The 112,672-nt window shown below is 65.4% G+C and carries 103 protein-coding genes (2 of these 103 only partly in view); 50 read left to right on the top strand and 53 right to left on the bottom strand.

The window, feature by feature from the left end; translation table 11 throughout:
- From FDY95_RS01025 to FDY95_RS01015, 3 genes are all read right to left on the bottom strand, one after another.
- A protein-coding gene (locus FDY95_RS01025; RefSeq protein ID WP_171025476.1) for a T9SS type A sorting domain-containing protein crosses the window boundary here: on the bottom strand, positions 1–1,352 show its 5' portion. Its footprint begins 1,114 nt before the window's first position; only the first 1,352 of its 2,466 coding nucleotides appear in the window; its start codon is at positions 1,350–1,352; its stop codon lies beyond the left edge, outside the window.
- A gap of 281 nt (positions 1,353–1,633) precedes the next feature.
- Positions 1,634–2,179: a hypothetical protein gene (locus tag FDY95_RS01020; RefSeq protein WP_138074862.1), complete on the bottom strand. Its 546-nt coding sequence runs from the start codon at positions 2,177–2,179 to the stop codon at positions 1,634–1,636.
- 13 nt (positions 2,180–2,192) lie between these two features.
- Positions 2,193–3,347 carry a zinc-dependent alcohol dehydrogenase gene (locus FDY95_RS01015; protein ID WP_138074861.1) on the bottom strand — a complete coding sequence of 385 codons (1,155 nt, stop codon included), beginning with the start codon at positions 3,345–3,347 and terminating at the stop codon, positions 2,193–2,195.
- A gap of 299 nt (positions 3,348–3,646) precedes the next feature.
- Between FDY95_RS01015 and FDY95_RS01010 the strand changes: the two genes are divergently transcribed.
- From FDY95_RS01010 to FDY95_RS01000, 3 genes are all read left to right on the top strand, one after another.
- Complete coding sequence (locus tag FDY95_RS01010) at positions 3,647–4,249, top strand: SET domain-containing protein (protein WP_138074860.1); 603 nt, start codon at positions 3,647–3,649, stop codon at positions 4,247–4,249.
- Positions 4,250–4,323: 74 nt separating this feature from the next.
- Positions 4,324–5,676: an MATE family efflux transporter gene (locus FDY95_RS01005; protein WP_138074859.1), complete on the top strand. Its 1,353-nt coding sequence runs from the start codon at positions 4,324–4,326 to the stop codon at positions 5,674–5,676.
- A 79-nt stretch (positions 5,677–5,755) separates the two neighbouring features.
- On the top strand, positions 5,756–6,961 hold the full coding sequence (locus FDY95_RS01000; RefSeq protein ID WP_171025475.1) for a T9SS type A sorting domain-containing protein: 1,206 nt from the start codon (positions 5,756–5,758) through the stop codon (positions 6,959–6,961).
- 34 nt (positions 6,962–6,995) lie between these two features.
- Here FDY95_RS01000 and FDY95_RS00995 read toward each other — a convergent pair whose 3' ends face one another.
- Entirely contained in the window at positions 6,996–7,871 is an 876-nt protein-coding gene (locus FDY95_RS00995; protein WP_171025474.1) for a carboxypeptidase-like regulatory domain-containing protein, read from the bottom strand.
- 124 nt (positions 7,872–7,995) lie between these two features.
- Positions 7,996–9,279: a fumarylacetoacetase gene (fahA, locus tag FDY95_RS00990; protein WP_138074856.1), complete on the bottom strand. Its 1,284-nt coding sequence runs from the start codon at positions 9,277–9,279 to the stop codon at positions 7,996–7,998.
- 187 nt (positions 9,280–9,466) lie between these two features.
- On the opposite strand from fahA, the gene FDY95_RS00985 reads away from it, so the two are divergent.
- Positions 9,467–10,153, top strand: coding sequence for a hypothetical protein (locus tag FDY95_RS00985; protein ID WP_138074855.1), 687 nt, complete (start codon positions 9,467–9,469; stop codon positions 10,151–10,153).
- Between the two features lie 132 nt (positions 10,154–10,285).
- On the opposite strand, the gene FDY95_RS00980 is transcribed toward FDY95_RS00985, so the two are convergent.
- Together FDY95_RS00980 and FDY95_RS00975 are read right to left on the bottom strand one after the other, a co-directional pair.
- The gene (locus tag FDY95_RS00980; RefSeq protein ID WP_138074854.1) at positions 10,286–10,579 is read right to left on the bottom strand and encodes a NifU family protein; all 294 of its coding nucleotides are present in this window, start codon (positions 10,577–10,579) and stop codon (positions 10,286–10,288) included.
- Between the two features lie 59 nt (positions 10,580–10,638).
- Positions 10,639–11,739: an Mrp/NBP35 family ATP-binding protein gene (locus FDY95_RS00975; RefSeq protein ID WP_138074853.1), complete on the bottom strand. Its 1,101-nt coding sequence runs from the start codon at positions 11,737–11,739 to the stop codon at positions 10,639–10,641.
- 224 nt (positions 11,740–11,963) lie between these two features.
- On the opposite strand from FDY95_RS00975, the gene FDY95_RS00970 reads away from it, so the two are divergent.
- Entirely contained in the window at positions 11,964–13,250 is a 1,287-nt protein-coding gene (locus FDY95_RS00970; protein ID WP_138074852.1) for a hypothetical protein, read from the top strand.
- A 262-nt stretch (positions 13,251–13,512) separates the two neighbouring features.
- Entirely contained in the window at positions 13,513–15,615 is a 2,103-nt protein-coding gene (gene dnaG, locus FDY95_RS00965; protein ID WP_138074851.1) for a DNA primase, read from the top strand.
- A 717-nt stretch (positions 15,616–16,332) separates the two neighbouring features.
- Here the strand turns inward: dnaG and FDY95_RS00960 are convergent.
- A complete protein-coding gene (locus FDY95_RS00960) occupies positions 16,333–16,842 on the bottom strand; it encodes a hypothetical protein (RefSeq protein ID WP_138074850.1) in 510 nt (169 codons plus the stop codon).
- Between the two features lie 28 nt (positions 16,843–16,870).
- Entirely contained in the window at positions 16,871–18,037 is a 1,167-nt protein-coding gene (locus FDY95_RS00955; RefSeq protein WP_171025473.1) for a metallophosphoesterase, read from the bottom strand.
- A 103-nt stretch (positions 18,038–18,140) separates the two neighbouring features.
- Between FDY95_RS00955 and FDY95_RS00950 the strand changes: the two genes are divergently transcribed.
- From FDY95_RS00950 to FDY95_RS00925, 6 genes are all read left to right on the top strand, one after another.
- The gene (locus FDY95_RS00950; protein ID WP_246073892.1) at positions 18,141–19,163 is read left to right on the top strand and encodes a potassium channel family protein; all 1,023 of its coding nucleotides are present in this window, start codon (positions 18,141–18,143) and stop codon (positions 19,161–19,163) included.
- A 189-nt stretch (positions 19,164–19,352) separates the two neighbouring features.
- Positions 19,353–20,585, top strand: a complete 1,233-nt coding sequence (locus FDY95_RS00945) for a glycosyltransferase family 4 protein (RefSeq protein ID WP_138074848.1) — start codon at positions 19,353–19,355, stop codon at positions 20,583–20,585.
- Positions 20,582–21,757, top strand: a complete 1,176-nt coding sequence (locus FDY95_RS00940; RefSeq protein WP_138074847.1) for a glycosyltransferase — start codon at positions 20,582–20,584, stop codon at positions 21,755–21,757. Before FDY95_RS00945 ends, FDY95_RS00940 begins: the two co-directional genes overlap by 4 nt.
- Positions 21,758–21,925: 168 nt before the next feature.
- Positions 21,926–22,555 (top strand): helix-turn-helix domain-containing protein, encoded by a 630-nt coding sequence (locus tag FDY95_RS00935; protein WP_138074846.1) that lies wholly within the window; start codon positions 21,926–21,928, stop codon positions 22,553–22,555.
- 118 nt (positions 22,556–22,673) lie between these two features.
- The gene (locus tag FDY95_RS00930; protein ID WP_138075441.1) at positions 22,674–23,939 is read left to right on the top strand and encodes a bifunctional 3,4-dihydroxy-2-butanone-4-phosphate synthase/GTP cyclohydrolase II; all 1,266 of its coding nucleotides are present in this window, start codon (positions 22,674–22,676) and stop codon (positions 23,937–23,939) included.
- A 106-nt stretch (positions 23,940–24,045) separates the two neighbouring features.
- On the top strand, positions 24,046–24,882 hold the full coding sequence (locus FDY95_RS00925) for a hypothetical protein (protein ID WP_138074845.1): 837 nt from the start codon (positions 24,046–24,048) through the stop codon (positions 24,880–24,882).
- A gap of 45 nt (positions 24,883–24,927) precedes the next feature.
- On the opposite strand, the gene FDY95_RS00920 is transcribed toward FDY95_RS00925, so the two are convergent.
- Genes FDY95_RS00920 through FDY95_RS00900 form a run of 5 tightly spaced genes read right to left on the bottom strand, consistent with a single transcriptional unit; the run spans position 24,928 to position 29,498 of the window.
- Positions 24,928–25,467 (bottom strand): hypothetical protein, encoded by a 540-nt coding sequence (locus FDY95_RS00920; RefSeq protein ID WP_138074844.1) that lies wholly within the window; start codon positions 25,465–25,467, stop codon positions 24,928–24,930.
- Positions 25,468–25,517: 50 nt separating this feature from the next.
- Complete coding sequence (locus FDY95_RS00915) at positions 25,518–26,285, bottom strand: ABC transporter permease subunit (RefSeq protein ID WP_138074843.1); 768 nt, start codon at positions 26,283–26,285, stop codon at positions 25,518–25,520.
- A 23-nt stretch (positions 26,286–26,308) separates the two neighbouring features.
- On the bottom strand, positions 26,309–27,214 hold the full coding sequence (locus tag FDY95_RS00910; protein WP_138074842.1) for an ABC transporter ATP-binding protein: 906 nt from the start codon (positions 27,212–27,214) through the stop codon (positions 26,309–26,311).
- 32 nt (positions 27,215–27,246) lie between these two features.
- Positions 27,247–27,723 carry a hypothetical protein gene (locus FDY95_RS00905; RefSeq protein ID WP_171025472.1) on the bottom strand — a complete coding sequence of 159 codons (477 nt, stop codon included), beginning with the start codon at positions 27,721–27,723 and terminating at the stop codon, positions 27,247–27,249.
- Between the two features lie 17 nt (positions 27,724–27,740).
- Positions 27,741–29,498 (bottom strand): M14 family metallopeptidase, encoded by a 1,758-nt coding sequence (locus FDY95_RS00900; protein ID WP_138074840.1) that lies wholly within the window; start codon positions 29,496–29,498, stop codon positions 27,741–27,743.
- Between the two features lie 123 nt (positions 29,499–29,621).
- On the opposite strand from FDY95_RS00900, the gene FDY95_RS00895 reads away from it, so the two are divergent.
- Positions 29,622–30,284: a DUF3885 domain-containing protein gene (locus tag FDY95_RS00895; protein ID WP_138074839.1), complete on the top strand. Its 663-nt coding sequence runs from the start codon at positions 29,622–29,624 to the stop codon at positions 30,282–30,284.
- Positions 30,285–30,443: 159 nt separating this feature from the next.
- A complete protein-coding gene (locus FDY95_RS00890; RefSeq protein WP_138074838.1) occupies positions 30,444–30,845 on the top strand; it encodes a RidA family protein in 402 nt (133 codons plus the stop codon).
- A 15-nt stretch (positions 30,846–30,860) separates the two neighbouring features.
- On the opposite strand, the gene FDY95_RS00885 is transcribed toward FDY95_RS00890, so the two are convergent.
- Together FDY95_RS00885 and FDY95_RS00880 are read right to left on the bottom strand one after the other, a co-directional pair.
- The gene (locus tag FDY95_RS00885) at positions 30,861–31,295 is read right to left on the bottom strand and encodes a DoxX family protein (protein WP_138074837.1); all 435 of its coding nucleotides are present in this window, start codon (positions 31,293–31,295) and stop codon (positions 30,861–30,863) included.
- 122 nt (positions 31,296–31,417) lie between these two features.
- Entirely contained in the window at positions 31,418–32,077 is a 660-nt protein-coding gene (locus FDY95_RS00880; protein WP_138074836.1) for a hypothetical protein, read from the bottom strand.
- 141 nt (positions 32,078–32,218) lie between these two features.
- Here FDY95_RS00880 and surE point away from each other — a divergent pair, with 141 nt between their 5' ends.
- On the top strand, positions 32,219–33,094 hold the full coding sequence (surE, locus tag FDY95_RS00875) for a 5'/3'-nucleotidase SurE (RefSeq protein WP_138074835.1): 876 nt from the start codon (positions 32,219–32,221) through the stop codon (positions 33,092–33,094).
- An 89-nt stretch (positions 33,095–33,183) separates the two neighbouring features.
- Here the strand turns inward: surE and FDY95_RS00870 are convergent, their stop codons facing one another.
- Together FDY95_RS00870 and FDY95_RS00865 are read right to left on the bottom strand one after the other, a co-directional pair.
- Entirely contained in the window at positions 33,184–33,456 is a 273-nt protein-coding gene (locus tag FDY95_RS00870) for a hypothetical protein (protein ID WP_138074834.1), read from the bottom strand.
- Positions 33,457–33,536: 80 nt separating this feature from the next.
- Positions 33,537–33,782, bottom strand: a complete 246-nt coding sequence (locus FDY95_RS00865; RefSeq protein WP_138074833.1) for a hypothetical protein — start codon at positions 33,780–33,782, stop codon at positions 33,537–33,539.
- A 138-nt stretch (positions 33,783–33,920) separates the two neighbouring features.
- Between FDY95_RS00865 and FDY95_RS00860 the strand changes: the two genes are divergently transcribed.
- The 5 genes from FDY95_RS00860 to FDY95_RS00840 all read left to right on the top strand — a co-directional run bounded on the left by FDY95_RS00860 (position 33,921) and on the right by FDY95_RS00840 (position 38,279).
- Positions 33,921–34,472 carry a histidine phosphatase family protein gene (locus FDY95_RS00860; RefSeq protein ID WP_171025471.1) on the top strand — a complete coding sequence of 184 codons (552 nt, stop codon included), beginning with the start codon at positions 33,921–33,923 and terminating at the stop codon, positions 34,470–34,472.
- Positions 34,473–34,716: 244 nt separating this feature from the next.
- Complete coding sequence (locus tag FDY95_RS00855) at positions 34,717–35,499, top strand: universal stress protein (RefSeq protein WP_171025470.1); 783 nt, start codon at positions 34,717–34,719, stop codon at positions 35,497–35,499.
- A 272-nt stretch (positions 35,500–35,771) separates the two neighbouring features.
- Positions 35,772–37,163: a M28 family peptidase gene (locus FDY95_RS00850; protein WP_138074830.1), complete on the top strand. Its 1,392-nt coding sequence runs from the start codon at positions 35,772–35,774 to the stop codon at positions 37,161–37,163.
- Positions 37,164–37,243: 80 nt separating this feature from the next.
- Positions 37,244–37,699 carry a DUF4275 family protein gene (locus FDY95_RS00845; RefSeq protein ID WP_138074829.1) on the top strand — a complete coding sequence of 152 codons (456 nt, stop codon included), beginning with the start codon at positions 37,244–37,246 and terminating at the stop codon, positions 37,697–37,699.
- Positions 37,700–37,712: 13 nt separating this feature from the next.
- Entirely contained in the window at positions 37,713–38,279 is a 567-nt protein-coding gene (locus FDY95_RS00840; protein ID WP_171025469.1) for a 2'-5' RNA ligase family protein, read from the top strand.
- A 78-nt stretch (positions 38,280–38,357) separates the two neighbouring features.
- On the opposite strand, the gene FDY95_RS00835 is transcribed toward FDY95_RS00840, so the two are convergent.
- Positions 38,358–40,337 (bottom strand): sensor histidine kinase, encoded by a 1,980-nt coding sequence (locus FDY95_RS00835; RefSeq protein ID WP_138074827.1) that lies wholly within the window; start codon positions 40,335–40,337, stop codon positions 38,358–38,360.
- Positions 40,338–40,698: 361 nt separating this feature from the next.
- On the bottom strand, positions 40,699–41,532 hold the full coding sequence (locus FDY95_RS00830; protein WP_246073891.1) for an OmpA/MotB family protein: 834 nt from the start codon (positions 41,530–41,532) through the stop codon (positions 40,699–40,701).
- A 163-nt stretch (positions 41,533–41,695) separates the two neighbouring features.
- Between FDY95_RS00830 and FDY95_RS00825 the strand changes: the two genes are divergently transcribed.
- The 3 genes from FDY95_RS00825 (at position 41,696) to FDY95_RS00815 (ending at position 45,153) form a co-directional block, all read left to right on the top strand.
- A complete protein-coding gene (locus FDY95_RS00825; RefSeq protein ID WP_138074826.1) occupies positions 41,696–43,549 on the top strand; it encodes a S8 family serine peptidase in 1,854 nt (617 codons plus the stop codon).
- Between the two features lie 90 nt (positions 43,550–43,639).
- Entirely contained in the window at positions 43,640–44,410 is a 771-nt protein-coding gene (locus FDY95_RS00820; RefSeq protein ID WP_138074825.1) for a hypothetical protein, read from the top strand.
- A 137-nt stretch (positions 44,411–44,547) separates the two neighbouring features.
- Complete coding sequence (locus FDY95_RS00815) at positions 44,548–45,153, top strand: hypothetical protein (protein ID WP_138074824.1); 606 nt, start codon at positions 44,548–44,550, stop codon at positions 45,151–45,153.
- A gap of 166 nt (positions 45,154–45,319) precedes the next feature.
- Here the strand turns inward: FDY95_RS00815 and FDY95_RS00810 are convergent, their stop codons facing one another.
- Positions 45,320–46,672: a M23 family metallopeptidase gene (locus FDY95_RS00810; RefSeq protein WP_138074823.1), complete on the bottom strand. Its 1,353-nt coding sequence runs from the start codon at positions 46,670–46,672 to the stop codon at positions 45,320–45,322.
- 459 nt (positions 46,673–47,131) lie between these two features.
- Between FDY95_RS00810 and FDY95_RS00805 the strand changes: the two genes are divergently transcribed.
- The 5 genes from FDY95_RS00805 (at position 47,132) to FDY95_RS00785 (ending at position 51,175) form a co-directional block, all read left to right on the top strand.
- On the top strand, positions 47,132–47,875 hold the full coding sequence (locus FDY95_RS00805) for a helix-turn-helix domain-containing protein (RefSeq protein ID WP_138074822.1): 744 nt from the start codon (positions 47,132–47,134) through the stop codon (positions 47,873–47,875).
- Positions 47,876–47,996: 121 nt separating this feature from the next.
- A complete protein-coding gene (locus FDY95_RS00800; RefSeq protein WP_138074821.1) occupies positions 47,997–48,971 on the top strand; it encodes a hypothetical protein in 975 nt (324 codons plus the stop codon).
- 96 nt (positions 48,972–49,067) lie between these two features.
- On the top strand, positions 49,068–49,919 hold the full coding sequence (locus FDY95_RS00795) for a hydroxymethylglutaryl-CoA lyase (protein ID WP_138074820.1): 852 nt from the start codon (positions 49,068–49,070) through the stop codon (positions 49,917–49,919).
- A gap of 12 nt (positions 49,920–49,931) precedes the next feature.
- The gene (locus FDY95_RS00790; RefSeq protein ID WP_138074819.1) at positions 49,932–50,426 is read left to right on the top strand and encodes a hypothetical protein; all 495 of its coding nucleotides are present in this window, start codon (positions 49,932–49,934) and stop codon (positions 50,424–50,426) included.
- 11 nt (positions 50,427–50,437) lie between these two features.
- The gene (locus tag FDY95_RS00785) at positions 50,438–51,175 is read left to right on the top strand and encodes a (Fe-S)-binding protein (protein ID WP_138074818.1); all 738 of its coding nucleotides are present in this window, start codon (positions 50,438–50,440) and stop codon (positions 51,173–51,175) included.
- A 258-nt stretch (positions 51,176–51,433) separates the two neighbouring features.
- Here the strand turns inward: FDY95_RS00785 and dapA are convergent, their stop codons facing one another.
- On the bottom strand, positions 51,434–52,321 hold the full coding sequence (gene dapA / locus FDY95_RS00780; RefSeq protein WP_138074817.1) for a 4-hydroxy-tetrahydrodipicolinate synthase: 888 nt from the start codon (positions 52,319–52,321) through the stop codon (positions 51,434–51,436).
- A 247-nt stretch (positions 52,322–52,568) separates the two neighbouring features.
- On the opposite strand from dapA, the gene FDY95_RS00775 reads away from it, so the two are divergent.
- On the top strand, positions 52,569–53,510 hold the full coding sequence (locus FDY95_RS00775; RefSeq protein ID WP_212744843.1) for a polysaccharide deacetylase family protein: 942 nt from the start codon (positions 52,569–52,571) through the stop codon (positions 53,508–53,510).
- 291 nt (positions 53,511–53,801) lie between these two features.
- Here the strand turns inward: FDY95_RS00775 and FDY95_RS00770 are convergent, their stop codons facing one another.
- From FDY95_RS00770 to FDY95_RS00750, 5 genes are all read right to left on the bottom strand, one after another.
- Complete coding sequence (locus FDY95_RS00770; protein WP_138074816.1) at positions 53,802–54,110, bottom strand: hypothetical protein; 309 nt, start codon at positions 54,108–54,110, stop codon at positions 53,802–53,804.
- An 11-nt stretch (positions 54,111–54,121) separates the two neighbouring features.
- Positions 54,122–54,502, bottom strand: a complete 381-nt coding sequence (locus FDY95_RS00765; protein ID WP_138074815.1) for a rhodanese-like domain-containing protein — start codon at positions 54,500–54,502, stop codon at positions 54,122–54,124.
- Between the two features lie 82 nt (positions 54,503–54,584).
- Entirely contained in the window at positions 54,585–56,645 is a 2,061-nt protein-coding gene (ligA, locus tag FDY95_RS00760) for an NAD-dependent DNA ligase LigA (protein ID WP_138074814.1), read from the bottom strand.
- Positions 56,646–56,929: 284 nt separating this feature from the next.
- Positions 56,930–57,490, bottom strand: a complete 561-nt coding sequence (locus FDY95_RS26545) for a DUF4920 domain-containing protein (protein ID WP_212744842.1) — start codon at positions 57,488–57,490, stop codon at positions 56,930–56,932.
- Positions 57,491–57,541: 51 nt separating this feature from the next.
- Entirely contained in the window at positions 57,542–58,399 is an 858-nt protein-coding gene (locus FDY95_RS00750; RefSeq protein WP_138074813.1) for a TapB family protein, read from the bottom strand.
- A gap of 174 nt (positions 58,400–58,573) precedes the next feature.
- Between FDY95_RS00750 and FDY95_RS00745 the strand changes: the two genes are divergently transcribed.
- The 3 genes from FDY95_RS00745 (at position 58,574) to FDY95_RS00735 (ending at position 59,949) form a co-directional block, all read left to right on the top strand.
- Complete coding sequence (locus FDY95_RS00745) at positions 58,574–58,828, top strand: hypothetical protein (RefSeq protein ID WP_138074812.1); 255 nt, start codon at positions 58,574–58,576, stop codon at positions 58,826–58,828.
- Complete coding sequence (locus tag FDY95_RS00740) at positions 58,821–59,159, top strand: hypothetical protein (protein ID WP_138074811.1); 339 nt, start codon at positions 58,821–58,823, stop codon at positions 59,157–59,159. The genes FDY95_RS00745 and FDY95_RS00740 overlap by 8 nt, the downstream gene beginning before the upstream one ends.
- A 145-nt stretch (positions 59,160–59,304) precedes the next feature.
- Positions 59,305–59,949 carry a cytochrome c oxidase subunit 3 gene (locus FDY95_RS00735; RefSeq protein ID WP_138074810.1) on the top strand — a complete coding sequence of 215 codons (645 nt, stop codon included), beginning with the start codon at positions 59,305–59,307 and terminating at the stop codon, positions 59,947–59,949.
- A gap of 183 nt (positions 59,950–60,132) precedes the next feature.
- Here FDY95_RS00735 and FDY95_RS00730 read toward each other — a convergent pair whose 3' ends face one another.
- Positions 60,133–62,376 carry a T9SS type B sorting domain-containing protein gene (locus tag FDY95_RS00730; protein ID WP_138074809.1) on the bottom strand — a complete coding sequence of 748 codons (2,244 nt, stop codon included), beginning with the start codon at positions 62,374–62,376 and terminating at the stop codon, positions 60,133–60,135.
- A gap of 186 nt (positions 62,377–62,562) precedes the next feature.
- Between FDY95_RS00730 and FDY95_RS00725 the strand changes: the two genes are divergently transcribed.
- On the top strand, positions 62,563–64,635 hold the full coding sequence (locus tag FDY95_RS00725) for a M1 family aminopeptidase (protein WP_138074808.1): 2,073 nt from the start codon (positions 62,563–62,565) through the stop codon (positions 64,633–64,635).
- 82 nt (positions 64,636–64,717) lie between these two features.
- On the opposite strand, the gene FDY95_RS00720 is transcribed toward FDY95_RS00725, so the two are convergent.
- From FDY95_RS00720 to FDY95_RS00705, 4 genes are all read right to left on the bottom strand, one after another.
- The gene (locus FDY95_RS00720; RefSeq protein WP_138074807.1) at positions 64,718–65,320 is read right to left on the bottom strand and encodes a hypothetical protein; all 603 of its coding nucleotides are present in this window, start codon (positions 65,318–65,320) and stop codon (positions 64,718–64,720) included.
- 75 nt (positions 65,321–65,395) lie between these two features.
- Complete coding sequence (locus FDY95_RS00715) at positions 65,396–65,848, bottom strand: DUF2147 domain-containing protein (protein ID WP_246073890.1); 453 nt, start codon at positions 65,846–65,848, stop codon at positions 65,396–65,398.
- 128 nt (positions 65,849–65,976) lie between these two features.
- Entirely contained in the window at positions 65,977–66,414 is a 438-nt protein-coding gene (locus tag FDY95_RS00710; protein WP_138074806.1) for a DUF2147 domain-containing protein, read from the bottom strand.
- 639 nt (positions 66,415–67,053) lie between these two features.
- Positions 67,054–67,590 carry a C40 family peptidase gene (locus FDY95_RS00705; RefSeq protein ID WP_171025468.1) on the bottom strand — a complete coding sequence of 179 codons (537 nt, stop codon included), beginning with the start codon at positions 67,588–67,590 and terminating at the stop codon, positions 67,054–67,056.
- A gap of 219 nt (positions 67,591–67,809) precedes the next feature.
- Here FDY95_RS00705 and FDY95_RS00700 point away from each other — a divergent pair, with 219 nt between their 5' ends.
- Complete coding sequence (locus FDY95_RS00700; protein ID WP_246073889.1) at positions 67,810–69,615, top strand: M61 family metallopeptidase; 1,806 nt, start codon at positions 67,810–67,812, stop codon at positions 69,613–69,615.
- A gap of 267 nt (positions 69,616–69,882) precedes the next feature.
- Here the strand turns inward: FDY95_RS00700 and FDY95_RS00695 are convergent, their stop codons facing one another.
- Positions 69,883–71,466, bottom strand: a complete 1,584-nt coding sequence (locus FDY95_RS00695; RefSeq protein WP_138074804.1) for a S8 family peptidase — start codon at positions 71,464–71,466, stop codon at positions 69,883–69,885.
- Between the two features lie 228 nt (positions 71,467–71,694).
- On the opposite strand from FDY95_RS00695, the gene FDY95_RS00690 reads away from it, so the two are divergent.
- Entirely contained in the window at positions 71,695–72,156 is a 462-nt protein-coding gene (locus FDY95_RS00690) for a hypothetical protein (protein WP_138074803.1), read from the top strand.
- A 76-nt stretch (positions 72,157–72,232) separates the two neighbouring features.
- Here the strand turns inward: FDY95_RS00690 and FDY95_RS00685 are convergent, their stop codons facing one another.
- The 4 genes from FDY95_RS00685 to FDY95_RS00670 all read right to left on the bottom strand — a co-directional run bounded on the left by FDY95_RS00685 (position 72,233) and on the right by FDY95_RS00670 (position 76,810).
- Positions 72,233–74,206, bottom strand: a complete 1,974-nt coding sequence (locus FDY95_RS00685; RefSeq protein ID WP_138074802.1) for a KUP/HAK/KT family potassium transporter — start codon at positions 74,204–74,206, stop codon at positions 72,233–72,235.
- 95 nt (positions 74,207–74,301) lie between these two features.
- The gene (locus FDY95_RS00680) at positions 74,302–74,859 is read right to left on the bottom strand and encodes a hypothetical protein (RefSeq protein WP_138074801.1); all 558 of its coding nucleotides are present in this window, start codon (positions 74,857–74,859) and stop codon (positions 74,302–74,304) included.
- 136 nt (positions 74,860–74,995) lie between these two features.
- Positions 74,996–75,628, bottom strand: a complete 633-nt coding sequence (locus FDY95_RS00675; protein WP_138074800.1) for an FKBP-type peptidyl-prolyl cis-trans isomerase — start codon at positions 75,626–75,628, stop codon at positions 74,996–74,998.
- 177 nt (positions 75,629–75,805) lie between these two features.
- Positions 75,806–76,810 carry an alpha/beta hydrolase gene (locus tag FDY95_RS00670; protein WP_138074799.1) on the bottom strand — a complete coding sequence of 335 codons (1,005 nt, stop codon included), beginning with the start codon at positions 76,808–76,810 and terminating at the stop codon, positions 75,806–75,808.
- 146 nt (positions 76,811–76,956) lie between these two features.
- Between FDY95_RS00670 and FDY95_RS00665 the strand changes: the two genes are divergently transcribed.
- The 3 genes from FDY95_RS00665 to FDY95_RS00655 all read left to right on the top strand — a co-directional run bounded on the left by FDY95_RS00665 (position 76,957) and on the right by FDY95_RS00655 (position 82,643).
- Positions 76,957–77,844 (top strand): ABC transporter ATP-binding protein, encoded by an 888-nt coding sequence (locus tag FDY95_RS00665; RefSeq protein ID WP_138074798.1) that lies wholly within the window; start codon positions 76,957–76,959, stop codon positions 77,842–77,844.
- A 141-nt stretch (positions 77,845–77,985) separates the two neighbouring features.
- Positions 77,986–81,663 (top strand): ABC transporter permease/M1 family aminopeptidase, encoded by a 3,678-nt coding sequence (locus FDY95_RS00660; RefSeq protein WP_138074797.1) that lies wholly within the window; start codon positions 77,986–77,988, stop codon positions 81,661–81,663.
- Positions 81,664–81,719: 56 nt separating this feature from the next.
- A complete protein-coding gene (locus FDY95_RS00655; RefSeq protein WP_138074796.1) occupies positions 81,720–82,643 on the top strand; it encodes a hypothetical protein in 924 nt (307 codons plus the stop codon).
- 77 nt (positions 82,644–82,720) lie between these two features.
- Here the strand turns inward: FDY95_RS00655 and FDY95_RS26185 are convergent, their stop codons facing one another.
- From FDY95_RS26185 to FDY95_RS00645, 3 genes are all read right to left on the bottom strand, one after another.
- Positions 82,721–82,858, bottom strand: a complete 138-nt coding sequence (locus FDY95_RS26185; protein ID WP_171025467.1) for a hypothetical protein — start codon at positions 82,856–82,858, stop codon at positions 82,721–82,723.
- A gap of 279 nt (positions 82,859–83,137) precedes the next feature.
- On the bottom strand, positions 83,138–83,803 hold the full coding sequence (locus FDY95_RS27035; protein WP_138074795.1) for a methylated-DNA--[protein]-cysteine S-methyltransferase: 666 nt from the start codon (positions 83,801–83,803) through the stop codon (positions 83,138–83,140).
- 107 nt (positions 83,804–83,910) lie between these two features.
- Entirely contained in the window at positions 83,911–84,720 is an 810-nt protein-coding gene (locus FDY95_RS00645) for a polysaccharide deacetylase family protein (protein ID WP_138074794.1), read from the bottom strand.
- Between the two features lie 218 nt (positions 84,721–84,938).
- On the opposite strand from FDY95_RS00645, the gene FDY95_RS00640 reads away from it, so the two are divergent.
- A complete protein-coding gene (locus tag FDY95_RS00640) occupies positions 84,939–85,451 on the top strand; it encodes a hypothetical protein (protein ID WP_138074793.1) in 513 nt (170 codons plus the stop codon).
- Positions 85,448–86,848, top strand: a complete 1,401-nt coding sequence (locus tag FDY95_RS00635; RefSeq protein ID WP_138074792.1) for a M64 family metallopeptidase — start codon at positions 85,448–85,450, stop codon at positions 86,846–86,848. The genes FDY95_RS00640 and FDY95_RS00635 overlap by 4 nt, the downstream gene beginning before the upstream one ends.
- 65 nt (positions 86,849–86,913) lie before the next feature.
- Here FDY95_RS00635 and FDY95_RS00630 read toward each other — a convergent pair whose 3' ends face one another.
- Entirely contained in the window at positions 86,914–88,077 is a 1,164-nt protein-coding gene (locus FDY95_RS00630) for an OmpA family protein (RefSeq protein WP_138074791.1), read from the bottom strand.
- 104 nt (positions 88,078–88,181) lie between these two features.
- On the bottom strand, positions 88,182–90,605 hold the full coding sequence (locus FDY95_RS00625) for an outer membrane beta-barrel protein (protein ID WP_138074790.1): 2,424 nt from the start codon (positions 90,603–90,605) through the stop codon (positions 88,182–88,184).
- A 230-nt stretch (positions 90,606–90,835) separates the two neighbouring features.
- On the opposite strand from FDY95_RS00625, the gene FDY95_RS00620 reads away from it, so the two are divergent.
- Both FDY95_RS00620 and FDY95_RS00615 read left to right on the top strand, forming a co-directional pair.
- Positions 90,836–91,951 carry a sensor histidine kinase gene (locus FDY95_RS00620; RefSeq protein WP_138074789.1) on the top strand — a complete coding sequence of 372 codons (1,116 nt, stop codon included), beginning with the start codon at positions 90,836–90,838 and terminating at the stop codon, positions 91,949–91,951.
- Between the two features lie 12 nt (positions 91,952–91,963).
- Positions 91,964–92,710, top strand: coding sequence for a LytR/AlgR family response regulator transcription factor (locus FDY95_RS00615; RefSeq protein ID WP_138074788.1), 747 nt, complete (start codon positions 91,964–91,966; stop codon positions 92,708–92,710).
- Positions 92,711–92,757: 47 nt separating this feature from the next.
- On the opposite strand, the gene FDY95_RS00610 is transcribed toward FDY95_RS00615, so the two are convergent.
- The 6 genes from FDY95_RS00610 to FDY95_RS00585 form a co-directional block, all read right to left on the bottom strand.
- Complete coding sequence (locus tag FDY95_RS00610; protein ID WP_138074787.1) at positions 92,758–93,633, bottom strand: aldo/keto reductase; 876 nt, start codon at positions 93,631–93,633, stop codon at positions 92,758–92,760.
- A gap of 35 nt (positions 93,634–93,668) precedes the next feature.
- On the bottom strand, positions 93,669–94,250 hold the full coding sequence (locus FDY95_RS00605; protein ID WP_138074786.1) for a hypothetical protein: 582 nt from the start codon (positions 94,248–94,250) through the stop codon (positions 93,669–93,671).
- A 45-nt stretch (positions 94,251–94,295) separates the two neighbouring features.
- Positions 94,296–96,116, bottom strand: coding sequence for a peptidoglycan D,D-transpeptidase FtsI family protein (locus FDY95_RS00600; RefSeq protein WP_171025466.1), 1,821 nt, complete (start codon positions 96,114–96,116; stop codon positions 94,296–94,298).
- A gap of 247 nt (positions 96,117–96,363) precedes the next feature.
- The gene (locus tag FDY95_RS00595) at positions 96,364–97,563 is read right to left on the bottom strand and encodes an MFS transporter (RefSeq protein ID WP_138074784.1); all 1,200 of its coding nucleotides are present in this window, start codon (positions 97,561–97,563) and stop codon (positions 96,364–96,366) included.
- A gap of 179 nt (positions 97,564–97,742) precedes the next feature.
- Positions 97,743–98,522, bottom strand: a complete 780-nt coding sequence (locus tag FDY95_RS00590) for an SDR family NAD(P)-dependent oxidoreductase (protein ID WP_212744841.1) — start codon at positions 98,520–98,522, stop codon at positions 97,743–97,745.
- Between the two features lie 9 nt (positions 98,523–98,531).
- Positions 98,532–99,605 carry a mandelate racemase/muconate lactonizing enzyme family protein gene (locus FDY95_RS00585; RefSeq protein ID WP_138074783.1) on the bottom strand — a complete coding sequence of 358 codons (1,074 nt, stop codon included), beginning with the start codon at positions 99,603–99,605 and terminating at the stop codon, positions 98,532–98,534.
- A 340-nt stretch (positions 99,606–99,945) separates the two neighbouring features.
- On the opposite strand from FDY95_RS00585, the gene FDY95_RS00580 reads away from it, so the two are divergent.
- From FDY95_RS00580 to FDY95_RS00550, 6 genes are all read left to right on the top strand, one after another.
- The gene (locus tag FDY95_RS00580) at positions 99,946–100,563 is read left to right on the top strand and encodes a hypothetical protein (RefSeq protein WP_138074782.1); all 618 of its coding nucleotides are present in this window, start codon (positions 99,946–99,948) and stop codon (positions 100,561–100,563) included.
- Positions 100,564–100,885: 322 nt separating this feature from the next.
- Positions 100,886–101,425: a hypothetical protein gene (locus tag FDY95_RS00575; RefSeq protein ID WP_138074781.1), complete on the top strand. Its 540-nt coding sequence runs from the start codon at positions 100,886–100,888 to the stop codon at positions 101,423–101,425.
- A gap of 143 nt (positions 101,426–101,568) precedes the next feature.
- Positions 101,569–102,060: an SUKH-3 domain-containing protein gene (locus tag FDY95_RS00570; protein ID WP_138074780.1), complete on the top strand. Its 492-nt coding sequence runs from the start codon at positions 101,569–101,571 to the stop codon at positions 102,058–102,060.
- A 103-nt stretch (positions 102,061–102,163) separates the two neighbouring features.
- On the top strand, positions 102,164–102,859 hold the full coding sequence (locus tag FDY95_RS00565; protein ID WP_138074779.1) for a hypothetical protein: 696 nt from the start codon (positions 102,164–102,166) through the stop codon (positions 102,857–102,859).
- A 504-nt stretch (positions 102,860–103,363) separates the two neighbouring features.
- Positions 103,364–104,053, top strand: coding sequence for a hypothetical protein (locus tag FDY95_RS00555; protein ID WP_138074778.1), 690 nt, complete (start codon positions 103,364–103,366; stop codon positions 104,051–104,053).
- Between the two features lie 185 nt (positions 104,054–104,238).
- Positions 104,239–104,988 (top strand): porin family protein, encoded by a 750-nt coding sequence (locus tag FDY95_RS00550; protein ID WP_171025465.1) that lies wholly within the window; start codon positions 104,239–104,241, stop codon positions 104,986–104,988.
- A gap of 355 nt (positions 104,989–105,343) precedes the next feature.
- On the opposite strand, the gene FDY95_RS00545 is transcribed toward FDY95_RS00550, so the two are convergent.
- On the bottom strand, positions 105,344–105,589 hold the full coding sequence (locus FDY95_RS00545; RefSeq protein WP_138074776.1) for a hypothetical protein: 246 nt from the start codon (positions 105,587–105,589) through the stop codon (positions 105,344–105,346).
- A 228-nt stretch (positions 105,590–105,817) separates the two neighbouring features.
- On the opposite strand from FDY95_RS00545, the gene FDY95_RS00540 reads away from it, so the two are divergent.
- Positions 105,818–106,504, top strand: coding sequence for a hypothetical protein (locus FDY95_RS00540; protein ID WP_138074775.1), 687 nt, complete (start codon positions 105,818–105,820; stop codon positions 106,502–106,504).
- Positions 106,505–106,595: 91 nt separating this feature from the next.
- Here the strand turns inward: FDY95_RS00540 and FDY95_RS00535 are convergent, their stop codons facing one another.
- Both FDY95_RS00535 and FDY95_RS00530 read right to left on the bottom strand, forming a co-directional pair.
- Entirely contained in the window at positions 106,596–107,492 is an 897-nt protein-coding gene (locus tag FDY95_RS00535; protein WP_138074774.1) for a restriction endonuclease, read from the bottom strand.
- A gap of 82 nt (positions 107,493–107,574) precedes the next feature.
- Entirely contained in the window at positions 107,575–111,042 is a 3,468-nt protein-coding gene (locus FDY95_RS00530) for a methylmalonyl-CoA mutase family protein (RefSeq protein WP_138074773.1), read from the bottom strand.
- A gap of 111 nt (positions 111,043–111,153) precedes the next feature.
- On the opposite strand from FDY95_RS00530, the gene FDY95_RS00525 reads away from it, so the two are divergent.
- A complete protein-coding gene (locus tag FDY95_RS00525) occupies positions 111,154–111,699 on the top strand; it encodes a hypothetical protein (protein ID WP_138074772.1) in 546 nt (181 codons plus the stop codon).
- Between the two features lie 10 nt (positions 111,700–111,709).
- Here the strand turns inward: FDY95_RS00525 and FDY95_RS00520 are convergent, their stop codons facing one another.
- Complete coding sequence (locus FDY95_RS00520; protein ID WP_212744840.1) at positions 111,710–112,312, bottom strand: Uma2 family endonuclease; 603 nt, start codon at positions 112,310–112,312, stop codon at positions 111,710–111,712.
- A gap of 102 nt (positions 112,313–112,414) precedes the next feature.
- On the bottom strand, positions 112,415–112,672 hold the 3' end of the coding sequence (locus FDY95_RS00515) for a carboxypeptidase-like regulatory domain-containing protein (protein ID WP_171025464.1). The gene runs 582 nt beyond the window's last position; only the last 258 of its 840 coding nucleotides appear in the window; the start codon falls outside the window, past its right edge — the gene reads right to left on this strand; the stop codon is at positions 112,415–112,417.

Here is a 112,672-nt window from a genome sequence, read left to right as displayed (position 1 = left end):
CCGGGCAGCAGGCGCCGTACGGTAACAGCGGCGGTATTATCGAGCACGTAGCTGCCGCCGCCCGGCAGCGCGGCCAGCACCGAGCCGCTGACGGCCGGCGCGTAGCTCGCGTCCAGGGAGCCGTCGGCGTTGAAGCGGCGCGGCAGGGTGTTTGCCCCCGTCAGGGTAGTGCCGTTGATGGCGCTGAGGTTGCCGCCCACCAGCAGCTGGCCGTTGCTCAGCGGAAACGCCTGCTGCACCGTGCCGCGGGCTTCGATGAGGGGCGAGAAGCCCACGTCGAGCGAGCCGCTGTTGCTGAGCCGGGCCAGGGCCGTCTGGTCGGTCGCGTTGTACTGGCTGAAGATGCCGCCGATCAGCACCTGCCCGGTGCTGGTGGTAGCCAGGGCCAGCACGCTGCTGTTGGCACCGGTGTTGGGGGCAAACGCAGCATCCAGCACGCCATCGGGCGAAATGCGGGCCAGGCGGCCCCGGGCCACGCCGTCGTACTGCGCAAACGAGCCGCCCAGCAGCACCGCGCCCGAGCTGAGTTCCTTCATGCTGATGACCAAGCCGTTAGGCCCGGTGCCGGGCGTAAAGGTGTTGTCGGGGCTGCCGTCGGGCAGCAGCCGCAACAGGCGCAAGCTCGCGTTGTTCGTAAAAAACGAGCCGGCCACCAGCAACTTGCCACTGGCCTGGCGCAGCACGGCCTGCGTCGAGCCGTTGAGCAACTGATTGCTGGCCGCAAACGTCGCGTCGACCGAGCCGTTGGCGTTCAGGCGCACGAGGCTGTTGGCCGTCTGGCCGTTGAAGGTCGAAAACGAGCCGCCAGCCAGGATCTTGCCGTCGGGCTGCAGCGTCAGGGTCCGTACGAAGCCCCCATCGGCCCCGGTGCCGGGGTTGAAGCCCGTGTCCTTGGTGCCGTTGGCGTTCAGCCGCACCACCGAGGGGCTGCTGAGGCCGGCTAGGTCGGTGGAAATGCCGCCCACCAGCAGCTTGCCGTCGGGCTGCAGCGCCAGGCTCATCGGCTGCCGCGGCACGCCGGCGCCGATGCTGGAGAAGGTGGCGTCGAGCGAGCCGTTGGCGTTCAGGCGCACCAGGTTGGCATCCACGGCGCCATTGAAGGTATTGAAGCCGCCCGCCACCAGGATTTTACCGTCGGGCTGCACGGCCACGGCCGAAATAAAGCCGTTGGCGCCGGTGCCGGCGTTGAAGGTGGCATCCACCGTGCCGTCGGTGTTGAAGCGCTGCAGCTTGCCGGTGAGCGTGCCGCCCACGAAATCGAAGCCGCCGGCCGCCAGGATTTTGCCGTCGGCCTGCACGGCCAGCGTGTTCACGCCCGATTGCAGCGTCGATACCATGGGTGCTTTCAGCACCGTCGGCAGAAAGTCCGGGTCGAGGCTCTGCGCCCGTAGCGCGGTACCGGACTGAAGCAGAAGCCCCCCGCACAATGCCAGGACTAGCGTAAAATTTTTCCGCATAAAACGAGAAATGGGAGAATAACAGAATGCTCCACGGAGCCGCCGCGCCACCGCGCGAACGGGTAAAATTATCACGTTGCGCAGCCATTTCCAGTGACAATAGCTGGGAAAAAACACAAAAAGTCCGGCTGGCAGGTGCCAACCGGACTTCGGAAGAAAGGCATGTGCGTTCGGGCCTATTCCTCGGGGTATGCCCCGCGGTAGTGCTTCGGCTTCTTCGGCTCTTTGTCGCCGGAGCTGAGCAGCACGACGGCGCCCGCAGCTACGGCGGCCACGGCCGAGAGTTTCAGGATCAGGCTGGTGCGGTTGTGCTTCCACTCCACGTCGTAGCCCTTCTCGGCCCAGATGTTGGGCAGCTTGCCGTGGGCCAGGTCTTCGATGATGCCCTCCACCACGTTTACGCGGTCGGCCAGCACCAGCGGCAGCCAGTGGCGGTAGCGGTTTTCGCTGTAGTGAAAGGCCGCCCGCCGGATCATGCCGCTCAGGCCGCTGGGCGGCTCGGGCGTGCCGAACACGGCCGACACGTTGGGCCGCTCAATGGAGCGCAGCACTTCGGTATCGACGGGCTGCAGCGACTGGGGGCGGTGCTTGCTGTCCGGGTCCTGGCCCACGTTCATGCGCTGGCGCATGGGGTAGGTCGGGTCGTTCTTAGGGTCGGCGTCGATGCCCCAGCCGGGAATCTGCTTGGGGTCGATGGGCGTGTTTATCACGTTGGTTTCCATGAGTCGGGCGGCGCTAGTTGCTGGCGGTAGGGGGCAGCAGCACGGTTTTGATGCAGTTGTCGAGCTTGGCGGAGAACATGCGGTAGCCGTCGGCCACTTCCTCCAGCGGCAGGCGGTGCGTAATCAGCCCTTTGGGGTTGAGCACGCCGCTCTGCACGTGCTGAATTAGGCGCGGCAGCAGGCGCTTCACCGAAGCTTGGTTGGCCCGGATGGTCAGGCCCTTGTTGAGCACGTTGCCAATGGGCACCAAGTTGTCGGTCGGCCCGTACACGCCCACGATGCTCACCACGCCGCCCTTCTTCACCGAGTTGATGGCCCAGTGCAGGGCCGTGGCCGAGCCCGCCTGCAGCAGCAGCTTGCGCCCGGTAATGGTCTGCATGGTGTTGCCGGCCGCTTCCGCGCCCACGGCGTCGATGACTACGTCGGCCCCGATCCAGTCGGTGATTTTCTTAATGAACACGACCGGGTCGTCCATTTCCTTGAAGTTGTAGGCCTCGCAGTAGGAGTAGTTGCGGGCAAAATCGAGGCGGTAGTCTTCCTGGTCGATGATGATGACGCGGCCGGCGCCGAACAGCCAGGCGCAGCGGGCAGCCATGATGCCGATGGGCCCGGCCCCAAAGACCACCACCGTGTCGCCGGTCTGAATGCCGGCCATTTCGGCGGCCTGGTAGCCGGTGGGCACCACGTCGGTGAGCAGCACGGCGTCGTCCAGGTCCATGCCCTCGGGCACGATGACCGGGCCGACGTTGGCGTAGGGCACGCGGCAGTACTCGGCCTGCCCGCCGTTGAAGCCGCCGGCGGTGTGCGAGTAGCCGAAAATGGCGCCCACGGCCGTGGCCTCGGTGTTCGATTCGTGGCAGTTGCCGAACATGCCCTGGCGGCAGAAGTGACACTCGCCGCAGGCAATGTTGAAGGGCACGATGACCCGGTCGCCGACTTTCACCTTGGTGACTTCCGCGCCGACTTCCACCACTTCGCCCACGAACTCGTGGCCGAAGGTGGAGCCCACGCGGGTGTCGGGCACGTTGCCGTTGTAGAGGTGCAGGTCGGAGCCGCAGATGCAGGTGCGCAGCACCTTCACGATGGCATCCTGCGGGTGCTTGATTTCCGGCATGGGTTTTTGCACGGCGCGGACCCGTTTGGGGCCCCGGTAATCCATAGCAAGCATAGGCTTAGGCGTTTTGGCGGTTGATGGGCGGGAAATACAGCAGAACTACCCGGCCGGCGCGGCCAATGGCGCGCGCCGACCAGGTAGCTGTGGAACTAGTACGCCGGCCGGAGCCGAATCGGCGCTTTGCGGGCGGATTTACGTGTTAACCTCCGGGTATCTGCGTTAAATCCGTAGACCTGCCCGAAGCCCGCCCGGGCTTCGCAGCGCGCGGCGCTTTGGCCAACCACACAAGCCGTTAGGGTCGCAGCCGGCTTTTGGCTAGTATTGCAATTCTCCGCTTTCTGCCTTCCCTCCCCATGATTCATCCTGACACCGAACTGCGCTTCATCTCCCCCGAAATCGGCTACGGCGTGGTGGCCACCCGCTTCATTCCCAAAGGCACCATCTGCTGGATTTTCGACGCCTTCGACCAGACGTTCAGCCCCGAGCGGGTGCGCGGGCTCGACCAGATGCACAAGGACATTCTCAACAAGTACAGCTACCGCGACGCCCAGGGCGACTTCGTGCTCTGCTGGGACAACTCCCGCTTCGTCAACCACTCCTTCAACAGCTCCCTGGTGTCGACGGCCTACAACTTCGAGCTGGCCGTGCGCGACATTCACCCCGGCGAGGAGTTGACCGACGACTACGGCTACCTGAACGTGTGGGAGCCCTTCGACTGCCTGCCCGAGCCCGGCAGCGCCCGCACCCAGGTGCTGCCCGACGACCTGCTGAACTTCCACCCCGAGTGGGATGCCAAGCTCACGGAAGCCTTCCGCCACTTCAACCAGGTGGACCAGCCCCTCAAGCCCCTGCTCGAAGCCCGCTACCAGGCCAAAGTGGAAGCCGTAGCCGCCGGCCGCGAGCCGATGGACTCCATCCTGAACTGCTACTACCGCGGTGAGGTGGTGAAATTGTGAAGTGGTGAGTTGACGTTCAACGGGCCCATTTCAGAACATCAACTCACCAGTTCACCACCTCACCACCTCACCCCATGTCCCGTCGCCGGCGCCCGGCGTCTTACCGCGCCATCCTCGACATTGCGGCGCCCATTATGCTGGGCAGCCTGGCGCAGAGCGTCATTTACCTGACCGATTCGGTGTTTGTGGGGCGACTGGGCGAGGTGCCGCTGGCAGCCGTAGGCCTGGGCGGGCTGCTGTTCTACCTGCTCACCACCGTGGGCGCGGGCCTGGCCGTGGCCCTGCAGATTCTCACCGCTCGCCGCATCGGGCAGGGCCGCCGCCGCGCCGTCGGCCGCCTGTTCGACAACACCCTGTACCTGAGCCTGACCCTGGCCGCCGCGCTGGCCGCTTTGGGCTACGCGCTGGCGCCCGGGCTGGCCGCCCGCCTCGTGGACGATGCGGCGGTGGGGGGGCAGATGCAGCTGTACCTGCGCGCCGTGGTGTGGGCCCTGCCGGCCAGCTTCCTGTGGCACTGCCTCGCGGGCTTTTTCACCGGCATTGCCCGCACGCGCGTCATCAGCCTGAGCACCCTGCTGATGACCTTGGCCAACGTGGCGCTGAACTACGGCTGGGTGTGGGGCGGACTGGGACTGCCGAAGCTGGGCATTGCCGGCTCGGCCTGGGCCTCGGTGGTATCGGAGGGGGCGGGGGCGGCGGTGCTGCTGCTGGCGCTGCGGCGGCCCGGGCTGCGGTACCGCTACGCCCTGCTGCGCCACCCCCCGATGCGGCTGCCGCTGCGGCGCCTGCTGCTGGTCGGGGCGCCCATCGTGGGCAAGCAGCTGGTCGAAACGGCCGGCTGGTTCGGGTTTTTCGTGCTGGTAGGCGCGATGGGGCGGCAGGAGCTGGCCGTGTCCAATATCGTGCGCAGCGTGTACACGGTGGTCAGCCTGCCCTCCCTGGCGCTGGCCTCGGCCATCTACACGCTCACCAGCCGCTACCTGGGCCAGCGCCGCCCTGATTTGCTGGCCCCCGTCATTGCCCGCACCATCGCGCTGAGCCTGTTGGCCACGGTGCCGGTGGGTCTGCTCATCAGCCTGCTGCCGGTGCACGTGGGCGGGCTGTTCACCTCCGAGCCGGCCCTGAACGCCGCCCTGGTGCCCCTGGCCCCGGTGCTGACCCTGATTCTCACGCTCTTCGCCGCCAGCAATATTCTCTACAACAGCATTATCGGCCTGGGCGGGGCCGGGCGGGCGTTTCAGATCGAAGTCGTCGCCATCGGGGCCTACCTGCTGACGGCTTATGCGGCCGTGCATTGGTGGCGGCTGCCGCTGCCCGGCGTGTGGGCCACCGAGCTGGTGTACTGGCTGGTGCTGGGCGGGCTGGCCAGTAGCTTCCTGTTGCTGCGCCGCTGGCGTCGGCTGCGGACCGAGCGGCTCTACGGGTAAACCAACGGGCTGTACTGCGCCGGCGCTTGGCAATAAGTGGAGCGGGGCCGCGTTTGCTACCTCGGTTATTCTGCTGCTTATGCTATTACTTCGACTCCTGTTGCTGTTTCTGGTGTGCTTTCCTGTCCTGGCCTGGGCGCAAGGCAATGCCGTGGTCTGCTACGATCTGCGCACCGGGCGCAACCACGTACTGCCAGCGGTGCCGCTACCGGCCACCGGGCCGCTGCGCACCGCGCACTCTTTCGGGGCGCTGGCCAACCGGGTGACCCTGGCCCAAACGCCCCCGAGCACCGACGCGCTGCCTGGCACCCAGTTCAGTCCGCGCCGCCGCGCTGCGGCTTCGTTCAACGTGCTCGATTACCCCGTTCGCACCACCGTTGCGCTGTTTGCCTACCAGGGCGGTCAGCGGCTGCAGATGTGTACGGGCACGCTGGTCGGGGAGCGGTTTGTGCTGACGGCCGCTCACTGCGTGTCCAACTATATCACGCGCCGGCTGACATATGGTGCCGACAGCATCCTGGTGGTGCCGGCCTACGACAACGGCCGCGACCCGGTGCTACCGAGCGCGTTTGCCTACCGGTTTTACCTGTTTCAGAGCTGGACCACCGGCGCGGAATTCGACGACCTGGCGTTGCTGGAGTTGGCCCGCCCCATCGGCCAGACCACCGGCTGGGTGAGCCTGGGCAGCTACCGCAACCCAGCCGATTACGAGGTTCCCGTCTGGCATAAGTTCAGCTACCCGGCCGGCGACGACCTCGTGCAGCCGCCCCGCTACAACGGCGATACGCTCTACTACGAATTCGGCGCCGGCAGCAAGGCCGATACGGTCTGGCAGTATGTAATTCCCCTGCAGGACGGGGCCCCCGGAATGAGCGGTAGTTCTTTGATTGCCACCGATAACCAGACGTACTGGGAAGCCCACGGCGTGTTTGTGTATCCGGCCAACTTCCAGCACCGGCGGCTGCGGCCCCGGCAGCTGGCGGCCTTCGCGCAGGTTCTGGCGCAGCCCGGGCTGGTACAGCCTGTGGGCAAGTGCCTGAGCCAGGTGCAGGTGTTCCCCAACCCCGTGGCCGACCAGCTGACGGTGCTGCCGCAGGCCAACAGCTGCCTGCCCTTTGCCATCCGCATCTCCGACGCGCTGGGCCGCGTGCTGCTCACCCGCACCCGCCAGCAGGTCGACGCGCTGACCATCGACCTGGGGTTGCTGCACCCCGGCGTCTACTGGCTGCAGCTCGAAGCCGAGGGGCAGCGGGAGGTACGCCGGCTGGTGAAGTTGGCGCGGTAGAGGCTGCTGCCCGTTCGCCACGGTTGTCGGCCCGCTACTCTTTCACCGTGGCGTACAGGGCCACCGCCGGCCGGCGGCCCAGCAGCGGGCCGTTGCTCGTCACGGTGGGCTTTATCCACTGGCCCTGGCTGGCGAGGCGCACAAACAGCTGCCCGCCCAGCTCGAGGGCGCCCCCGAAGCTGATCTGCTTTGTCAGGTCGAGTGGGGTGGGGGAGGCGGGTACTTGCACCAGTTCCAGACCCATCAGAAAGTCTTCGTCCAGCACCACCTTTTCGGCCGCGAGGTCCACGGTGAGCACGCCGGCTTGGGGAGTTGCCGTCAGCAGCACGTCGTGGCTCAGCAGCTTGGCGGCGGTGGGGAAGCCCCACGCGTCGAGGCGGTAGAGGTTCAGGCGGAAGGTGAGGGGGCCGGCGTCGTTTTTAGCTACCACCACGTTTAGGCTCTGGAGCAGCGCCGGGCGTTTCGGCAGGTGCACCAGGGCCCCAAGCTCCGTGCCCAGCTGGTTGGAAGTCATGTGTACCACGAAGCCCCGGGCCGACTTGGCCAGGCCCACGGTGCGCAGGTCGCGGTAGGCGCCGGGGGCCGCCACGGCTACCTCGCCGAGCTCCACCGCCTGGGGCTGCAGCTCCAGGTTGGGCTGAGCCAGCAGAGTGCGTAGCGGCAGCAGCAGCGGCTCATATCCCAGGCTGGATACGCGTACGGTATCGGTCGCGTACTCGGGGCGGGCCGCCAGCTGGTAGCGCCCCTGCTCGTCGGCCACGGTGCCGAGGTTGCGCTTGGGCAGTCCCAGGTTGACGAAGGGCACCGGCTCGTGGGTACGGCCGTTGCGGATGGTGCCACTAATGGCTTGGGCCTGGCTGGCTGCACTGCCAATGGTGGCCGCCGTCAGCGCGACCAAACAGGAAAACACGAAATGCATGCAAAACAATCGAATAGCTAACAGGTAGTGCGGCTCCGGACCGATAAGGTTGGCCCGAGGTGAATGTGCGAATGAGTGAAGTATCAGAACGACAATCACTCATTCGCTCATTCACTCATTCACCATGCGCCGGCAGCACCGTGCCGCGCACCTCGCCGAAGCCGATGCGCACTTCGCCGCGCTGGCAGAAACCGCGCATCACCACCGTGTCGCCGTCCAGGATGAACTTGCGCTGTGAGCCGTCGGCCAGCGTCAGCGGCTTGGTGCCGCGCCAGGTCAGCTCCAGCATCGAGCCGTAGGCGTCGGGCGTGGCGCCGCTGATGGTGCCCGAGGCGTACAGGTCGCCGACTTCCAGCGGGCAGCCGTTCGAGGCGTGGTGGGTCAGCTGCTGGGCCATGCTCCAGTACATGTCCTTGTAGTTGGTGCGGCTGATGACGGTTTCGGGGCCGCCCTGCGGGGCCAGGCTCACCTCCAGCTGAATGTCGAAGTTGTGGGCGCCGGTTTGCTGCAGGTAGGGCAGCGGCTCGGGCTCCTGCACCGGGCCGGCCACCCGGAAGGGCTCCAGCGCGTCCAGCGTCACCACCCAGGGCGAGACGCTGCTGCCGAAGTTCTTGCCCAGAAACGGCCCCAGCGGCACGTACTCCCAGCTCTGCAGGTCCCTGGCCGACCAGTCGTTGAACAAAATCAGCCCAAACACGTGGTCTTCGGCCTCGGCCAGCGGCACCGTCTGGCCCATCTCGGTGCCTTGCCCCACCACCATCGACACCTCCAGCTCGAAATCCAGCTGCTGCGAGGGGCCGAACGTGGGCACCTGCGCGTCCGGCGCCTTGCGCTGCCCGTTGGGCCGGCGGATATCGGTGCCGCTGACCACGATGCTGCTGGTGCGGCCGTGGTAGCCGATGGGAATCCACTTCCAGTTGGGCAGCAGGGCGTTACTGGGGTCGCGGAACATGGTGCCCACGTTCGTAGCGTGCTCGATGCTGCTGTAGAAATCGGTGTAGTTCTGGGGCTTCACCGGGCGCAGCATCCGCACGTCGCGCTGGCGCAGCAGGCACTCGCGCATGGCTTCCTCCTGGTCGCGCAGCTCGCCGTTGTCGTGGCGCAGAATCTCGCTCACGCGCTGGCGCACGGCCCGCCACGCCGGCCGGCCCAACTTAATAAACGCGTTCAGGGAGCGGCGGCGGAACACCTTGGGCTCGGTGGGCAAATCCAGCCCGCGGAAGTAGCCAAACTGGCTGGCCGCATACAAATCCAGCACATACTCGCCAATGGCCACGCCCACGCGGGTGCCCCGGTCCTCGGTATAGAACACGCCGAAGGGCAGGTTCTGGATGGGAAAGTCGCTGTGGGGCGGAATGTCAATCCAGGAGTGCAGGGCGGGGTCGTTGGGGTTGGCCATGTTCGGAATCAGCAGGGTGGTACGGAATGGGGCAAAGGTAGAACCGTGGCGCTAAATGAAGAACACGGCCGTATTCGTGTTTCGCCGATACTGGTCCCACAGCCAAATTTTGAATTCTTGGCTGTTTTTATGGAAAAAGAAGACTAGAGCAATCTATTCGATGTGTCATGCCACAAAAACTAACCTAATGATTCGAGCATTCCTGCTACTGTTACTGACTTGTTACTGCTCTGTGTGCCGCGGACAAGTGAATATCGCGGCACTTGATTCTGTACTAAAACATCCTCACAACCGGTGGTCAACGATAGGCTTAAATTATGATGTTGTTAATCAGTTTGGTGGCGTGTCTTTGAGTAATGGATTAGATGAAGAACCGGTTATGCACTTTGAAGACTTGCCTGCTTCCATACTTTATAAGATTCAGGGGATGACTGATTTTAAAAACAGCTACTCCTTTGATGGTAAATTGGCATATACTTCCTTGCGCTGGGTTTCATTAGCTTCTATTGAATATTCTCAGCTGAGTTTTAGCGGCAACAGATTACTTTATCGGAATGCTAATCTATCAGCAGAACGTGGGCTTGGCTTCATCAACTGTGGAGTAGTTACTAAAATAGGATGGCAGGAATTGAATAACGCGAAAGGCTTCGGTGCGAAAATAGGGCTTCAGAAAAGTTATACTAGAAACTTTGATAAGAAATCTTTGAGCGCAATGTATCTGGGTGTTGATTTTGGATATTATTTTCATTACACCACTTACTCTGTGTATACTCAGGGGTTCATCTTGAGAAACACCAGTCTTCGTTTGAATTACGGTAGGATTGATTACTTTAATTTTTTCAGTATTGGTTTGCAGTACACTTTCAATCGTTGAGTGCCAAGCTTGACGTGACTTCGAATAAATAATCACTAAAAAACCGCGCCCCGCCTCCGCCGAAACCGGCAGGAGCGGGGCGCTGCTATTCTGGCCTCCGAGAAACGGAAAACCAACAACGAAAAACGAACTCTACCGAACCTGTCCGGCCGGCTGCGGCGCGGTGGCGCCATTCACAGCCTCCACGGCGCGGATTTCGGGCACGGCGCGCTTCACCGATTCCTCCACGCCGGCTTTCAGCGTCATCGGCGACATGGGGCAGGTGCCACAGGCGCCGAGCAGCTCCAGGCGCAGGACCATGTCGTCGGTAATGTCGAGCACGCGGACGTTGCCGCCGTCGGCTTCCAGGTAGGGGCGGATGCCGTCGAGGGCCTGCTCGATGCGCGGTAGCAGGGGATGTTCCAGAACAGAGGCAGTTGCAGACATAGACACAAGACACTGGGCGGGGCCGTGAAGTTCGCACTTTCGCGGCACTCGCGCCGGGTTTACTTCATTTCGACCACCTGCGTGCGCGGGGCCACGTTGTTGCGGATGGACACGGCCCGGGCCACCGACTCGGCCAGCTGCTCGAAGATGGGGGCCACGGCCGAGGTGGTCTGGAGCACGGCTGGGATGCCCTGGTCGCCGTTTTCGCGGATGCCCTGCACCAGCGGAATCTCGCCCAACAGCGGTACTTCGTGCTTGGCAGCCAGCGCGGCGCCGCCACCCTGGCCGAAGATGTAGTACTTGTTGTCGGGCAACTCCTCGGGTGTAAACCAGGCCATGTTCTCGATGATGCCGAGCACCGGCACGTTGATCTGCGGCTGCCGGAACATCTGCAAACCCTTCTGCGCGTCGGCCAGGGCCACTTTCTGCGGCGTGGTCACGATAACGGCGCCCGTCACGGGCAGCGTCTGCACCAGCGTTAGGTGAATATCGGAGGTGCCGGGGGGCATGTCGAGCAGCAGGTAGTCCAGCTCGCCCCAGTCCACTTCGGTGATGAACTGCTTGAGCGCCGACGAGGCCATAGGGCCGCGCCACACGATGGCCGACTCGGCGGGGGCCAGGAAGCCAATGCTCATGATTTTGACCCCGAACCGTTCGATGGGCTCGATCAGGTTGCGGCCGTCTTCGCTCTGGAACACGTGCGGGCGGGCGTCCTCCACGCCGAACATCACCGGCATCGAGGGGCCCGAAATGTCGGCGTCGATGAGGCCAACTTTGGCCCCGGAGCGGGCCAGGGCCACGGCCAGGTTGGCCGTGACGGTGCTTTTGCCCACGCCGCCCTTGCCCGAGGCAATGGCAATGATGTTCTTCACGCCGGGCAGCACGTCGCGGTTCTGGCGCATGCTGGTCACCCGCGAAGTCAGGTTCACCGTCACCTCGGCGTCCTTGTCGACCATCGTGTGAATGGCGCGCACGCAGGCGTTGTGAATCAGCTCCTTGAGCGGGCAGGCGGGGGTGGTCAGCACGACGGTGAAGGCGACCTTCTGCCCGTCGATCTGCACGTCCTCAATCATGTTGAGCGTGACGAGGTCCTTGCCCAGATCGGGCTCCTCAACGTAGCTCAGGGCTTTCAGGACGGCTTCTTTGGTAATCGTGGCCATGTATGGTAGGAGGGAAGAGACGAAAGGAAGGCGCAAAGATAACCAGCAAACGGGGCCAAGGTTGGGCCAAAGTTGGGGCAAGGCGGCCGTGGCCGGTGCCGGCCCGGCTAAATACCGCGCCGGGGCAACCAACCCGCACCGGCCGGCATCTTCCGGCCAGCTCCCGATAGGGGCGCGGCGCTATCTTCGGCCCGCAGTATTGATGCTTTTCAAGGACGATTGACATGATTCATAAGTTCAGCGCGGTGGTTTCGGGGGGCAGATTTTGGCGGAAGCAGGTATGGCTGGGGGCACTAAGTGCTCTGCTGCTCAGCGGCACGGCCGCGGCCCAGGCGCCGGCCGCCGCGCCAGCGGATACGGCCTTCGTGCGGCTGATGCGCAAAAACCAGACGGCGCTGACGGCCGCGGGCACCCAATTCAGCGGGCCGGGCTGGGACAAGCTGCAGCAGGATATCCGCAAAAGCGCGCTGGTGCTGGTGGGCGAAGACCACGGCATGGCCGAAATTCCGGCCTTCACCCAGGCCCTGGCCCAGGTGCTGCAGCCCAAGGTGTACGTGGCCGAAATCGACCGGTACCAGGCCCGCGACCTGACGCGCCTGGTGGCCCAGCCCGGTCCGCCGACGGCGTTTCTACAGCAGTACCCCATGAATCTGTCGTTTTACAGCTGGGCCGAGGAGTTTGAGCTGGCCCGAGCGCTGCGGGCCCGGGGCACGGCCTTGGTGGGCGTGGAGCAGGTGGGCTTTGCCACGCCCGGTCGCCTGCTGGGGCTGATGGCCGACGAAACCAAGAGCAAGCCGGCCCGCCTCTACCTGCGCCAGCAAGCCGCCGCCCTGCAGGCCCACGACCGCGCCGCCCTGGTGGCCGGCAACTACGGCGCCATCAGCATCAACGCGCTGCGCCCCGGCCTGCTCGACAGCCTGCGCACCCTCACCCGGCAGGACGGGCCCGCCGTGCAGCAGATGCTGCGCGACCTGGAAGCCAGCGGGGCCATTTTCAAGACCAACGCCGCCGGCAAGCCCGGCGGCCACCAGGCCCGCATCAACCTGATGAAGCGCAACCTGCTGGCGGAGCTGCAGCCCTACCAGGTGCCCGGGCAGCCGCTGCCGCCCATGCTCTTCAAGTTCGGGGCCAACCACCTGGGCCGGGGCCGCAGCATCTGGGGCGACATCTACGACGTGGGCAACCTGGCCGTGAACCTGGCCGACGCTCACGACCAGAAAACCCTGCACATCTTCATTATCGGCAAGCAGGGCCGCAAGGTGACGGGCCAGAACCCGGCGGACTTCAGCAAGAACAGCAGCGCCTACTCCATGGCCGACGAAGCCATGCTGCGCCCCTTTATGGCCGCTACGCCCGCCGGCGCGGCCTGGCAGGTGTTCGATGTGCGCCCCCTGCGCCGGGCCATGCTCTACCAGGGCCTGCCCGTGCCCGACCAGGAGCTGCAGGCCACCCTGCTCGGCTACGATTACGTGGTCATCATCCCCGAAACGGCCGCCAGCCGCAATTTGTAGGCGGCTGGCGCCGGTTTAGCGAGCGAAGCGAGAGTAATCGGTGCCGAAAATAAGGCAGGCTTTCAGCCTGCGTCGACCGTTGTTAGTCGACTGTTGTTAAAGGAGCTGGACTGCTCGTTTGGGCGCCGCCCGCAGGTTGAAAACCTGCTTTATGGTCGGCACCGGTTACGCCGCTGCGCGGCTAAACCGGCGCCAGCCGGCTCCCCGGCAACCGCCCCGGCCGCCCCGTTCGTACCTTCGCGGTCCGTTTAGCTTTTGTGCCGTGGCCCTCATCCCCAAAGAAACCATTGACCAAGTCCTCCACTACGCCGATATCGTGGAGGTGGTGGGCGACTTTGTGTCGCTGAAGAAGAAGGGCCAGAACCTGTGGGCCTGCTGTCCTTTTCACCACGAAAAGTCGCCCTCCTTCTCGGTGGCGCCGGCCAAGGGCATCTACAAGTGCTTCGGCTGCGGCAAGGCCGGCGACGTGGTACGCTTCGTGATGGACATCGAGTCGGTGAGCTACCCGGAGGCCATCAAGTGGCTGGCCAAGAAGTACGGCGTCGAAATCAAGGAAGAGGAACGCACCCCCGAGCAGCAACTGGCCCAGAACGAGCGGGATTCGCAGTACATCGTGTCCGATTGGGCCAAAAACCGCTACAAGACCCTGCTGCGCGACTCGGAGGAGGGCGAGAGTATCGGCTGGGCCTACCTCAAGGAGCGCGGGCTGAACCAGCAGACCATCGACACCTTCGAGCTGGGCTACTCGCTGGACAAGTGGGACGACGTACTCAACCACGCCCAGCAGGCCGGCTTCGACGGGAAGTACCTGGAGAAAACCGGCCTGGTCATCCGGCGCGAGGAGGACGGCCGGCGCTACGACCGGTTCCGCGGCCGGGTGATGTTCCCGATTCACAACATTTCGGGCCGGGTCGTGGGCTTCGGGGCCCGCACGCTGCGGCGGGATGAAAAAGCCGGCGCCAAATACCTGAACTCGCCCGAGTCGGAGATTTATCATAAATCCGACGTGCTTTACGGCCTTTTTCAGGCCAAGCAGGCCATTCGGCAGGAGGAGCTGTGCTATTTGGTGGAGGGCTACCTCGACGTTATCAGCCTGCACCAGGGCGGGGTGAAGAACGTGGTGGCCTCGTCGGGTACTTCGCTCACCGAGGGCCAGATCCGCCTGATTGCCCGCTACACCGACAACGTGACGGTGCTCTACGACGGCGACGCGGCCGGCATCCGGGCGGCCTTGCGCGGGCTCGACATCATCCTGGAAAACGGCCTGAACGTGCGCGTGGTGCTGTTTCCCGACGGCGACGACCCCGACAGCTACATCCGCAAAGTCGGGGACCAGCGGTTCCGGCAGTTCGTGGAAGAGAACAGCCAGGACTTCATCAGCTTCAAGACCCGGCTGGTGGCCAAGGAGGCGGCCAACGACCCGGTGAAGAAGGCCGAGGCAATCCGGGAGGTCCTGCAGAGCATTGCCAAAGTGCCCGACCCGCTGAAGCGCCAGGTGTTTCTGCAGCAGACGTCGGCTACCTTCCACATCGACGAGCAGGTGCTCATCGACGCCTACAACAAGCAGGTGAAGCAGGCCGCGCCCGGTCCGCGCCCCGGCGGCGGTAACGCAGGCCCCGCCACCGGCGGCACGCGCAACAGCGGCAACGGTGCCGCCCCGCGCCCGGCCAGCAGCGGCGCGGCCGTGCAGCCCGGCGGCCAGCTCACCGGCCTGACGCAGCCGTCGGCCCCCCGGCCCGCCACCAGCCCCGGCTACGACGACTCCATGCCCGACGAGGCCTACGGCTTCATGGGCGACGAGGAGCCCGGCGAAGGCGACGCCCTCGACCTGGAGCCGGTGCCCGACGTGCAGCAGAGCTGCGAGCGGGAGGTTATCCGGCTGATTTTGAACTACCCCGCCCAGGCTCTGGCCGACGGCGTGTCCGTGGCTGAGTACCTGGTGAGCCAGGTGGACGAGACGCCCTTCCGCACGCCCATCTACGCCGATCTGCTGCACCTCTGCACCCAGGCCGTGCAGGCCGGCCGCTTCCCCGATGCCCGGGAGCTGGTGCGCCACGAGCGCGGCGACATCCGCGCCGCCATTACCGATATGGTGTCGGAGATGCACGAGCTGAGCCCGAACTGGATTACCCACCAGATTTACGTGCCCCGGGAGCTGGACCAGCTGCAGCAGGCCTGCGAAAACGCCATTCTGCGTCTGAACAAGTGCAACGTGGAGCGGGAGCTGACCGAGTGCCTGAACACAATGAACTCCTTGAATCCCAGCAACGTGGAGGAGTACCTGGCGCAGATGGCCATCTTCAAAAGCCTCAAGCAGCTGGATATGCAACTGGCGGGGTTGTTAGGGACGATTATTTCGCGGTAAGGGCGGCCAGCTGTACTGTCGTTTCTCTTCGCAATTAGCCCTACCGTCCACTACCTTCGCCTCCACTCGCAGCTATGTGGAAACGCACCACGGTCAGAGCTGGGTCTACACTTCAGATTGGTCAAAGAGACATGCCTAAGCGCGGGCTCCTGTTAATGGTCCTGTCGGGATTAGCGCTAAGCAGCGGCTGCGCCCAACGGCCGGTGAATCGGCAGCCGGTACGCTTGGATATTACCCGCATGGTCCGGTTTACAGGCGCAGATTACCGGGTAGACTCCAGCAGCTTTGCGGCGTTGGATACGCTAATTCAGCAGCTGAATCAGCGGAGCTTGCGGCGCATGAGACTCCAACTAGGCTATGGAGGTTCCGGAGTGGCTGGTTCGCGTCCAGTAAAGGATGCGTATTTAGCCGCATACCAGGTAAAACGGTGTCTGGTGAACAGAGGCTTGCGAAATATGAAGCAGGAAACTCTGGTTGAATTCGAAGGAACAGATAAGACGCCGGTTTCTGGAATAGTAACGAGGATAGAGCTGCAACTGCGCTGACCGGCCCTTTGGGCCAGCCTCTTAAGGCCACTGAGCCCGATTGCGGCGCGGTAAGGGCGGAGCGCAGAATACCTGACGTTGCCGGCGGTTAAGTCCTTGCTCAGTGCGGATCTGAGTGGGCCGCAACTCTGGCAATAGCATTAGCTATGCCTCCCCAGGGGACACTTTTCCGTCATGGAAGGGAAAAGGTGAGTGGAACAAACACGGTATCTGCCCGGGGGGCGGATGCAAACCGTAAACGAGCTAATACCCGTTGGCCTTCTGCCTCAATTGCGGCCAGGGCGGCGGGTTCGTATGCTGGTTCGGCTATTGTGAAGGAGCGGCGTACCAGCACCGCGGGTTGCACTACACCATCAGGCCCAACCACCAACCGGAACGTAAACTTCCCTTCGGCCTGGGCACGCAAAGCTGGTGCCGGATACTGCATCTTCCCTTGCAAGGACCGCCAAAAAAGAAGGCGTTGTTCGTGCCGCTGTATGCTGTCGATTGGGAGCCAGAAGCGGGGCACTTCCACCAGCGGTAAAGGTGGTTGAGGGGCCTTATCAGGCACGTACGGCGGCGGCAGCCCGCGCTGCACCCGCAGCGCCTTGCCCGGTGCCGTGTGCACACCGCCCGACTGCTGAGCTAGCACGAGGTGGGCCGGAAGTGCCACAAGTAGTAAAAAGGCAAGCTTGAAACGCATGGCGGTAGCCTTGTGTCGACCCATATGCTCACAACGCCCGCTTCCGCCCCTGATTATCCACCACCGACAACTTTCCGCCCTCAATCCACAGGGCCTGCATAAAGCCTTGGCCGGTATTCTCCTGGTGCGGCAAATCGATGGCCACGACCTGCCCGCCGTAGAGCGCGGTAATCTGCTCCACGGGCGTGTGGGCAATGACCAGGCGGGTGGCCCCGTACTGCCGCAGCACCGCCGCTACGTGGGCCGCCGGGGCTTCTTCCTGGGCCAGGCCGCGGTACCAGTCGGGGCTGAGTTTGGGGTTGCGCGCCAGCTTTTCGGCGGGCGGCAGGCCGGTGGTATCGGGCGCGTCGAGGCTGCGGCGGGTGAGGTCGTTCAGAGCCGACAGGGGCAGGCGCAGGGCGGCTACTTCGGGGCTGATACCGCCGTGCACGAACAACGTAGGGCCGAGGCGCTCCACCACGTTTTTGCTGCGCAGCCAGCGGCCCAGCTCGGTGTCGGGGGCGTACCAGCGGGCGTAGTCGACGCCGAGCGAGTCAGCGTTCTTGCGGTATTTGCGGCGCAGGTACTTGTAGTGGCCGGTCAGGTTCATCACCTCGTGGTTGCCCAGGATGAAATGCACCTGGCCGCCGGCCTGCGCGGCTTCGTGCTCCAGCTTGTAGAGCAGCCACAGGCACTCGGTCACCTGCAGGCCGCGGTCGAACATGTCGCCGACGAACACCAGGTGGCCCCGGCCAAAGGTCCAGCGGGCCCGCGCGTCCGTCACGCCGGCGCCCTGCAGCAGCAGCAGCAGCCCCTTAAAGTTGCCTTCGATGTCGGACACCACCAGCATCTTTTCGGGCGCGGGGTACTCGGCGGGTTCTGCAGCGGGAAAGGCGTGGCGCGGAAAGCGGAACGTAAGACCGGTTTCCTGCACGAAGCAGGTCAGCGAATCGGTGGCGCGGGCCAGCCTATCGAGCTGCACCGCCGCGCCCGCCCGGCCCGGCACGATGCGCCGGCTCAGGGCCGGGCCGGCAGGCTGGTACTGCACCAGCGGGCCGTCGGGCGAAAAGCCGGATTGGTCGGCGTGGGGGCGCTTGATGGAGTAGTAGGGGAAGAAATAGACCCGGTCAACGAGCCCGAAGTAGGCCAGACCAATACCCGCGGCCAGGTACAGGAAGTAGAGGCCGACCACGGTCAGCAGGAGGCGTTTCAGCATGAAACGATAAAAGAACGGCGGAATAAACGCTGCGAGATACGCAATGCTGCTGGCACGCACAACAAAGCCCCGCCGCCCGCTACCTTCGCCTGCTCGCAGCAATATGTGGAAACGCGCCAACCTTAGCCGGCTCATGCTGGCCATCATCCTCTCGATGCTCAGCATGGGCATCGGCATGGCCGGCTTCATGCTCATCGAGGGCTACACCTGGTTGCAGGCCTTCTACATGACGGTCATTACCATCAGCACCACCGGGTTTGAGGAAGTCAAGCCCCTGTCGGAGCGCGGGGAGCTGTTCGTCTCGCTCTACATCATGTACAACCTGGTGGTGGTGGCCTACCTCGTGTCGGTGCTCACCCAGTACCTCTTCGACGGGGAGCTGCGCAACCTCTTCAAGATGTTTATGACCGATCAGGAAATCCGCCACATCCACGGCCACGTCATCGTCTGCGGTTTCGGGCGCAACGGCAGCAAGGCCTACCACGAGCTGCGCGCCAACGGGGCCAAAGTCGTCATCATCGAGCAGAGCCAGGAGCTGATGCGCGCCAACGCCGAAGCCCTGGGCAACAGCGCCGTGCCGGTGGTCTTCGGCGACGCCACGGCCGACGAGACGCTCAAGCAAGCCGGCATCGAGCGGGCCAGCGCCCTGATTTCGGCCCTGCCCAAGGACGCCGACAACGTGTTCGTGACCCTGACGGCCCGCGAGCTGAACCCCCGGCTGAAAATCATTGCCCGCGCCTCCCTCAAGACTTCCGAGAGCAAGCTGCTGCGCGCCGGCGCCGACTCGGTGGTGATGCCCGACGAGATCGGCGGCTCGCACATGGCCAACCTGGTGATGCGCCCCGAAGTCATCCGCTTTCTGGAAATGATCAGCGGCCTGGGCCCCAACCGCCTGCGCCTGGAAGAGCTGGCCTACCAGGACCTGCGCCCCGACCTGCGCGGCCGCTCCATCCGCGAACTGGACGTCCGCTCGCGCACCGGCGCCACCGTCATCGGCCTCAAGGACAGCGCCGGCCGCTTCGAAGTCAGCCCCGCCGCCGATTTCCGCCCCGCCCCCGGCGACATCCTGCTGCTGCTCGGCACCGACGAGCAGATCCTGCGCGTGGTGCAGGAGCTGAGAAGGTGAGTGGGAGAGTGGCAAGAAGAACGTCATTCAGAGCGTAGCGAAGAATCTCGCGTGTTTGGTCAGATAGTAACCTTGGTGGAGAAATTACTATCGGGAGTCAGCAAGCGAGATTCTTCGCTGCGCTCTGAATGACGTTCAACCCCCGTTCCCTAATATCTTTGTAGTCCACCCGTCCAGCCGTTTCGGTCCGTGAACGTTCTACAGCTCTGTCCCCGCGTCCCGTTTCCGCCCACCGATGGCGGCGCCATTGCCATGTACGACGTGGCCGCCGGCCTGGTGCGCGCCGGGCATACCGTCACGCTGCTGGCCGCCAACACGCCCAAGCACCAGCAGGCGGCTGATGCGTTGGCCCACCTCGGCCCCGGCCTGCGCCTGGTGACCGTGGACGTGGACACCAGCCTCTCGCCGCTCAAGGCCCTGCGCAACCTGCTCTTCAGCCCGCACCCCTACAACGTGGAACGCTTCATGTCCGGGGCGCTGGCCGCCAAGCTGACCGAGCTGCTCACCACCGAGCACTTCGACGTGGTGCAGATGGAAGGCACCTTCGTGGCCTGGTACGTGGACGTGGTGCAGCGCGTGGCGCCCGGCGTGCCCACCGTGCTTCGGGCCCACAACGTGGAGCACGAAATCTGGGACCAGCTGGCCCGCAACGAGCGGCAGGGGCTGAAAGCCGGCTACCTGCGCCACCTGGCCCGCCGCCTCAAGCGCTTCGAGGCCCGCTACCTGCCGCGCTTCTCGGCCGTGGCCGCCATCACCGAGCCCGACCAGCGCCGCCTGCGCCAGCTGGGCTGCCCCGAGCCGGTGGTGTTCATCCCCGCCGGCGTCGACCTGACGCGGGTGCAGCCCGACCCGGCCATCAAAGCCCAGCCCAAGACGCTGTTTTTCCTCGGCTCCCTCGACTGGCGCCCCAACGTGGAGGGCCTGGAGTGGTTTCTGGAAAAAGTGTGGCCCGAAGCCCGCAAAAACCACCCCGAGCTGGAGCTGCAGGTGGCCGGCAAGAACATGCCGGCCCACATCCGCGACCTGCGCGTGCCCGGCGTGCACGTGCACGGCTTCGTGGCCTCGGCGCCGGTGTTCATGCAGGAGTACGAGGTGATGATAGTGCCCCTGCTATCGGGCGGCGGCATGCGGGTCAAAATCATCGAGGGCATGGCCCTGGGCAAGTGCATCATCAGCACCGGCCTGGGCTCCGAGGGCATTGCCGTGCGGCACCTGCACGACATCCTGGTGTGCGACGACCCGCAGCAGTGGATTGAGGTGCTGCGCCAGTACTGCCACGGCGAGTTTTGCTACAAGGGCGTGGGCGAGCAGGCCCAGCGCACCGCCCAGCTGCTCTACGACAACGACAAGGTGGTGCAGCGTTTTGTCGAGCTGTACCGGCGCGTGGGTGCGGGCCAGGCCGTAGCTTTGCCGCCCCGATGAAGCTTCTCGTCCTGCTGTCCCGCTTTCCGTATCCGCTCGACAAGGGCGACAAACTCCGCGCCTTTCACCAGCTGCGCTACCTGGCCCGTCACTTCGAGGTCTGCCTCTTCGCCCTCTCGGACGAGGACGTGACGCCCGCGTCGCACGCGGCCGTGGCCCCGCTCTGCCGGGGCGGCGTGCACGTGCACCGGCTGCAGAAGCCCGGCATTGCTGCCAACATGGCCCTGGCCGCCGTGCAGGGCCAGCCCTTCCAGGTCGGCTACTTCCACGACGCGGCGGCCCAGCGCCGGCTGGCCGACGTGGTGCGGGAGTTCCGGCCCGAACGCGGCTACTGCCAGCTGATTCGTATGGCCGAGTACGCCCGGCGCCACGCCACGGCCGTCCCGTTCACGCTCGATTACATGGACGTGTTTTCGACCGGCATGCAGCGCTGGGCCGGCAAGGCCCCGCTGTGGCAGCGCCCCGTCATGGCCCTCGAAGCCCGCCGCCTGCAGCAGTACGAGGCCCGCGCCTTCGACTGGTTCCGTCACCACACCATCATTTCCGACCAGGACCGGCAGCTCATCGACCACGAGCAGCGGCAGCGCATTCAGGTGGTGCCCAACGGCATCGACACCGAATTTTTCCGCCCCGGTGCCGTAGCCGCCGACGAGCCGTTTGAGCTGGTGTTCTGCGGCAACATGGCCTACCACCCCAACGTGGAAGCGGCCGAGTGGCTGGCCGAGGGCATTCTGCCCGCCGTGCGGCGCCGCCACCCCGCCGCCCGGCTGCTGCTGGCCGGCACCACGCCCGCGGCCCGGGTGCTGGCCCTGCAGTCGGAAGCCGTCAAAGTCAGCGGCTGGCTGCCCGATATCCGCACCGCTTACGCCTCGGCGCGGGTGTTCGTGGCGCCCATGCGCACCGGCACCGGCCTGCAAAACAAGCTGCTCGAAGCCATGGCCATGGCCCGCCCCTCGGTGACCACCCCGCTGGCCAACAACGCCCTCGGCGGCACGCCCGGCCAGCACCTGCTCGTCGGGGCCGATACCGACGGGCTGGCCGAGAGCATCTGCCAGCTGCTGGAGCACCCCGAGGAAGCTGCCGGTTTGGCTGCGCAGGGTAGGGAGTTCGTGCGCGAGCGGTACACCTGGGATGGCACCACCGAGCGGCTGGCGCGGCTGCTGGCGGAGTAGGCCGGCTGGTTCAGCAACTGGAACACTTCAGGGAGAAATAATAGAAAGTGTTCCAATGGTTGGAACACTGCTGAGAAAAAGATCGGGGAGTGTTCCAGGTATTGGAACACTCCTTTATTATTTTAGCAAAAGCGTTCCACCGCTTGAACCGAGCATTCGTCCCTGTATATGCGGTATCGGCAGTCGTATTCACATGAGCTGTGCGCCCAGGTGCGGACGCATTTTGCGCTTAGCCAGACCGAGCTGGCCGATTTTCTGGGCATTAGCCGGGCGCTGCTGGCCAATGTGGAAGCCGGCCGCCGCACCCTGCCGTATTCCGCCCTGCAGCGCCTGTTCGTGTTGCTGCGCTGGATGCCCGCCCCGGGCGGCGAGGGGCCGGCCGCGCCCGAGTTTACCGCCGAGCCCACTGCGGCCCCTGATCTGCCCGACCGGGACGAGCTGAGCTACCGGCGCTTGTATGTGCAGGCCGCTATTGCCAAAATCAAATTGGAACTGATGGGGCGGGGGCGGCGGCAGCAAACCTATGCCCGCCGCCACTGGGCGTTGCAGGTACTGCGCACGGGCCTGGCCACCACCACCGCGCCCACCGCGCCGGCGCTGCTGAAGATGTGGCAGATTGCCGCGCCCCATCCCGAGGAGGATATGTTGTGGCTGCGGCTATTAGCCAAAGATGCTGCCGACGCACCGGAGCCGCTCACCGCCACCGAACGGGCCCTGCGCACGGCCCGCCTGCGCGGTCTGGAAGCCGAGCGGACGGCGTTGGATGAGCTGTTGGGGGCCGCTCCAGCGCCTGCCTAACAACTGTTCGGCAACTACCGCCAACGATTCCGAACGGGCCGTTAACTTTGTAGGGCCGCTGGCGGTTGTCAGCCCAACACCCAACCCGCGGCCCGCTACCCCTGGCCGGCCGCCCTTTCTGAAGCAAGCCATGCTTGACCCCATCGAAGACGCCATTGCCGACATCCGCGCCGGCAAAGTGGTGGTAGTAGTGGACGACGAAGACCGCGAAAACGAGGGCGACTTTATCTGCGCCGCCCGCTGCGCCACCCCCGAAGTCATCAACTTCATGGCCACCCACGGCCGCGGCCTGGTGTGCGCCCCGCTCATCGAGGACCGCTGCGAGGCGCTGGGCCTGGAGCTGATGGTGGGCCGCAACACCGCCCTGCACGCCACGCCCTTCACCGTGTCCATCGACCTGCTGAAGAACGGCGTGACCACCGGCATTTCGGCCTCCGACCGCTCGAAGACAATCCTGGCCCTCATCGACCCCGACACCAAGCCCGAGGAGTTGGGCAAGCCCGGCCACATCTTCCCGCTCAAGGCCCGCAAGGAAGGCGTGTTGCGCCGCGCCGGCCACACCGAAGCCGCCATCGACCTGGCCCGCCTGGCCGGGTTCGAGCCCGCCGGGGTGCTGGTCGAGATTCTGAAGGAAGACGGCGAAATGGCCCGTCTGCCCGAGCTGCGCCAGATTGCCGACAAGTGGAATCTGAAGCTGATTTCGGTGCAGGACCTGATCAAGTACCGCCTCAAGCAGGAAAGCCTCATCGACCGCGAAATTGCGGTGCAGCTGCCCACCCAGTGGGGCGACTTTGAGCTGATTGCCTACACCCAGCGCAGCACCGGCGCCCAGCACTTGGCCCTGGTGAAAGGCGGCATCAGCGGCGACGAGCCGGTGCTGGTGCGCGTGCACAGCAGCTGCGTGACGGGCGACATCTTCGGCTCCTGCCGCTGCGACTGCGGCCCCCAGCTGCACCACGCCATGCAGCAGATCGAGCGCGAGGGCAAGGGCGTGCTGGTGTACATGAACCAGGAAGGCCGCGGCATCGGCCTGCTGAATAAGCTGCGCGCCTACAAGCTGCAGGAGCAGGGCCGCGACACGGTGGAAGCCAACCTGGAGCTGGGCTTCGGCATGGACGAGCGCGACTACGGCGTGGGCGCCCAGATCCTGCGCGACCTGGGCCTGACCAAGATGCGCCTGCTCACCAACAACCCCCGCAAGCGCACCGGCCTGATCGGCTACGGCCTCGAAATCGTGGACACGGTGCCCATCGAGGTGACGCCCAACGAGCACAACGAGCGGTACCTGGCCACCAAGCGCGACAAGCTGGGCCACACCATCCTCACGAAGGACCGCGGCCCGCACCCGGCCCAGGCCGCGGCCGAGCTGCTGTCGTCGCAGTAGCCGACGCGGGCTGCTGCCGCTGTTGTCCGGCCTGGGCTTTTTGGTTGCTTTGGGTATATTTTGGCCTGCTTTTAGCGAGCAGTAGTTTGAGTAAACCCGTAGCAACATGAAACAGCTTTTATTATCAGGCTTGCTAACCTTCGGACTAGTACCAGCGTGGGCCCAGCAGGAGGTCGGGCGCCATTTTGCCAGCAGCACCGTGCTGCTGACTAACGGTGATACGCTGCGGGGCGAATTGACGCTGTATACGGAACAGAATCTGCTGATCGTCAAGACCGCCGATGGAACGCAGAGCACCCAGACGCCCTTTACCGTAAAAGCTTTTGCTGCCAAAGGCCAGCTAACCCAGCAGCTCTACACCACGCTGTTGTTTGATAACACCCGAATTGAAAACCTGGGCAGTGGCAACGTGCGTGCGCAGGATCAAGCGGTAACAGTGTTTGACACTACGATGCACGCCTTTGTGAGCTATCGGAATGTGATGCGCACGAGGCTGACTGCCGAAGCCGAGCCTGGCTTTTATGAGGTGCTGAGCATAGGCAATATCTGTCTGTGGCAACGCACTACGTTGTGGGCGCGCCCTCTGGGATATCAGCCGCAGCGGAAATCCGGCTCGGCCAATAATTCATTTGTGCCGGTCTCGTTCAATACGGATGCGCGCAATTTGCTGGCGCATAAAGTAATACCTGCGCCAACGCAAAGTCAGTCGGCGGCGAGAAACCGGCCCTACGACGTGCATTCTGTTACCCGGCTGTACTACGTCACGTCAGCGGATTCCGTCTTACTAGTGCGGCAACCAAAGACAGAGCTACTGTCCTATTTCCAAGAGTCAGCACCGCGCATTAAGACCTATGCGCGTTACCATAAGCTGAGTTACACGAAGCCAGATGAACTGGCCGTCATTGTTGACTATGCCAATGGGCTCCAACGGGCAACTCGTTAATCTAAGTGGCTGGCCTAGCTGAATAAGCTGGCCGCAGCACCTTGATTACTTCTTGGCGCAGCCGCAGCTCCAGTTTTGGGTGCCGGTGCCGGTGCGCAGCTCAATATCGAGCTGCCCCGCTTTGTCGGCAATGGAGAATGTGGTCTTGGCGGGCGCGTGCTCGGCAAAATAGCCGGTGAGCCAGGTGATTTGGCGTGTCGCGGCGTCGTAGGTGTAGCGCCCGGTGGTGTTGCCGTCGAGGTAGCGGTAGGTGCCGTTGTTGTTGAGTTGAATAACGCCTCTCGGGATAAACTGCATGCGCTTGGTGGCATCGAGCGCGTTTTGAATGCAGCTGTAGTCGCCGTAGATGAGTTGGGCCGAGGCCATGGGCGCGGTCATGCGCGGGCCGCCGGTTTTGGCGGCGGCCTCGGCTTCGGAGCGAGCCTGCAGAGCCGCAGCGGCGCGGGCCCGCACGGCGGCGGCTTCGGCCTGAGCCCGTTCCTGGGGCGTCTGGGCCGGGGCAAGGGTGGGCGTAATAGTTTGGGCGGCAGCCGCCCCCGACAGCGCCAGGAGGACGCCGGTAAGCAAAGTAGTAGTCAGACGCATGAGCATCGGGCGACGGCGGAAAAGCCGCCGTCAGGAAGTAAAGGTAGCGGCTACAGGTCGCGGGTGCGCAATAGGCCGGCGCTCAGCAGCCAAAACACCGCCGCCCAGGCCAGGGCCACCGGCACGGCCTCGCCGGGCAGCAGCGCCCCGCTCGGGCCCAGCACGGTGTCGAGCGTCTGCGCGAAGGGCGAGGGCGTGAGAATATCCAGCGCTTTGATGGGCAGAAACCGGTCGATGCTATCGGGCAGGAAATAGCGGATCAGGCGCTCCACCACCCACACGTAGAGCAGCAGCGCCACGATGGCCGGGGTGCTTTTGCGGATGAGCACGGCCAGCAGCGCCGCCAGCGAGAGGTAGCCCAGCAGCTGGGCCGCGTAGAGCAGCAGCGGACGCGGGGCGGCGGCCAGCACCGCGGGCAGCGTGGCATTGGCCGCCCGCGTCAGCCCGAAATACGCGCCCACCAGCAGCACCGACAGCACCGCCCAGCCCACCAGTAGCGCGGTTACCAGCAGCTTGTCGAGCACCAGCTGCTCGCGCGAAGCCCCGTCGATAATCTGCTGGCGCAGGGTGCGGTACTGAAACTCATCGGTGATGAGCATGATCAGCAGAAAGGCTGGTAGCAACGAGAAGTAGCTGGCCAGATACGTCAGGTTGGTCCACAGCCCCGGCAGCGCGTACAGCGCCTGCCCCAGCTGCTGCCCGTTGACGTTGACGCCGCCCGCCCCGGCCACGGTGGCGGCCAGCAGGCCGGTAAACAGCAGCAGAATCACCCAGGCCGTGCGGTAGGGCAGCAGCTTGCGAAGCTCGGTACGAAGCATAATGTGGAGTGCTGAATGCGGAATTAGGAGTTCTGAATCAGCTGCAGGAACTGATTTTCCAGGCTGCGCTGCTCGGTGCTGAGGTGGGCCAGCGCGAGGCCCTGGGCGAAGAGGGCGCGGTTGAGGTCGGCGGGGGAGTGGCCGGGGGCCAGGGCGAGCGAGCAGGCTCCGCCGGGCGCGGGCTGCACGTCCTGGGCGAAGGGCACGGCGGCCAGGGCCCGCAGCAGGGTTTGCGGGTCGGCGTCGGGCGCCAGGCGCAGGTGCACGCGGTCGGTGGCGGCCAGGATCTGGCCGACCGGGCCGGCGGCGCGCAGCTGGCCCTGGTGGAGCACGGCGGCGTGGGTGCACACCTTCTGCACTTCGTCGAGCAGGTGGCTGGCCAGGATGATGGTGCGGCCCTCGGCGCTCAGGCGCTGAATCAGGCGGCGCACGTCGGCAATGCCCTGGGGGTCGAGGCCGTTGGTGGGCTCGTCGAGTACCAGCACCTCGGGCTGCCCGAGCAGGGCGGCGGCCAGGGCCAAGCGCTGCTTCATGCCCAGCGAAAAGCCGCGCACCGGCTCGTGCTGCCGCCCGGCCAGCTCCACCGTTTCCAGCGCCGCGTCGATGGTGGCGGGGGCGGCGCGCTTGGTGTCGGCGCTGATCTGCAGGTTCTGGCGGGCCGTGAGGTAGGGGAAGAAGTTGGGCGTTTCGAGCAGGGCGCCCACCCGGCGGCGGGCCTCGGCCGTGGGCGCCGCCCCGAACCAGCGCACCGCGCCGCTGCTGGCGTGCAGCACGCCCAGGGCAATGCCGAGGGTAGTGGTTTTGCCCGAGCCGTTGGGGCCCAGCAAGCCAAACACGCTGCCGGCGGGCACGCTCAGCGAAAGGTCCTGCACGGCGGTGGTGCGGGCGTAGCGCTTGGTCAGGTGCTCAATATCGAGGATGGCAGACATGGGGTGGAAAAAGTTGCAGAACCAGTGTAGGATTAGCGGCTCGGTTGTTTATCAACTACCACGACGTCGCGAATGGCAAAAACTGTGTCGGTTGCCTTGCCATTGCCTTTGTAGTCAATATGAAACATGCATTGCCACGTAATGGCCGCCGGGTGCCCGGGCACTTTCGAAGGGTCGATTGTTACGTAGCAGGTATCCCCGGCCCAGGTATGGTCTAGGGTAATACCGGGCTGATCAGGTAGAAAGGTTCTCGCTACCACGGAGTAAGGATAATTTGACGTAGCAGCCAGTTGCCGCAACGCCCCGTTGTTGAGAAAGACTTTACGTTGGTAGAGCTGGCCGGGGTAGATGGTGTCACGGGCCGCGGCAATTCGCCGCGGACTTTCAAGGGAAAGGCGAGGAAGCCGGGGCGCTTTCGCAGTAGACGGGTTGCCCTCGGTTCCAGAAGAGCATGCGCCGAGCAGTGAGGCTGTGCCGCCGGCTAAGCAGATAAAGGCGTTGCGCATCATTGATGAGTTGACAAGCGTTACTCCACTTTCAATTGCTCCTGACCCATGAGCCGCAGCACCGGGTAGCGGCAGTAGCCCGGCTCCGCGTACTCCGAGCGGCGGTACACCCAGTCGAGCTGGGCGGCGGCGTCCTTGGCGAAGGCCGCGTCGGCTTTTTTCTTTTCTTCCAGCTGCTGGCGCAGCTCCGGTTGCCGGCGCAGCACCTCGGCGGCCAGGTCTTCGAACACGTAGTCGGAGAAGTGCTCCTTGCTCTGCAGGATGCTGTCGAAGAAGCCCCAGGCGAAAAACGAGTCGACGGCCTGCGGCTCCAGCGTTTCCACCAAGTAGCGGGCGGCGGGCTGGTCGAGGCGGGCTACGTAGTCGCCGCGGCGCAGCTGCTGGGTTTGGAGCACCGGGCGCAGCTCCACTTTCGAGTGCACGTAGTGGCCTTCGAAGGGGCGCGGCGTGGTCTGGAAATCTTCGATGTAGCGGGCTTCTACCTCCACGGTGGCATCCTGGGTGAGGCGCTGCAGCTGCACGCCGTTGCGCCGCAGCCGCTCGATGATGGTTTCCCAGGCCTGCGGAATCAGGTAAGCGGCCGGCTTCGGCACCGACACGCCCGGGCGGTAGGTGTTGTAGTACTTCACCGGGCGGGTGTAGGGCGCGGCGCGGTCGTAGTACAGCCGGGGCAGGCCGCTCACCTCGCTGGGCTTGGTGCGGCCCTCGTAGCCCCGGAACTGCAGCTCCTCCACCTGGGCCTTGTCCAGCTGCCAGGTCAGCGGAAACAGCGTCTGGGTGAGCAGCTGCCGGTCGGCCTCGGCGCGGGCCTTGCCCAGCTCCTCCGCGTCGCGGTGCACGAAGTGGATGACCTCGTCGAGCAGGGCGTAGGTGGATTCGACGCGCGGCCGGAAGGCTTTCAGCATGTGCGTCTCGGGCATGAAGCCGATGCAGTTAAACAGGGCCGCGTAACCGGTGGAGTAGCGCGGCGAGTCGGAAAAGCCGATCAGGCCGCTTTCGGGCGTCTGGCCGTCGAAGTCCACGTAGGGCGTCATCGGCCACTGGCGCTTCTCCATGCCACCGTAGAGGGCGGGCAGCAGGCGCTGCTGCAGATACTGGCCGAGTACCGGGTGCAGTTTGTCCTTCTGCGAGGCAATCAGCGTCATGGTGTACTGGTAGTCGGCGCCGTTGGAAGTGTGCGTCTCCACGAACACCTCGGGCCGCCAGCCCTGAAACAGCGCGGCAAACGAGCGGGCGTTGCGCGACTCCTGCTTGATGTAGTCGCGGTTCAGGTCGTAGTGCCGGCCGTTGCCGCGGAAGCCGTACTGCTCGGGCCCGTTCTGGTTGGCGCGGGTGTGGCTGTTGCGGTTCAGCATCCCGTCCACGTTGTAGACGGGCACCACCACCAGCGTCAGGTTTTCCAGCTGCTGCCGGAGCTTTTTGTCCTGCAGGTAGTCGCGCACCAGCATCATCGAGGCGTCGATGCCTTCCGGCTCGCCGGGGTGAATGCCGTTCTGAATAAAGACCACGCGCCGGTTTTTGCGCCGCACCGAGGCCGGGTCCGCGTCGCCGTCGAGGGAAATGACGACTTCGTGCAGGGGCTCCCCGCTGTCGGTGGGCCCGGCTTCGCGCAGGGTTACTTCGGCATAGGCCGCGTCGAGGCGCCGGTAATAGTCGATGCACTCGGCGTAGGTGGCGGTGGTGTTGCCGTTGCCCTTCTCAAAGGGCGTTTGCCAGTCGGGTTTGTCGGCGGCGGGCGTGGCGTGCAGGGCGGCGGCTAGCATAAGGGTCGCAAGCATGGGGAAACGTTCGGGGCGGCAAGATGCCACAGATGCGGCGGAAAAGGCGCGACGGTGGAGCGGAAGATTACTTTTGCCGGCGTCAACCGGTTCATCTTTGCTTGTGTCCCTAGCCCTTGATCAATGACCGCCATACAAGCCTGCTGGCGCTTTTTAGCCGATTACTTTCCCGGCCTGAGCCTGCGTGCTCCCTTGTTTTACAATTGGCGGAAGGCGTTGCGCTTCGATCTGCAAACGGATAACGGCACCGACACGGCCGCCTATTTCCAGGAAGTGCACAGGCGGGCTACGGCGTTATGGGAGGCCGTATTTGCGCCCACGGATACCGTACTCCTTGTGCTCATGGAGCGTCGGTACCGCCGGGGCAAGATTCGCTTTGGCAACTATGGCTTTCGGCAAATTGCGGACCTGCGGCGGCCGGAGGTGAGTTACGCCAAAGCGTATCAGCGGTACGAGCGTGACCGGTTCGACGTGTGGAACACTGCGGCGAGCAGAATAGCGGTGAGTCGCCTCAACTACCAGAACCTGCTGCAAACCATTGCCAACACCGATTTTCCGCCTTACCAGCCGCGACTCAGGCAAAAAGGCGTGCTGAACGCTACGGAAATCTACCTACTCAACATCGACCGGAAAATGATTTTTCACATGTACGATGACCGGGGGCTCGATATCCTGGCTACCGAAATCGTAGCGCTGAAACCAATCTATCAGCGGTTCAACGATTGGATTTTGGAATACGACCGTGAAGAGATAGATCTGCGCATGAGCGGCAGTCCAGCGCAGTAGCCGGGTTTTGGGCGAGTTGAATGCCGCTTCCGACTGGGCCGAAGCGGCCACCCCATACCCCGGAGCAGGCTTCAACTCGGCCCCGCGCCCTGACGTACGCATCCGACCCGGACTTCAGCGGCAAAGCGCCTTATCAAACCCATTTTTCTGCCCAACGCCATGAGCATCCTGCGCCTCAACCCCGCCGACCTCTTCCAGAGCCCCGCCTTTTCCCAGGCCATCGTGACGCAGGGACCGGGCCGCACCATCTACGTCGGCGGGCAGAACGCGGTGGATGCGCAGGGCCAGCTCGTCGGTTCCGGCGACCTGACGGCCCAGACGCGGCAGGCGCTGCTGAACGTGCAAACGGCCCTGGAAGCCGCCGGCGCCGGTTGGGCTGAGGTGGTGCGCCTGGGCGTTTACCTGGTGCAGGGCCAGGACGTGCAGGCAGGCTTCAAAGCCGCGCAGGAGGTCATGGGCCCGAATGCCGCCCCGCCCACCATCACGGTGCTGTTCGTGGCGGCGCTGGGGCGCCCGGAGTATTTGGTGGAAATCGAAGCCACGGCCTTCGTCGAAGGCTGAAGACTGGCCAGATGCTCAGTACCGCTTCCGGCTGGGCGGAAACACCTGCTGATCCACGCTGTATTTGCCCGGGCCGATGAGCAGCAGGCCAAGAAATACGATGCCGTTTTCCAGCGCGTGCGAGTAGTCCCCGAACCCTTCGCCCACGGCCAGATGCGACACGGCCGCCACCAGCATGGTGATGAGCAGCGCCCCGCAGGCCCAGCGAAACAGCAGGCCCAGCGCCAGCAGCTGCCCGCCGATGGTTTCGGCAATGGCGGCGGCCAGGCCCCAGGCGGCGGGAGCGAAGTTGATGCCGAGGTGGCGCATTTCCCCGCCCAGCGCCGTCCATTTCTCCGGCCCGCCCATCAGCTTGGGGTAGCCGTGAACGACCATCATCACGCCCAGGCCCAGGCGCAGCAGCAGCAGCCCGAGGTCGGCGTAGCGGTAACGGTTTTCGAGCAGGGGCATGGCGGCAGGCTAGGTGTGGGGTGAGAGCGGCCGGCCCGGGAGGCGGATAACGAACGAAGTGGCGGGCCTGCGCCGCCAAAGTACACAAACGTCGGCTGATTCGCACCGCCAAAAGCCAAGTTCTACTGGTAAAGTATAATGCCGGTGATGCGCGTGGCGGGCGGCACGTCGTCCTTGCGTAACGTGCGGTTCAGGTTCAGACCGGCTTTGTCGAGCACCCAGGTCATGCCCACGCGCTCCGACACGGCCACCAGCCGCCCTTCGGCCCGCTCGATGGTCTGCACACCGTAGGCCCGGCGGGCCTCGCCGTAGGTGCTGCCCACCCCAATGCCCTCGGCCGTGCGGTAGCGCGCGTCCTGCAGCTGCACGCGCCAGAGGCGGTTGCCGCCGTCTTCCACCGCGCCCACCATTTCCAGCAGCAGCGGGGGCGAGCCGGCTGGCGCGTCGTCGGGACGGTACTCATACACCGGGTATTCGATGCCTTCGAGGCTGCGGGTGGTTTTGGTGAGCGTGCTCGGCGGCAGCAAAGTCAGCAGGTCGGCTTCTTTCATGTTGAGCCGCAACGGCCCCACGTAGCCGGGCTGGAGCAGCAGGTGCTCGTCCTTGGCCGTCGGAATAAGAGTGGTAGGCGCCGCCGAATCCGGGGTTGCCGGCGGCGTGGTGGCGGCTGGGGCCGCAGCCGGGGCGGCGGTGGGGTTGGCGGCGGGCCGTTCGGTGGGGCCGCAGGCAGCCAGCAGCAGGGCCAGCCCGGCGGCGGGCAGGGTAGAGGAGAGGCGAAGCATGGCCCAAACCTACGATACTTGGCTGCCAACCGTTGAGCCGCGGCCCGCTGTTTGGCAGCCGTTTGTATTCGTTAATTATCCGTTTTCCATCCCCGCTCTACCTTTGCCGCCGTATCTACTGCCGACCAACCCGTTTTTGCCGTGAGCCTCGACACCCCCAAGCAGCCGCTGATTCTGATTTCCAACGACGACAGCATTGCCGCCCCCGGCATTGCGGTGCTCGTGCGCGTGATGCGCCGCCTGGGCGAAGTGGTGGTGGTGGCGCCCGCCGCCCCGCAGTCGGGCATGGGCCACGCCATTACGCTCAGCGAGCCGCTGCGCCTCGACCGCAGCCAGCTGTTCGAGGGCATCGAGGCCTACACCTGCTCGGGCACCCCGGCCGACTGCGTCAAGATTGCCAAGCACCTGGTGCTGAAGGGCCGCCGGCCCGACCTGGTGGTGTCGGGCGTCAACCACGGCTCCAACGCTTCGGTGAACGTGATTTACTCGGGCACCATGTCGGCGGCGCTGGAAGCGGCCATCGAGGGGCTGCCCGCTATCGGCTTCTCGCTCTGCGACTTTTCGCACCAGGCCGATTTCTCGCACGCCGAGCCGTGGATTGAGCACGTGGCCCGTGAGGCGCTTAGCAAGGGTGTGCCCGCCGGCACGGCCCTGAACGTGAATATTCCCAAGAAATCCGACGACCCCATCGTGGGGGCCAAGGTGTGCCGGCAGGCCCGGGCCAAGTGGCAGGAGGAATTTGACACCCGCCAGGACCCGTACCGCCGGCCGTACTACTGGGTGCTCGGCAACTTCCTCAACGAGGAAATCCACGCCGAGGACACCGACGAATGGGCCCTGGCCCACAACTACGTGAGCATCGTGCCCTGCCAGTTCGACTTCACCCACCACGCCGGCCTGCGCGAGCTGCACGGCGCCTGGACGCTGCAGCTGCCCGGCCGCCCCACGCCCGCCGAGCCCGAGCAGCCCACCCCCGTCAGCCCCGGCGACTACGGCCCGGCCAACCCGCAGGGTTAGAATAACATCGGTCTGAAAATACCCCGAAACACGACGCGCCCCGGCTCTTGTGGACCGGGGCGCGTCGTGTTTCGGGCAAGCGGCAAGCGTTACTGCTTCACCGTTGCCTTAGTGGCCGTGCTCGACGTCTGGGTCTTGGTGATGCCGCTGGGCGTGGTGTGCGTCATCGTCTGGTGGTGCTGCGACGAGGACTTGTACTGGCCCGAGGTCTTGGTCTGGCCGCTGGGCGTGGTCATGGTCTTGGTCCGCGTCGAGGTCGTGCCCGACTGGGTCGTGGTGGTCGTCTTCGTGGGCGTGGTCTGGGCCGAGGCGGCGGTGCTGAGCAGGGCGCCGGCGGCGAGTAGCAGGAGGTGCTTTTTCATGACGAGTGTGGGGAAAGTGGAAGGTTAGAGCTTGAACGCGCAACGGCCCCGCCGGGATGCAGCCGGGCCGGGCGCCCTGCTTACATCTTGTCGGTGGTGGTCGTGGTGGTGGTTTTCTGCATGTCGCCTTTCTTCATCATCTTCTTGGTGTCCTTGGCGTCCCTTTTCGGCGCACCGGCGTCTTTGGCGTCTTTTTTCATCACTTTGCCGGCTTTCTTCCCGGTTTGCGTGGTCGTGGTGGTCGTGGTGGTGCCCGGGGTGGTTTGGGCCGAGGCGGCGGCGGCGCTGAGGCAAACGGCGACGAGGAGCAGCAGGTACTTTTTCATGGGAGAAATGGGAGTTAAGGTGATGGTTGTGGCCGAAACCTAGGCCGCCGAGGTGAAGCTGAAATGAGGAAGCCGACCCGGGCCGCGTATCTTGCCCGCCCTGCTTTCTTTGCTCCACTTTCTATTGAGTTCCTGCTGATGCCTTTCCTGCTTCGTTTGCTTTGCCTGCTGCCGCTGCTCGGCACCGCCGCTTTCATCGCCCCCGAGGCGGCCAAGCCCAAGGCCGTGACCGTGTACCTGGTGCGCCACGCCGAAAAAGGCCCGCTGGCCGACCCGCAGAAACCCGCCGAGCAGCCCCTCAGCGCCGCCGGCGCCCTGCGCGCCCAGGCCCTGCGCGACGTGCTGCGCAAGGAGCCCATCGTGGCCATCTACAGCACCGACACCAAGCGCACCCGCGACACGGCCGCGCCCTTGGCCGAAGCGCGCAAAATCAGCCCCGAGTCGTACGTAGCCGACCCGCCCGGCCTGGCTGCCCTGGCCACCCGCATTCGGCAGGTCACGCCGGCCGGCAAAGCGGCGCTGGTGGTGGGCCACTCCAACACCGTGCTCGAAACCATTGAGGCCCTGGGAGCCCCGCGGCCCATCAAAGCCATTGGCGACGACGAGTTCAGCTACCTGTTCGTGGTGACGCTGCCGGCCAGCGGCGGCCCGGCCACGGCCACCGTGCGCCGCTACGGGGCGGGCAAGTAGGCCCGCCGCCACATTACGTCCGAAGCTGCCTACAGCGGAAAAAGCCTGCTGGGAGCGAGGCTGATGAACATTAGTCCATGTAACTGACGAGCGTCATGCCCGCCGCCGCGGGGGTGGAGCACCTTTACGCCGTACTCCAACCCGCTCCTTTGCATGGACACCCTCGTCGTACTCACCAACCTTTCGCCGGCGGCCGAGCGCGCCCGCCGCTACGCCGCCCAGCTGGGGCCCCCTGGGCGCCCGCGTGGTGCTGCTGCACGTATATCAGCCGCCCATCGTGCCCGCCGAATCGAGCCTGGCCGTGGGCAACGTCATGTACTACGACCGGCAGCAGATAACCGAGGCGCTGGAAGGTATTGCGGCCGACATGCTGGTGCCCACCGTGGTAGAAGTCGTCGATGGTACATTCGGCGACGCGCTGGCGGCTGCCGTGGCCCGCTACCAGCCCCTGCTGCTGGTGCTGGGCCTGACGAGCACCGAGCGGTACTTCGACGCCTTGCTGGCCAACCGCGCCCTGCCGCTGCTGCGCCACAGCCCGTACCCGGCGCTGCTGGTGCCCGAAACCGCCGCCCTGCTGCCCCCGCGCCGCGTGGTCGTGGGCATCGATGGGGAGCCGTTTGCCGTGCCGACGGCCGCTGCGGGCATCCTGCGGGAGCTGCTGAGCACCTGGCAAGCCGCCCCGACGCTGGCTTACACGACCACGCCCGAAAGCAGCCTGAGTCGCAACGAGGTGCTGCGCAGCGTCCAGCGCAGCGGCCTGCTGCCCGGCGAGGCCGAAATCGACTTCTGCCAGCCCCTGGCCCCCACGCCCGAAGACGGCCTGCTGAGCAGCGCTACGGCCCGCGGGGCCAACCTGCTGGTGCTGCTGGCCCGGCGCCGCAGCTTCCTGGGCCAGCTGTTTCACCGCAGCGTGACGGCCCGCGTGCTGCGCCGTGCCACCCTGCCCGTGCTGCTGCTGCCCGTGGCCGAGCCCGTGACCGTAGCCACCCCGCCCGCCGAGGCCCCGGCTACGACTGCCACGGCCTAAGTCTTCGGTAGTAACCCCCCAGCCACCATGCCCGCCGCGAGCCTGACCGCTCGCGGCGTTTTTGTTATGCCAGCTGCGCGACGAGGACGCCCGAAGCTGATATCGGGAGCGGCTTCAGTAGGCGCCCACTGGGCCTTTGGTTTGGCCGGCTACGAGCGGCGCTGTTTCTTTGGGGCCGCCGCTTCGACCGAAGCGGCGGCCTGCAACTTCCGGCCCGCGGGCGGCGTCTCTGACTGCCGCGCCCTACTGGGCCGCCACTTTCTTCCGCCTTCATGCTCCACCATTTCCGCTCCGCTGCGGCCGGCCTGCTGCTTTCCGCCGCGCTGACCATTCCCGCCCAGGCCCAGACCACTGCCAAAACCGACTCGCTGAACCTGCGCAAAATCTACGACGAGGCCTTGCTGCGCGGGCAGAGCTACGACAACCTGCGCTACCTCTGCCAAAACATCGGCGCCCGCCTGAGCGGCTCGCCCCAGGCCGAGCAGGCCGTGCAATGGGGCAAGCAGACCATGGAAAAGCTGGGCTTCGACCGGGTGTATTTGCAGGAGGTGATGGTGCCGCACTGGGTGCGCGGGGCCAAGGAAAAAGCCTCGTTCAAAGCCGGCAAGGGCAAAAACCAGGACGTGGCCGTGTGCGCGCTGGGTGGCTCCGTCGGCACGGGCGGTAAGCTGAAAGCCAAGGTGGTGGAGGTGCGCAGCTGGGACGAGCTGGCCAAGCTGCCCGACGACCAGGTGAAGGGCCGGTTCGTGTTCTTCAACCGCCCCTTCGACGACAAGCTCATCGAGCCGGGGCAGGCCTACGGCGGGGCCGTGGACCAGCGCGGCCGTGGTCCGGTGGAAGCCGCCAAACGCGGGGCCGTGGGGGCTTTGGTGCGCTCCATGACCTCGGCCAAGGACGACTTCCCGCACACCGGCACCACCCGCTACGACGACAAAGTGACCAAGGTGCCCGCCGCCGCCCTCAGCACCCTGGCCGCCGACCGCCTCAGCGCCGCGCTCAAGCAGGACGCCGGCCTGGAATTCGAGCTGGAAATGGCCTGCCAGTCCCTGCCCGAGGTGAAATCCTACAACGTGGTGGGCGAAATCAAGGGCTCGAAGCACCCCGACGAAATCATCACCGTGGGCGGCCACCTCGACAGCTGGGACCTGGCCCAGGGTGCCCACGACGACGGCACCGGCTGCGTGCAGAGCATGGAGGCCCTGCGCCTGCTGCTGGCCGCCGGCCTGCGCCCCGAGCGCACCGTGCGCGCCGTGCTCTTCATGAACGAGGAAAACGGCAACCGCGGTGGCACCAAGTACGCCGAGCTGGCCAAGGCCGCCGGCGAAAAGCACCTCGCCGCCATCGAGTCCGACGGCGGCGGCTTCACCCCGCGCGGCTTCGGGGTGGAGGGCAGCCCCGCCGTGGTGGCCAAGCTGCAGCAGTGGCGCCCCCTGCTGGCGCCCTACCACGCCGGCGACATTGCCGCCGGCCACGGCGGCACCGACATCGGCCCGCTCAAAGGCCAGGCCCAGGCCCTCATCGGCTACGACTGCGACTCCCAGCGCTACTTCGACATTCACCACACGGCAGCCGACACCTTCGACAAGGTGCACCGCCGCGAGCTGGAGCTGGGCGGCGCCGGCATGGCCTCGCTGATTTATTTGCTGAGCAAGTACGGACTGTAACTCAGTCCCACAGTCGCGCTCCTGACGGCCCCGCCACCATCTGGCGGGGCTTTTTGTGACTAAATGATACCAGCGTGAACATGAGTGGAGCTACTCCGGGCCGGCAGCAGTGGCGCGCATTGCTGGAAACCGTTGTCGAATCGGTAGAAGAATTTGGCCCGCAGGAGTTGCAGGAGTTGAAGCGTCGCTGGCATCAGTTGTTTGGCGGCGGCCAGCAGCCATTTCTGTGGCATTGCTTCAGCTTTCGACTGCATCCGCACCTTACGGGTGCGCCGGCTGTGGCCGACTACGAAGCGCAGCCAGTTAGGGCCTTCCTGGTGTTCTTTGAGCAGGCTGCCTGGGGCTTTCGGTGTCGGGGCGTGCGGCTGCCACCCTGGCCGCTGCTGCGTGAGCTGTCCAGTCAGGGGCCACCTGAAGGCCGCGACGTGTACGTGACGCAGCCCACTCTGAATTGGGTTTTCTGCCAGACCCATGAGGCTGGTTTTGGACCGTATTTTGCCCGCGCCGATCCGGCCTCAACGGCGGGAATGGCTTGACGTAAGAATCCGGATGGAGCCACTATCTGCCGCCCCGCCACCCGCCCGCTACCTGCTGGCCACGCTGCCGCCCGAACCCGTCTTCTCCGAGGTCTGGGCCCTAAAGCAGGAAGTCCACCGCCTGACCGGTTCGCGCAACGCCGTGCGCCTGCCCCCGCACATCACGCTCATTCCGCCATTTCGCCTGCCGCCGACCGAGTTCGAGCCCCGCGCCCAGGCCGTGCTGGCCGATTTTGCGGCCGCGCAGCCGTCCGTTGCAGTCAGCCTACAGGATTTTGCCTGGTTCGCGAATCGGACGCTGTTCGTCCGCGTGGTGCAGGCCGAGGCGTTGCAGCGGCTGCACGCGGCTTTGCTGGCCCGCTGCCGCACCGACTTGCCCGCGGTACCGCTGGAAACGCGCCCGTTCACCCCGCACATGACCCTGGCCACCCGCGACCTGCCGCCGGCCCAGGTGCCGGCCCTTAAGGTTGATTTTGCTGCCCGCCGCTATACTGCCACGTTCCAGGTCACGGCGCTGACGCTGTTCCGGCACGACGGGCGGCAGTGGCAGCCGGTCGGGGAGTTCAGGCTTGAGTGGTAATGCCAGCTGGCCCGGTAGCACTGCCTTCGACGCGGCCCCGACGGACAGTAGCCGCCTGTGCGGAGCCACCTAAGCCAGCTAGCGGGGAAAGTAGACCCGGAAAGTAGCACCCTGGTTGAGCGTACTCTCCACTTCTATTCGCCCACCCGCGTTTTCGACGATTTTTTTGACCATGTACAAGCCCACGCCGGAGCCTTCCACGTGCGGATGCAGGCGCTGAAACATGCCAAAAATCTTTTCCCGGTCCTGGGCCACGTCCAGCCCCAGGCCCTCGTCCTGCACCGCCAGTACGTGATAGGCCTCCAGCAGGGTGTAGGTGATGGACACCTGCGGCACCTGGTTGGGACGGTGGTACTTGAGGGCGTTGCTGAGCAGGTTGTACACGACGGAGCGCAGGTTTTTTTCCGAGAAGTTCAGGGTAACGTCCGCCGGAATGCGAGCCTCCACCCGGGCCCCGGTCCGCGCCACCAGCGGGGCCAGATCAAGTTCGACCTCGTGTACCACTTGGGCCAGCAAGACGTGCGAAGCGGGCTGGTTGTGCTCCTGCTGCAGGCGCGAAATTTCCGTCAGGTGGCCGATAGTGCGGCCAAAACGCTCAATGGCGGCCTGCATCAGCTCCAGCATGTGCGGTACTTCCCCAACCCGGCACTGCGGGGGCAACTCGTGCTGCACGGCGTGCAGCAGGCCCTCGATATTGGCAATCGGCTGCTTCAGGTCGTGGGAGGCCGTGTAAATGAAGTTGTCCAAGTCCACGTTGGTGCGCCGCAGCTGCTCGTTGGCCTGCTTCAGCTCGGTGATGTCGATGGCCGAGCCCACGTAGCCGTACAGCTCCCCGTTGGCATAAAAGCTGGGCGCGCCCTGGGCCAGCAGCCAGCGGTACTGCCCGTCGTGGCGGCGCATGCGGTGCTCCAGCACGTACAGCGTGCGGGTGCGAATGGCTGTTTCCAGCGTGGCCTGGGCCAGCTCCAGCTCCTCGGCCGGCAGGTAGGCCGACCAGCCCGTGGCCACGTACTGCTCCAGGCTCACCCCCACAAAGTCTAGGAAAGCCTGGTTGGCGTAGCGGATGGTGGAATCCGGATTGACGGCCCACACCTGGTTGGGCGCCGCGTCGGCCATGATGCGGAAGCGGGATTCGCTTTCCTGCAGGGCGGCCGTGCGCTCCTGCACCCGCGTTTCCAGCTCCTGATTCAGCTGCTCGACCTGCTGGCGGGCCCGCACAGCGCTGCTCACGTCGTAGGAGAAGTTGAGCACCCCCGTGACCTGCCCCTGGGCGTCGCGCAGGGCCAGGAAAAAGAAGTCGTAATACACCTGCTCCAGCTGCCCGGTGCGCGTGAAATCGGCCTGAACCGGCATGCCGGCCGCGCTGAACGTTTCGCCGGTCTGGTACACGCGTTCGAGGATATCGAGGATGCCGTGGCCGGCCAGCTCGGGCCAGACCGTGCGAATCGGCTGCCCCAGCAGGTCGCGCCCGTTGGCAATGCGCTGGTAGCCAGGGTTGACGAACGTGAATACCTGCTCGGGCCCCTCGTGCACGGCCACGTGGGCGGGCAGCTGCATCAGCACCTCGTAGAAGCGCTGGCGCTGGATTTCGGCTTCGGCGCGGGCGGCCTTTTCGCGGGCCTGACTTTCGCGTAGCGCCACTTCCACGGGCGAGCGGGGCTGGTCGGCCGTGTCGGTGAAGCTCACCCACAGCCCGTCGCCGGAGCGGCGGGCGGCCAGGCGGTAGTAGTTGTCGTAGCCGTCGGCCTGGTAGTTAATGTTGTACTCGCGGGGCTCCCCGCTCACGTAGGCATCGACGTGAAACGCGAAAGTGCCGTGGGCGATGCTGTGGGGCCACTGCTCGTTGTGCGTCACGGTAGGCACCTCGGGCATGCTCATCATGCGCTGCGCCGTGGGGTTGAGGTACTCGAAGCGAAAGTCCACAATCTCGCCCGAGCCGGCCGGGTCGTAGATGGGTGTGTAGTAAATGACGCCGGTCATCGATACCGCCAGCAGGTCGCCCAGCAGGTCGTCGGCGGGCAGGGCTCTAAGCGGGAGAGGGACGGACGTGGCAGGCATGGTACAAGTGGCGGGAATACACGGAGCAGCGCGGAAGCAAAGATGATAAATCTACGTGCAGGTGGCGGATACTCCTGAGCGGGCAGGGCCTGACCAGCAGCAGACGCTGGCGCACACAGGCCCGCCGGGAAATGAACCAGCCCACCGGTGAGCTGGCTCGCCGGTGGGCTGGTTCGTTTTCCACAGTTGGTTTGCCTGGGGCCACAGCAAAAGAGAAGCCCCTGCTAACTATCAAGCCCGGGGCGTCCAGGGGCGTCGCCTACGGACGGATGGCTGCGCTGCCTGGTCTATGGTGGTGCTCAAGCAGTAAACCGGCCCTAACAGGCAGCTGGACGGCCTGTTCGCCGCTGGCCCACAACTCTTAGTTCTGCTCCAGCAGCTGAAACAGCTCGTCGAGCTTGGGCGTGAGGATGATTTCGGTGCGGCGGTTCAGGGCCTTGTTCTGCGGCGAATCGTTCTGGGCCACCGGCACGTACTCCGCGCGGCCCGAGGGCGTCACCTGCCCGGGCGCCATACCGGCCTCGGTGAGCAGGCGGGTAATTTCGGTGGCGCGCAGCACCGACAGGTCCCAGTTGTCGCGCATGCCGGCGGTGCCCTTGGTGATGGGCACGTTGTCGGTGTGGCCTTCCACCAGCACGTTCACGTCCTGATTGCCCTTGAGGGCGGTGGCCAGCTTGCGCAGCGCGTCCTGCCCGCGCGGGTCCACCTTGGTCGAGCCCGACTTGAACAGCAGCTGCTCCGACAGGGACACGTACACCTTGCCATTCTTTAGGTTCACCTGCAGGTCCTGGGCGTTGAAGCCCAGTAGGGCGTCGGCCACGCGCTTGCGCAGGTTCTGCACGGCGGCGTCTTTCTCGGCCAGCTTCTTCTGCAGATCGGCCAGGCGCTGCTCCCGGTCCTTGAGGTCGGCCGAGAGCTGGGTGTTCTGCGCTTCGGCCCCGCTCAGGTTTTGGTTGAGCTGGTTGACCTGCTGGCTGCGCGAAGCCAGGCGCTGGCGCAGCTCTTCTTCGGTGCGGGCCTTGTCCTGCTGCAGGGCGGTTTTCTCCACCTGCAGCTGGTCGCGCGACTTGGTTAGCTCGCTGTTCTGACTTTGCAGGGCGGTATATTTTTTCTGCGACACGCAGCCGGGGGCCACCAGGGCCACGGCCAGCAGCGAAGCGGCCGCCAGGCGGCGCGAAACGGGAAATTGCATCATGGTGTGGGAGTAGGAAAGGGGAGGAGCGGGGCCCGCGGCGGGGCGTCGCCTGGGGCGGGTTACGCAGCCGCTGAGGCGGAAGTTTTGGCCCGGGGCGGCCAGCGGTTAGCAGCGCGGCTATTTCCCCCGTATTTTCGGCCCCGTTTCTCTTTTCCCCCACCCGGTGCTCTTTCGCCTGATTTTCGCTGGTTTACTGGCCCTGGCCGCCCAGCCGCTGCGCCCGGCCGCCGCCCCGCGGGCGGCGTGCCCGCCCGGCGCGCCGTCCCCGGCCGCGTCATCAGCGAAGTACTGGGTGTTTCTGCGCGACAAGCACGGCGTCCACTTCGAGCCGGCGGCTTACTTCAGCCCGCAGGCCCGGGCCCGCCGTCGCCGCCAGCACCTGCCCGCCGCCGATACTTCCGACTTCCCGCTGCGCCCCGATTACCTGGGCCAGGTGCGGGCCGCCGTCGATTCGGTGACTGGGACCAGCCGCTGGTTCAACGCCGTGGCCTGCCGGGCCACGCCCGCTCAGGTTGCTATTCTGCGCCAGCTGCCCGGCGTGCGCGCCGTGGAGGCCATGCCCGCGCGCCCGCTGCAGCCTGCCCGCCATGGCGCGGCGCGCTCCGGGCAATCGGCTGATTTCGCCCGGGCCGCCTTACGCCGCGCCGCCGCGCCCGACAGCACCCCGCACCTGACCTCCCAGGAACGCCAGCTGGCCCAGCGCCAGACGCGCACCCTCGGCGGCGAGCTGCTGCGCCGCCAGGGCCTCGACGGCCGCGGCCTGCGCATTGCCGTGCTCGACGTGGGCTTCAGCGGGGCCGATGAGCACCCGGCCCTGAGGCACCTGTGGCGCGAGAAGCGCATCGTGGCCACCCAGGACTTTATGCGCCACCGCCCCGATGCGCTGCACGGCGGCTCGCACGGCACCGAGGTGCTGGCCTGCCTAGCCGGCCGGCTTTCCGAGGGTATTCCGCTGGGCCTGGCCCCGCAGGCCGAATACCTGCTGGCCCGCACCGAGGCATTGCGCCGCGAATCCTTCGCCGAGGAGGAAGCCTGGCTGGCCGCTGCCGAGTGGGCCGACCGCCTCGGGGCCGACATCATCAACTCCTCGCTGGGCTACACCGATACGCGCTACTTCCGCGAGCAGATGAACGGGCGCACCAGCCTGGTGGCCCGCGCCGCCAACCTGGCCGCCCGCAAGGGCATGCTGGTGGTATGCGCCGCCGGCAACGACGGCGACGACGACCGGTGGCGCCTCATCGGCACGCCCGCCGACGCCGACTCGGTGCTGGCCGTGGGCGCCCTCGACCCCGACACCTGGCTCACCACCGACTTCAGCTCCTGCGGCCCCGCCGTGGGTGGCCGCCTGAAGCCCAACGTCACGGCCTTCGGGGTGGTGATGACGGCCGCGCCCGGCGGCGACGTGCAGGAGCTGGAAGGCACGTCCTTCGCCTCGCCGCTGGTAGCCGGGCTGGCCGCCTGCGTGTGGCAGCAGCGCCGCGAGCTGAAGGCCATGGAGCTGTTTCACCTGCTGGAGCACTCGGCCACGCTCTACCCGTATTTCGACTACGCCCACGGCTACGGCCTGCCCCAGGCCAGCCGCTGCCTGCGCCCCGCCACGCCCGCCCCGGCCGTGCCCACGCTCGACATCGTGGTGGCGGCCAATGCGGTGCAGGTCGTCATCCGGCCCGAAGCCACGCTGGCCCTGCAGCCGCTGCCGCTGTTCACCGACTCGGTGGCGGCGGTGGGTGCCCTGGCCGAAAGCAGCCGTAATGCCCCCCAGGTGCCCCGCGCCGGCCGCGAGCGAAGCTCCCCGGTGCGGCCCACGCCCTCGCCGGCGCCTGGCCTGCCGCTCCCGCTGCCGTACCCCGATTACTGCTACTGGCACCTGGCCGATGCCCGCGGCCGCCTGCGCCGCTACGAAGTGCTGGAGGTGTCGCAGCGGGCGGTGCTGCGCCTGCCCGCCGGCAGCTGGCAGCCCGGCGACGTGCTGCGGGTGCATTACCGGGGCTACACGGCCGAAAAACCCTTGCCCTAGCGTGGTATGCAGTATTTGGTAATCAGTAGCCCGTATTGGGTAGTCAGTAGTCGGAAGCCAATGACGGCAACGGCGGGCAGTGCAACGGCCTTGGAAACGCGCCCGGTAAATCCTGGCCGGACGGAGGGCGGGCGCTACGGGCTGCCCAGCCTGGTGCTGGCCTCGACGCTGGCCGCGCTGCTGCTGGCGGCCACGCCGGCCCGGGCCCAGCGCGCCCTGCTCAGCACCGACGTGGCCGCCGACACGGCCCGGCAGACCTACGGCCCGCACCGGCGCCACTTTCGCCACCTCTACCTGGCCTACATGCCCGTGCTGGGCCAGCCCGCCGGCCCCGGGGCCGACCTACGGCCCTGGTCCTCGGCCGAAATGGTGCTGGGCCTGCGCGAAAAGCTGCGCCTGACGCCGGTGCTGGCCATCGGGGCGGATGCGCGCTACGTGTACCTGCGCTACGCCCTGGCCCAGCACGCCGATAAAGTGCTGCCCGATGCCGCGCTGCACCACCGCGAGGCCCTGGCCCTGCACCGCGGCGACCTGGAAGGCTGGGCCCGGCTGCGCTTCGGCCGGCAGGGCAATACCGTGGGGCGCTACCTCGACGTGAGCGGCTGGGGCGGCTGGGTAGCGGCTACCGCCCATCACACTGAGGACGAGCCCAACAGCGCCCGCGCCAAACGCGTGAAAACCACCGAAACAGGCCTGCCTTACCTGCGTCGCTGGGCCTACGGTGCCGGCGCCCGCCTGGGCAGTCAGCGCCTGGTCCTCACCGCCCGCTACCGCCTCAGCGACACGTTCCGGGGCCCGGCGGCCGGCCTCTACCCCGAGCTGCCGCGCTGGACGGTGGGCCTGGAAATCGGCGTGCTCTGAGCCGGCGCGACGCAACCACGACAATATCCTTGCGTACCGGGCAAAACAACATCCTCCAGCTGCAATATTCGCAGTTCATTGCCCGTCGCCGCTGCCGCCTGCGTATACGGCGTACTTCCCCTGACTTCACCATTCCAATGAAACACCTATTGCTCCCCGCTGCGCTGCTGCTTCTGCTGGCCCAGTCGTCGTGCGTGACGACCGACCGCGAAGTAGGCACGTCGAGTAACCCCGAACGCGTGTACACGCCCAAGCCCGAGGCCGAGCGCAGCCGCCTCACCAGCCGCACCGTGCTGCGCACCGTGCAAACCCAGCACGCGTTTTCCGACCGCGGTAGCAAGGACAAGTTCGTGCTGCTGCTGCAAGGCCCGAAAATCATCGACGCCAACGCCCGTTTCCTGATCATCTCCGCCAAAGGCGACACCCTGCGCAACGAGGTCATTCCGGCCAAGGCCCTCATCGATGAACGCGCCATGCAGGACGACCCGCAGGCTTCCTCGGTGCGCAGCCGCGAGCTGGCCATTCTGCAAGGCATGAATAGCTTCTTCGCCGACGACAAATTCACTTCGCCCGCTATTCCGCGCACCGCCACCACCGCCCCCGAGGGTGCCGACCCCGAAGGCTGGAGTGCCGTACAAGCCGAAGGCCGCGCCGTAGGCTTTGATTACGTCGATGCTTCGGGCCGCGAAAAGCGCATTGCCTACGCCAAAAAGCTCAACAAAGCCGTCATCGTAGCGGACTAGGTGGTGAAATTGTGAGATGGTGAAATGGTGATTGTCGTTCTGACGGCCCCTTTCACTACCCGGCTACCTACTTGCATCGATAAAAGGGCCTTTCCTGCGCAGGAAAGGCCCTTTTATTGTAACCCAGGAGCAGATTAGCAGTACGCCATTTTACCATTTTACCATTTTACCCAATCCGCAGCCAGCCCACGCGGCCGGTGGCGTTGCGTACCAGCTGGTAGCCGCTCCACTCGCCCAGCACGGCCACGCGGCTGTTGGCCGGCAACGTATCCAGCGGGGCGGCGGTGGCGGCGGGCAGGCTGAGCAGGTCGGCGGGGGCGGGCAGGGACTGGCGGCGCAGAGCCTCGGTGGCTACGGCTTTGGCGGGCACGTAGCCCAGGCGGCCAGCAGGCGTTTGCACGCGCAGCCAGTCGGCGGTGGCGCCCATCACCAGCAGCGGGGCGTTTTTGGGCAGGGCGGCGGCTTTGGTTTTCAGCGCCACCGGGGCGGACTGCAGGGCCGTACGGCTGCCGGTTAGGCGCACCCACTGGCCCAGGCGTTCGGCCGGGGTGCGCGGGGCGGCCGGCTCCTTATCGGCGCGGCGCACGAAGGGGTAGGGGGCGACGGGGCCGCGGCCGCCGCGGTAGATGCCGAAGTGCAGGTGCGGCGGGGTGGTGCGGGCGTTGCCGGTGTTGCCCACCAGGCCCAGCGTGTCGCCCACTTTCACCAACTGCCCGGGCTGCACCAGCTGCCGCGAGAGGTGCGCGTAGTACAAATGCTGCCCCTGGGTATCGGCCAGCCACACTACCAGCCCGCCCCGGGGCGTGTCGCCCACGCGCGTGACCATGCCGGGCGCGGCGGCCACCACGGGCGTGCCCTTCGCGGCAAAGATGTCGATGCCCTCGTGGCGGCGGGTGCCGTTGTCGCGGTCGGCGCCCCAGAAGGAGCCGGCGGCCGCGTCGCTCTTGCCCTGCACCGGGAAGGCCAGCGAGGGGGCGCGCTGAATGCGGATGGTGAAGCGGCCGGGGCGCAGCAGCTCGGGCTGCACCCGCAGCAGGTGCTGCCGGTCGTCGGGGGCCACGTAGCTGAACGTGCGGGCGGCGGTATCGGCCGAGGCCAGGGCGCGCAGCCGACTATTGGCCGGGTCCAGCTCGAAGGCATCAACGAACACGCGCACGTCGGCCGAGGCCGGCTCCACGGTCAGGGTGATGTTGATTTTCTCGCCCGCGCGCACGGGATAGCGGTAAGAGGCGGCAAAGGCGGCATCGGCCCGGAAGAGGCCGGTTTCGCGGAAGGGCAGCGTCACCACCAGCGAGTCCCGCAAGGCACGGTCAGCGGCGGCCAGCCAGTCGCGACCCAGCGCGGTCTGGTCGAGGCCGGCCTGATGCAGCTGGCGGGCGTAGGCCTCGTGCGGAGTGCGCGGCTGGCTAAAGATGCCCTGCAGCGTCTGCTGCTTGCCGCAGCCAATCAGGAAGAAGGATAACAGAAAGCAGGGGAGAAGCCAGCCCAGCGGCCGGCGCGTCGTCATCGGTTGGTGCATAGGTAGGGGCAGAACACCATACGGCCGGGCTTCGTTCGGACCGTTGATAGCGGGGTTAAGTCGCCGGTGGCGCGGATTCAGCGGCTTCGTTTGGTGCGCTGCGGCCCTTCGATACACTCCCGCATCCTTTTGCCGCGTCCTCGCGTCCGTTCAACAGTTGCCCGGGCGCATCCGACACGTTCCCGGGCCCTTTCGACATTTCCCCGCGAGCTTCTGACACGTTCCCAATTGCTTCCGATACGTTTCCGTGAGCAACTAACAGACTACCGGGAGCGGTAGGAAGCGCACCAGGTTCACTAGGAATCATGCCAAGTCCGGTAGGAACCGTCTCAAGTCTGGTAGGAACGTTCCCAAGAGCAATGGACTGGCCGGCGGCGGGGCGCAGCCGCGGGCAAATCGGCCGGGCCGAAAACCGGGCGGAAGCGGTAATATTGGCGCTTTGCTTCGCGTGCTACCCGTATGTTTTCCGCCGACCGTATTCTGACTATCCGTAAAAGCCGGGGCTTGTCCCAGGAAATGCTGGCCGAGCAATCGGGCGTGAGCCTGCGCACCATTCAGCGGGTGGAGCAGGGCGACACCGTGCCGCGGGGCCACACCCTGCAGGCCCTGGCCGCCGCCCTGGGCGTGACGCTGGAGGCGTTTCGGGACGCGCCCGCCGCAATGCCCGCGGCCCCGGAAGTCCCGGCCGCCGGGGCCGCCGCGCTGCCCGAAGCCGAACCGTCGCAGCAGTTCATTGAAGCGCCAACCCTGGCCCCGCTGCCCGCGCGGCGGCCCGCTGTGGAGGGCGAGGTGACCCATCCGCAGCCCCTGCCGTACCCGGCGGCGCCCACTCCGGTCCTGCGCCCCGACCCGCAGTTTCTGCAGCTGCTCAACCTGAGCGCGCTAAGCTTTCTGCTGCTGCCCTTGCTCAACATCGTGCTCCCGCTACGGCTCTGGCGGGCCCGGCGCCACGAGGTGGAGCACGCGGCGGAGGTCGGGCGGCGGGTGCTCGGCTTTCAGATTTTGTGGCAGGTCAGTACTACCCTGACCTACCTGCTGCTGGTGCTGGCGCACTGGGTGGCGGCCAGGTATTTTCAGGCCAAGCTGCCGGGCACGTTTCTGGGTGTATTCATCGTGTCGTACGTGCTCAACGTGCTGGTGGTGGGCTACGAGGCGCTGCGGCTGCGACGTGGTCGGCTGGATATTTATCCAATTCGGCTATAGTTAATCGAATACCGGTCAAATGGTTAGCTGAAATGGCGGTAAAATGACGGGTAAATGACGCAGGGCCGGGCGCGGCAGACGGGTAGGTTTGACCCAGTCTTCCAGCCCAACTCCCGGCCCCATGAAAACCCTCGCCACAATCCTGCTGTCCGTCCTGCTGCTGCTCGTGCTGGGCGGCGTCGGCGGCTACTTCTACATGCAGCGCAAGTTTGCCCCGCCGGCCAATCAGCTCCGCGTTGCCGGGCTGCCGGCCAGTGGCCGCTTCGCGTGGCAGGCTGATAGCAGCGCCCGACCGGCGGTGGCCCATGCCCACCAGCTGGTGCCCGTACGGGTGCCCGGCTGCGCCCGCACCTGCTACCTGCAGTTCGATACCGGCGCGCCGTATACCGTGTTCTACGCCCACCCGCTGGCGGCATTGCGCGCCCAATATCCCGCCGCCGGCCCGGCCCTGGTACCGCAGGCCGATACCGTCCACGACGTGCAATTCAGCCTGGGCGGGGCCGAGCTGCGGGTGCGCCGCGCCCCGGTGCTGAACTACGGCGCCCACGCGCTGCCGGCTGATACCGCCGCGCCCTTCGTCATCGGCACGCTCGGCGCCGACGTGCTGGAGGGCCGCGTGCTCGTCATCGACTACCCCCGCCAGCGCTTCAGCCTCTACGCCGCCACGCCCGACAGCCTGGCCCGCCGGGCCGACTTCGTGCCCCTGGAGCTGAAGGGCCGCCGCGTGATGCTCAGCGCCGAGCTGCCCGGCCAGTCAGGCCCGCTGATGTTCGACAGCGGCAGCAGCGCCTTTGCCCTGCTCACCAGCCAAAGCCGCTGGCAGGAGCTGATCCGGCCCGCCGCGCCCGTGCGCACCAAGGCGGTGAATTCCTGGGGCAAAATGCTCACCACTTACACTGCCCCCACCGCGGCGGCCCTGCGCCTGGGCGCCACCGAGCTGCCGCTGGGCACGGTGAGCTACATGACGGGCATGACCCTGATGCAGGAAATGCTGACGCGCGTATCGGGTCTGGCCGGTATGCTTGGCAACGAGCCCTTCGCCGGCCGCACCATCATTCTCGACGCGCCGGGCGGGCGTTTCGGGGTGGTACGCTAAGCCTGCGGCGGCCCGGCGCCAACCGCGGGCGGGGCCGAGCGGTTGTCGGTGGGGCCGCTACCTTTACGGCCCATTCCCACCAGCTGCTCCCCGCCCATGAAACTCATCGAGTGCCCCCGCGACGCCATGCAAGGCTGGCCGGACTTCATCCCCACCGCCACCAAAACCGCCTACCTCAACCAACTGCTGCGGGTGGGTTTCGACACGCTGGACTTCGGCTCGTTCGTCTCGCCCAAGGCCATTCCGCAGCTGCGCGACACGGCCGAGGTGCTGGCCGGGCTGAATCTGAGCCAGACCAAAACCAAACTGCTGGCCATCGTGGCCAACCTGCGCGGGGCCGAAACGGCCGCGGGCTACCCCGAAATCCAGTACCTGGGCTTCCCGCTGTCGGTGTCGGAGACGTTTCAGCAGCGCAACACCAACAAGAGCATAGCTGAAGCCTTGGCCGAAGTGGCCCAGATGCAGAACCTCTGTGAGCAGCGCGGCAAGGAGCTGGTCGTGTACCTCTCGATGGGCTTCGGCAACCCCTACGGCGACCCGTGGAACCCCGAAGTGCTCGGCCAGTTCACCCAGAAGCTCGACGCGCTGGGCATCCGCATCGTGGCGTTGTCCGACACCATCGGCGCCTCCACCCCCGAAACCATCATTCCGCCCTTCCGGGAGCTGACGGCCGCCTTTCCCCACATCGAGTTCGGCGCCCACCTGCACACCACCCCGCAGAGCTGGCGCGAGAAGGTGGAAGCCGCCTACAGCGCCGGCTGCCGCCGCTTCGACGGCGCCCTGGGCGGCATTGGAGGCTGCCCCATGGCGGCCGATGAGCTGACCGGCAACATGGCCACCGAAAACCTGGTGCAGTACCTGCAGGAGCAGGGCGTGCCGACGGGTCTGGATCTGGCCGCGCTGCGCGAGGCGCAGCGCATGAGCGCGGCGGTGTTTGCCGGGCACTGATATTCGTCAACCATGCACCAATCCGGCCGTTTGTTTGCGGTAGGCCTACTGATTCCGCTGCTGCTGGCCCTGGCGGGGCTGCTGGGGTATCGGGGCAGCCGGACACTAGGCCAACTGACGCAGGCTACCGGGCCGGTGGAGCATCTGACGCTGCAGCCCACCGCCTCCGGCAGTCGGGCCTCCTTGCTCCTTTACTTGCAGCTACGCTCCACCGCCGAGCCGTTGCGCTACAATTTTGGTCGTAATTCGCGAGCTACGCAGGTGAAAGCCCAGGCCCTTGTTGAGCAGCTGCAGCGGGCGACACGGATTACCGCCTATTTCGATTCCGCAGATGTTCACCCATTCTTGTACCAACTGGAAGCCGACGGGCAGATCCTGATCAGTGCCCGGGCGCAGCTTATCTTGCACCGGCTGGGCTGTGCGGCAATGCTGACATTGGCGCTTCTGAGCACCTGGGCGCTGCGCCGAGGTCTGACCGCTCGCCGCGCTCTGCTTCCCCATTCCTGACTTCCTCATTCATGCCCGCCGCCCTCGTTGACCTTTTCATTCCCTGTTTCGTCGATCAGCTCTTCCCCGACACCGCCATGAACATGGTAAAGGTGCTGGAGGCCGTCGGCTGCCAGGTGAACTACAACCCCGCCCAGACCTGCTGCGGGCAGCCCGCCTACAACGCCGGCTACCGCCAGGAAAGCCAGCAGGTAGCCGAGAAATTCCTCACCGACTTTGCCGGCCCGGCCGAGCGGTACGTGGTGGGGCCCTCGGCCTCCTGCGTGGGCATGGTGCGCAACCACTACGGCGAGCTGCTGGAAGACTCCCCGCGCTGCGCGGAGTTTCCGGCCATTCAGCGCCGGGTATTTGAGTTTACCGAGTTTCTGGTGGGCGTGCTGGGCGTGACGGAAATCCCGGGGGCCAGGCTCGCGGGCAAGTACACCTACCACGACTCCTGCTCGGCCCTGCGCGAGTGTCAGATCCGCGAGGAGCCGCGCCAGCTGCTCGACTCCGTAGCCGGCCTGGAGCGCCTGGAAATGGCCGAAACCGAAACCTGCTGCGGCTTCGGCGGCACTTTCGCCGTGAAGTTCGAGCCGATTTCGGTGGCCATGGCCCAGCAGAAAGTGGAGCACGCCCTGGCCACCGGCGCCGAGTACCTCGTCAGCACCGACACCAGCTGCCTGATGCACCTGGACGCCTACATCCGCAAGGAAAAGCTGCCGTTGCGCACTCTGCACGTAGCAGATGTGCTGGCGAGTGGGTGGTAAGGGCAGCGGCGGCATTCACGGTCATTGCGAGGAGGCACGACGAAGCAATCCTTCCTCCAGTAGCACCGTCGTCACAACTGGCAGAAACCGAAAACAGGAGCGCCCGAAACTGCAGATGCAGTTTCGGGCGCTCCTGTTTTTATTCAGTCGACTTTCGGTCAGCAGGGATTGTCGCGGCGGTACGTTGGCCAGGACCGATTGCTGCGCTTCGCTCGCAATGACGGCCATTTGTGCCGTCGCTCACGAGGCAGCACCAGGCTACAGCAGCGCCTTGATGCGTGCCGTCAGCCCTTCCGACGCCTCCAGCAGGGGCAGGCGTACGACGCCGGGAATCACGCCCAGCAGCTCCAGCGCGGCCTTTACGCCCACGGGGTTGGCCTCCTCGTACATCAGCGGGTTCAGCGGCAGCAGCTCAAACAGCAGTTTGGACGCTGCGGTGTAGTCGCCCGAGAGGGCGTGGCGGGTCATGTCGGAGAACTTGCGCGGGAAGGCGTTGGCCAGCACCGAGATGATGCCCACGCCGCCGAAGCTGATGAGCGGGGTGGTGAGCATGTCGTCGCCCGAGATGAGCAGGAAGTTCGCGGGCTTGCCGGCAGCTATTTGCAGGCACTGCTCCACGTTGCCGCTGGCTTCCTTGATGCCGATAATGTTCGGGTGCTGGGCCAGCGTGAGGGTGGTTTCGGCGGTGATGTTGGAGGCGGTGCGGCCGGGCACGTTGTAGAGGATTACCGGCACCGGGGCCGCGTCGGCCAGGCGCTGGTAGTGGGCCACGATGCCGCGCTGGGTGGGCTTGTTGTAGTAAGGTGAGGCGGAGAGAATGGCCGTAACGCCGTTGAGGTCGGTTTCCCGGATGGTGCGCTCCACGGCCACCGTGTCGTTGCCGCCGATGCCGTAGACCAGCGGTACGCGGCCGGCCACGTGCTCCTTGGCCACGCGCAGGATTTCGGCCTTTTCCGCCGTGGTGGTGGTCGGCGACTCGGCCGTGGTGCCGTTGATGACGATATATTCCACCCCGCCGTCGATGACAAAATCGAGCAAACGGCGCAGGGCGGGGTAATCGACGGCGAAATCGGTGGGGGAGAAGGGCGTAACCAACGCCACGCCGGTGCCGTGCAGCGCGGGAAGACGGGAATCAAGTTTGTGCATGAGGGGCCGAATCCGTTAGTTTTGTGGGAACAACCGGCCGCGCGAAGGTACGAAGGCGTACGTTGAACGTCATTCCGAGCGAAGCCGAGGAATCTCGCGTGCTGACGCCAGGTAGTAAGCTCAACGATTAGAATTACTATCAAGCGAGATGTCTCGACAAGCTCGACATGACGTTCGACTGATGTTTGGCCGGTCTCTACATCCCGAAATACTCCCTCAGGCCGCGCTGGCCGCCCCTTTCCCCCGCATGTCCCAACGCTTCACCTCTCTTCTGCTGGGCACCGCCGCCCTGGCTGCCGGCCTCGCCGTGTCGTCCTGCAACACCGAAAAAGCTTCGGCTTCCGAAGGTGAAAACCCCGCCGCTGCCGCCGAAGCCATGTCGGGCGCGGCCGTGACGGCCGCCGAGGAAAAAGCCGCCACCCCGGCCGATGCCACCACCTCGGCCCCCGACCCGAGCACCATCCCGGCTTCGGCCGTGGGCAATGCCGCCGCCATCCTAGCCCGTCCGCAGGTGCCCATCCTGTGCTACCACCAGATCCGCGACTGGCGCGCCAAGGACTCGAAAGGCGCCAAGGACTACATCGTGCCGGTGGAGCAGTTCAAGGCCCAGATCAAGATGCTGGCCGACTCGGGCTACCACACCATCCTGCCGGATCAGCTTTACGCCTACCTCACGACCGGCGCCAAACTGCCCAGCAAGCCGGTGATGCTCACCTTCGACGACACCGACCTCGACCAGTTCACGGTGGCCCGCCCCACACTGGAGAAATACGGTTACAAGGCCGTGTACTTCGTAATGACCGTGTCGCTGGGGCGCCCCAACTACATGAGCAAAGCCCAGGTGAAGCAGCTGTCGGATGAGGGCAACGTCATCGGCTCGCACACCTGGGACCACCACAACGTGAAGAAATACCAGGGCCAGGACTGGGTGACGCAGATTGAGAAGCCCACCAAGACCCTGGAGGAAATTACCGGCAAGGACATCAAGTACTTTGCCTACCCCTTCGGCCTGTGGAACCCCGAGGCCATTCCGCAGCTCAAGCAGCGCGGCATGGTGGCCGCCTTCGTGCTGGCCGAGAAGCGCGACCAGCAGGACCCGCTGTTCACCATCCGCCGCATCATCGCCTCGGGCTACTGGAGCCCTAAGACTCTGCACAACAGCATCGTCAACAGCTTCGACGGCAAGTAAACAGAGTGCAAGCGGCGGTTCACCCCGCTGTCATTGCGAGCAACGCGAACCAATCGGTCCTGGCCATCGTGCCGCCGCGACAATACCTTCGGACCGAAAGTTGACTGAGTAAAAACAGCCCCGTCCGAAACCACAGTTGCTGGTTTCGGGCGGGGCTGTTTTCGGTTGCTGCCAAGTGGGCCGTTTGTGCTACTAGAGGAAGGATTGGCTACGCCTTCCTGCGGTTGCTTCGCTTCGCTCGCAATGACGGCTAGTGCTACCGGAGCTTTGGCGCTTGGCATCTGCGGGCTGTCAGGTTAGGAAGAAATCGGCGGGCAGGGCTTGCAGCTGAGTCAGCACCAGGTCACGCACCGGTTCGTGCTCGAAGGCCAGGGACATGCCCCAGTTATCAAGAAACAGCGTGCCTTCGGAGCCGTTTAGGCAGAAATCGGCCGCGTAGCCGTCGAGCATGGGGCAGGTGACGGGCACCTCAAATCCATAGGTGGTAGCCAAGTACTGTAGTAGTGGCAAAAACACTTGGTAGTGGTGCTCAGCAGGGTCGATTTCAATGCTGGCCCACTGGTTGCCGGTCCAGCGGTCGGGAGTGAAAACCAGGGCCACGTGGCTGGTACTTACTCCGCCGCCAGCCCGCCGGCCTTCAGGGCCTCGAAGCCGCCGGCGTTGACCACGTTCCGGAAGCCGTTCTGCAACATCAGCGTACCGGCCTGGGTGGCGCGGTTGCCCGATTTGCAGTAGAGCACGTAGGTCGCGTTCGGGTCGAGCTTGGCTACTTGGTCGGCAAAGTCGGTGGAGAGGAAATTCACGTTGCGGGCGCCGCGCAGGTGGCCGGCGGCAAACTCGGCCGGCGTGCGCACGTCGAGCAGGATGACGCCGGACTTGGCCAGCTGCTGCTGGACCTGCGGGGGCGTCACGGTGGGGGCCGTCTGAGCCTGGGCTGAAGTGGCAGCCAGGGCCAGTACCAGGGCCAGGCAGTAGGGTAGAAGCTGTTTCATAGCGAGAATGAAAAAAAGCGGACGCGCTGCCAAAGTAAACAACGCGTCCGCCGCATAACGTGCCGAAGTTGATTAAATTTTCCTACAGCCCGCCGTCCGTCACCATGGCCAGCAAATCCGTTTCGCCGATGATGGGGACGTTCAGGGCCGTGGCTTTTTCGCGCTTGGCCGGGCCCATTTTGTCGCCGGCCACCAGGTAGCTGAGCTTCTTGCTGATGGAGCCCGTCACCTTGCCGCCGTTGCGCACGATGACCTGCTCCAGCTCCTCGCGCGAGTGCTGCTCAAACACGCCCGACAACACGAACGTGAGCCCGTTGAGCCGGTCGCTGAGGGGCTGCGGAGCCTCGCCGGTCAGCTGCATTTGCACCCCGGCGGCCTTCAGGCGCTCCACCAGCTCGCGGTTGGCGGCGTCCTGCGCCCAGGCAGTCACGCTTTCGGCAATGACGCCGCCCACCTCGGGCACGGCGGCCAGCTCCTCCACCGAAGCGTTCAGAATCGGGTCGATGCTGCGGTAGTGGGCGGCCAGCTTTTCGGCCACCGTTTCGCCCACGTAGCGGATGCCCAGGCCGAACAGCACCCGGTCGAAGGGCACTTCCTTGCTGGCGTCGAGGCCGGCGAACATGCGCTGCACCGATTTTTCGCCCAGGCGCTCCAGGTTCACCAGCTCGTCGCGGCGCCGGGGCAGGTCGTAGAGGTCGGCCGCGTCGCGCACCAGGCCCAGGTCGAAGAAGCGGCCCACGGTTTCGGCGCCGAGGCCGTCGATGTTCAGGGCCTTGCGCGACACGTAGTGCTCCAGCTTGCTCTTGAGCTGGGGCGCGCAGCCCCGCTCGTTGGGGCAGCGGAAATGGGCTTCACCTTCGGGCCGCACCAGCGGGGTGCCGCAGGCCGGGCAGGCGGTGGGGTACACGATGGGCACCGCGTCGGCCGGGCGGGCCGAGAGGTCGACGCCGGTGATTTTCGGAATGATTTCGCCGCCTTTCTCCACGAACACCAGGTCGCCCAGGCGCAGGTCGAGGGCGGCAATCTGGTTGGCGTTGTGCACCGAGGCGCGCTTCACCACGGTGCCGGCCAGCGGCACCGGGTCGAGCAGGGCCACGGGCGTGACGGCTCCGGTGCGGCCTACCTGGTAGATAATTTCGTTGAGGCGGGTGCGGCCGGCTTCGGCGGGGTACTTGTAGGCAATAGCCCAGCGCGGGCTCTTGGCCGTGTAGCCCAGCAGCTCCTGCTGCCGCAAATCGTCGATTTTGATGACGATGCCGTCGGTAGCCACCGGCAGCTCGAAGCGCTTCTTGTCCCACTCGTGGATGAAGGCCAGCACCTCATCGATGGTTCCGCACAGGCGCCAGGTGTCCGACACGGGCAGCCCCCAGCGCTTCAGGGCCTGCAGGGCGGCGCTGTGGGTGGGGAAGTGGCGCCCGGTGCTCAGGAAGCTGTAGGCGTAGAAGCGCAGGCGGCGGGCGGCCACCTGGGCCGAGTCCTGCAGCTTCAGGGTGCCGGAGGCGGCGTTGCGTGGGTTGGCCAGCAGGGCCTCGCCGTTCTGCTCCCGCTCCGCGTTCAGGTCGTTGAATACATTCAGCGGCATGAAAATCTCGCCGCGCACCTCGAAGTCGGCCGGGGCGGCCCGCTCGGCGTCCTCGCGCAGGTGCAGGGGCAGGGTCTTGATGGTGCGCACGTTGCTCGTGACCACGTCGCCGCGGGTACCGTCGCCGCGCGTGACGCCCTGGGTGAGCTGGCCGTGCTCGTAGCGCAGGCTCATGGCCACACCGTCGAACTTCAGCTCGCACACGTACTGGTACTCGGCGCCTTCAAGGCCCTTCTGCACCCGCTCGTCGAACTCGCGCAGGTCGGTTTCGGAGTAGGTATTGGCCAGGCTGAGCATCGGGAAGCGGTGCTCCTGGGTGGGGAACTGCTTGGTGATGGTGCCGCCTACGCGCTGGGTGGGCGAGTTGGGCAGGGCGTACTCAGGGTATTGCTTTTCCAGCGCCTGCAGCTCGCGCAGCAGCTGGTCGAACTCCTGGTCCGTCACCTCCGACACGTCGTTCTGGTAGTACTGGTGGTTGAGGTAGTGCAGGCGCTCGGTGAGGGTGCGGATGTTGTCCTGAGCGTCACGCTGGGCGTCGTGGGTGGCAAATAGGTCGAGCATGGAAGGCAAAGCAAGGGGCGAAACCGGGTTCGGCGGGGTAAAAATACCCCGAACCGGCCGGCTAAAAATAATAGCCCCGGTACTTTTAGTGCGGTGGTCCTTTGCAGATTGAAAGCCAGCTGTTTAGTGCTGGATCGGCCGTTTGGCTCGATGCGGCGGGCATTTTCGCGCTGATACCGCCTGAGTGAAAACAATAGTGCCACGACTTTGGGAGTCGTGGCACCACGCAGTTTTGAATCGTCCACGAAATCCGTGTAATCCGAAAAATCCGTCTAAATCCGTGGTCAGTTTTTAATCAGCACGCCATCGGCCATAAAGGTCAGCTGCTGTTGGGGCTTGGTGATGGCAGCTACTTCCTTGTCTGACTTGCCGGCGTCCTTGGCGTAGTGCTGCTGGTCGGCCACCGAAATTTCCTCGCGGTGGGCCCAGCCGTCGATGACCACGGTCTTGCCCTTGGAGTCCTTGGGCACGAAGAAGGCGTAATCCTTGAAGCGCACGCGCATCGGCTTGCCGTCGGCGGTCTGCAGCGTCATCCAGCAGCCCTTGGCCTGGCACACGTCGGTGGCCTCACCGATGAGCTTCACCTTGGCCGAATCCTGCTGGCCGAGCACGGCGGGCAGGGCCGACATGGGCTGGGCGCCTTCCTCGGTTACCTCCGCGCCGTAGATTTTGCCGGCGGCCGTGGTTTTGGCCTGCGGGCCTTCCGAATGGGCTTCGGCCTCCGCTTCGGCGTTGGATTCGGTGGCGGAGGCTTTGTCGGCGGCGGCGGTGTCGGCCGGCTGCTGCTGCTGGCAGGCGGTGAAGAGGGCCGTGGCGGCCGCAAGGGCGAGTAGCGTGCGTTTCATGCGGGAAATGGAGTAGGACAAACCGCCCCAAACTTACGCATTCAGCGGCAGTTAGCGCGCGGTGCCGGCCGTGCGTTTCAGCAGCACGGCCACGTGGTCGGGCTCCCGGTCGGCGTCGCGCATTTCGGAGCGCACCATGCCCACGCCCGGCGCGTAATAATCAATGACGCGCTTGACGGAGCGGCGGGCCATGTCGGCGCGGGCCTGGGTCACGTACTCGTAACGCGCCTCCACTTTGTAGCACTGAAACGTGCCGGCCGGCGTGGTCACGCTCTCGGGCCCGCTGATTTTGCGCTCCGTGACGTTGGTCACCACCTGCGCAATGTCGACACTGGGGCTGCTGACCTGCACCGTGAGCTTGCCGCCAGGCAGGGCGCCGGTGGTGGGCTGGTTGGGCCAGGCCAGGTGTACCGGCTCGAAGGCGAAGCGCCGGTCGCGGAAGGAGCGGAGCATGGCCGGATCGAGCAGCAGGCGGCCGTCGGTGAGCACCGTGTCGCGGCGGCAGAGGTATACGTACTCGTCGTTGCGCTGCAGGCGATTGTTGGCGTCGTAGAGGCTGCTTTTGAGCAACACTTCGGTGTAGGCTGGCGCCTTTTTCGCCGCTTCGTGGGGTGTGATGCGGGCTACTTTCAGCACCTGCAGGCCCTCGGGCTTGTTTTTCTCGTTGAGCAGCTGGTAGGTCAGCTCGGTGCCGTCGTTGAGGCCGAAGGGATGCTCGCAGCTGAGGCTGGTGCTGCTGGTGCTGGCCGGAGCTGGGGCCGGCGCGGAAGCCGTTGCCTCGACGGGCGGGGTGCCGGCGGGAGCAGCCGTCGTAGGGGCCTGCGGGGAATCGGAGGAACGGGCGCAGGCGAAGGCCGCGAAGGCCAGGGTGGCAAGCAGCGTGGGGAGGCGAAAGGGGAGGTGCGGCATAGTAGGAGAGGTGGCTCGGCAACTAGTAGGCAGCGGGGCTGCCGGCCTTGCATACGCAAAAGCCCGGCGCGGGGTATGTACCGCCCGCGCCGGGCTTGCGTATGGAGGAATGCGGCCGCGGTGCTTTCTTGCGCCCGGTTTGCGCCTTCGCAACCCTTTTTTCGCCGCTACTTTATGGCTGATTCCACCCAATCCTCCGCCAACTGGGCCGATATGGCCGCTTCCCTGCTCTCCAAACTCTCGGGCGGCGTGGAGCTGGCCTGCACCTTCGAGCAGATGGAGCTGCAGATGCCCAACCCGCAAAACCCCGCCGGCTCGCCCACTACCTGGCGGCTGAACGGCTCCCTGCGCATTCGCACCCGGGGCGAAAACCCGCCTTCCGGCCAGCTGCCCGCGCCCACCACCCCCAACCCCGGCCTCGGTGGCTAGCGGCCTCGACCTGGAGGCCCGCCTCGTCATCAGCTGGAACGGCCACGACATTCAGCTGGCGGCCTCCGGCACCTACGTTATCCTGAACCTGCCCAGCGCCCAGGTGCTCGACGAGCTGACCGGGGCCGGCAAGCCCAAGGACCCCAGCAAGCCCAAAGGACCCAAGGGCCCCGACCCGCTGCAGCAGCTCAACGACTTGATGCGCCGCCTCGGGCTGGTGCTCGATCTGCGGGTGGCCGGCAAAACCTGGGTGACTTTCGGGGCCGGGCGCGGGCCGAAAATCACGCTAAACGCGGTGCTGGGTAAGATTGGTTCGTTTTTCCGGGGGTGAAAATTTCCGGGCGGAAAAAGCGCGGGTGGCGCTGGCTACCCGCGCCCTTTTTGCGTACCTTGGAGGGAAGCACCACCTTGCTTGGCCGGCCAACTATTTGGATTGCGCGCGGTTATCTGGCACGGTGGCATCCCCACCGTCGGCCATGAATTCGGATAAGGAACGCAAGGACAAAGTAGGCGCCGGCCGCCCCACCCCCACCTCCGCCTACCGGGCCCGGCTACCCTTGCTCGAGCTGGTGCTTTACCTCACCCTGGCCGGCGTCACGATGATGTTTGCCGCCCTGGTGACGCTGTATCTCTACACCCGCACCCACGAGGGCGACGTGGGCAGCCCGCACCCGTTCCCGCGCTGGTTTTCGCTGAGCACGGTGGTGCTCCTGATCAGCAGCTACGTGCTGGCCCAGGCCCCGCGCCTCTACCGCACCGACGAGGTGCCCGCGCTGGCACGCTGCCTCGGGGCCACGTTGCTGCTCGGCTGCATCTTCGCCGGGCTGCAGGTGCTGGGCTGGCGCGAGCTGCAGGATCAGGGCGTGTTTTTCACCCGCGAACCGTCCGGCACCTACGTCTATCTGATTTCCGCCCTGCACGTGCTGCACCTGCTCGGGGGCATGATCTTTCTGGGCGTGCTGCTGGGCCACGCCCTGCGCGCCTCCCGCGACGGAATCCGCACCCTAGTATTCATCCGCAACCCTTACTGGCGCGTCCGACTGCGCCTACTCGGCATCTTCTGGCACTTCGTCGATGCGCTGTGGGTGGTGCTGTTCACGATTTTCCTGTTCCTGTTCTGACCGCCGCTTCAGCCAGTCAGAACCGACTCTCACAACGCACTCGGGCCCGGCAGCAATACCGGGCCCGAGTGGCTTTTTCAGGAAGTTGCGCTTAACGTCAACTGCTTTTACCACAAGTCAGTAGACCAACTGACAACTGACAACTGACAACTGACAACTGACAACTGACAACTGACAACTGACCTACGGCATCACCGTCACGGTGCCCTTGAAACGGCGGCCGTCGGTGTATTCCACTAGGTAGTAGTACACGCCCTCGGCCACGCCGCGGCCGTCCCAGCGGAAGTTGCGGTCGGGCGACTGATATACCTTATTGCCCCAGCGCGAGAAAATGATGACGGATGCAAACCGTTGCTCGCAGAAGTCGGGCGGCAGGGTGGGCAGAGCGAAGTAGTCGTTACGCTGGTCGTTGTTGGGCGTGATGATGTTGGCCGGGATAAACTCCGGGGCCTCCGGCCGCTCCACCTCGAAGCGCGCCACCTGCTGGCGCGGGGCCGGTACGCAGGTGTTGTCGGTCAGCGAAAACGTGACGGTCATCGGCTCCAGCTTGGCCGCCTCGCAGCTGGGTACCCACTGAAACGAGCCGGAAGCCGACCCCGCCGTGCCATTGGCGCTGAAGCTCATGCCCGCCGCCGCCAAGCTGAAGCCGCTGGGCGTGGCCGTCATGGTGAGGTTGTCGCGGTCAGCGTCATTGCCCGAAAGGGTAGCGGTGAAAGTGTCGCCCAGCCGGCGCTTGATGACGATGGTGTCCGGCGGAATCGGGGTGCTGATGAAGTTTGAGGTCAAGACCGGTGGCGTGTTGGCGTACTGCACCTGAATCGGGATGAGCGCGACGGGGCTGGTTTGCCGGTCGAGGCAGGGTGAGGCCGCGGCCACCACCTCAAACTCGTGCAGTCCCCGCGTGATGGCCCTACAATCGACGCGCCAGCGCAGGCGGGCCACCGTGCGGCCGGGCACCGCACTCACCGCCACCAGCTGCGCCCCTACCGAGGCCGGCGTGAAACCCCGCCCGTTCAGCTCCAGGCTCACCGCGTCCAGGTCGATATCGACGCCTTCCACGTCCAACTCTATCAAGTCGCCCACGCGGGCGGTGATGGGGAATTGGGTGGGCGGCGACACCAGGGCCACCGAAGGCGGCTGGTTGGGCGGGCCTTCGGCCGTGAAAGCCACGCGCACTGTATCGCGGCGGGGCAGCGAGCAGCCGTTGTCGGCCACGATGACGTCGAGCAAAAACACCCGGCCGTGCGAGTTGAAGCACTCCGGGAAGCACACCGTCGAGGTCAGCGTGTCGGGCATACCGGGGGCGTGCACGGTACCCTGCGTGAGGGTGGGCGCGGGCACCATGGCCTGCGGGAAATTCACCGCCCGCAGCTCCACCCGCAGCTGCGAGGTGGGGTCGGGGTCGGTGAAGCGCAGGCGCAGGCAGCGGTCCTGGCCCGGCCGCAGGTGCAGGGTATCGCGGCCGGGGCGGTAGGGCTGGGTGCCGGTGCCGGGGGCGCGCACCACCATCTGGGGCGTCTGATTGGCCTGGCAGGCCACCACCAGCAGCTGAAAGTCGCGGCGCGTTTCCCCAATCTTGGTGCCCCGACGGTATTCTGAGCAGCGCACCCCAAACACGTAGAGGCCCAGGGTTGAGGGACGCACCGTCAGGCGGCCCGAGCGCGAATCGATGCCCAGGGTGGGCGTGCCGGGCATCTGGTTGGTGCGGCTCAGGCCCGAGGTCCAGGAAACTTCAGAATACGGAGCAGAACTGGCCTGGGCGGGCCGGGGCTGGTTGGTGCTGGCGTGGCCGTTGAGCGGCGTCACCATGTCGTAAACGAGGGAGTCCCCGTCGGCATCCTGCCCGCCAAAATCAAAGTAAAACAGCTCGCCCACGCAGGCGTAGTCGCTCAGCGGCGGGAAGATGCGCGGCGTGGAGTTGCGAAAGGCCTGTCCGTTGCGCACCACGGCCGGAAACTCCAGGTAGTAGGTCTGCCCGGCGTTGCCCGGGTTCACGATATTGTTGATGACTCCGTTGCGGCAGCAGCGCTCCACGGCCACGTAGTAGCCGTTGGGGCTGTTGTAAGTGCCCTCCGGCAGGGTCAGCAGGGCCGAATACACCAGCTTGCGGGTGCTGAGCGTGCCGATGGCGCAAACGGGGTTGGTGTAGGGCACGAAGCTGTTGCCGGCCGCGTTCAGGGTTACGTCCTGGATGCGGCGGTTGGTGCCCTTCTCAAAAATGCCGGCCGTCGCATCGATGTCGATGGCGCCGGTGCTGCCGTTGATGGCGTCGAAGTAGAGGTTCAGCGTGAGCCGGTACACGCTGCCATTCTGGTACTGCAGGTCCAGCTCGCCGCCCACGATGTGCGTGGCGCGGGCCGGGCGCAGCAGGCCCAGCAGCAAGGCCAGCAGGGGCAGCAATCGACGTAGGTAAAGGTGTAAGCGCATGGGCATAAGGGAAAAATAGCCCGTCGGCGGGCCGCTCGCGCAGGAGATTGGCGCCTACGACGTAGCTTGCAAATTACAACCGAATCAGGCTGATCAAGCCAGCCGGCGGCGTTTTCCTGATCGGTTTTGGCGCCGGCTGCGCCCGCGCTTCTTTGATTCTTCGCAGAACCATTTTCCACGCTTTTCATGCGACTTTTTTACCAGTTTACCGCGGGCCTGTTGTTTGTAGCCGGCGTGGCCCGGGCCCAGCAGCTGGCTGCTCCGCGCCTGAGCCCGGCCGAGCTGACCCTGGGCGGCGAGAAATGCGCCCAGGCCCACATTCGGGCGGCGGCCCGCACGGCCACTTCCTCGGTGCGGCACCGCCAGAAGATGGACCGCTACGACGTGCTCTGGTACAAGCTGGACCTGAACCTGGAAAACACCTCGCGCAACGTCAGCGGCTCGGGGCTGATCCGGGCCCGCAACGTGTCGGGCCAGCCGCTCGATTCGCTGGCCTTCGAGCTGTTCAACCGCGACGCCGTCAACAACTGGGGCTACTTCATCGACTCGGTGGTGGTGGACCGCCGCCGCAGCGGCGGCTGGCGCCGCGCCGGCCACGACGTGACGGCCGCCCTGCCGCAAGCCGTGGCTGCCGGCGCCACTTTCGAGGCGCGCATCTACTACCGCGGCACGGCCCCGCACGGCGGCACGGCCGCCATCGGCAACGCCCTCGACACCGACTCCGACTACGGCGTGAACGTGACCTGGAGCCTCTCCGAGCCCTTCAGCGCCCACGAGTGGTTCCCCGTCAAGCAAGTGCTGACCGACAAGGCCGACTCCTCGGCCGTGTGGGTGACGACCACCAACCCCAACAAGGCGGGCTCCAACGGCGTGCTGCGCCGCGTGACGCCGCTCAGCGGCAACCGCAGCCGCTACGAGTGGCACTCCCGCAAACCTATTGACTACTATCTGATTTCGGTGGCCGTGGCGCCCTACGTGGAGTACGTGAACTACGCCAACCCCGTGGGCGGCCCGCGCATTCCCATCGTCAACTACGTCTACAACCAAGCGGCGCTCAACGACTTTCTCCCCGAAATCAACCGTACGCCGGGCTTCATCGAAAACTACTCCAGCCTGGTGGGGCTGTACCCCTTCGCCAGCGAGAAGTACGGCCATTGCACCGCGCCCATCGGCGGGGGCATGGAGCACCAGACGATGACCACGCAGGACGGCTTCAGCTTCACCCTGACGGCCCACGAGCTGTTTCACCAGTGGTTCGGCGACAACGTGACCTGCGCTTCCTGGGAGGACATCTGGCTGAACGAGGGCTTCGCGTCCTACGGCGAATACCTCTCGCTGGTGCAGTTCGGTGGCACCGCAGCACCCCGGCAGTGGCTGGATCTGACGTTTATGCAGGCCCAGAACAACTATAACTTCAACACTAACACCTACGACCAGTTTCAGCCCGGCGGCTCGGTGCGCGTGCCCGATACCACCAACGTGGGCCGCATTTTCAGCTCCCGCCTGACCTATAAGAAGGGCGCGGCCGTCATCCACATGCTGCGCTACCTGCTCAACGACGACACCAAGTTCTTCAACGCCCTGCGCACCTACCAGAGCACCTACAGCGGCCGCACGGCTCGCACCCGCCAGCTGCAGCAGGTGTTTGAGCAGCAGGCCGGCCGTTCGCTGCAGTATTTCTTCGATCAGTGGTACAGCGGGCAGGGCTACCCCACGTTTGCCGTGCGCTGGAACCAGGTGGGCACCAACCTCTACCTGCGCGTAAACGAAACCGTGTCGATGCCCACCGTCACGCCGTTTTTCCTGACCGATGTGACCTACCGCGTGCGCTACACCAACGGGCAGTCGACCCTGCTGCGCGCCACGCAAAGTCAGGCCAGCACCGACGTCATCAGCACCGTGCCCGCCGGCCTCACCGTCGCCGGCATCGACGTGGACCCCGACCAGTGGGTGCTCGACTACAGCAGCACGGCCGCCCGCGACAACACCCTGATTCTGGCCGCCCGCGCCCCGCAGGCCGTGGCCGCCCTGCCCGCATACCCCAACCCCTGCCACGACGTGCTGCAACTGCCCGAACTGCCGCCGCGCGCCGCCACCGCCGAAGTCACCGACCTGACCGGCCGCGTGGTGCTGCGTCAGCCGCTGCAAGGTGCTGCCACCCAGCTGCGCGTGCAGACGTTGGCGCCCGGCCTCTACCACCTAAGCCTGCGCCAGGCCGATGGCACCCTGGCCGGCCGGACGTGTTTCGTGAAGGAGTAGCGCCGCCTCGTGCCTATAACGCTGCAAGCCCCGGCTGCCACAAGGCAGCCGGGGCTTGATGTTTTCGAAGGCTGAGGACTGATTAGCTGGCAGACGTCTGCGGCACCTGGTTAAAAAGCGCATCCATCAGCTGATCGAAGGAGTAGGCCTCGCAGAACATACTGTCGGCAATGGGGTTGCAGGCCACGCGGATAAAGCCCGGACGGCCGTTCAGGCTGATCAAATCGATGGTGACGGTGCCGAAGCGCTGCTGGCAGCGGCCGGTGTCGGGGCAGTCGGAAGGGCTGGGCTTGAGGAAGTGCTTGGCAATGGTTTCGGTGCACTGCGGCAGGCGGCGGGTGCGCACGTCCGAAGCGGCCAGGTGGTAGCCCAGCGGCAGCATCCGGTCGCGCAGCAGGTCGAAGAGGTGCTGGAAGTTGGCGGCGCCGATGCCGGGGTCGAAAAACAGCAGGGCGCCGGGCTGCCCGCAGGCTTCGAGGCGCTGCACGCGGGGGCCGCCGTGGCAGGGCGGCAGGCCCGCCTTGCAGTAGTGATAGGCCTTGAAATAGGCGCCGAGCCAGGGACGGTATTCGGCTTGTTGCTTCCACTGCTCATACGCCCGCAGCTCGGCCGCTGAACGGTGCAGCGGCTGCCAGTCGGCGTCGGGCCCCGGGCCCTTAAGCAAGCGGCGAAGAAACTGTAGCAAGGTGGGAAACGTGCGCGGAATGAGCTGAAAACACGCATTTCCCGAAATAGTTTCGGCCCTATGGCCGCCAGGGCCTCAGCGCACCCGCTTCCACACCTGCGCCCGCCCCACCAGAGCAAAACCGATGTAGCCTTTCACTTCGAGCAGATCGGGGGCCACCGTGCGCACGTAGCAGGAGTAGGTGCGGCCGTTATCCGGGTCGTAAATCTGCCCGCCGTCCCAGCGGTTTTCGTCGCGGTTGTAGTGCAGGTCCTGGATAATGGTCAGGCCCACGTGCGGCTGGTTGCGGCGCCTGGGGTCGGGGTTGTGCACGTCGAGGCGGGGCTTGCCCTCGGCATCGGTGGCGTGCAGCAGCTGCACGATGCGCCCGCACAGCTGCTCGCCGCAGCGGTAAAACTCCACCTGGGTTTCGCCGGGCTCGTCGGTCCACACGCCCAGGGGCATGGCTGCGGGCGTGGCCGTTTGGCCCCACAGCGCCGGGGAGGCGGTCAGCAGCACGGTCAGAAGCAGAAAACGGAGGAAACGCACGGCGGGAGGCATTAGGCAGGAGGCCCAAGGTACGCAACGCCCCGCACAACCGCTTACCCGGAAACGAACAGCCGCCGACCCCGCAAAACGGAGCCGGCGGCTGAGCCGGATATTAGCAGGCGGGGCGCTTATTTCACCCGCGTCCAGGTCTGCGAGCGGCCAATCAGCGAAAAACCGATGTAGCCCTTCACTTCCATGGTGTTGGCGTTGAGCATCTTCATGTAGCAGGAGTAGGTCTTGCCGCTTTCCGGGTCGTAGATTTTCCCGTCGTCCCACTTGTTGGCCTCGTCGTACTCGAAGTCCTGCATAAACACCAGGCCCAGGCGCGGACGGCTGCGCAGCTTGGGGTCGGGGTTCTGCGAGTCGGTTTTGGGCTTGCCGGTGGCCGGGTCGTTGGGCACCGTCAACGACACGATTTTGCCGCAGAGCTTGTTGCCGCACTTGTAAATCTCGAAGGTGGCTTTCTTCTCGCCGTTGGTCCACACGCCCAGCGGCGTGAGATTTTGGGCGGAGGCCACGCCGAGCGCACCTAGCAGAAACACCAGGCACAGGAGGAGCTTTTTCATGGGCTGAAAAGGGAAGGAAATGAGGTTGGTGGGGAAAATATACAAAACCAGCTTGAAGACGCAACAAGACCGTTTACGCACGGTTGGCAAGTAGTGTACCAAGCCCGCTGCCGGAGCGCCAAAACCATTGGCGCGGCTAAAAAAAATAGCGCTGATAATCAGGAATATGCTGCTGAATCAGCGCTAAGCCCGAAAAAAAGCATCTTTTTGTTTTGAACCATTCGATAGGCGTATAACTTTAGTCATCGTAGCGAGTGCTACAGCCCCGGCCAGCGGACCTAAGTTGTTGGTAGCGCCCCCGACGGTTATGTTTCACCAAAAAGAAAGGAGGTACAAAATGTCTGATAGTCCCAAATCCATCCTGCCAAGCCTGAGTAATGTCGTTCGCTTCACCGCCGAACGCGCGTAACACTCAAGTGTCGCGGGGGGGCGTATGTTTCCCTGCATTACGGCAGGTCTGAACTGAGATGGCCGCACCGGTATCCCCGGTGGCCGGTCGCTTGGTAAGATGGCCCCAGGATTAGAGGCCCGGCTACCTGTGAAGGCAGCCGGGCCTCGCTGTTTTTATATGAATTGCTAAATGGCTGGATGGTTAAATGGTTGACTGTTCAACGTCAGAACGACCAGCCATTTGCCCATTTACAACAGCACGCGCCGGATGCCCAAAAAGCGCCGCTCGTAGTCGGTGCCATCGACCTGGCTGATTTTCACGCCCGGGTCGCGCCGCGACGAGGAGGAATGGACGAAGCGCAGGGGCTGGCCGGGCTCGGAGATGACGATGCCGGCGTGGCCGGGCGTGGTGGCGTCCTGGGCCGTGCCGGTGAAGATGATCAGGTCTCCCTTGCGGGCCTCGGCGCGGGGGACGGCGGTGCCGGTTTTGTACTGCAGGGCCGAGGAGTGGGGCACGTCGACGCCGAACTGCCCGTAGACGTAGGTGAGGAAACCGGAGCAGTCGAAGCCGCCTTCGGGGGTGGTGCCGGCGTAGCAGTAGGCCTTGCCGAGCTGGCGCAGGGCGAAGCTCACGAGCTGGTCGGCGCGGTCGGCGGAGGCGTGGCGGCGGGGGGCGGTGGCGGCGCGGTACACCACGGCGCGCACGGGCGGCAGGTCGCCGCTGGCGGGCACGGGGGCATCGGGGCGCAGCTGCTGCCAGCCCAGTACGCCCAACAGCAAAGTCATCAGGGCTCCAAACATGAGCCAAACGGTACGCATAATTCGGGCCAGCCCGGGCGCGGTGTGGAACGCCGGGCGGCTGCTGGGACTAACGTAGCCGGGCCGGCGGGCGTTACGCGGGGAACGGAAACGGGCTTTTTCGGGCTTACCTTGCAGCCCCGCGCCGGCGCGGCCGTCAGTGGCGGCACGCCGCCCGCGCGGTTTTCACTCACTCCACCGTTTTTCATGCTGACTACTACCTGGCGCCGCCTTGGCGCTACGGCGGCCCTGGCCCTGCTAGGCGCGGCCCCGGCGCTGGCCGCCCCCACGCTGCGCTACGTGCTGTCGATGCCGGCCCCGCAAACGCACTACTTCGAAGTTGAAATGCAGCTCAGCGGCTTCTCCGGCCGCAGCACCGACGTGAAGATGCCGGTGTGGGCACCGGGCTCCTACCTGGTGCGGGAGTTTGCCAAGAACGTAGAGGGTTTCACGGCCCAGGCCGGCGGCAAGGAGCTGGCCGTCGACAAGCTCAACAAGAACACCTGGCGCATCACCCACGCGGGCCAGAAGGACTTCACGGTGCGCTACCGGGTGTACGCCAACGAGCTGAGCGTGCGCACCAGCTTCGTGGATGCCTCGCACGGCTACCTCAACGGCACCAGCGTGTTTATGTACCCCGAGGGCCAGAAGCAGCTGCCGGCGCAGGTGGAAGTGCGGCCTTTCGAGGGCTGGAAGGAAGTATCGACCAGCCTGAAGCCGGCCGCGCAGGCCGGGCCGTCGTTTACGTTTCTCTCCTCGAACTACGACGAGCTGGCCGACTCGCCCATTGAAATCGGCAACCACAAGGTGCTCAGCTTCGACGTAAACGGCACGCCGCACCGCATTGCCATGTACGGGCAAGCCAACGTCGATGAGCAGCGCCTCACGGCCGACTTCAAACGCGTGTGCGAATCGGCGCAGAAAGTGGTGGGGCAGAATCCGCTGGACCGTTACCTGTTCATCATCCACAACCTGGAGCGCGGCGGCGGGGGCCTGGAGCACCTGTTTTCAACCACCCTGGAAATTTCGCGCAACGCCTACAACACGCCGGTGGGCTACGAGGGCATCCTTGGGCTGGCCGCGCACGAGTATTTCCACCTCTGGAACGTGAAGCGCATCCGCCCCATCGCGCTGGGGCCCTTCGACTACGACCGGGAAAACTACACCCACATGCTCTGGCTGAGCGAGGGCGGCACCGAATACTTCTCCAACCTCATCGTGCAGCGCGCCGGCTTCCAGAAGCCCCAGCAGTACCTCGACCAGCTGGCCACCGGCATCACGCGCGTCGAAAACACGCCCGGCAACAAGGTGCAGTCGGCCGCCGAGGCCAGCTGGGACGCGTGGATCAAGTACTACCGCCCCAACGAAAACTCGCCGAACGCGACTATCAGCTACTACGACAAGGGCGAGGTTATCGGGGCGGTGCTGGATCTGATGGTGATTAACGCCACCAAGGGCCAGAAAAGCCTGGACGACGTGATGCGCTACCTCTACGACCAGTACTACAAAAAGGCAGGCCGGGGCTTCACCGACGAGGAATACCAGGACGCCGTGGCCAAAGTCGCCGGCCGCCGCTTTGATGAGTTCTTCCGCCAGTCGGTGTACGGCACCAAGCGCCTCGACTACGAAGGGGCGCTGGGCTACGCCGGTCTGCGCCTGGTTACGGCCGCCGGGCAGGACGCTTCGCTCGGTGCTACCGTCAGCACCACCTCGGGTAAGCCCGTGGTGAGCAGCGTACTGCGCGACGGCAGCGCCTGGCAGGGCGGCCTGAACGTGAGCGACGAAATCCTGGCCGTCGACGGGCTGCGCCCCCCCACCGACATTGCCCAGAGCCTGGCCGCCCGCCCGGTGGGCAGCCCGGTGCGCCTGCTGGTGCTGCGCGACGGGCAGACGCGGGAGCTGACCGTGCCGTTGCTGGCCGGCACCGCCGCCCGCTACCGCATCGAAATGACGCCGGACGCCTCGCCAGAGCAGCTGACCGTGCGCCGCAAGTGGCTACAGCTGGCGCAGTAATATCCAGAGTTGTTTAGTGCAAAAAGCCCCGCTGAAACCATTCAGCGGGGCTTTTTTGTGACTGGCGCCGGTTTAGCGAGCAAAGCGAGTGTAACCGGTGCCTGGTTTCGGGCAGGCTTTCAGCCTGCGTGCAGCGCCCGGCCAAGCTGCCGGACCGATACCGCAACGTTCAACGCAGGCTGAAAGCCTGCTTTATTTTCGGCACCGGTTACGCTTCACTTCGTGTCGCTAAACCGGCGCCAGTCGGGCCAGCCGGGCCAGCCGGACCTACTGTACCAGCGCCCCCACTGCGCGGGCCAGGTTCACGCGGCCGTAGCCAAAGTTCGGGTCGCGGTTGGTGGCGTTGGAGCTGGCGGCCACGAGGCGGGCTTTGATCTGCTCCCGCGTTTCGGTGGGGTACTTGCTCCAGACCACGGCGGCCATAGCGGCCATGGAGGCGGTGCTGACCGAGGAGCCGCCGACGGTGCTGGGCGCGTCGCCGCTCATGGCCAGGGAGAGGGGGCGCAGATTGTTGCTGCTGCGCTGCATCACCACCGTAAATTCCACGTCCGAGCCGACGTGGCACTCGTCGCAGCGGGTGGTGAGGTTGTCCTTCACGCCCGTCACGGCCACGGCTTCGGCCATGCTGGCGGGGAAGATGACGCCCACCCAGCCGGCCGACCAGTCGAAGGACGTGCCGGCGGCGCAGAAGATGAGCTTGCCGCGGCCGTAGGCGTAGCGGATGGCATCGGCCAGCTGCGAGGAGCTGGTGACGCGGCCCATGCTCATGGAGATGATGCGCACGTCGGCGCGGTTGGCGGCCAGGGTGTAGGCGTCGGAAATGCCCTGCACCTCGCGGGAAGCATCGATGAACACGTCCTCAGCGGCGCGGATGGTAATCAGGTTGGCGCCGTAGGCAATGCCCACGGAGGCGCCGTCGGTGCCGCGGGGCGCGGCGGCGGCGCCGGCCATGCTGGTGCCGTGCCCGCAGCCGTCGTTGGGCGTTTCGGCCGCGCCGTAGGGAATGCCGAATATGCTGTTGCGCGGCAGCGTGACGAGCCGCTCCACGGTGCGGCCGGTGCTCAGGCCCTGGTTGAAGGCCGAGCCGAGGTTTTCCTGGGTGTCCGACGAGCCGGTGTCGATGATGACCAGCTTGACGCCCGCGCCGGTGCTCTGCGACCAGGCCGCCCGGATGCCGTGGTAGGTGTCAGCCTGGTTCCACGACGACTTGCTGCCGCCCGTGAGCACGGTGTAGTCGGAGCCGGCCACCAGGCCGGCGGTGGCGGTGTTGTTGCCGCAGCCGCTGCTGCTCAGGCTGGCGGTGGTGCGGCTGGCCGAGCCGTCGGGGTGGTAGGGCTCGTAGCCCATGGGCTCGGCGTAGCGCACCAGGCCAGAGCGGCGCAGGGCCCGTACGGTAGCCAGCTCGCGCACCCGCACCGTGAGCACAGGCAAGGTCGACTGCTGGAAGATGATGAGGTTGTCGGCCGTCACTTCGGGGTGCGCGGCGCGCTCCGAGGCCAGGATGAGGTCGAGCACCTGCTGGCGGGCCTGCTGGTAGGCCGGGTCGGTGCGGGCGTCATCGGGCAGGGCGGCATTCTGGCCGCAGCGGCCGGCGGGGGCGTAGCCCACGCTCAGCACCTGGTCGGAGCGCTGCAGGGCGCTCCACACGACGTGGTCGGTGGCTTGGCGCCAGTCGTAGCTGCCGGACTGGCGCACGCGGGTCCAGATCTGCTCATCGAGCTGAGCGGCGGTGAGGGCTTCGCCGGCCAGCTCCGGTTCGGGCTGCAGCTGACTCAGCTCCTTGTCGGCCGATTGGCAGGCGCCCAGCCACAGCAAGGCTGCGGCCGCGGCGTAGCGGGTAAAATGGGGCATAAAGTGGTGCTTTGGGGTGAGAATGAGAACATTCCGACAAGGCACGAAAAATCGGCGAGTATTGCAACATGCATAACAAATTTCCCCGTGGGTTCCAGCGGGTTCCGGCTTGGAGCTGGATTATCCCGGCCAGATTCGACGGGTGAAACCCGTCCATTCGGGCGGGCCGCGCGTAGGAGGTAGCGCCGCCGGCGGACCTTGCGCTTGGCCCGCCGCCCGTTTTTGCCGATGAATCCTCTCTTGCGAATTGTGCTGCTGGCCGGTGGGCTGGCAGCGGCCACTGCCACCCGGGGCCAGAACCGCCCGGCCATTGTCGTCAACGGCGCCCCGTTTCAGGACTGCCAGCTGCTGCGGGAGCTGCGCACCCTGGCGCTGCCCGTCGGCCGCCCCGACACGCTGATGGTGGAGTTTATCGTGGTGCGTGGCTACCGGCCCATCGGGGTGCGGCAGTTTCCGTCGGTGGCTGCGTTCAATGAGTTCGACGTGCTGAGCTGGCTGAACACGCCCGGCGTGGCCCCGCCCTCGGCCGCGCAGGTGCCGCGCCGCTATGAGCTGCCCATGCGCTCGAAGGTGCAGGGCGGCGACCAGCTGGTGGTGACCGTAGGCCGGCTGGCCAAGGGCCGGCGCATCATGGACGACCGGCAGCTGATCGACCAGACCTACCACATCCTGCTCTGCGACGAGCAATAAGCCCCAAAAAATGCGCCGGCCCGCCGCCCTTTCGGGTGGCGGGCCGGCGGCCATAACGAGCAAGAGCAATTCGGGGCTAGTACACCCGCTTCAGGGACACGTTGCGCGTGGGCGTGATGATGAGCGGCACCTTCTCGATTTTCACCGACGAAGTATCCAGCCCGAAGTACTTGTCCTCCGAGGCAATGAACTGCTTGATGTAGAAGTAGGCCTGCATCACCAGGTTTTCGACGAAGGGCAGCTCGTTTTCCACCGAGAGGAATTTCTCCAGCACCACGAAGCGGAAGTCGCCGGTGACGTGCTGCTTGCTCAGCGACTCGTAGCGCGAGGTGATGTCCACCTCCTTGTTGCGCACCAGGTCTTCCACCACTTTGCGGAAGTAGAGGTTGATGCGCTGCTCGACGCGGAAACCCAGGCGGAAGGTCACCCGGAACGCGTCGTTCTGGGCCAGCTCGGTCACCTTGTACTCCATCGTGTACGGCTCGTCGGTGGTGTCCACGTGCACGAACCAGTAGATGTCGGCGCGCTTGGGGCGCTTCTGGAAGATGCTGTAGATGATTTTTGACTCGATTTCGGACTGCCGCTCGGCCGAGGACATGAACACCAGGTGGGTGGCGTACTTGGGCACGGTTTCGTCGTTGCTGAGCTCCTTCAGGGCGTCCATGTACGGCTCGATTTTCACGAATTCCGTCAGGCGGCGCTTGATGAAGTAGGCCCGCAGCCAGATGTACATCACCGAAATCAGGCAGAGGCTGATGGCCACCGACACCCAGCCGCCGTGGGGGAACTTGATGAGGTTGGCCACCAGGAAGGAGCCCTCGATGCCGCCGTACACCAGCACGAACAGGGCAATCAGCGGCAGCGCCACGCGCTTGGCCCGCAGCCACATCGAGAGCAGCAGCGTGGTCATGAGCATGGTGATGGTAATGGCCAGGCCGTAGGCGGCTTCCATGTGCTCGGAGCGCTGAAAGTAGAGCACCACCGCAATGCAGCCCAGCAGCAGCAGGCGGTTCATGGAGGGCACGTAGAGCTGGCCCTTCACGTCGGTGGGGTAGTTCAGGCGCACTTTGGGCCACATGTTCAGGCGGATGGCCTCGGCCACCAGCGTAAACGAGCCCGTAATCAGCGCCTGCGAGGCAATGATGGCGGCAATGGTGGCAATGCCGATGCCGATGAGCAGAAACCACTCGGGCATCAGGGCGAAGAAGGGGTTGCGGCCGTTGAGCTGCTCGCCCGCGTGGGCCACCAGCCAGCCGCCCTGCCCGAAGTAGTTGAGCACCAGGCAGGCCTTGACGAACACCCAGCTGATGCGGATGTTGCCCTTGCCGCAGTGGCCCAGGTCGGAGTACAAGGCCTCGGCCCCGGTGGTGCAGAGGAACACGGCGCCCAGCAGCCAGAAGCCGCCCGGCGTGTTCACCAGCATGTTGTAGGCGTAGTAGGGGTTGAGGGCCTTCAGGATTTCGGGGTGCTGCACGATGCCGTGCACGCCGAGCACCGCCAGCATGGTGAACCAGAGGAACATAATCGGCCCGAAGGCCTTGCCCACAATCTGGGTGCCGAAGCTCTGCAGCAGAAACAGCCCGCACAGAATGGCAATGACGATGTACATCGTCGGAATGCCGGGGTACACCGCCTCCAGCCCTTCAATGGCCGAGGACACCGAAATGGGCGGGGTGATGACGCCGTCGGCCAGCAGGGCCGCGCCGCCGATGATGGCCACCGCCGACAGCCAGGCGCCGCGGCGGCGCACCAGGGCGTACAGCGAGAAAATGCCGCCTTCGCCGTTGTTGTCCGCGTTCAGCGTGAGCAGCACGTACTTGATGGTGGTCTGCAGCGTGAGCGTCCAGAGCACGGCCGAGATGCCGCCGTACACCAGGTCCTGGGTGATGACCTCGGGCACGATGGCCTTCATCACGTACAGCGGCGAGGTGCCGATGTCGCCGTAGATGATGCCCAGGGCAATAAGCAGGCCCGCCGTGGAAATGGCGGTGTGAGCGTGGGGCGCGGTGGCAGTAGCCTTGCCGTCGACCAGGGTTTTGGTGTCACTCATAAGGGCGCGACAACGAAGAATAAGTGGGCCTCTGAAAATGAGGCGCGCAAAGGTAAGGATGCAGCCCGAACCGGACCGCGCCAGCCGGGCCGGCGCTACAATTCGTCGGGCGCGGGAGCCGACTCATCCGTCGGGCCGTAGCCGAACTCCGCGGCACGCAGCGCCGCGGCCTGGGCCGCTTCGGCTTCCTGGGCGGCCAGCAGGGCCAGGGCCTCCTGAGCGGCGCGCTGGTGGCGCAGGTGAATGCGGATGTTGGTTTCGGCGCCCAGCTGCTGCCAGCCGGTCAGCTCGCCGGGCAGGGCGTGGTGCTGGTCGTCGAGGCCGAGGCGGGCAAGGCGGACGCGGTTGGCCCCGCGCTGGCCCCAGGCCAGCATCAGCGCCCCCGCCACCATGCCCAGCATGGCCGAAGGGGTGCGCAGCCAGTTTTGCAGAAAAGCCAGCGCTACGCCGCCGAGCGTGAAGGCACCCAGCAAAATCCACAGCAGCCAGCGCACATGCTGCACCGTCACGCGCTCCAGCTCCAGCAGGCTGTAGTGCCGCCCGTCGAGAATCAGCTCGTCGTCGGTGAGGCGCCAGCGGCCGTCGGCGCTCTGCACGGGCGGGCGGGGCGGCGGCAGCGGCGGGGGCGCGAAGCTGTAGTAGGGCTGTTCCATGACCGTCGGGTAAAACGTAACAGGTGACAGGTAACACGTCGGGAGGCCGCCGGTTTGAGCGGCCGGGCCGGGGCAGGGGGCACACCCGCTGCCATCGACCTGTTACGTGTCACCTGTCACCTGTTACCTATATCACCTACCCGTTGACTTTCAGCAGCTCCACGTCGAAGACCAGGGCCGAGTTCGGGCCGATGTCGCGGCCGGCGCCGCGGGGGCCGTAGGCCAGGTTCGACGGGATGTAGAGGCGCCACTTCGAGCCCTCGGGCATCAGCTGCAGGGCCTCTGTCCAGCCGGCAATAACCTGGTTGACGCCGAAGGTGGCCGGCTCGCCGCGCTGGTAGCTGCTGTCGAACACTTTGCCGTCGGTGAGCGTGCCGTGGTAGTGGGTCGTCACCGAGCTGCGCGGGCCGGGCTTGGGGCCCGAGCCTTCCTGCAGCACTTCGTATTGCAGGCCGCTGGGCAGGGTGGTCACGCCGGGCTTCTTGCCGTTTTCGGCCAGGAAGGCTTCGCCGGCGGCTTTGTTGTCGTTGCCGGCGCCGGGGGCGGCGTCGTCTTCCTCTTCTTCGGCGCCGCCCATCTGCTGCTGAAACTGCTGCATGGCCTGCTGCATCTGCTCGGGCGAGAGTTGGCTGGGCTTGCCGCTGAGGGCTTCTTTGAGGCTGGTGGCCAGCACGTCCACGTCGAGGTCGAGGCCCTGCTGGGCGAAATTACGGGCCAGGTCGCGGCCGATGATGTAGCTGATTTGCTGCTTGAGCGAGGTCAGTTCCATGGGGTTGGGGTTGGATTGAAAAGGACAGCCGCAGCCGTCAGACGGACGGTTATACGACGGCGGGCGCGAAGGTGCGGAAAAAACCCGGGCCGCTGCGGCCGGGCCAGCCGCTGGCAGTTTCCGCGCCAGCCTGCCGGGTGCGTCACATTGGCATGATGCGCCCCGCCGCGCCACCGGCTACTTGCCGAATATCCGTTGCAGAAACGCCACTGTGTATTGCAGGGTGGGCTCAAACCAGGGATTGAACAGCGGGAAGGGGTGGGGCGCCTCCGGGAAGCTCTGCACCTCGCTGTAGATGCCCCGCGCGTCGAGCTGCCGGCGCATATCGTCGCGGCCGGCGTGCATGCGCGCCACGCCGCTGTTGATGAAGAGAATGGGCGGCGTCTGGGCCGAGACGTGGTTGAGCGGGGCGGCCTGCTGCCAGAGGTCGGGCCGCTCGGTTTTCGAGGCCCCAAACCACAGCGTGGCCGCCGAGGGGCCCTTCCGGTCGTCGCCCTCGCCCGATTCGGGGTGAATGAAAGCCAAGGTGCCGTCGGCATCGATGATGGCCTGCACCCGGCTGCTGCGGCTGCGGTAGCAGGAACCGGCCTCGAAGAGCGGGTCGTCGGCGGTGGTGCCGACGAGCGTGGCCAACTGCCCGCCCGCCGAGAAGCCCCAAATGGCTACTTTGCTTGTGTCCACCTGGTAGGTGTGGGCGTTGGCGCGCAGCCAGCGCAGGGCGGTTTTCAGGTCCTGCACCGCCGCCGGGTAGGGCGCTTCGGTGCTCAGCCGGTACTCGGCCGTGACGGCCACGTAGCCGCGCGCGGCCAGCTGCTGGGCCAGTGGCACGTGCTGGCTTCGGTCGCCGCTGCGCCAGCCGCCGCCGTGCACGATGAGCACGGCCGGAAACTGCTGTTTGCGCCGGGCTTTGGGGTAAAACACGTCGAGGCGCAGGGCCCGGCCGCCGTCGAGCGTGCAGTAAGTCAGGTTCGGGGCCGTGCGGATGGTTTTCGGCACGGCCGGCCGGGCCACGGTAATGTTCGGATTCTGCTTTTTGGCCTTCACGTAGGCGCTGTGCGTGGTGAAGGAGGTGTCGCGCGGGGTGGGGGCGGGCTGCTGGGCCAGCGCCGGGCTAGCCAGCAGGCCAACGAGGCTGCCCACGAGCCAGCCGCGCCGGCCGGGAAACAGGGCGAAAAAGCGCATGGGCGGGCGGGGTAAATCAAACACGGGCCAAAGCTACGCGCCCGGGCTGGAACCCGCCGGGCCCGGCCGCTTATCACCCATTTATGTGATTGCGCCGTGTTGCCAGGCTGCAGTTATTGACCGAAAATCCTAACTCCCTCAGTCGCATGGAACTACGCATACAGAATCTTTCCAAAACCTATCCCAACGGCGTGCGGGCCCTGCGCGACGTGACGCTGACCATTCCCAACGGTATGTTCGGCCTACTCGGGCCCAACGGCGCGGGTAAATCGACGCTGATGCGCACCATTGCCACCCTGCAGGAGCCCGACAGCGGCAGCATCCAACTGGGCGACATCGACGTGCTGCGCGAGAAAGAGCGGGTGCGCCGGGTGCTGGGCTACCTGCCCCAGGAATTCGGGCTGTATCCCAGCGTGTCGGCCGAGGCCCTGCTCGATTACTTCGCCGGGCTCAAGGGCATCCGGGACGGGGCTGAGCGCAAGGCCGCCGTGGAAAGCCTGCTGCAGCAAACCAACCTCTGGGACGCCCGCAAGAAAGCCGTGGGCGGCTACTCCGGCGGCATGCGCCAGCGCTTCGGCATTGCCGTGGCCCTGCTCGGCAGCCCCCAGCTCATCATTGTGGACGAGCCCACCGCCGGCCTCGACCCGACGGAGCGCAACCGTTTCCTCGACCTGCTCAGCGAAATCGGCGAAAACGTGGTGGTGATTCTGAGCACACATATTGTCGAAGATGTCACCGAGCTGTGCCCCCACATGGCCATCATTGCTCAGGGCGAAGTGGTAGCCACCGGCTCCCCCAACGACGTCATCGGCGAAATCCGGGGCAAGGTGTACCGCACCAAGACCGAAAAGGCGGCCCTGGCCCAGCTGCGCGAGCAGCACGAGGTCATCAGCTCCAAGCTGGTGGCCGGGCAGCCGGTGGTGCGCGTGTTCAGCGAGACGCCTATCAACGGCATCTTCCAGCCCGCCGAAGCCACCCTGGAAGATGTGTACTTCCACCGGCTGGCGCGGAAGGCGAAAGGAGTTGAGGCTTAAATCCTGAACGTCATGTCGAGCGAAGTCGAGACATCTCGCGTGCTGATGACAGATAGCAACTGCTGCTCAAGGAGGAAATTGCTATCCGGCGAGATGTCTCGACTTCGCTCGACATGACGGCCTATTCTAATCTGGACTGCCATGTTTGGTCATATTTTCAAGTTCGAGCTGCGCTTTCGGTTTACGCAGCCGAGCACCTACCTGTACTTCGGCGTCTTCGCGCTGTTCGGCTTTTTGTCGCAGACCGTCGACGACTTCGGCTTCGGCTCGGCCAAGATTCACGTCAACTCGCCCGACGCGCTGGCCACGTTGCACACCATTGCCTCCATCCTGGGCATGTTCGTGACGGCCGCCATCCTGGGCACGCCCATCTACCGCGACGACAAGGACGGCATGACCGGGCTGCTCTACACCACGCCGCTGGGCAAAACGGGCTACCTGGCCGGGCGCTTCCTGGGCTCCTTGCTGGCCATCTGGTTGATCATGACGGGCATTTCCGTGGGGGCCCTGCTGGGCATGCTCATGCCCTGGGTGGAGGCCTCCAAGCTGGGGCCGGTGCAGCCACTGGCCCTGCTGGTGCCGCTGGTAGGCGCGGCCTGGACCAATGCCTGGTTTGCCGGCTGCATCTTTTTCGCCGCCTACCTCGTGTTCCGCTCCCCGCTGGTGGTGTACCTGGGCGGGGTGGTGCTGTTCGTGCTCTACCAGGTATCGTTCGTCTTTATCGATAAAATCAGCTCCGACCACCTGTTTTCCCTGCTCGACCCCTTCGGCCTCACCGCCAAGGCTACCGACACCAAGTACTGGACCATTGCCGAGCGCAACACCCGCCTGTTCAACTACCTCGGCGGGGAGCTGATCCAGAACCGCCTGCTCTGGAGCGGGGTAGGGCTGGGGCTGCTGCTGGCCGGCTGCGCCTACTTCCGGCTGGGCCTGCCCCGCGTCCGGCAGAAAAAGCAGGCAGCCGAAGCCGCCCCGCTGGCCGTGGCGGCCGGCGCCGGGCTGCGCCGTTCCCCCCAGGACTTCGGCGGCGGGCTGGGCTGGTGGCAGCTGCGGCGCCTCACGCGGGTGCAGCTGCTGAACGTCATCAACGCCTGGCCGTTCCGGGCGCTGGCCTTGCTGGGCGTGATTTATATTCTCTTCAACGCCTACTACACCTACCAGGACCCGCGCGGCATCCAGATGCCGGTAACCTACCTGATCCTGAACCTGGTCAACGACAACTTCACGCTCTTCTTCCTGATCATCACCACCATCTACGCCGGCGAGCTGGTGTGGCGCGAGCGGGACGTGCGCCTGCAACTGGTGTTCGATGCCTTGCCCTACGCCACCTGGTTGCCCTTCGTGAGCAAGGTCCTGGCCTTGCTGGGCGTGCAGCTGCTGCTGAGTCTGGTGCTGAGCCTGGTGGGTCTGGGCATTCAGCTCTACCGCGCCCCCGAGCTGGTGGAGCCGCTCTTGTACCTCAAGAACTTCCTGCTGCAAGCCGCCAACCTTGCCGTGCTCTGCACCCTGGCCGTGGTGGTGCAGACGGTAGTCAACCAGAAGTACGTGGGCCACGCGCTGATGATGGTGTACTACGGCGTGGTCTTCCTGCTGGCCGACGCGCTGGGGCTGCACCACGTGCTGCTCAAGTTCGGCGCGGGCATCACCTACACGTATTCCGACATGAACGGCTACGGGCATATGGTGGCCCCGCTGCTGGCCCTGAATCTGTACTACCTGGCCGGCATCCTGCTGCTGGCGTTGCTGGCCGCCCTGCTCTGGGTGCGCGGCAACGACACCAGCCTGCCGAGCCGCGCCCGGCTGTTCGGGCAGCGCCTGCGCACCCCCGGCGTGCGGCCCGCCCTGGCCCTGGCCCTGCTGGTGCTGCTGACGGCCGGCGGCTGGGTGTTCTACAACACCAACGTGCTCAACGAGTACGTGACGCCCAAAGACCTCGAAGCCCGGCAGGCCGACACCGAGCGGCAGTACAAGCGCTACGCCCGCCTGCTGCAGCCTAAAATCGTGGCCATCGATATGGCGGCCGACCTGTACCCCACGGCCAGCCCCCGCGGCTACCGGATGCGCGGCACCTTCACCCTGCGCAACAAGGAAGCCCGCCCCATCGACACGCTGCTCATCAACTACGACCCCAGCCGCAGCGTGACCAGTAAGCTCAGCCTGAGCCGCCCCGCCCAAGTGCTGCGCGACGACCCGACCAGCGGCGTGCGGCTTTATCGGTTGAATCAGCCGCTGGCGCCGAATGACTCGCTGGATTTGCGCTTCGACGTGGGCTACCGGGCCGCGGGCTTCACCTCCCGCCTGAAAGGCTCCGGCGTGTTCGACTGGGCCAACATCTCGCCCGAAGACCGACTCACCGCCAACGGCACCTTCCTCAGCGACGCCGGCCTGCGCATCGGCTACCAGGTGGGCGGCGAGCTGGAGGATGACAACGTGCGCCAGCGCAACGGCCTCAAGCCCAAGGACCGCGCCCTGGCCCTGAACGACCCGCGCGGCCGCCGCATCGCCGATTTCGGCCCCGACGCCGACTACATCCGCTACCAGGCCACCATCAGCACCGACCCGGACCAGATTGCCGTGACGCCGGGCTACCTGCAGCGGGAGTGGACCCAGGATGGCCGCCGCTACTTCCAGTACCGGATGGACCAGCCCATGATGCCCATGACCGGCATCCTCTCGGCCCGCTACCAGGTGCACCGCGAAACCTGGCAGCCCCAGGAAGGCGGTCAGCCCGTGGCCATCGAAATCTACTACGACCCGCACCACCCCTACAACGTGCGTCGCATGGCCCAGGCCCTGCGCGACGCGCTGCCGTATTACTCGGCCGCCTTCGGGCCCTACCAGTACCGGCAGATCCGCATCCTGGAGTTTCCGCGCTACAAGAGTTTCGCCCAGAGTCAGCCCAACACGGTGCCCTTCTCCGAGGCCGCCGGCTTTATCGACGACCCGCGGGATACGAACGCGCCCGACTACACCTACTTCATCACCAACCACGAGTTGGGCCACCAGTGGTGGGGCCACCAAGTGTGCGGGGCCAACGTGCAGGGCAGCAGCATGCTCATCGAGTCATTGGCCGAATACTCGGCCCTGATGACCTGCAAGCACCGCTTCACGCCCACCCAGATGCAGCAGGTGATGCGCCGGGAGCTGGACCAGTACCTGCGCGGCCGCCGGCAGGAGAGGAAGAAGGAAATGCCGCTGATGCTGGTCGAAAGCCAGCCCTACATCCACTACTACAAGGGCGGCATGGTGTTTTACGCCCTGCAGGACTTCATCGGGGAGCAGAAGCTGAACAAGGCCCTCGGCGACTTTGCCGCCGCTAACCGCTACAAAACCGACCCGTACCCCAACTCGGCCGACCTGATGGCCTACATCCGCCGCGAAACGCCCGACTCCCTGCAGTACCTGATCCGGGACATGTTCGAGACCATCACGCTTTACAAGAACGAGCTGAAAACCGCCACCTACACCCCCCGCCCCGACGGCCGGTTCGATGTGAGCCTGACCATCAAAGCCGAAAAACTCCGCGCCGACAGTCTGGGCAACGAAGCCCCCACGCCCCTGGTCGGCGACTACGTGGACGTGGGCGTGTTCGGCCCCGATAAGTCGGCCGGTGAGGCCTGGGACGTGCGCGGCAAGGCCCTGGTGCTGCGCAAGGTGAAGCTCACCCAGCCCGAAACCACCCTGCACTTCGTAGTGGCCGAAAAGCCCGCCAAAGCCGGCGTCGACCCCTTTCAGAAGCTCATCGACCGGTATTACTACGACAACGTGAAGCCTCTGCAGGAGGAAAAGCCGGCCGCCAAGCCGGTGGCCGTGCGCTAAACTGCCCGGCCTGCCCTTATGCTGCCCAACCTCCCAACTTCGGAAGATCTTCCGCCATGACTATTACCCGTTTCCTCCGCGCGCTGCTGCTCGGCGCACTGCTGCTGGCCGCGCCCGTCCACAGCCAAGCCCAGACGGCCGCTCCGGCCGGGCCCTTCGCCGGCCTGGTGGCCCAGAAAACCGCCCGCCTGACCGTCTATGCCACGCCCGGCCACGAGGCCCGCGCCCGGCAGATGGCCGAGCTTTGCACCCGGGCCATTGGATACCTCGAGCAGCCCGCGCTGCTAGGCTTCGCCCCGCGCGTGACGCTGCTGGTGCTCGGCCCGGCCGACTGGAAAAAGTACGCCCGCATCCAGGCCTACGGCATGCCCCACACCGTGGGCGACACCATACTCGTAGTAGCGGCCGAAGACAACGCCATGTGGCGCGGCAGCGTACCCCCGGCCAAGCAACTGTCGCCGGCCCAGGCCCGGCAGGTGCAGCAGGTATACCGCACCGCCGACGGGTCGGTATCCATGATGAAGTTTTTCGACCTGACGGCCGTGCACGAGCTGGGGCACGCCTTTTACCGGCAAGCCCGGCTAGGGCGGCCGCGCTACTGGCTGGAGGAGCTGTTTGCCAACATGTTGCTGCACACCTTCGTGGCTACGCAGGAGCCCGCGCTGCTGCCCGCCCTGGAGCTGTTTCCGCAGGTGGTCGTCGATGGCACCGACCTTAAAACCCTGGGCTACACCTCCCTAGCCGACTTCGAGCAGCAGTACGAAAGCATGCCCAGCACCAAGCCGTTGAACTACGGCTGGTACCAATGCCGGCTGCACCGCGCGGCGGCCCGCATTTACGGCCAGCAGGGCGCCACGGCCTTGCCGGCCCTCTGGCGGGCCTTGCGCCAGAACACCGCCACCTACGACGATGCGCAGCTGGCCGCGTTTCTGCAGACGCGGGTGGGGGCGGAAGTAGCGCGGGTCCAAACCGGCTGGTAGGCCCCGCGCACGAAAAAGCCGGCCCCACGGGAGTGGGGCCGGCTTTTTTACGGAATTGCCGGAACAGGCGCCGCGGCTTAGCCGCAGTAGTCGCTGTACTCTTCGTCGAGCGAGTCGATGCGCAGGGAGAAGTTCAGCGTGCGGGCGGCCCAGAGGCCCAGGCTTCCCAGGCCACCCAGTAGCAACAGCGTCGAAACGGCGGTGGTCTTTTTCATTGTCTATGTTGTATGTTGGTGAATGTCATGTTCTTGCTGCAAAGATACTACGCAAATGTTACATAATTGTTAGGCATGCATCATTGTTTGCCTTTGAACGATGGGAAAGGGAGGTCATGTCGAGCTGGTCGAGACGTCCCGCGTGCTGACGCCGGATAGTAAAATCCTCGTTCAACGAGAAGAATTATTTGGGCCGTCAGCCCGCGGGATTGGTTGACGCCGTCCGTCAGGGCCTTGGGAAGCTCGACCTGACGTTGTTAATGGGCGCTCCGGTTGCTATCAAAACAGCGCTATCTGCTGGCCCGGCGTGGGCTGTCGGTGCCGCTGCTCCAGCTCCAGCAGGCGCTGCTTGCGCCAGAGGCCGCCGGCGTAGCCCGTCAGCTTGCCGTCGGCGCCGATGACGCGGTGGCAGGGAATGACGATGGCAATGCGGTTCTGCCCGTTGGCGGCGGCCACGGCGCGCACGGCTTCGGGCTTTTTCAGGGCCAGGGCCTGCTGTCCGTAGCTGCGGGTGTGACCATACGGAATCTGCCGCAGCACCTGCCACACCTGCTGCTGAAACGCCGAGCCGGGCGTGATGAGCGGCACCGAAAACTCCTGCCGGGCGCCGGCAAAGTATTCGGTGAGCTGGGCGCGCAGCTGCCGCAGGTGGGCATTGTCGCGCTCCACCACGCGGGCGTTGAAGCGCTGGGCGAGGTCCTGTAGCTCCGTTTGCAGCTCCCGCCGCTCAAAAAACTCCAGCAGGCACACGCCCTCGGCGGTGGCGCCGGCCATCATCGGGCCCAGCGGCGTTTCCAGCCGAATCAGCTCCAGCACGTGCGGCGCGTGGTCGGCGGCAGCGGTACCGGGCAGGGGCCAGGGCCAGTCCGACGCGGGGCTGGCGGGCTCGGCGGGGCGGTCGAAGCGAAGTTCGAACTGGCTGGGGGCGGGCTGGGAGTGGGGCATGGGTGAGAGGCAAGGTTGCGGAGCAGGAAGATAGGGGCGTTGCCCGCAATTACGGCTCCGGGCTACTGCCGGCTGTCACCGCGACCTTTGCCGCAACGGAAGCCGGGTTACCGGCTCGGTTTCCCCGGCGCTGCCCCAGCCTGCTGGGCCTTCACGCTTTCGGCCACTTCCACCAGTGGGGCCACCCAGATGTCCCGCTCGTGGGCCTTGAGGTAGCGCAGCAGCTGGCGGTGGGCGTTGGCGTCGACGTTGAGCGAATGGCCGCCGCCCACGCCGTGAAACAGAAACACCAGCAGCGTGTGCGTCTGCTGGGCCTGCCGGACCAGGTCCAGCATGTACTCGGCCGACTGCCCGTTGATGGAGTAGCAGGCCACGTTCGTGAGGTCGACCTGGGCGGCGGTGGGCAGCCCCTTGGTCACGCCGCGGGCGGCCACGAAGTCGCCCCGCAGCGGCTCGTAGAAATCGACGCCGCCGATGGTTCGGTCGCCGCAGGGGTAGGCGAAGGTGCGGCGCGTGCGGCCGTCGATGGCGCTGAGCAGCGTGTTGGTCGCCCGGATTTCGCTGACGGCCCGCGCCACGGTGTACTTGCTCAGGTCGGTTTCAGGCGTGACGAACGAGCGGCCGGGCAGCGTGCCGTCGCAGGGGTGCATGAGGGCGTGGTTGCCCAGCTCGTGGCCTTTTTGAGCCGCCCGGCGCCATTCCGGCAGGCGCTTGGCCACCACCGGCGACGAGCCGATGAGGTAGAACGTGCCGCGCAGCTTCAGCGAGTCCAAGGCCGGAACGACGCGGTCCAGGTCGGCGTCGATGGCGTCGTCGTAGGTCAGCACCACGGCGCACTGCTTACCCTGCCAAGCGGTGGTTTGGGCGCAGACAGCGGCCGGGGCGGCGAGGAGTAGGGCCAGGAATAATCTGATCATAGCAGAAACGTGGGCGGCAGGGCGTGGGGCGCTGCGGCGGGTGGGTGGAAGGTCCAAGTTACGCTGCCTCGGCTACGAGCGGAAGTCGGCAGAAAGCGGAAACGACCGATAGGGTTTTCGGCCTGCCCGGCTCAGGCGGCCAGCAAAACTACCTTGGGCGAGTACAAAAACGACTCGTTTGCTGATACCTTTAGCTCATTATCTTACCGCTTCACTTTATGCCGGCTTTACCTCTCGCGCTGTGGCTGTCCCTGCTTGGCGGCCTGCTGGCCGGTTGCCACCGTCCGCCCGCGGCTCAGCATCAGTTTACGGCTTCCACGTTGGCAGGGCCCGCCGCCACGGCCCGGCCCGAAATGGTGTTTTTGTCCTTCAAGGCCACGGCCGTTGCCAACGGACCGGCCACAATTACCCTGCTCAAGAGCACCGTGGCCGCCGGAGCCCCGAAGGCGGCCCCCGCGGGCGCCAGCGAAATGCCGGATTACCTGACCATAGCCCAGCTCGGGGCTAGCCGGGAAGTGCTCAGCTCAACCGCGGTGGAGCACCCGCTGCGCCGGGCCGTGGAAACCGCCGGGGCCGAGGGCCAGTTGCGGCGCCAGGAAGTGAGCCTGCCCGAAGCCGAGTTTTTTGTGCGCATGACGTTGGCCGCAACGACCAAAACCGTGCGCGTGGAGGAATTTGTCAACCGCCGGTCGGTGAAAACCACTGACTTCACTTTACCAGCTCGCCCATGAAAACACGCTACTCCCTTTTCGTGCTCTTTTGCCTGCTGCTCAGCCGGGCAGCCTTCGGCCAGACCTTCCCGGTGGATACGCTGGTGAAAACCGGCCCGCTCAACCAGCGCATCAACCTAGTTTTCCTCAGCGACGGGTACCAGACGGCCCAGCTGCCGCAGTTCCTCAGCGACGTGCGCGGGGTGGTAACGGGCATGTTTGCCCAGTCGCCCTTCCGCGAGTACCAGGGCTACTTCAACGTGTTTGCCGTGCAGGTGCCCTCGGTGGATGCCGGGGCCAAGCACCCGCGCACGGCCGCCGACTGCAGCGCCCTGCCGCTGGCCACGCCCAACAACTACTTCGGCAGCAGCTTCGACCAGGGCGGCATTCACCGGCTGCTGGTGCCCACGCGCAGCAGTGCCGTGGCCAGCGTGCTGGCGGCCAACTTCCCGCTCTACGACCAGGCCTTCGTGCTCGTCAACTCCACCGAGTACGGGGGCTCGGGCGGGGCGCTGGCTACCTCGTCGGTCAACGTCAGCGCCCGCGAAATCAGCATCCACGAAATCGGGCACTCGTTTGCTTCGCTGATCGACGAGTACTGGGCCGGGGCCAGCTACGCCCGCGAAGGCCTGAACATGACCGCCCAGACCAACCCCACGCTGGTGCGCTGGGCGCCCTGGGTGGGCACCAACGGCGTGGGCGTGTATCCGCACGCCGAAAGCCCGACCTGGCAGCGTCCGCACCAGAACTGCAAGATGCGCTTCCTGGGCGTAGCGTTCTGCGACGTGTGCCGTCAGGCTTTCGTGGAGCGCATTCACACGCTGGTGAGGCCGGTGCAGGGCTTCAGCCCGGCCGCCGCCACCATCAGCAACCCCACGGCCGCCGTGCCCTTCGCCCTGACGCTGCTGGCGCCCGCCCCGAACACCCTGCGCGTAACCTGGCAGCGCGACGGGGCCCTGCTGGCCCGTAATACCAGCCAGGTGACGGTGCCGCTGACGGCCTTGAACACCGGCACGCACACCATCCGGGCCGAGGTGACGGACACCACCGCCATGACGCGCGCCAGCACCCACCTCAGCCAGCACACCTACGTGACGCAGTGGACCGTGACCAACACCGCCACCGGTACCCACCTGCAGGCCAGTACCTTTGAGTACCAGCTCGAAACTTACCCCAACCCGGTAACCGACGCGCTGAACCTGAGCTACAAGCTCAGCCGCCCGGCCCCGGTGACGGTAACCGTGCTCGACGAAACCGGCCGCCGTCTGCGCACCCTGGTGCAGGAGCCGGCTGCCGCTGCGGGCACGCACCAGTGGCGCTTTACGGCCGCCGAGCTGGGCCTGCGCCGCCCCGGCAGCTACCGACTGCTGCTCGACATCGACGGGGCCCGCATCAGCCGGCAGCTCGTGAAAGAGTAACGGACACCGGTCCGCTAAGCAAACGGCCCGCCCCGGTAGTTCCGGGGCGGGCCGTTTGCCGTTTCTTACTTCACCTCGGACACCTCCACGCGGCGGTTGCGGGCGTCGGGCGAGGGGTAGAGGGGGCGAGCGTCGCCGTAGCCGATGGTGCTTAGGCGCGTGGCGTCGATGCCGGCCTTGATCAAGTACGCCTTCACGGCTTCGGCGCGCTGCTCACTCAGCACCAGGTTTTTCTGCGGCTCGCCCACGCGGTCGGTGTGGCCGGCAATCTGCAGGCGCAGCGCGGGCCGCTGGTGCAGCTCGGCGGCCAGCTGGTTCAGGGCCGGCAGGCCGTCGGCCAGCAGCTCGGCGGTGCCCAGCTTGAAGAGTACCGTGGGCAGGGCCACGGGCTGCTCCGTGACTATGGGCGGCGCGGGCGTGGGAGCCGGGGTGGGCCTGCGGTGGGCAGTATCGAGCGGAGGCAGGGGCGGCTGGGCCGTGGGGCGGGTGGCGGCTACCGGGGGCGCGGTGGGTTTGGGGGCGGCTGGTTTCGGGGCGGGCGCAGTGCCGCCGACTTTCACCGTGATGGGCACCACGGCGCTTTCGCGGGTGGGGTAGTAGCCCTGGGTGATGTAGAAAGTGGTGGTTTTGCTGAGCCTGGTGCGGTACTCGTTGCCGCTGGCCAGGGGCTGCTTCAGCTCGGCATCGGCGTACCAGCGCACCGCGCGGCCCGATACGCGAAGGGTGGTGGCGGTAGCGGCCGGCACCGTGGCGGCCGATTTCAGCTTGACGCGGTAGAGCGTGAAGTTACCGTGGTTGCAGGTGCCGACGGGGTCGTAGGTGGCGCGGCCGGTCAGCTTCTCCTCCTGCGCGTCGTAGCTGAAGGTGATGAGGCCCTCGCACCAGTAGCTGCCGGGGGTGCGGCCGGTTTCGTTGAGCTTGCGCACCTGGTCGAGGCGCAGGCCGGTAGCGGTGCGGGAGGCCAGCACCTGAAACGTGACGGTGACGCCCGGCCGGCCGCCGGCCTCCTGGTAGAGCACCCCGAACAGACTGCTGCCCTTCCCGCTCTGGATGCGCATCAGGGCCGGCCAGGTGGAGCCCGGCTCGTCGGTGTCCGTTTCGACGCCCTGCCAGATGCCGGCCAGGGACGGGGCTTGCTGCGCCTGGGCCGGCGCGGCCAGCAGCAGGGCGGCCAGACTCGCAAAGCCGCCGAAATAACGCAGGGATGGGGAAAGCCGGGTAGGTTTCATAGACTAGCTGCCCCAACGTCGGCGGCGGGCCCAAAGTGCGCGCGCAGCTACTGGGACACCGAAATATCGGCGGCAAACGGCCTGGGCGCAAGTCGGCCCCGCGGCTAGTGGCCGGCGCGGCTTTCTTCGTCGGCGCTGCCGCGGGTGCGGCTGTTGTGGGTGCGGCCGCTGCCGAGCTTGCAGGTGAAGGTGAGCGAGAGGCGCCGGCTTTCCCACTGGTTGTTCCAGCTCATGCGGATGTTGTTGTAATCCATGGTGCTGCGGAAGCGGCTGGTGCCGAATACGTCGCTCAGGCGCAGGCCCAGCGTGACCCGCTCGTGCCAGAGCTGCTTTTTGGCGCCCAGCGTGAGGTTGGCGTAGCTGCGGGTGTAGAACAGCCCCTGCACGCTGGGCGAGCCGTAGCTGCCGCTCACCAGCACCTGGTAGCCGCGCGGCAGCCGGATGGTGTGGTTCGATGAGGCCGACAGGGAAAACCGCCGCAGCTGCACGGGGCTGCCTTCCAGGCGTGAGGTGACGGCGTTGTAGCTGCCTTCCAGCTCGTTGTCCATGCCCCAGGCCGGGCTCACGTCGGTGTGTCCGCCCGAGGTGAGCGTGAGTGTCAGGGCCCGGTCCAGGTTCTGGCGCACGGTGGTCGTGACCTTGGTCTGGTCGTTCTGGTAGGCTACCTGGCTGACCACGTTGGTTTCGAGCAGGTAGCTCAAACTCAGCACCTGAAAGTTGCGGTGGGTGTAATTCAGCACCAGGGAGCGGGCCAGCGACGGAGCCAGAAACGGATTGCCCTGCAGGGCGGTGTAGGCGTCGGTGTAGGTCACGAAGGGGTTCAGGCTCTGGTACGAAGGCCGGCTAATGCGCCGCCCGCCCGACAAACCCAGCTGGTCGTTGTCACCGAGCTTGTAGCTGGCAAACACCGTGGGGAAGAGCTGGAAGTAGTTGCGCGCCACGCGCTGGCCGGTGCTGGCCGAAGCGCCCACCGCGTGCGTATGCTCGCCGCGCAGACCGGCTTTCAGCTCCAGGCCGCCCCAGGTGGTGCTCAGCGTGGCGTAGCCGGCCGTAATGGTTTCGTCGTAGCGGAACCGGTCGGTGCGCTGCGGGTCCCGGCGCCACTGTTCGTCCAGCAGCTGCTCGAAGTCGAGGAAGCTGCGGGTGGTGACCCAGCTGGCCTTGGCGCCGGCTTCGGCCCGCCAGCTGCTGCCGGCCACGGGGTGTACGTAGTCGGTTTTGAGGGCCCGGATGACGACGTCGGCGCCCTGGTCGCTGCGCTGCTGCCCGCTGAGCGCGCCCTCGGTGGCGGGCGTGCTGCTCGTTACCTGGTAGCTCTGGTCCATGCGGCTGCGGTACTGAATCAGGTCGGCGTCGGCGGTCAGCTCGCGGCCGGCGCTGTCGAGGGCGAGGCGATAGTTCAGGTTCAGGGCCCGGTCGCGGCTGCGGCTGGTGGAAGGGTTGTGGAGCGACACGGTGCCGGCCACCCGGCCGTCGGGCGCCGTGGCCACCGAGCTGCCCGTCGACAGCGCCGTGGTGTGGTCGAGGGCGCCGCGCACCTGCCCGCCCAGCGTTTGGCGCGGGCTCAGCGGCACCTCGGCCCCGGCGGCGTAGTTCAGGCCGTTGTAGACCGGGTGCCAGTACTTCTGCTGGGCAAAAACGGTGTCGCGGATCTGGCGGCGGATATCGAGGTTGTTGAAGGAGTTGGAGTGCGTCAGATCAACCCGCCCGAAGGTGCGCACCCGGCCCGCGTTGTAGGCCAGGTTCACGCCGCCCGAGCCTTTTTCGTAGCGCCCGTAGCCGCCGCTGGCGGTGGCCGTGCCCGTGAGGCCCGGCCGCGGGCTGCGCTGGGTGCGCAGGTTGATGACGCCCGCCGTACCGGCCGCGTCGAGCGAGGCGGGCGGGTTGGGCAGCAGCTCGATCTGGCTGATGGCTGAGGCGGGCAGGGACTTGAGGTAGTTGCTGAGCGCGGCTCCGCTCATGTAGGTCTGCTTGCCGTCGATGAGCACCAGTACGCTGCCGCTGCCGCGGTACTGCACCTGGTCGTCCTTGTCGAGGGTCACGCCGGGAGCCCGGCGTAGCAGCTCCAGGGCGTTGTCGCCGGCGGAGTTGAGGCGGTCCACGTTCACCACGGTGCGGTCGGCGTGCTGCTCCAGCACCGGCGGGCGGCCTTCCACCACCACTTCGCTCAGGGCCGTGGTGGCGCTGGGCAGGCGCAGGGCGGGCAGGGCGAGCGGCTGCGTGCTTACCGAAAAGCCGTAGCGCTGCGGCCGGTAGCCCAGCAGCAGGGCCTTCAGGCAGTAGGGCCCGGCCGTCACCCGCTCGAAGGTGAAAGCGCCCCGCGCGTCGGCCGTCTGTACGCTGCTTACGGCCGAGTCGGGCAGGTGCAGTAGCACGGCGGTGGCGAAGGGCAGGGGCTGGCCGGCGGCATCCTGCAAGGCGCCGCGCACCGGCACCTGGGCCCGCGCGGCCGAACTCAGCACCGCGCTCAGGGCCAGGGCAGTGAGGGAAAGAAGGCTAAGCCGGAGAACGAGTAGGCGTTGGCACATGACGGAACGGGGCTGGTGCGGTTGGACGGCTCAAAAGTCCCCGGCCCGGCGCCGCGCCGAAAAAAGATTATCCCACCGGCCCCGAACGAGGGGTAACTCCGCCGGCCGGAGTTTGACCCCGTTGACCCGCCCGCTCGGCCCACTGCCCCGGCCAAATCGGCCACTGGCGTAAAAAATGCCGTGGATTTCGGCCCGGCCGGTAGCTTTGGGCTTCGCCGTTTTGCTGCGCCATGCCCCCGTTCACCCCCAAATCTGCCCTGCGCTGGCACGTGCTGCTGTGGCTGGCCTACGTCGGCTACGTGCTGCTCGGCGACTGGCTGCTGTTCGAGCCCAAGCCGGGCGGCAGCACCCTGACCACCAAGCTGTGGCTGCAAGCGTCTTTCCTGACTGCGCGCATGGTGGCCTTTTATTGCTGCTACCTGCTGGTGTACCCACGCTGGCTGCACCCGGGGCGCCTGCCCCGGCTGGCGCTGGGTTTGCTCGGGGCCGTGCTGCTGTTTGCCGGCACCCGGGCGCTGCTCGAAGAAGCCCTGTACCCGGCCGTGCTCGGTTTTCGCAACTACGGCGCCGAAACCACCGCCTGGTTTTACCTGCTCGACAACACCTACTACGCGGTGCTGCCGCTGGCGCTGAGTGCCATGGCGTGGACAACTGAAACCACCCTGCGCCGCGAGCGGGAAACCCGCCAGCTCACCGCGGAAAAGCGCGCCGCCGAGGCCGCCTTCCTCAAAACGCAGATCAACCCGCACTTCCTCTACAACACGCTCAACATGCTCTTCGGCCGGGCCTACGCGGCGGACAAAGAGCTGGCTGGCGCCCTGCTGAAGCTGTCGGAGCTGATGCGCTACATGCTGCGCGACACGCCCGACGGCCGCGTGGACCTGCAGGAGGAAATCGACTACCTGGAAAACTTCCTGGCCCTGCACCGCCTGCGCTTTTCGGGCCGCCTCAACGCCGAGCTGAGCGTGGAGGGCGACCCGGCGGGCCACCGCGTGGCTCCGCTGCTGCTGATTCCTTTCGTCGAAAACGCCTTTAAGCACGGCGTGCTCGACGACCCCGCCGCGCCCGTACGCCTGCACCTGCGCCTGCAGCCCGGCCGGGTGGAATTCACCGCCACCAACCGCCGCCACGACTACCAAACCGACGCCACCAGCGGCATCGGTCTGGGTAACCTGCGCCGCCGCCTGCAGCTGCTTTATGCTGGCCGCCACGAGCTGCAGGCCGGGCCCGACGGTGCGGAATTTCGGGCGCACCTGCTCCTGCACGACGAAGCTGCCCGGGTTACGCCGGTGCCCGCCGCGCTGGCGGCAGCCCACCCACTGGCGCCGGCGTCCGTCAGCGCGTAGCTTTACCGCCCTATGATTCGCTGCGTAGTTATCGACGACGAGCCGCCGGCCCTGGCCATCCTGGCCGACTACATCGGGCAGGTGCCGTTTCTGGCCCTGGCCGGCACCACCACCGACCCCATTGAGGGGCTGACCTGGGTGCAGCAGGGCCGCGCCGACCTCGTCTTCCTCGACATCCAGATGCCGCGCCTGACCGGCCTGCAGTTTCTGCGCCTGGCCGGGCCGCGCTGCCGCGTGGTGCTCACCACCGCTTACCCCGAGTACGCCCTCGACGGCTTCGAAAACGACGTGGTGGACTATCTGCTCAAGCCCATCAGCTTCGAGCGGTTTCTGAAAGCGGCCCAGAAAGCCCTGGCCTTATTGGCCCCGGTGTCCGCGACGGCCCCGGAGCCGCCGCCAGTTCCGGCCGCCGGGGCGGCCACGTCCGCAGCCAACTACCTGTTCGTGAAGGGCGACGCCAAAAACAAGTTCGTGCGGGTCGATTACGCCGATATCCGCTACGTGGAGGGGCTCAACAACTACGTGCTGCTCCACCTGCCCGCGGAGCGCATCATCACCTACCAGACGCTCAAGGAACTGGCCGATACGCTGCCGCAGCCGCCGTTTCTGCGCGTGCACAAGTCCTTTATCGTGTCACTGGACCACGTGCAGGCCATCGACGGCAACACGCTCTACGTGCACGACAAGTTGATTCCCGTCAGCGACACTTACCGCGACGCGCTCTACCAGCTTGTGCGCGGCGGGCGGGGCGGGCGGTAGTTCGGGTGGGCCCGCCTCCGTAGCCGCCAGATACCTGGGGCGTGCTGCTAGCCCAGGTAGGCCATGTCCTCGGCGCTGAGCCGGATTTCGGCGGCGGCCAGGTTTTCGCGCAGGTGGGCCAATGACGAGGTACCCGGGATGGGCAGCAGCCAGGGCGAATGGTGCAGCAGCCAGGCAATGTTGATCTGGGCGGGCGTGGCCTCGTGCCGGCGCGCCACTTCGGCTACCCGGTCGAGCTGCTTGGGCAGGGCGTGCAGCAGCGAGAAGAACGGTATCAGCGGCAGCTGGTGCTGCTCGCAGAGGTGGAGCACTTCCTCGCCGCCGGGGTTGGCGCCGTGGGGCAGCTGCACGGTGGTGCGCTGGGCGTAGCTGAACATGTTCTCGACGGTGGCAATGGGGCCAAGCTTCAGCCCGGCCTCCAGTTCCTCAGGCGTCACGTTGCTCAGGCCCACGTGCAGGATTTTGCCCTGCTGCTGCAGCTCAAACATGGCGCCGAGCTGCTCGTCGAGCGGCACCGGGCCGTGGCCAATCAGGCGCAGATGCACCAGCTGCACCTGCTCCTGGCCGAGGGTGCGCAGGTTGTTGTCGATGCTCTGGCGCAGCTGCTCGGGGCGGTTGAAAGGTATCCAGCTTTTGTCGGGGCGGCGGGTGGCGCCCACTTTGGTGCAGATAACCAGGTCGTCGCGGTAGGGGTAGAGGGCTTCGCGGATGAGGCGGTTCGTCACGTCCTCGCCGTAGTAGTCGGCCGTGTCGAGGAAGTTGACGCCCGCTTCCACGGCGGTGCGCAGGATCTGCAGGGCTTCGGCGCGGTTGGTGGGCTCCCCCCAGATGTCGGGGCCGGTGAGGCGCATGGTGCCGTAGCCGAGGCGTGACACGGTGAGCGGCTGGGCCGAATTGGGGGCGATGGTGATGGTTGCGGGCATGGGCGGCTGATAAAGCAGATGGGAGCTAATACCAACTACGCGCCTTTTTGTTCGCGCAGCACCTGCTCTAAAAACGCTTGGGGGTTGGTGAGGAAGCGTACCGCGCTGGACTCCTTGATCGACGGATAAACCGCGGCCAGATTGGGCTGCATCAACTGGCCGCGGGTGTCGAGCACCAGCAGGTCGTATTGCTCGCAAATTCCGAGCATGGGCAGGAGGAAGGCGGCCGCTGTATTGATGTCGCGCAGATCGGTTCGGAACTGAAATTTATCTATCGTCTGCGCGTTTGGCCGAACGGAAATCCAGCAGTCATGGTCCTGTTGGTTTTCTTCCTTGCCTTTCCAGGACCAGTTCTCCTGGCTCGACCAAGCAGCCCGCTGGATCAACTGGTCGATCCGGGCGGCAATAGGTGCGACGGCCACGCCGAGGCCCTCCCACCAGTCGGTGGTGTACGCATCGTCAATGACGGGTTTGGGCGGCGAGTCAGCCGAGGGTAGCGCGTTCCAATACTGTTTCCAGCCCTCGTGGTCGATGAAGAGCTGGGAGGGGACGTGGCCGCAGCGGCGCCGGATTCCGGCGGCGGGAAGGGCCGTTAAGCGGTATTGCCAGATAGCCATAGGGACACGCAAGACAGGCGGCGGGCCCGAAGGAGCGGCAGCTTGCTACTCGCCCCGGGCCTGGCGCTGGATGCGCTTTTCCCAGCGTTTGCGCTTGGGCGCGATGGAGCCGCGCAGGTACTTCTCCATCACCAGCACGGCGCAGGGGGCGGCAGCTTCGGCCCCGAAGCCGGCGTTTTCGAGGTACACGGCCACGGCAATTCGGGGCTTGTCGGCCGGGGCGAAGCCGACGAAGGCGGCGTGGTCGTCGCCCTCGTCGTTTTGCACGGTGCCGGTTTTGCCCGCCACGCTGATGCCCACGTCGGCGAGGCTGGACGAGGCGGCGGTGCCGCTGCGCATCACGGCCTGCATGCCCGGCACGAGGGCGGCGAAGTGCACGCTGTCGACCAGGGTATGGTGCTTCTGCAGAAAGCGGGGCAGCGGGCCGCCGGTGCCGATGCCGCGCACGAGGTGGGGGGCATAGTACCAGCCGCGGTTGGCAATGATGGCGGCGAGGTTGGCCATCTGCAGGCCGGTGAGGTTGATTTCGCCCTGGCCCAGGCTCAGGGAGTAGATGGAGCGGTAAGTCCAGGCGCGGGTGCGGCGGGCCTTGTCGTAATAAGCGGGCGTGGGCAGGAAGCCGGGGGCTTCGCGGGGCAGGTCGACGCCCAATTGCGCGTCGAGGCCGAAGGAGCGGGCGTAGCGGCGCCACTGGGCTAGGGTGGCGTGGCGGGCGGCCACGGTGTCGCCCGCCAGGGTGTCGGGCACGCAGTCGATGAGGCTCTGCATCACCCGGTAGAAGTAGGGGTTGCAGCTGTACTTGAGGCCGGCGGTGAGGTTGTGGGCCGGGCGGTGGGGGTGCACGCAGCTCACCAGGGACTGGTCGCAGGGAAAGGCGCTGGCGGGGGTAATGGCTTCGAGCTGCAGGGCAATGGCGGCGTTGATCAGCTTGAACACCGAGCCGGGTGGGTTGGCCAGCATGCCGGGGCGGTTGAGCAGGGGCATGTCCTCGCTTTCCAGCAGCTCAGCGCGCAGCCCGGCCTTGTCGGGGGCGGTGATGGTGGCGGCCGGGTACACCGGCGCCGACACGTAGGCCAGGATTTCGCCGGTCTTGGGGTCGAGGGCCACGAGGTAGCCGCGGCGGTTGCCGAGCAGCTTTTCGGCGTAGGTCTGCAGCTTCGCGTCGATGGTCAGGTGCAGGTCCTGGCCTTGCTGGAAGAGGGTGTCCTTGGCCCAGCTGCCGTGCTGGCGGCCTTGCTGGTCGAGCAGGGGGTGCTGGTAGCCGCGGTGGCCGCTGAGCAGGCCGTTGTAGTAGCTTTCCACGCCGCCGTTGCGCAGGCGGTAGAAGCGCCCGCGCTGGGTGCGCCGGGTCTGGCCGAGGAAGGGCTGAGCTTCGGCGTACAGGTAGCCGAGCAGCGGCGCGCCGGCGGGGGTGGTGTAGGCGCGACGCGGGCGCTCGGTGAGGGTGAGCCTGGGCACGGTGCGGCTGCTGTCCTGGCGCACCCGCTCGGCTTCGCTCTTGGTCAGGCTGAGCTGCACGGGGTAGGCGGAGCCGCGGCGGTCGGCGGGTACGGCTTCCTGCAGGCGCTGGCGCACGGTGGTGGAGTCCCAGCCGAGCAGCGCGCCGAGCTTGAGGGTATCGAGCAGGCGCGGGAGCTTCAGCAGGTATTGGGGGCGGGTGACTACCAGCACCGAGTCGTAGCGGTCGAGGATGCGGCCGCGCTGGGGCAGCTCGGGCAGCACCACGCGGCGGGCGGTGTAGCGCACGCGCACGTCGCCGAGGCCGGCGCTGGGGGCACCGCTGGGCTGGTCGGGGGAGGAGCAGGCAGCGAGACCTAGAAATAGTGCCAACAGGCCCTGTTTACAACGATTGGTAGCCGTGCGCATACCGGCAAAGCTAGGCAATTGGCGGACGGCGGGGGCGGGCGGTTCGGTGAACGGGGCGGGATTGTCGCTGAACCTCATGCCCGGGCCGTGGTGGCCCGCAGCAGGCTGGTTGTCGGGGAGCGGATGGGTATGCATTGGGCGGGCGGGCGGGCGGGCCTGCACCGCCCAGGCGGCGACCGGGCGGCGACCGGGCGGCCGGCTTGGGGCCGGCTGCCCGGTGCAGAACCCGGGCGGTATCGGGCGGCTTCTACTCGGTAGGGGCCACTCGGCGGGTGCCTAGCTGGGCCAGCAAGCCCAGCACCGGCCCCAGGGCCAGCACCAGGAACAGGTTGTGCGTGGGTACGCGGTCCGCCAGCCAGCTGGTGAGCTGAATGCTGGCCACGGTGAGGGCGAAGCCCAGGCAGTTGACGATGGTCAGGGCGGTGGCGCGGGCGGTGGCCGGGGCGTGCTGGGCCACCAGGCTGGAAAACATGGGCGAATCGGCCACCACCACCAGGCCCCAGCCCCACAGAAACGCCAGCAGCCCCGGCGCCGGCGCCCCGCGCAGCACCAGCGGCGACACCAGGCAGCACAGCCCCGACAGGGCCAGGGCCGTGAGGGCCAGCGTGCGGGGTGCTACCACCCGCGAGAGCAGCCCGCTGCCTACGCAGGCCACGGCGCCCGAACCGATCAGCAGAAACGACCAGCCCGCCACGGCCAGCGGGGCGCCGGGATGGGCGCGGTTGTAGGTGGTTAGTATCAGCGGAACGAAGGTCCAGAAGGTGTACAGCTCCCACATGTGGCCGAAGTAGCCGAAGGCCGCCGCCCGGAAGCCGGGCCGCCGGAAGCTGCTCAGAAACGCCGTGGGCCGCAGGCGCTGCCCGGGGCGGCGGTAGGGGCCGTCGGGCACCAGCCGCTGCATGGCCAGGCCGCCCAGTACCGCCAGCGCCGAGGTGGCCCAGGGCACGAGTCGCCACGGCAGCTGCAGCGCGCCGCTCTTCAGCAGGTGTGGGAAAGCGGTGCCGAGCACCAGTGCCCCCACCAGGAAGCCCAGCCACTTGCCCAGCCCGGCGGGGGCGTAGTCGGCGGCTATTTTCATGCCCACGGGGTAGATGCCGGCCAGGAAAAAGCCCGTCAGGAAGCGGCAGGCGAGCAGGCCGCCCGCGTCGAGGCCGGGCAGGAGCAGGCCGAGGTTGCAGGCGGCCGCGGCCAGGGCGCTGAGGCAGAACACCCGGGAGGGCGAAAACCGGTCGGCCACCGCCAGCAGGGCAAAGGTGAGCGTGCCGCTGATGAAGCCCAGCTGCACGGCGCTGGTCAGGTGGGCCACGAAGGCGGCGGGCTGGTGGAGCATGGCCGCCAGATCGGCCGCAATGGCGTTGCCGGCAAACCAGAGGGAGGTGCAGAAAAACTGGGCCAGCACGATGACGGGCAAGGTGCGGGGCGCGGGGGAAGGGGTGGCCCGGGGCATGGGTGGGAGCGGGGAGAGGTCGGGCCGCGAAGATGCACGGGCTGGCGGGATTGTGCGGGCGCCATGGGCGAATTCACCTGCTACCTCAAGCTGCGGAGCAAGGCTAGAGCCGGTGCCCCCCTCCGCTGAGAAGGGTGGGTCTAGCCGTTAGGCTTACTGCTTCCGCAATGCGCGCCGGCTCAGAATCCGAAGGCCAGCGCCCCGCCGTCGACGCTGAAGTCCTGGCCGGTGATGTAGCTGGCGCCCGGCCCGGCCAGGAAGCACACCAGGGCCGACAGCTCCTCGGGGCGGCCGAAGCGGTGCAGGGGCATGCGCCGCAGGATTTTCTGGCGGCGGTCCGCGTCCATCACCTGCTGGCTCATCTCCGACGGGAACCAGCCCGGCGACACGGCATTGACCAGCACGTTATCGGCGCTCCACTCCACGGCCAGGCCCCGGGTGATGCCCAGCACCGCCGACTTGCTGGAGCTGTAGGGCACCACTTCGGCAAAGCCCAGGTAGGAGGCCATCGAGGCCACGTTGATGATGCGGCCGATGTGGGGGGACTGGCGCAGGTAGGGGAAGGCGGCGCGGCAGCAGCGGAACACGCTGGTCACGTTCACCGCGTGAATGGCTTCCCACTCGGCCGTGGTCAGCGCTTCGGCCCGCTTGCGCTGGGTGATGCCGGCATTGTTCACCAGCACGTCGATGCCCCCGCCGGCGCCGATATCGTCGAACACGCGCTGCACGGCGGCTTCGTCGGTTACGTCGAGGGGTAGGAAGGTGACATTCGAGGGCACCGGGCCGGGGTGCTCCACCTTGATGCGGCCGGAGCGGCTCAGGGCGAAGACCTCGGCGCCGCACTCGGCCAGCGTCAGGGCCTGATCGAGGCCCAGGCCGCTGGAGGCGCCGGTGACGATGACGCGCTTGCCGGCCAGGGAAAACAGCGCGCGGAGCTTGTGGTCGGGGTTGGGCTGCATGGGGCGGGGCTAGATTTCGGTGAGCACGGCGTCCTTGAAGCCGAAGCCCCAGCCCGGCCGGTCGTGGGGGCGGGCCAGGCCGTTGACGATCTGCAGGGGGTGGTCGATGAGCGGGTCAATCCAGTCGAACGACTCGGCGCCGGCCCCGTTCGGGATGGTGCAGAGCAGCGGAATGTCGTAGTCCTTGTAGTAGTGGGGCAGCACCGGGATGTTGAAGGCGCCGGCCAGAGCGGCGCTGTTGCGCCAGGCTTCCACCCCGCCGAGGCGCAGGATGTCGGGCTGCCAGATGTCGATGGCGTTGCGCAGCAGCAGCTCGCGCAGGGGCAGGGTGGAGTATTCCCGCTCGCCCATGGCCAGCGAGATGCCGGCCTGGTTGCGCAAGAGCGCGTAGCCCTGGAAGTCGTCGTGCGGGATGGGCTCCTCGAACCACTGGATGTGCAGCTCGCGGGCGGCGCGGGCCAGGGCCAGGGCGTTGGGCACGGTCATGCCCTGGTTGGCGTCCATCATGATGCCGATGTCATTGCCCACGGCCTCGCGCACCAGCCGCAGCCGCTCCAGGTCCTCGCGCCAGTCGGGCTTGCCGACTTTGATCTTGACGGCCCGGAAGCCCCGGGCCTTGTAGCCGCTGACTTCGGCAATGAGCTCCTCCACGGAGTAGGAAATCCAGCCGCCGCTGCCGTAGATGGGCACTTCGGTGCGGGAGGTGCCGAGGATTCGCCAGATGGGCTGGCCCAGAATTTTGCCCCAGGCGTCCCACATGGCCATGTTGTAGGCGGCCTGGGCCCAGCGGTTGATGCCTTCCTGGCCGAAGTACTCGTTGGCGTGGTTGAGCCGCTCGAACACCGCCACCGTCTCCGATACCTCGGCCCCGCGCACCAGCTCGCCCACGTCCTGCAGGGCCCCGGCAATGGCGCGGGGGCTGTACTGGAAGCTGAGCAGATAAGACTCGCCCACCACGCCGGTTTCGGTGGTGATACGCAGCACCAGGAAGGATATTTCCGTCAGGGTGTGGGTGGCGTCGGCAATGGGCTGGGCCAGCTGGGCCTTGGCGGTATACACGCCGTAGCTCTGGATGCGGTTCATGCAGGGGAGGTAGGGTGGAAGCGGAGCCGCTGGTAGGCGGGCGGCCGCGTGGTGAATGGCGGCGGCAAAGTAGCGGCGGCCGGCGGCCGGGGTGTCCTGTAGTGTCGGGTGGATAGCTACCTTGGCTGGATACGGGATGCGCGGTACCGACTTGCCGCTGGCAGCGGCAGGCAAGGCCGGATGCGCACCTCCCGTAGCAGTACCCTGAGGTACGCCCAAACCTTACTTTCGCGGTTCTTCCTTTCTTGCTGCTAGTATGATATTCGCTCCCCCATTTGTTGAATGGCACATGCGCCGGGTTTTGTTTACGGTGTATGATGAGTTGGATAGGCACATGGAGATGCCGTGGTCTCAGCCATACGGCGTCTTAAAGAAGAAGCAGCTGGCCGCCTTTCAGGCCGAGGGCATCCCGGAAGTGGTGCTGTTGTACGGCCGCTATGTAAACGGGCTACGGGCCGACTGGCAGGCGCGCGGAGGCGTGCGGCTGGAGGGCAGCATCAACCTGCTGCCGGTGGAGCGGATCTACGGCCCGCTGGACCCGGACGAGTTTCTGGTGCTGCCCGAAGACGCGCCTGAGCTCCATCACTTCCGGCCGGTGGACATGTTCAAGCCCGACGCCTGCGTGGGCCTGCTCCACGACGAGCGGCGCAGCCCGCAGCTGTACTACTACGATGAGAGTGACCGGGACCTGGAGCCGCTGGACCTGGACCTGCAGGGCTACATCTCGCTGCTGCAGTTCACCTGGGGCTTTCTGAACTGGCAGCTGCTGCTGCTCGAGCTGGCCAGCCCCGCTGGGCAGGCCCGCCCCTTCCGCCTGCAGCCCGACTCGCTGGCCAGCAATACCATTGCATGGAAACTGCCGCTGCTGGCCCAGCAGATTCCCGACTGGGACCTGGACGCCTTCGTGGCCCACTACGACCTGGTCAAGCTCTCGGCCCAGCCCCAAAAGCCCCAGTAAGGTCAGCGGCAGCCGGTAGCCGGGGCATCTGGCAGTGGCGGGTGGGGCGGGGCTGGGAAACCGGGCGGCTGGCTGGCTTTCGGTGGCGCGGGGCCTACTGCGTTTGTGCCGGTTTGCGCATCTTTAATGCCCCAATACAGCTACGTCTTTTCTCTGCGCGCTTCCTACCCCGAGCAGTTCCAGACCCTGACTCAGAGCCTCGCCCACAACCCCAGGTGCGCTTGCTACGGCAGCACATGACCTATCGTGTAAAAAAGACGAGTATGTTAAAGAGTACCAAGAGGCATTCATTGACCGTATAGGCTTCGACGCCGGGTTCGAGGTGTACAAGCTGTTTCTGGCCACGCAATCCACGGACGTGTGCTGGACCACGGGCCCGGACGCGGCCCTGCCCGACGGCGGGCCCGAGCTGATGGGCTGCATCAGCCTGCTGAGTTTGAGCAAGAGCCTGGGCGACTCGGCCTACCGGCTGGAGGAGCTGAACCCGTCGGCGGAGTTTGCCCACGCCTCGTTTTTCGAGACGGGCGGGGCCGAGGACACGGGCCTGCGCACGTTGCTGCGCTACGACCGCGCCAAGCGGGAGCTGCTGGGCCTAGCCGTCTTCGACCGCCCCGACGTGCGGCCGCTGACCCTCGGCATCAGCGCGTACGTGCAGGCGGCGCTGGACTGGCGCGGGGCCTACGGCTGGCAGCTGCTGTACCTGCCGCTGGCGGAGTTTCAAGCCCTGCCCCTGCCCACTCGCCGCCACGCCTACCGGCTGGCCCGGCTGCTGCCCGCCCTCTTCCCCGATGCAGATTGGGACGTCATCCACACCAAGCAGGCCTACTTCGATACCGAACGGACGCTTCCAGGAGAGGCCTGAGCCGCTGCGCGGGCAGTTGGTGGCCACGGTTGCCCGCCGCCGGGGCCTCCGGGCGTGTCGGGTGGGGTGGCGGCCTGCAACGGGCGCGGCTTCGTTCGCGCCGGGTTGCGCATCTTTCATCCACCAACGTAGCCCCTTCGCTGATGACGCATCCCCTGGTTCCGCCCTACGACTTCCCGCCGCCAATGCGCCGCCTGCTGGAGCAGGCCGGCTGGTACCCCGGCCGCGTGGCTGACCCGCCCGTAAAGCTGCCCGCCAGCCTGAGCTACCCGCCCGAGGTGCTGGCGCTGCTACGGGAGCTGGGCGGCCTACGCGTGGGGTACCCCGATTACAAAGGCATTACGTTCGAGCCTACGCACGCCGACGATGACAAACTAGAGGCGTACTCGGAAGAGTTGGGCCGCACGCTTTACCCGATTGGCGTTACGGCTGAGTGGTGGGATGTCTGCGTGGACATGCACGGCAGCGTGTACAAGCTCGGCAACTGGTTTGCCCTGGCGGGCAAGACCTTCGTGGCAGGCCTCAGCCACGCCCTGTTTGAGTCAACGCCCGGTTTGCAGCTCAACGAGGACGACCACACCTGGGGCCCGGACCGGCTCGTCATTACCTGGCCCGAGCTGCCGTCGTCTACCTGAGCCGTTAGGCCGTGGGCGCGTGGGCCGCGCCGCCTACTACCGCCAGCAGAAACGCAGCTGCGTACTTTGGGCTAATCGGTTATTCCCTCATTCCCTTGCCGTCATGGCCCTGAACTATTTTCTGACCCTGCGCGAAATCTGTGTTGCCTGTGGCGATTATTTCGAGTCTGAGCCGCCCGAAACCTACCAGAAGCCGACCAAGAAGGAGCTGGCCGCGCTGGACCACCCGGAGTGGATACCGGCGTCCATCACGGAGTGCTGCAAGATTTACAACGGCACACTTCTACCCTGGCGGGCCACGGATGAGCAGCTGGAGGCGCACCCGGAGTGCACGGGGCGCATCGCGCTGGAGCGGCTGCAGGACATCTACGGCTCGTGGGAAGGGGTGGTGTACTTCGAGAAGACGCTGCGGCCGGGCCAGCAGCGGCTGCGCTGCTTCAAGGTGGTAGACCTGAACGCGGAGGAGGCGGCCGTGGGCCTCTACCACGACGCGGCCCAGGAGCGGGAGCTGTACTACCACGCCTTCGGCGAAGGCACCATGCCCCAGCCGCTGGGCGTGGACTTCGACGGCTACCTGCAACTGCTGACCCTCGCGCTGGGCTACACCTACTGGCCCACGCTGCTGGTGGAGCTGAACGCGCACTTCACCCACCGGCCCGCCCAGCCCTTCGCCGGCCCGCAGGACCCGAACGCGCAGGACTTCGTGCGCGACATGACGGCCCTGTTCCCACCCTTCTCCCTCGACGCCTTCGTGCAGCTCTACGACCAGGTGCGCCTGCGCCGCCAGATATCCTCCTGACTCCTTGCTTCCCCGATGCACGACTACGTCACCGCCATCAATCAATTCCTGGCGCCGGGTGTGGCTGGCCGGAGGAGGTATTTTCGGTGGCGGACGATGGGTTGCGGCCTTCGGCGGTGGGTGTTTTTGGTGGGGAGAGGGTGTTTGGTCGTTGGGAAGAAGGGTTTTGGAAGGGGGAGGGGGTGTTGCGTGACGCGGAGGGGGTGTTTTCGTTCCCGGAGGAGGTGTTTTGTCGGGCGGAAGGGGTGTTTTCGTTCCCGGAGGGGGTGTTGCGGGATGCGGAGGGGGGGGGCTGCTGCCCGGAGGTAGTGTTTCGCCGCGGGGAGAAGGTGTTTTGCTTCCCGGAGTCAGGGTTTTGCCAAGCCGAGGATGGGTATCGGGAAGGTAAAAACGGGTGTTTTTACGGGGTTGCTATTGTTGGGCTGGCCGGATACTTTGGGCGTGGTAGGCAGGGGCTTACCACGCGTGGCGGAGCGGTTTCGCCGGCTAACTCATCATCGATAGGTGAAACAAGTACAGGAAGACCAATTAATGATGTGCGGGCAATTGGTGGCGTATCTGAACGACCATCAGGCCGACATTGCGGTCAGCGAAGTAGCCGCCAAAAACGCCGCCGACGTGGTGGCGCAGTACGCGCTGATCGAAAAGGCGCGGGGCGGCACGGCACGGCGCACCGCCACGCTCACCGGCGACGCCAAAGCGGCCCGCCAAACGCTGCTGGACCTGCTGCCTGCGCTGCTCGGGCCGCTGCGTAGCGTAGCCACCCGCCTCGGCGACAACGACCTGCTGGCCCTGGCTACGCTCACCAGCAAGCAGCTGCGCAAGCTGCGGCCCCTGGCCTTCATCGGGGTGGCGGAGTCGATTCTGAACAGCGCCGCCCGCCCCGATGTGGTGCCGGAGCTGGCCAAGCAGGGCCTGACGGCCGCCGCGCTCAAGCCCCTGCACGACGCGCTGAAAACCTACAAAACCGCCCAGCCGGCCACGCGCCAGACCATCAACGAGCGGGTGCTGGCCGGTGCCGCCCTGGAAGACCTGCTCACCGCCCTGCTGGTGGAAGTGCGGCAGCTCGACGAGGACATGAAAGCCTTCAAGCTGCTGAACCGGGCCTTGTTCGACGGCTACCAGCAGGCCCGCAAGCTGGTGTCGAGCGGGGGCGGGGGCAGCAAGGGCGGCGGGGTGCAGCCGAAGCAATAGCCGCAGGGTGGAAATGGAACCGGCCCGCGCCTCGGAAGGGAGGGGCGGGCCGGTTTTGCGTTTGGGCCGGTAAGCGGGCACGCGTCTCGACGCGCGCCGGCGGGGTAGCCGATTCGATCTGCTGGATGCTAGTCCATCGGGAGCAATTGTTGACTAAGTTCGTGCTGATTTTGTCGAAGCACCCTATGAAAAAACACGTTACCTCCTCTCTCTTTACCGGCATGTTGTTGCTGGCTGCGGCTACCAGCCAAGCCCAGACTTCCTTCCGCATTGGACCCCGGGTGGGCTTCAATCAATCTTTTGGCGGTTTCGAATACCCCGGCGACAATTACCTGAAGGTCACCAACTCCTCGCGCAGCGGCGCGGAAGTAGGCGTGGCGGCTCAGATCGGCCTGGGTACCCACTGGGCCGTACAGCCGGCGCTGCTTTACTCGCAGAAGGGCTTCGCCTTTGAGGAAGATGCCTACGACGCGCCCTACAATTACACCTATCACGGCGAGTACAGCTTCCGCTTCAACTACCTGACCGTGCCCCTCAACCTGCTCTACAGCACGGGGGAGGGGGGCCAGGGCTTCCAGGTGTTTGCCGGCCCGTACGTGGGTTTGCTACTGGGGGGCAAGTACACGTCTTCCCAAAGCGGCCGGTACGGGAGCGGGGCCTCCAGCGGCCGGTCTGGCAAGGGCGATGTGGAAGCCGGCGACACCTACGACAACACGCCCGACGGCCCCTACGTCTCGAAGGGGCTGGATGCGGGCCTGCAAGGAGGGATAGGGTACGGTTTCGCGGGCGGGTTCCAGGTGCAGGCCGGCTACAGCCAGGGCCTGCGCGACCTGGGAGCCAAGTACGCGCCCGGTGTCACCACCAGAACCCCACCTACCTACCGAAATCATGCTTTCCAATTCTCGGTAGCTTATTTGTTCGGCCCCAAGAGCTAATGCCTGCGGGGACGTGCTGAGCTGCGGACCTCTGCGGGAAGCTACTGAACCGCTCAACTCTTCCTGAATGCAAACGGGTGCCGCCTTGTGAGAGGTGGCACCCGTTTGCATTCAGCCCAGGCGGCTCCTGCCTACTCGTTCCACTGCCGCGTCGGCCTGGGCCCGGCCGACTCCCGAGCGGCGCGGTACCGGCTGGCCGCTGGGGCGGCTGGGGCTTCTTATGGGGCCTCAGCAGCAATTACACTACTCTGGGGGTTGCTTCAGTTGAGCCTAGTAGATGAGTAGTTATACACTTTAGTGCTTCTGCGACTGGGTCTTCAAACCAGTTACCGATTTCGGTTTGTATGTCATCATTTCACAGGCAGATAACCTCAATGTCAGGGTCAAGCTGAATAGCAAATGCTTTTTCAGAAGTTTCGTAAGTAGCGTATATATCTGCTGTTTGATACGTCACCGAACGAAAGAATCTTAGGCGGTTGAATACACTAGGTAACTGGTCATCGATTTGCGAAAACAGCCCAATGCCGAAGCCCGAATATCTATTTAGTAAGTCCTTGTAGTCCTCTTCTACAAAGGTTGAATCAGCAGGCAGCAGAGGCATATGTGTGGGGTAAAGCAATGCTTTTGATGACTGCGCCGCCCGGCCGACGCCGAGCGGCGCGGTACCGGCTGGCCGCTGGGGCGGCGAAGGGAGGCTTAGGGCTTCTGCGTTAAGGCTGGTCACGCGGTGACACGGTGCTACACGCGGGCCTGAGGGACATATCCCTTAAATTGAACCCGCACTAGTTGTAGTACTCTTGCGACACTGCTACTCAACGTTCAATAAGAAATGACCGACCGTGACTACGTGAGTCTGATGATTAGCTGCACGCGGCGTAGTGATACTTTATTTAAGATTACAGAGCACGAGGTAGCGGGCAGTGCCAGTGAGAAAAGTCTATTGCGGCTTCCGCATCCGGAATGGATACCAGAACAATTCCGGCTTTGCGCCCGCCAGAATGATGGTTATACTCTGAAATGGCATAGTCGTTCTGACTGTCCTGAATTGCCGCCGTGTGAAGGCTGTATTCAGTTGCTGCCCCTGCGCACCACGCTGCGTAACTGGAAAGAGCACATCTACTTTGGCTGGCCCGAAGAGCCCAGGCGCCGGCGCGCCTTCAAAGTGGTGGACTTCTTTACGCCCGAAGCCTGCGTAGGCTTTTACCATGATGCCCAACTCGATCCGGGCCTCTACTTTTTCGAGCTTGGTGAGGGTGGGGAGCCTTACCCGTTGTACGTAGACTTGAAAGGTTACCTCACGTTGCTGAGCTATACGCTGGGCTACAAGTACTGGCAACTAGCCTTACTTCAATTATTACCCCCTGATGAGCGTAATCCTGGTTTTCAGAGCAACTTGACCTTTACGGATAAATTCCGCCGTGACTTAAGCGCCTGGGTTCCTGAGTTTGATTACAACAAGTTTGTGACCATTTACCAGCAAGTCAAACTCCGGAATTATATCCCCTCCGCGCTTTAGGTTGGCCCAGGCTGCCCCGAAACGCCCCGCGCCGCCCGGACGACTCCAAGCGGCGCGGTACCGGCTGACCGCTGCGGCGGCTAGGGGAGGCTTATGCTTCTGGCAAGCTTTCCGACTCAGAACCCGCTTCTTCGCTCTGCTCTGTTTCTCGAATCCACACTGGAAGGGTATTCCTGAGTAATAAATGAAGCTTTCTAAGGTTTCTTCTTTTGTATTTTTTGTCAGTGTGCAAAATGCAAAAGAAGATGAACCCTTCAAAATCTATATATCCAGCCATTTCTAATGTGGAATATTCTTTTGCCTTGGTAATTCTGATCTTTGATTCAAATCCAACTGCATTTTCTGAAGCAATAAGTTCATTTGATTCAATAGTTGCTGAGTTGGCTATGTACTCTGATTGCTGTACATATAGTTCTTCAATAGTTTTTGGTTCGTCTGTTGTCAACCAGAAATTTATATAGGCAAATTCACGGCTGCTTATAGCATCCTCTAAAGTCATGCCTCGCCTGTATAAAAAGCAAAGAGCGCCTGGCCGACGCGTTGCATCTACAATCCAGCTGAATGGAGCAAGAATAAGGGCTCCATTACTTCCAGAATAAGGAACGGCTCCTTCTCCTTGTAAAAGGTTAGTAATTTCGTCGAAGTTGTATATATCTAGCTCAATGCCTTTGGGATTATTAAAGGCTCTGTTAAAAGCGCTTTTGGTAAAGCCTAGCTCAGAAATCATTATTCCATAGTCTGCGCCGACATCATCTATCATGCTGATAAATGATTCTACAGTCTTTACATCTATTTTCTTGTTGTAATTCTTTGAATCGACAATTGTAATATAATTTGATCCATTAATTTTTTGTTCAATATAAATATCTATTTGCCTAGACCTATTCGAGTATCTTCCTTTGATTTTGTGGTTCTTTATTATTGTATCATTTATGTAATGAGCAGACAATGCGTCAAAAACCTCTTCTTCGTACTTCTTCCAATCCATAATTAAAGGTGTCAACAAAAAACGGGTACTACCTCGCACAAGGTAGCACCCGTTTCCGGTCAGCCCAAGCAGCCGCAGCGGCTTACATATTCCGCCGGTACTGGCCGCCTACTTCGAACAGGGCGTTGGTAATCTGGCCGAGGGAGCAGGACTTCACCGTTTCCATCAGCTCCTCGAAGAGGTTGCCGTTTTGCACGGCCACCTGCTGCAGGCGCTTCAGGGCGTCTTCGGACCGGTCGCGGTTGCGGGCGTGCAGGGCCTGCAGCATGGTGATTTGGTACTGCTTTTCGTCCTCGGTGGCGCGGATAACCTCGGCGGGCTGCACCGTGGGCGAGCCTTTGGAGGAGAGGAAGGTATTCACCCCGATGATGGGCAGCTCGCCGGTGTGCTTCTGCATCTCGTAGTACAGGCTTTCCTCCTGGATTTTGCCGCGCTGGTACATGGTTTCCATGGCGCCCAGCACGCCGCCGCGCTCGGTGATGCGGTCAAACTCCAGCATCACCGCTTCTTCCACCAGGTCGGTCATTTCCTCGATGATGAAGGAGCCCTGGATGGGGTTTTCGTTTTTGGCCTGGCCCAGCTCCCGGTTGATGATGAGCTGAATGGCCATGGCCCGGCGCACCGATTCCTCGGTGGGCGTGGTAATGGCCTCGTCGTAGGCGTTGGTATGCAGCGAGTTGCAGTTGTCGTAGATGGCGTACAGCGCCTGCAGCGTGGTGCGGATGTCGTTGAAGTCGATTTCCTGGGCGTGCAGGCTGCGGCCGGAGGTCTGGATGTGGTACTTCAACATCTGCGAGCGGGCGTTGGCGCCGTACTTCAGCTTCATGGCCTTGGCCCAGATGCGGCGCGCCACGCGGCCCATCACGGCGTACTCGGGGTCCATGCCGTTGGAGAAGAAGAAGGAGAGGTTGGGCGCGAAGTCGTTCACGTCCATGCCCCGGCTCACGTAATACTCCACGAAGGTGAAGCCGTTCGAAAGAGTCAAGGCCAGCTGGGTGATGGGGTTGGCGCCGGCCTCGGCAATGTGGTAGCCCGAGATGGAGACGGAGTAGAAGTTGCGGACCTTCTCCTTGATGAAGTACTCCTGCACGTCGCCCATGAGGCGCAGGGCAAACTCGGTGCTGAAGATGCAGGTGTTCTGGGCCTGGTCTTCCTTCAGGATGTCGGCCTGCACGGTGCCGCGCACCTGGCTGAGCGTGCGCGCCTTGATGGGCTGGTACACCTCGGCGGGCAGCACCTGGTCGCCGGTCACGCCGAGCAGCCGCAGGCCCAGGCCGTCGTTGCCGGCGGGCAGGGCGCCCTGGTAGCGCGGGCGCTCCTGGCCGCGCTCCTGGTAGATGGCGTCGATTTTCTGGTCGATTTCGGCTTCGAGGCCCTGCTCCCGGATGTACAGCTCGCACTGCTGGTCGATGGCCGCGTTCATGAAGAAGGCGGCCAGGGTGGCGGCGGGGCCGTTGATGGTCATCGACACCGACGTGACCGGGTCGGCGAGGTTGAAGCCGGAGTAGAGCTTCTTGGCGTCGTCGAGGCAGCAGATGCTCACCCCGGCGTTGCCGATTTTGCCGTAGATGTCGGGGCGGTGGTCGGGGTCTTCGCCGTAGAGCGTGACCGAGTCAAACGCCGTGCTCAGGCGCTTGGCGGGCAGCCCGGCCGACACGTAGTGGAAGCGGCGGTTGGTGCGCTCGGGGCCGCCTTCGCCCGCGAACATGCGGGTGGGGTCTTCGCCCTCGCGCTTGAAGGGGAACACGCCGGCGGTGTAGGGAAACTCGCCGGGCACGTTTTCCTGCAGCTGCCAGCGCAGCAAATCACCCCAGGCCGAGTAGCGCGGGGTGGCCACCTTCGGAATCTGCAGGTGGGAGAGGGTTTCGGAGTGCGTCTGGATGCGGATTTCCTTGTCGCGCACCTTGAACACGAACTCCGGGGCTTTGTAGGCGGCTACCTTTTGCGGCCAGGTTTCCAGGAGTTTCCAGTTCTGCCCGTCCAGCCGGAGCTTGATTTCCTGGAAGGCTTGCGCCAGGCCGGCTGCGAGCTGATCGGGCTGGAATCCGTCGCGGCTGCTCCCCCCGGTTCCGTGGGCGGCGCCAAGGCTCCGGACGGCGTCAAGGCTTTGCTGGATTCCGTAGAGCTGCTGAGCGGTTTCGGCTTGTTTATCGACCCACTGGTCATATTGGCGGATGGTTTCGGTGATTTCGGAGAGGTAGCGCGTGCGGTGGGGCGGAATGATGTAGACCTTCTCGCTGGCGTCTTCCGAAGTTTCGAGGTGGGAATGAAACGGGGTACCGGTTTTGCGTTCGATGGTGCTGAGCACGGCCCGGTACAGGCGGTTCATGCCCGGGTCGTTGAACTGCGAGGCGATGGTGCCGAACACGGGCAGCTCGTCGAGCTTGGTTTCCCAGAGCTGGTGGTTGCGCTGGTACTGCTTGCGTACGTCGCGCAGCGCGTCGAGGGCACCGCGCTTGTCGAATTTGTTGAGGGCAATGACGTCGGCGAAGTCGAGCATGTCGATTTTCTCCAGCTGGGTGGCCGCGCCGTACTCGGGCGTCATCACGTACAGGCTGGCGTCGGAGTGCTCGATGATTTCGGTGTCCGACTGCCCGATGCCGGAGGTTTCGAGGATGATCAGGTCGAAGTCGGCGGCGCGCACCACGTCCACCGCGTCCTGCACGTAGCGGCTCAGGGCGAGGTTGCTCTGGCGGGTGGCCAGGCTGCGCATGTACACCCGCGGGTTGTTGATGGCGTTCATCCGGATCCGGTCCCCGAGCAGGGCGCCGCCCGTCTTGCGCTTGGAGGGGTCGACCGAAATGATGGCAATGGTCTTGTCGGGGAAGTCGAGCAGGAAGCGGCGCACCAGCTCGTCCACCAGGCTCGACTTGCCCGCGCCGCCGGTGCCGGTGATGCCCAGAATCGGGGCTTTCCTGGGCGACGACGAAGCCGCGTTGATGCGCTGGTCGCTGCCGAACTCGGCCTTCTGGAAATCGGAAATCAGCTGGCCTTTCACGCGCTCGAACTCGGCGGGGAAGTTTTCGGCGGCGGAGATGAGGCGACCCAGCGAGCGGGCGTCCTTTTCCTTGACGTGGCCGGCTTCGCCGTTCAGGTTCTGGCCGGTGGGGAAGTCGGCGCGTTCGAGCAAATCGTTGATCATGCCCTGCAGGCCCATGGCGCGGCCATCGTCGGGGGAGTAGATGCGGGTGATGCCGTAGCCCTGCAGCTCCTCGATTTCGGAGGGCAGGATGACGCCGCCGCCGCCGCCGAAGATTTTGATGTGACCCGCGCCGCGCTCGTGCAGCAGGTCGTGCATGTACTTGAAGAACTCGTTGTGGCCGCCCTGGTAGGAGGTAATGGCAATGGCCTGGGCGTCTTCCTGGATGGCGCAGTCCACGATTTCCTGCACCGAGCGGTTGTGGCCGAGGTGAATGACCTCCGCGCCGCTGCTCTGGATGATGCGGCGCATGATGTTGATGGCCGCGTCGTGACCGTCGAACAAGGCCGCCGCGGTGACGATGCGGACGTGGTTCTGGGGTTTATAGGGAGCTACGGGAGCTGGGTGCATGGCAGAATCCGGACGAGTGGGAAATGGGCGGCTAAAGTACGAAAAAGCCCCGGTGGGGGTGACGCGCGGGGCTAACGGGTGTTAGGAATTGCTATATTGTTGCGACTATAATTGCCTGACAACACCGCTATGGATAGGAAGCCAACGACGACCATAATCATCGAGTGGGAAGGACCTTACTCGCTTGAAGAGTTGAAGCGAGTCGAAAAAGGCAATGGCTTGTATCTGCTGACTGGCAGGGAGGACGGAAAACGAGGGAGGGAAGACGAGTTACAATACTGCGGAATAACGGAAAAGCAATTTTGTGAGCGAGTCAAGCATTCACATCATAAAGTGAAGCTCATACGTAAGGACAGCCTCCAGATATGGATTGGCTGCTTGATATACCCGCACGAATGCGTCAGGCAACACCTAGAAGATGCGGAACGAGCCTTTGTATCTTTTTGGGATATTCAAATGAATGACAAAAAGAAACGCTACTATCCAGATTCTCCGATCTGTATTGTTACGCGTTGGTTTAGACCGAACGGTGAGCCGTATCAACGATTCCCAGCATCACTGCAATTCATTAAGCAATTGGACGATGTACTTTGGTGGGATACCGATGATTGGCGAGTTGGAAACCTTAGGATTCAAAAGTTTGAAGACGAGGATTAACCACTGATTATCACCGCAGCTCAGAGAGCCGCAGCCGAAAGCCCCGCAGCACCGTTTCGCCGGACAGCTCGTTATCGAAGCCTTGCACGGTTTCGGGCTCGGGCTGGCCGGGGCGGTAGAGGTAGGCCGTTTCGGTCTCGGGGTCGAGCAGCCACGCCAGCTGGGCGCCGTTGCGCAGCCAGTCGTGCATTTTGGCTTGCAGGGCCTTGAGCGAATCGGTATTGGATTTCAGCTCTACTACTAACTCCGGGCACAGGGGCGCAAACTTGTCCTGCTGCTCCGGCGTGAGGGCGTTCCATTTGGCGGCGGATACCCAGGAGGCATCCGGCGAGAGAATGGAGCTGTCGGGCAGCCGGAAGCCGGTATTGGAGTCGAAATATTCACCCAGCGCCGGGTGTTGCTCGCACCATTTGCCGAGTTGGAAGATGAGGCGGGCGTTTCGTTTGCCGGAGCGGCTGCCGGTGGGCGACATAAGCAGAATTTCGTGGTTGGCCGTGCGCTCAATGCGCAGCTCGGGGTGCTGCTGACAGAAGTCGAAAAACTCGTCATCGGTCATGCGCTCCAGGTAGGAGCCGCCCAACAGGATGCCACCAGAATCAAAGGAATTACGCATAGGCTAAAGATACGCGGAAAAGCCAGGCCCGGGCTGGGCAAAAAGGCAGCCGCCCGGGTAGGGGGCGGCTGTGTGGAAGAATCGGGAAGGAGGCGGGCGTATTTAGCCGCGCGGGCTCACCGCCGTCACGTACAAACTCAGACTGGCGCGCAGGCTGCGCCACTGGTCGGCTGATTTGTCGCGGTAGACCATGCGGTGCAGCGGGTTCAGCGGGGCGGGCATCAGCAGCACCTGCCAGTCGCGGCTGGGGTCGGGGGTGCCGTCGAGCCACTCCAGGGTCACGGCCACGTGCTCGTGCTGCCCCGTCTGCACGTGGTAGGGGCGCAGGTCAAGGTGCTGCCAGCCTTTGGCGCCGTCGGG

Origin of the sequence: Hymenobacter jeollabukensis, assembly GCF_005771675.1 — a bacterium.
In the GTDB taxonomy this organism is placed as follows: domain Bacteria; phylum Bacteroidota; class Bacteroidia; order Cytophagales; family Hymenobacteraceae; genus Solirubrum; species Solirubrum jeollabukense.
Note: the sequence above shows the minus strand (reverse complement) of the source record. Positions and strands in the feature narration are given on the sequence as shown.

Coding starts and splice junctions, on each gene's coding strand:
- FDY95_RS00520 (WP_212744840.1), bottom strand. CDS start 112,312: ATGCGTAATTCCTTTGATTCTGGTGGCATCCTGTTGGGCGGCTCCTAC.
- FDY95_RS00925 (WP_138074845.1), top strand. CDS start 24,046: ATGAAACAGCTTTTATTATCAGGCTTGCTAACCTTCGGACTAGTACCA.
- FDY95_RS00865 (WP_138074833.1), bottom strand. CDS start 33,782: ATGAAAAAGTACCTGCTGCTCCTCGTCGCCGTTTGCCTCAGCGCCGCC.
- FDY95_RS00840 (WP_171025469.1), top strand. CDS start 37,713: ATGGAGCCACTATCTGCCGCCCCGCCACCCGCCCGCTACCTGCTGGCC.
- FDY95_RS00940 (WP_138074847.1), top strand. CDS start 20,582: ATGAAGCTTCTCGTCCTGCTGTCCCGCTTTCCGTATCCGCTCGACAAG.
- FDY95_RS00785 (WP_138074818.1), top strand. CDS start 50,438: ATGCCCGCCGCCCTCGTTGACCTTTTCATTCCCTGTTTCGTCGATCAG.
- FDY95_RS00970 (WP_138074852.1), top strand. CDS start 11,964: ATGATTCATAAGTTCAGCGCGGTGGTTTCGGGGGGCAGATTTTGGCGG.
- FDY95_RS00545 (WP_138074776.1), bottom strand. CDS start 105,589: ATGCCTCTGCTGCCTGCTGATTCAACCTTTGTAGAAGAGGACTACAAG.
- FDY95_RS00600 (WP_171025466.1), bottom strand. CDS start 96,116: ATGCGCACGGCTACCAATCGTTGTAAACAGGGCCTGTTGGCACTATTT.
- FDY95_RS00895 (WP_138074839.1), top strand. CDS start 29,622: ATGACCGCCATACAAGCCTGCTGGCGCTTTTTAGCCGATTACTTTCCC.
- FDY95_RS00570 (WP_138074780.1), top strand. CDS start 101,569: ATGACGCATCCCCTGGTTCCGCCCTACGACTTCCCGCCGCCAATGCGC.
- FDY95_RS00640 (WP_138074793.1), top strand. CDS start 84,939: ATGCCGGCTTTACCTCTCGCGCTGTGGCTGTCCCTGCTTGGCGGCCTG.
- FDY95_RS00610 (WP_138074787.1), bottom strand. CDS start 93,633: ATGCCCGCAACCATCACCATCGCCCCCAATTCGGCCCAGCCGCTCACC.
- FDY95_RS00655 (WP_138074796.1), top strand. CDS start 81,720: ATGACTATTACCCGTTTCCTCCGCGCGCTGCTGCTCGGCGCACTGCTG.
- FDY95_RS00615 (WP_138074788.1), top strand. CDS start 91,964: ATGATTCGCTGCGTAGTTATCGACGACGAGCCGCCGGCCCTGGCCATC.
- FDY95_RS00920 (WP_138074844.1), bottom strand. CDS start 25,467: ATGCGTCTGACTACTACTTTGCTTACCGGCGTCCTCCTGGCGCTGTCG.
- FDY95_RS00645 (WP_138074794.1), bottom strand. CDS start 84,720: ATGATCAGATTATTCCTGGCCCTACTCCTCGCCGCCCCGGCCGCTGTC.
- FDY95_RS00750 (WP_138074813.1), bottom strand. CDS start 58,399: ATGCCGCACCTCCCCTTTCGCCTCCCCACGCTGCTTGCCACCCTGGCC.
- FDY95_RS00900 (WP_138074840.1), bottom strand. CDS start 29,498: ATGCTTGCGACCCTTATGCTAGCCGCCGCCCTGCACGCCACGCCCGCC.
- FDY95_RS00670 (WP_138074799.1), bottom strand. CDS start 76,810: ATGCGCTTTTTCGCCCTGTTTCCCGGCCGGCGCGGCTGGCTCGTGGGC.
- FDY95_RS00565 (WP_138074779.1), top strand. CDS start 102,164: ATGGCCCTGAACTATTTTCTGACCCTGCGCGAAATCTGTGTTGCCTGT.
- FDY95_RS00580 (WP_138074782.1), top strand. CDS start 99,946: ATGCCGTGGTCTCAGCCATACGGCGTCTTAAAGAAGAAGCAGCTGGCC.
- FDY95_RS00835 (WP_138074827.1), bottom strand. CDS start 40,337: ATGCCTGCCACGTCCGTCCCTCTCCCGCTTAGAGCCCTGCCCGCCGAC.
- FDY95_RS00790 (WP_138074819.1), top strand. CDS start 49,932: ATGCACCAATCCGGCCGTTTGTTTGCGGTAGGCCTACTGATTCCGCTG.
- FDY95_RS00725 (WP_138074808.1), top strand. CDS start 62,563: ATGCGACTTTTTTACCAGTTTACCGCGGGCCTGTTGTTTGTAGCCGGC.
- FDY95_RS00845 (WP_138074829.1), top strand. CDS start 37,244: ATGAGTGGAGCTACTCCGGGCCGGCAGCAGTGGCGCGCATTGCTGGAA.
- FDY95_RS00700 (WP_246073889.1), top strand. CDS start 67,810: ATGCTGACTACTACCTGGCGCCGCCTTGGCGCTACGGCGGCCCTGGCC.
- FDY95_RS00985 (WP_138074855.1), top strand. CDS start 9,467: ATGATTCGAGCATTCCTGCTACTGTTACTGACTTGTTACTGCTCTGTG.
- FDY95_RS00590 (WP_212744841.1), bottom strand. CDS start 98,522: ATGCAGCCCAACCCCGACCACAAGCTCCGCGCGCTGTTTTCCCTGGCC.
- FDY95_RS00850 (WP_138074830.1), top strand. CDS start 35,772: ATGCTCCACCATTTCCGCTCCGCTGCGGCCGGCCTGCTGCTTTCCGCC.
- FDY95_RS00735 (WP_138074810.1), top strand. CDS start 59,305: ATGAATTCGGATAAGGAACGCAAGGACAAAGTAGGCGCCGGCCGCCCC.
- FDY95_RS00705 (WP_171025468.1), bottom strand. CDS start 67,590: ATGACTTTGCTGTTGGGCGTACTGGGCTGGCAGCAGCTGCGCCCCGAT.
- FDY95_RS00960 (WP_138074850.1), bottom strand. CDS start 16,842: ATGCGTTTCAAGCTTGCCTTTTTACTACTTGTGGCACTTCCGGCCCAC.
- FDY95_RS00880 (WP_138074836.1), bottom strand. CDS start 32,077: ATGCTTCGCCTCTCCTCTACCCTGCCCGCCGCCGGGCTGGCCCTGCTG.
- FDY95_RS00660 (WP_138074797.1), top strand. CDS start 77,986: ATGTTTGGTCATATTTTCAAGTTCGAGCTGCGCTTTCGGTTTACGCAG.
- FDY95_RS00950 (WP_246073892.1), top strand. CDS start 18,141: ATGTGGAAACGCGCCAACCTTAGCCGGCTCATGCTGGCCATCATCCTC.
- ligA (WP_138074814.1), bottom strand. CDS start 56,645: ATGCTCGACCTATTTGCCACCCACGACGCCCAGCGTGACGCTCAGGAC.
- FDY95_RS00730 (WP_138074809.1), bottom strand. CDS start 62,376: ATGCGCTTACACCTTTACCTACGTCGATTGCTGCCCCTGCTGGCCTTG.
- FDY95_RS00665 (WP_138074798.1), top strand. CDS start 76,957: ATGGAACTACGCATACAGAATCTTTCCAAAACCTATCCCAACGGCGTG.
- dapA (WP_138074817.1), bottom strand. CDS start 52,321: ATGCACAAACTTGATTCCCGTCTTCCCGCGCTGCACGGCACCGGCGTG.
- FDY95_RS00975 (WP_138074853.1), bottom strand. CDS start 11,739: ATGGCCACGATTACCAAAGAAGCCGTCCTGAAAGCCCTGAGCTACGTT.
- FDY95_RS00955 (WP_171025473.1), bottom strand. CDS start 18,037: ATGCTGAAACGCCTCCTGCTGACCGTGGTCGGCCTCTACTTCCTGTAC.
- FDY95_RS00795 (WP_138074820.1), top strand. CDS start 49,068: ATGAAACTCATCGAGTGCCCCCGCGACGCCATGCAAGGCTGGCCGGAC.
- FDY95_RS00815 (WP_138074824.1), top strand. CDS start 44,548: ATGAAACACCTATTGCTCCCCGCTGCGCTGCTGCTTCTGCTGGCCCAG.
- FDY95_RS00870 (WP_138074834.1), bottom strand. CDS start 33,456: ATGAAAAAGCACCTCCTGCTACTCGCCGCCGGCGCCCTGCTCAGCACC.
- FDY95_RS00535 (WP_138074774.1), bottom strand. CDS start 107,492: ATGGATTGGAAGAAGTACGAAGAAGAGGTTTTTGACGCATTGTCTGCT.
- FDY95_RS01020 (WP_138074862.1), bottom strand. CDS start 2,179: ATGGAAACCAACGTGATAAACACGCCCATCGACCCCAAGCAGATTCCC.
- FDY95_RS01000 (WP_171025475.1), top strand. CDS start 5,756: ATGCTATTACTTCGACTCCTGTTGCTGTTTCTGGTGTGCTTTCCTGTC.
- FDY95_RS00630 (WP_138074791.1), bottom strand. CDS start 88,077: ATGAAACCTACCCGGCTTTCCCCATCCCTGCGTTATTTCGGCGGCTTT.
- FDY95_RS00635 (WP_138074792.1), top strand. CDS start 85,448: ATGAAAACACGCTACTCCCTTTTCGTGCTCTTTTGCCTGCTGCTCAGC.
- FDY95_RS00530 (WP_138074773.1), bottom strand. CDS start 111,042: ATGCACCCAGCTCCCGTAGCTCCCTATAAACCCCAGAACCACGTCCGC.
- FDY95_RS00860 (WP_171025471.1), top strand. CDS start 33,921: ATGCCTTTCCTGCTTCGTTTGCTTTGCCTGCTGCCGCTGCTCGGCACC.
- FDY95_RS00680 (WP_138074801.1), bottom strand. CDS start 74,859: ATGGAACAGCCCTACTACAGCTTCGCGCCCCCGCCGCTGCCGCCGCCC.
- FDY95_RS00805 (WP_138074822.1), top strand. CDS start 47,132: ATGTTTTCCGCCGACCGTATTCTGACTATCCGTAAAAGCCGGGGCTTG.
- FDY95_RS00585 (WP_138074783.1), bottom strand. CDS start 99,605: ATGAACCGCATCCAGAGCTACGGCGTGTATACCGCCAAGGCCCAGCTG.
- FDY95_RS00675 (WP_138074800.1), bottom strand. CDS start 75,628: ATGGAACTGACCTCGCTCAAGCAGCAAATCAGCTACATCATCGGCCGC.
- FDY95_RS00620 (WP_138074789.1), top strand. CDS start 90,836: ATGCCCCCGTTCACCCCCAAATCTGCCCTGCGCTGGCACGTGCTGCTG.
- FDY95_RS27035 (WP_138074795.1), bottom strand. CDS start 83,803: ATGCCCCACTCCCAGCCCGCCCCCAGCCAGTTCGAACTTCGCTTCGAC.
- FDY95_RS00540 (WP_138074775.1), top strand. CDS start 105,818: ATGACCGACCGTGACTACGTGAGTCTGATGATTAGCTGCACGCGGCGT.
- FDY95_RS00890 (WP_138074838.1), top strand. CDS start 30,444: ATGAGCATCCTGCGCCTCAACCCCGCCGACCTCTTCCAGAGCCCCGCC.
- FDY95_RS01010 (WP_138074860.1), top strand. CDS start 3,647: ATGATTCATCCTGACACCGAACTGCGCTTCATCTCCCCCGAAATCGGC.
- FDY95_RS00605 (WP_138074786.1), bottom strand. CDS start 94,250: ATGGCTATCTGGCAATACCGCTTAACGGCCCTTCCCGCCGCCGGAATC.
- FDY95_RS00695 (WP_138074804.1), bottom strand. CDS start 71,466: ATGCCCCATTTTACCCGCTACGCCGCGGCCGCAGCCTTGCTGTGGCTG.
- FDY95_RS00915 (WP_138074843.1), bottom strand. CDS start 26,285: ATGCTTCGTACCGAGCTTCGCAAGCTGCTGCCCTACCGCACGGCCTGG.
- FDY95_RS00830 (WP_246073891.1), bottom strand. CDS start 41,532: ATGATGCAATTTCCCGTTTCGCGCCGCCTGGCGGCCGCTTCGCTGCTG.
- FDY95_RS00910 (WP_138074842.1), bottom strand. CDS start 27,214: ATGTCTGCCATCCTCGATATTGAGCACCTGACCAAGCGCTACGCCCGC.
- FDY95_RS00625 (WP_138074790.1), bottom strand. CDS start 90,605: ATGTGCCAACGCCTACTCGTTCTCCGGCTTAGCCTTCTTTCCCTCACT.
- FDY95_RS00685 (WP_138074802.1), bottom strand. CDS start 74,206: ATGAGTGACACCAAAACCCTGGTCGACGGCAAGGCTACTGCCACCGCG.
- fahA (WP_138074856.1), bottom strand. CDS start 9,279: ATGGCCAACCCCAACGACCCCGCCCTGCACTCCTGGATTGACATTCCG.
- FDY95_RS00745 (WP_138074812.1), top strand. CDS start 58,574: ATGGCTGATTCCACCCAATCCTCCGCCAACTGGGCCGATATGGCCGCT.
- FDY95_RS00885 (WP_138074837.1), bottom strand. CDS start 31,295: ATGCCCCTGCTCGAAAACCGTTACCGCTACGCCGACCTCGGGCTGCTG.
- FDY95_RS00810 (WP_138074823.1), bottom strand. CDS start 46,672: ATGCACCAACCGATGACGACGCGCCGGCCGCTGGGCTGGCTTCTCCCC.
- FDY95_RS00980 (WP_138074854.1), bottom strand. CDS start 10,579: ATGTCTGCAACTGCCTCTGTTCTGGAACATCCCCTGCTACCGCGCATC.
- FDY95_RS00800 (WP_138074821.1), top strand. CDS start 47,997: ATGAAAACCCTCGCCACAATCCTGCTGTCCGTCCTGCTGCTGCTCGTG.
- FDY95_RS00710 (WP_138074806.1), bottom strand. CDS start 66,414: ATGAAAAAGCTCCTCCTGTGCCTGGTGTTTCTGCTAGGTGCGCTCGGC.
- FDY95_RS26545 (WP_212744842.1), bottom strand. CDS start 57,490: ATGAAACGCACGCTACTCGCCCTTGCGGCCGCCACGGCCCTCTTCACC.
- FDY95_RS00765 (WP_138074815.1), bottom strand. CDS start 54,502: ATGAAACAGCTTCTACCCTACTGCCTGGCCCTGGTACTGGCCCTGGCT.
- FDY95_RS26185 (WP_171025467.1), bottom strand. CDS start 82,858: ATGAAAAAGACCACCGCCGTTTCGACGCTGTTGCTACTGGGTGGCCTG.
- FDY95_RS00935 (WP_138074846.1), top strand. CDS start 21,926: ATGCGGTATCGGCAGTCGTATTCACATGAGCTGTGCGCCCAGGTGCGG.
- FDY95_RS00550 (WP_171025465.1), top strand. CDS start 104,239: ATGAAAAAACACGTTACCTCCTCTCTCTTTACCGGCATGTTGTTGCTG.
- FDY95_RS00775 (WP_212744843.1), top strand. CDS start 52,569: ATGTCCCAACGCTTCACCTCTCTTCTGCTGGGCACCGCCGCCCTGGCT.
- FDY95_RS00905 (WP_171025472.1), bottom strand. CDS start 27,723: ATGATGCGCAACGCCTTTATCTGCTTAGCCGGCGGCACAGCCTCACTG.
- FDY95_RS01005 (WP_138074859.1), top strand. CDS start 4,324: ATGTCCCGTCGCCGGCGCCCGGCGTCTTACCGCGCCATCCTCGACATT.
- FDY95_RS01015 (WP_138074861.1), bottom strand. CDS start 3,347: ATGCTTGCTATGGATTACCGGGGCCCCAAACGGGTCCGCGCCGTGCAA.
- FDY95_RS00595 (WP_138074784.1), bottom strand. CDS start 97,563: ATGCCCCGGGCCACCCCTTCCCCCGCGCCCCGCACCTTGCCCGTCATC.
- FDY95_RS00690 (WP_138074803.1), top strand. CDS start 71,695: ATGAATCCTCTCTTGCGAATTGTGCTGCTGGCCGGTGGGCTGGCAGCG.